86 protein-coding genes, 7 tRNA genes, 3 pseudogenes and 1 riboswitch are annotated in these 92,834 nt (G+C 35.7%); of the genes and pseudogenes, 67 read left to right on the forward strand and 29 right to left on the reverse strand.

All coding sequences use genetic code 11. From position 1 onward, the window contains the following. Window positions 1-22: 22 nt before the first annotated feature. The 10 genes from AZF08_RS09570 to AZF08_RS09615 all read left to right on the forward strand — a co-directional run bounded on the left by AZF08_RS09570 (window position 23) and on the right by AZF08_RS09615 (window position 4,003). A tRNA-Phe gene (locus AZF08_RS09570) sits at window positions 23-98 on the forward strand. 13 nt (window positions 99-111) lie between these two features. Next, window positions 112-187, forward strand: a tRNA-Lys gene (locus AZF08_RS09575). A gap of 7 nt (window positions 188-194) precedes the next feature. After that, window positions 195-265 (forward strand) — tRNA-Gly (locus tag AZF08_RS09580). Between the two features lie 11 nt (window positions 266-276). Then, window positions 277-353: transfer RNA gene (locus AZF08_RS09585), tRNA-Ile, on the forward strand. 4 nt (window positions 354-357) lie between these two features. Continuing rightward, a tRNA-Asn gene (locus AZF08_RS09590) sits at window positions 358-432 on the forward strand. 6 nt (window positions 433-438) lie between these two features. Further along, window positions 439-529 (forward strand) — tRNA-Ser (locus AZF08_RS09595). A gap of 6 nt (window positions 530-535) precedes the next feature. Then, window positions 536-607: transfer RNA gene (locus tag AZF08_RS09600), tRNA-Glu, on the forward strand. A gap of 450 nt (window positions 608-1,057) precedes the next feature. After that, entirely contained in the window at window positions 1,058-1,930 is an 873-nt protein-coding gene (locus tag AZF08_RS09605) for an RNA polymerase sigma-70 factor (RefSeq protein WP_033676229.1), read from the forward strand. A gap of 246 nt (window positions 1,931-2,176) precedes the next feature. Then, complete coding sequence (locus AZF08_RS09610; protein WP_033676232.1) at window positions 2,177-2,614, forward strand: carboxymuconolactone decarboxylase family protein; 438 nt, start codon at window positions 2,177-2,179, stop codon at window positions 2,612-2,614. A gap of 444 nt (window positions 2,615-3,058) precedes the next feature. Beyond that, window positions 3,059-4,003 (forward strand): L-lactate dehydrogenase, encoded by a 945-nt coding sequence (locus tag AZF08_RS09615; protein WP_033676233.1) that lies wholly within the window; start codon window positions 3,059-3,061, stop codon window positions 4,001-4,003. Between the two features lie 281 nt (window positions 4,004-4,284). Here the strand turns inward: AZF08_RS09615 and AZF08_RS32345 are convergent, their stop codons facing one another. The 3 genes and pseudogenes from AZF08_RS32345 to AZF08_RS09625 form a co-directional block, all read right to left on the reverse strand. Then, on the reverse strand, window positions 4,285-5,268 hold the full coding sequence (locus AZF08_RS32345) for a hypothetical protein (protein WP_438823430.1): 984 nt from the start codon (window positions 5,266-5,268) through the stop codon (window positions 4,285-4,287). After that, window positions 5,237-7,211, reverse strand: a pseudogene (locus tag AZF08_RS09620) (S8 family serine peptidase); the annotation flags it as partial. The gene AZF08_RS32345 and the pseudogene AZF08_RS09620, both read right to left, overlap by 32 nt. Window positions 7,212-7,313: 102 nt before the next feature. Further along, a complete protein-coding gene (locus AZF08_RS09625; RefSeq protein ID WP_033676236.1) occupies window positions 7,314-7,919 on the reverse strand; it encodes a TasA family protein in 606 nt (201 codons plus the stop codon). A 540-nt stretch (window positions 7,920-8,459) separates the two neighbouring features. Here AZF08_RS09625 and glgB point away from each other — a divergent pair. The 8 genes from glgB (at window position 8,460) to AZF08_RS31985 (ending at window position 17,573) form a co-directional block, all read left to right on the forward strand. Further along, the gene (gene glgB / locus AZF08_RS09630) at window positions 8,460-10,397 is read left to right on the forward strand and encodes a 1,4-alpha-glucan branching protein GlgB (RefSeq protein WP_051725845.1); all 1,938 of its coding nucleotides are present in this window, start codon (window positions 8,460-8,462) and stop codon (window positions 10,395-10,397) included. Further along, window positions 10,345-11,475, forward strand: a complete 1,131-nt coding sequence (locus tag AZF08_RS09635; protein WP_033676238.1) for a glucose-1-phosphate adenylyltransferase — start codon at window positions 10,345-10,347, stop codon at window positions 11,473-11,475. The genes glgB and AZF08_RS09635 overlap by 53 nt, the downstream gene beginning before the upstream one ends. 18 nt (window positions 11,476-11,493) lie before the next feature. Then, the gene (locus tag AZF08_RS09640; RefSeq protein WP_033676240.1) at window positions 11,494-12,528 is read left to right on the forward strand and encodes a GlgC family sugar phosphate nucleotidyltransferase; all 1,035 of its coding nucleotides are present in this window, start codon (window positions 11,494-11,496) and stop codon (window positions 12,526-12,528) included. Between the two features lie 133 nt (window positions 12,529-12,661). Further along, window positions 12,662-14,098 carry a glycogen synthase GlgA gene (gene glgA, locus AZF08_RS09645; RefSeq protein ID WP_033676242.1) on the forward strand — a complete coding sequence of 479 codons (1,437 nt, stop codon included), beginning with the start codon at window positions 12,662-12,664 and terminating at the stop codon, window positions 14,096-14,098. Between the two features lie 12 nt (window positions 14,099-14,110). Beyond that, entirely contained in the window at window positions 14,111-16,519 is a 2,409-nt protein-coding gene (locus AZF08_RS09650; protein WP_033676243.1) for a glycogen/starch/alpha-glucan phosphorylase, read from the forward strand. A gap of 323 nt (window positions 16,520-16,842) precedes the next feature. Next, on the forward strand, window positions 16,843-17,037 hold the full coding sequence (locus AZF08_RS31980; RefSeq protein ID WP_321141615.1) for a hypothetical protein: 195 nt from the start codon (window positions 16,843-16,845) through the stop codon (window positions 17,035-17,037). Between the two features lie 51 nt (window positions 17,038-17,088). After that, complete coding sequence (locus tag AZF08_RS32135; RefSeq protein ID WP_338059095.1) at window positions 17,089-17,193, forward strand: hypothetical protein; 105 nt, start codon at window positions 17,089-17,091, stop codon at window positions 17,191-17,193. A 185-nt stretch (window positions 17,194-17,378) separates the two neighbouring features. Continuing rightward, window positions 17,379-17,573 (forward strand): alpha/beta fold hydrolase, encoded by a 195-nt coding sequence (locus AZF08_RS31985; RefSeq protein WP_321141616.1) that lies wholly within the window; start codon window positions 17,379-17,381, stop codon window positions 17,571-17,573. A 68-nt stretch (window positions 17,574-17,641) separates the two neighbouring features. Here the strand turns inward: AZF08_RS31985 and AZF08_RS30740 are convergent, their stop codons facing one another. Further along, window positions 17,642-17,785: a hypothetical protein gene (locus AZF08_RS30740; protein ID WP_167332925.1), complete on the reverse strand. Its 144-nt coding sequence runs from the start codon at window positions 17,783-17,785 to the stop codon at window positions 17,642-17,644. A 77-nt stretch (window positions 17,786-17,862) separates the two neighbouring features. After that, window positions 17,863-18,585: a lipase family protein gene (locus AZF08_RS09660; protein WP_033676245.1), complete on the reverse strand. Its 723-nt coding sequence runs from the start codon at window positions 18,583-18,585 to the stop codon at window positions 17,863-17,865. A gap of 182 nt (window positions 18,586-18,767) precedes the next feature. Here AZF08_RS09660 and AZF08_RS09665 point away from each other — a divergent pair. Then, window positions 18,768-19,118 (forward strand): annotated as a pseudogene (locus AZF08_RS09665) (TipAS antibiotic-recognition domain-containing protein); the annotation flags it as partial. 77 nt (window positions 19,119-19,195) lie between these two features. On the opposite strand, the gene AZF08_RS09670 reads toward AZF08_RS09665, so the two are convergent. Beyond that, entirely contained in the window at window positions 19,196-19,978 is a 783-nt protein-coding gene (locus AZF08_RS09670; protein ID WP_033676247.1) for a TIGR00266 family protein, read from the reverse strand. A gap of 345 nt (window positions 19,979-20,323) precedes the next feature. Between AZF08_RS09670 and cspD the strand changes: the two genes are divergently transcribed. Beyond that, window positions 20,324-20,524 carry a cold-shock protein CspD gene (gene cspD, locus AZF08_RS09675; protein WP_033676249.1) on the forward strand — a complete coding sequence of 67 codons (201 nt, stop codon included), beginning with the start codon at window positions 20,324-20,326 and terminating at the stop codon, window positions 20,522-20,524. Between the two features lie 44 nt (window positions 20,525-20,568). Here the strand turns inward: cspD and AZF08_RS09680 are convergent, their stop codons facing one another. Next, entirely contained in the window at window positions 20,569-21,300 is a 732-nt protein-coding gene (locus tag AZF08_RS09680) for a TraR/DksA C4-type zinc finger protein (RefSeq protein ID WP_033676251.1), read from the reverse strand. Between the two features lie 251 nt (window positions 21,301-21,551). Continuing rightward, window positions 21,552-22,505, reverse strand: coding sequence for a 1,4-dihydroxy-2-naphthoate polyprenyltransferase (locus AZF08_RS09685; protein ID WP_033676252.1), 954 nt, complete (start codon window positions 22,503-22,505; stop codon window positions 21,552-21,554). A 191-nt stretch (window positions 22,506-22,696) separates the two neighbouring features. Between AZF08_RS09685 and AZF08_RS09690 the strand changes: the two genes are divergently transcribed. The 15 genes from AZF08_RS09690 to AZF08_RS09760 all read left to right on the forward strand — a co-directional run bounded on the left by AZF08_RS09690 (window position 22,697) and on the right by AZF08_RS09760 (window position 39,936). After that, window positions 22,697-24,091, forward strand: coding sequence for an isochorismate synthase (locus AZF08_RS09690; protein WP_033676253.1), 1,395 nt, complete (start codon window positions 22,697-22,699; stop codon window positions 24,089-24,091). Beyond that, window positions 24,088-25,842 (forward strand): 2-succinyl-5-enolpyruvyl-6-hydroxy-3-cyclohexene-1-carboxylic-acid synthase, encoded by a 1,755-nt coding sequence (menD, locus tag AZF08_RS09695; RefSeq protein ID WP_033676255.1) that lies wholly within the window; start codon window positions 24,088-24,090, stop codon window positions 25,840-25,842. The genes AZF08_RS09690 and menD overlap by 4 nt, the downstream gene beginning before the upstream one ends. Beyond that, on the forward strand, window positions 25,839-26,651 hold the full coding sequence (menH, locus tag AZF08_RS09700; RefSeq protein ID WP_033676256.1) for a 2-succinyl-6-hydroxy-2,4-cyclohexadiene-1-carboxylate synthase: 813 nt from the start codon (window positions 25,839-25,841) through the stop codon (window positions 26,649-26,651). Before menD ends, menH begins: the two co-directional genes overlap by 4 nt. 92 nt (window positions 26,652-26,743) lie before the next feature. Beyond that, window positions 26,744-27,562 (forward strand): 1,4-dihydroxy-2-naphthoyl-CoA synthase, encoded by an 819-nt coding sequence (gene menB / locus AZF08_RS09705; RefSeq protein ID WP_033676258.1) that lies wholly within the window; start codon window positions 26,744-26,746, stop codon window positions 27,560-27,562. Window positions 27,563-27,754: 192 nt separating this feature from the next. Beyond that, window positions 27,755-29,200, forward strand: coding sequence for an o-succinylbenzoate--CoA ligase (locus AZF08_RS09710; RefSeq protein WP_033676260.1), 1,446 nt, complete (start codon window positions 27,755-27,757; stop codon window positions 29,198-29,200). Further along, complete coding sequence (gene menC, locus AZF08_RS09715) at window positions 29,201-30,307, forward strand: o-succinylbenzoate synthase (protein ID WP_033676261.1); 1,107 nt, start codon at window positions 29,201-29,203, stop codon at window positions 30,305-30,307. Between the two features lie 312 nt (window positions 30,308-30,619). Continuing rightward, window positions 30,620-31,315, forward strand: a complete 696-nt coding sequence (locus AZF08_RS09720; RefSeq protein ID WP_033676264.1) for a response regulator transcription factor — start codon at window positions 30,620-30,622, stop codon at window positions 31,313-31,315. Window positions 31,316-31,988: 673 nt separating this feature from the next. After that, on the forward strand, window positions 31,989-33,281 hold the full coding sequence (locus AZF08_RS09725; RefSeq protein ID WP_033676360.1) for a hypothetical protein: 1,293 nt from the start codon (window positions 31,989-31,991) through the stop codon (window positions 33,279-33,281). A gap of 186 nt (window positions 33,282-33,467) precedes the next feature. Then, on the forward strand, window positions 33,468-34,568 hold the full coding sequence (locus AZF08_RS09730) for an amidohydrolase/deacetylase family metallohydrolase (protein WP_033676266.1): 1,101 nt from the start codon (window positions 33,468-33,470) through the stop codon (window positions 34,566-34,568). Continuing rightward, the gene (locus AZF08_RS09735) at window positions 34,546-35,655 is read left to right on the forward strand and encodes a DgaE family pyridoxal phosphate-dependent ammonia lyase (RefSeq protein ID WP_033676267.1); all 1,110 of its coding nucleotides are present in this window, start codon (window positions 34,546-34,548) and stop codon (window positions 35,653-35,655) included. Before AZF08_RS09730 ends, AZF08_RS09735 begins: the two co-directional genes overlap by 23 nt. Beyond that, the gene (gene dagF / locus AZF08_RS09740; protein ID WP_033676269.1) at window positions 35,652-36,407 is read left to right on the forward strand and encodes a 2-dehydro-3-deoxy-phosphogluconate aldolase; all 756 of its coding nucleotides are present in this window, start codon (window positions 35,652-35,654) and stop codon (window positions 36,405-36,407) included. Before AZF08_RS09735 ends, dagF begins: the two co-directional genes overlap by 4 nt. Beyond that, the gene (locus tag AZF08_RS09745; RefSeq protein ID WP_033676271.1) at window positions 36,400-37,416 is read left to right on the forward strand and encodes a sugar kinase; all 1,017 of its coding nucleotides are present in this window, start codon (window positions 36,400-36,402) and stop codon (window positions 37,414-37,416) included. The genes dagF and AZF08_RS09745 overlap by 8 nt, the downstream gene beginning before the upstream one ends. Further along, window positions 37,416-38,141 carry a GntR family transcriptional regulator gene (locus AZF08_RS09750; protein WP_033676272.1) on the forward strand — a complete coding sequence of 242 codons (726 nt, stop codon included), beginning with the start codon at window positions 37,416-37,418 and terminating at the stop codon, window positions 38,139-38,141. Before AZF08_RS09745 ends, AZF08_RS09750 begins: the two co-directional genes overlap by 1 nt. A gap of 69 nt (window positions 38,142-38,210) precedes the next feature. Next, window positions 38,211-39,536: a GntP family permease gene (locus tag AZF08_RS09755; RefSeq protein WP_033676273.1), complete on the forward strand. Its 1,326-nt coding sequence runs from the start codon at window positions 38,211-38,213 to the stop codon at window positions 39,534-39,536. A 208-nt stretch (window positions 39,537-39,744) separates the two neighbouring features. Beyond that, complete coding sequence (locus AZF08_RS09760; protein WP_033676274.1) at window positions 39,745-39,936, forward strand: YjcZ family sporulation protein; 192 nt, start codon at window positions 39,745-39,747, stop codon at window positions 39,934-39,936. Between the two features lie 52 nt (window positions 39,937-39,988). Here AZF08_RS09760 and AZF08_RS09765 read toward each other — a convergent pair whose 3' ends face one another. From AZF08_RS09765 to AZF08_RS09785, 5 genes are all read right to left on the reverse strand, one after another. Continuing rightward, the gene (locus tag AZF08_RS09765) at window positions 39,989-41,959 is read right to left on the reverse strand and encodes an FtsX-like permease family protein (protein WP_033676276.1); all 1,971 of its coding nucleotides are present in this window, start codon (window positions 41,957-41,959) and stop codon (window positions 39,989-39,991) included. Beyond that, window positions 41,956-42,708, reverse strand: coding sequence for an ABC transporter ATP-binding protein (locus tag AZF08_RS09770; RefSeq protein ID WP_033676278.1), 753 nt, complete (start codon window positions 42,706-42,708; stop codon window positions 41,956-41,958). The genes AZF08_RS09765 and AZF08_RS09770 overlap by 4 nt, the downstream gene beginning before the upstream one ends. 20 nt (window positions 42,709-42,728) lie before the next feature. Further along, window positions 42,729-44,705, reverse strand: coding sequence for an ABC transporter permease (locus AZF08_RS09775; protein WP_033676280.1), 1,977 nt, complete (start codon window positions 44,703-44,705; stop codon window positions 42,729-42,731). Window positions 44,706-44,799: 94 nt separating this feature from the next. Then, window positions 44,800-45,825: a sensor histidine kinase gene (locus tag AZF08_RS09780; RefSeq protein WP_033676282.1), complete on the reverse strand. Its 1,026-nt coding sequence runs from the start codon at window positions 45,823-45,825 to the stop codon at window positions 44,800-44,802. Window positions 45,826-45,827: 2 nt separating this feature from the next. Continuing rightward, window positions 45,828-46,523: a response regulator transcription factor gene (locus tag AZF08_RS09785; protein WP_033676284.1), complete on the reverse strand. Its 696-nt coding sequence runs from the start codon at window positions 46,521-46,523 to the stop codon at window positions 45,828-45,830. 205 nt (window positions 46,524-46,728) lie between these two features. On the opposite strand from AZF08_RS09785, the gene AZF08_RS09790 reads away from it, so the two are divergent. The 10 genes from AZF08_RS09790 (at window position 46,729) to AZF08_RS09835 (ending at window position 55,809) form a co-directional block, all read left to right on the forward strand. Next, window positions 46,729-47,001, forward strand: coding sequence for an autorepressor SdpR family transcription factor (locus AZF08_RS09790; RefSeq protein ID WP_033676286.1), 273 nt, complete (start codon window positions 46,729-46,731; stop codon window positions 46,999-47,001). Then, window positions 46,998-47,648 (forward strand): SdpI family protein, encoded by a 651-nt coding sequence (locus AZF08_RS09795; protein WP_033676288.1) that lies wholly within the window; start codon window positions 46,998-47,000, stop codon window positions 47,646-47,648. Before AZF08_RS09790 ends, AZF08_RS09795 begins: the two co-directional genes overlap by 4 nt. Before the next feature lie 27 nt (window positions 47,649-47,675). Further along, window positions 47,676-48,311, forward strand: coding sequence for an SdpI family protein (locus tag AZF08_RS09800; RefSeq protein WP_033676290.1), 636 nt, complete (start codon window positions 47,676-47,678; stop codon window positions 48,309-48,311). Between the two features lie 227 nt (window positions 48,312-48,538). Then, entirely contained in the window at window positions 48,539-49,255 is a 717-nt protein-coding gene (locus AZF08_RS09805; RefSeq protein ID WP_033676291.1) for an ABC transporter ATP-binding protein, read from the forward strand. After that, window positions 49,245-50,819, forward strand: a complete 1,575-nt coding sequence (locus AZF08_RS09810) for a putative ABC transporter permease subunit (RefSeq protein WP_033676293.1) — start codon at window positions 49,245-49,247, stop codon at window positions 50,817-50,819. Before AZF08_RS09805 ends, AZF08_RS09810 begins: the two co-directional genes overlap by 11 nt. Before the next feature lie 453 nt (window positions 50,820-51,272). Next, window positions 51,273-52,043 (forward strand): ABC transporter ATP-binding protein, encoded by a 771-nt coding sequence (locus AZF08_RS09815; RefSeq protein WP_033676295.1) that lies wholly within the window; start codon window positions 51,273-51,275, stop codon window positions 52,041-52,043. Then, complete coding sequence (locus AZF08_RS09820) at window positions 52,030-53,979, forward strand: ABC transporter permease (protein WP_033676297.1); 1,950 nt, start codon at window positions 52,030-52,032, stop codon at window positions 53,977-53,979. Before AZF08_RS09815 ends, AZF08_RS09820 begins: the two co-directional genes overlap by 14 nt. 177 nt (window positions 53,980-54,156) lie before the next feature. Beyond that, window positions 54,157-54,735, forward strand: a complete 579-nt coding sequence (locus AZF08_RS09825; RefSeq protein ID WP_033676299.1) for a class I SAM-dependent methyltransferase — start codon at window positions 54,157-54,159, stop codon at window positions 54,733-54,735. Further along, the gene (locus AZF08_RS09830) at window positions 54,735-55,346 is read left to right on the forward strand and encodes a DedA family protein (RefSeq protein ID WP_033676301.1); all 612 of its coding nucleotides are present in this window, start codon (window positions 54,735-54,737) and stop codon (window positions 55,344-55,346) included. The genes AZF08_RS09825 and AZF08_RS09830 overlap by 1 nt, the downstream gene beginning before the upstream one ends. Window positions 55,347-55,440: 94 nt before the next feature. Then, window positions 55,441-55,809, forward strand: coding sequence for a YxeA family protein (locus tag AZF08_RS09835; protein WP_033676303.1), 369 nt, complete (start codon window positions 55,441-55,443; stop codon window positions 55,807-55,809). 184 nt (window positions 55,810-55,993) lie between these two features. Here the strand turns inward: AZF08_RS09835 and AZF08_RS09840 are convergent, their stop codons facing one another. The 3 genes from AZF08_RS09840 to hpt all read right to left on the reverse strand — a co-directional run bounded on the left by AZF08_RS09840 (window position 55,994) and on the right by hpt (window position 57,834). Further along, window positions 55,994-56,173 (reverse strand): cold-shock protein, encoded by a 180-nt coding sequence (locus tag AZF08_RS09840; protein WP_033676305.1) that lies wholly within the window; start codon window positions 56,171-56,173, stop codon window positions 55,994-55,996. A 150-nt stretch (window positions 56,174-56,323) separates the two neighbouring features. After that, a complete protein-coding gene (locus tag AZF08_RS09845; protein WP_033676307.1) occupies window positions 56,324-57,226 on the reverse strand; it encodes a diacylglycerol/lipid kinase family protein in 903 nt (300 codons plus the stop codon). Between the two features lie 77 nt (window positions 57,227-57,303). Then, a complete protein-coding gene (gene hpt / locus AZF08_RS09850; RefSeq protein WP_033676309.1) occupies window positions 57,304-57,834 on the reverse strand; it encodes a hypoxanthine phosphoribosyltransferase in 531 nt (176 codons plus the stop codon). Between the two features lie 219 nt (window positions 57,835-58,053). Between hpt and AZF08_RS09855 the strand changes: the two genes are divergently transcribed. The 8 genes from AZF08_RS09855 (at window position 58,054) to AZF08_RS09890 (ending at window position 64,844) form a co-directional block, all read left to right on the forward strand. After that, window positions 58,054-58,959, forward strand: a complete 906-nt coding sequence (locus AZF08_RS09855; RefSeq protein ID WP_033676311.1) for an ABC transporter permease subunit — start codon at window positions 58,054-58,056, stop codon at window positions 58,957-58,959. Next, window positions 58,952-59,851, forward strand: coding sequence for an ABC transporter permease subunit (locus tag AZF08_RS09860; protein WP_082246143.1), 900 nt, complete (start codon window positions 58,952-58,954; stop codon window positions 59,849-59,851). The genes AZF08_RS09855 and AZF08_RS09860 overlap by 8 nt, the downstream gene beginning before the upstream one ends. Window positions 59,852-60,092: 241 nt before the next feature. After that, a complete protein-coding gene (locus AZF08_RS09865; RefSeq protein ID WP_063177273.1) occupies window positions 60,093-60,308 on the forward strand; it encodes a hypothetical protein in 216 nt (71 codons plus the stop codon). A 184-nt stretch (window positions 60,309-60,492) separates the two neighbouring features. After that, window positions 60,493-60,825, forward strand: coding sequence for a hypothetical protein (locus tag AZF08_RS09870; RefSeq protein ID WP_033676315.1), 333 nt, complete (start codon window positions 60,493-60,495; stop codon window positions 60,823-60,825). 249 nt (window positions 60,826-61,074) lie between these two features. Continuing rightward, entirely contained in the window at window positions 61,075-61,521 is a 447-nt protein-coding gene (locus tag AZF08_RS09875; RefSeq protein WP_033676316.1) for an LPXTG cell wall anchor domain-containing protein, read from the forward strand. A gap of 94 nt (window positions 61,522-61,615) precedes the next feature. Continuing rightward, window positions 61,616-62,236 (forward strand): class D sortase, encoded by a 621-nt coding sequence (locus tag AZF08_RS09880; RefSeq protein WP_033676318.1) that lies wholly within the window; start codon window positions 61,616-61,618, stop codon window positions 62,234-62,236. A gap of 47 nt (window positions 62,237-62,283) precedes the next feature. Further along, entirely contained in the window at window positions 62,284-62,973 is a 690-nt protein-coding gene (locus AZF08_RS09885; RefSeq protein WP_033676320.1) for a response regulator transcription factor, read from the forward strand. Further along, window positions 62,970-64,844 (forward strand): sensor histidine kinase, encoded by a 1,875-nt coding sequence (locus AZF08_RS09890; RefSeq protein ID WP_033676322.1) that lies wholly within the window; start codon window positions 62,970-62,972, stop codon window positions 64,842-64,844. The genes AZF08_RS09885 and AZF08_RS09890 overlap by 4 nt, the downstream gene beginning before the upstream one ends. Window positions 64,845-65,127: 283 nt before the next feature. On the opposite strand, the gene AZF08_RS09895 is transcribed toward AZF08_RS09890, so the two are convergent. The 4 genes from AZF08_RS09895 to thiT form a co-directional block, all read right to left on the reverse strand. Beyond that, entirely contained in the window at window positions 65,128-65,802 is a 675-nt protein-coding gene (locus AZF08_RS09895; protein ID WP_033676324.1) for a lipoprotein BA_5634 family protein, read from the reverse strand. A 17-nt stretch (window positions 65,803-65,819) separates the two neighbouring features. Then, window positions 65,820-67,781, reverse strand: a complete 1,962-nt coding sequence (locus tag AZF08_RS09900) for an FtsX-like permease family protein (protein WP_033676326.1) — start codon at window positions 67,779-67,781, stop codon at window positions 65,820-65,822. After that, window positions 67,756-68,526, reverse strand: coding sequence for an ABC transporter ATP-binding protein (locus tag AZF08_RS09905; protein WP_033676328.1), 771 nt, complete (start codon window positions 68,524-68,526; stop codon window positions 67,756-67,758). The genes AZF08_RS09900 and AZF08_RS09905 overlap by 26 nt, the downstream gene beginning before the upstream one ends. A gap of 186 nt (window positions 68,527-68,712) precedes the next feature. Continuing rightward, on the reverse strand, window positions 68,713-69,378 hold the full coding sequence (thiT, locus tag AZF08_RS09910) for an energy-coupled thiamine transporter ThiT (protein ID WP_033676330.1): 666 nt from the start codon (window positions 69,376-69,378) through the stop codon (window positions 68,713-68,715). A 91-nt stretch (window positions 69,379-69,469) separates the two neighbouring features. Then, a riboswitch (TPP riboswitch) is annotated at window positions 69,470-69,571 on the reverse strand. Window positions 69,572-69,983: 412 nt separating this feature from the next. On the opposite strand from thiT, the gene AZF08_RS09915 reads away from it, so the two are divergent. The 3 genes from AZF08_RS09915 to AZF08_RS09925 are packed head-to-tail and all read left to right on the forward strand — an operon-like array spanning window position 69,984 to window position 72,386. Continuing rightward, window positions 69,984-70,211 carry a FeoA family protein gene (locus tag AZF08_RS09915; RefSeq protein WP_033676332.1) on the forward strand — a complete coding sequence of 76 codons (228 nt, stop codon included), beginning with the start codon at window positions 69,984-69,986 and terminating at the stop codon, window positions 70,209-70,211. Continuing rightward, a complete protein-coding gene (gene feoB / locus AZF08_RS09920) occupies window positions 70,208-72,202 on the forward strand; it encodes a ferrous iron transport protein B (RefSeq protein WP_033676333.1) in 1,995 nt (664 codons plus the stop codon). Before AZF08_RS09915 ends, feoB begins: the two co-directional genes overlap by 4 nt. Before the next feature lie 16 nt (window positions 72,203-72,218). Then, window positions 72,219-72,386, forward strand: coding sequence for a FeoB-associated Cys-rich membrane protein (locus AZF08_RS09925; protein ID WP_033676334.1), 168 nt, complete (start codon window positions 72,219-72,221; stop codon window positions 72,384-72,386). A 36-nt stretch (window positions 72,387-72,422) separates the two neighbouring features. On the opposite strand, the gene AZF08_RS09930 is transcribed toward AZF08_RS09925, so the two are convergent. Then, window positions 72,423-73,001: a lipoprotein BA_5634 family protein gene (locus tag AZF08_RS09930; RefSeq protein ID WP_033676336.1), complete on the reverse strand. Its 579-nt coding sequence runs from the start codon at window positions 72,999-73,001 to the stop codon at window positions 72,423-72,425. A gap of 433 nt (window positions 73,002-73,434) precedes the next feature. Between AZF08_RS09930 and AZF08_RS09935 the strand changes: the two genes are divergently transcribed. The 5 genes from AZF08_RS09935 (at window position 73,435) to AZF08_RS09955 (ending at window position 76,590) form a co-directional block, all read left to right on the forward strand. Beyond that, a complete protein-coding gene (locus AZF08_RS09935) occupies window positions 73,435-74,100 on the forward strand; it encodes a PspA/IM30 family protein (RefSeq protein WP_033676338.1) in 666 nt (221 codons plus the stop codon). Between the two features lie 265 nt (window positions 74,101-74,365). Continuing rightward, a complete protein-coding gene (locus AZF08_RS09940) occupies window positions 74,366-74,770 on the forward strand; it encodes a DUF350 domain-containing protein (RefSeq protein WP_033676340.1) in 405 nt (134 codons plus the stop codon). Window positions 74,771-74,791: 21 nt separating this feature from the next. Continuing rightward, window positions 74,792-75,298: a DUF4178 domain-containing protein gene (locus tag AZF08_RS09945; protein ID WP_033676343.1), complete on the forward strand. Its 507-nt coding sequence runs from the start codon at window positions 74,792-74,794 to the stop codon at window positions 75,296-75,298. 13 nt (window positions 75,299-75,311) lie between these two features. Continuing rightward, a complete protein-coding gene (locus AZF08_RS09950) occupies window positions 75,312-76,121 on the forward strand; it encodes a DUF4247 domain-containing protein (protein WP_033676345.1) in 810 nt (269 codons plus the stop codon). Between the two features lie 211 nt (window positions 76,122-76,332). Continuing rightward, the gene (locus AZF08_RS09955; protein WP_033676347.1) at window positions 76,333-76,590 is read left to right on the forward strand and encodes a hypothetical protein; all 258 of its coding nucleotides are present in this window, start codon (window positions 76,333-76,335) and stop codon (window positions 76,588-76,590) included. Window positions 76,591-76,651: 61 nt separating this feature from the next. Here the strand turns inward: AZF08_RS09955 and AZF08_RS09960 are convergent, their stop codons facing one another. Continuing rightward, a complete protein-coding gene (locus tag AZF08_RS09960) occupies window positions 76,652-77,683 on the reverse strand; it encodes an ElyC/SanA/YdcF family protein (protein ID WP_033676349.1) in 1,032 nt (343 codons plus the stop codon). Window positions 77,684-78,472: 789 nt separating this feature from the next. Between AZF08_RS09960 and AZF08_RS09965 the strand changes: the two genes are divergently transcribed. After that, entirely contained in the window at window positions 78,473-78,706 is a 234-nt protein-coding gene (locus tag AZF08_RS09965) for a spore germination protein (protein WP_082246145.1), read from the forward strand. A gap of 11 nt (window positions 78,707-78,717) precedes the next feature. Beyond that, window positions 78,718-79,380 carry an NAD(P)H-dependent oxidoreductase gene (locus AZF08_RS09970; RefSeq protein WP_033676353.1) on the forward strand — a complete coding sequence of 221 codons (663 nt, stop codon included), beginning with the start codon at window positions 78,718-78,720 and terminating at the stop codon, window positions 79,378-79,380. 468 nt (window positions 79,381-79,848) lie between these two features. Here the strand turns inward: AZF08_RS09970 and AZF08_RS31195 are convergent, their stop codons facing one another. Further along, window positions 79,849-81,123 carry a hypothetical protein gene (locus AZF08_RS31195; protein WP_235190081.1) on the reverse strand — a complete coding sequence of 425 codons (1,275 nt, stop codon included), beginning with the start codon at window positions 81,121-81,123 and terminating at the stop codon, window positions 79,849-79,851. A 444-nt stretch (window positions 81,124-81,567) separates the two neighbouring features. Beyond that, window positions 81,568-82,179, reverse strand: coding sequence for a TetR/AcrR family transcriptional regulator (locus tag AZF08_RS28555; RefSeq protein WP_082246146.1), 612 nt, complete (start codon window positions 82,177-82,179; stop codon window positions 81,568-81,570). Between the two features lie 114 nt (window positions 82,180-82,293). Here AZF08_RS28555 and AZF08_RS09985 point away from each other — a divergent pair, with 114 nt between their 5' ends. Beyond that, on the forward strand, window positions 82,294-82,731 hold the full coding sequence (locus AZF08_RS09985) for a hypothetical protein (RefSeq protein ID WP_033676355.1): 438 nt from the start codon (window positions 82,294-82,296) through the stop codon (window positions 82,729-82,731). Window positions 82,732-83,340: 609 nt separating this feature from the next. Here the strand turns inward: AZF08_RS09985 and AZF08_RS28560 are convergent. From AZF08_RS28560 to AZF08_RS10005, 3 genes are all read right to left on the reverse strand, one after another. Beyond that, window positions 83,341-84,671 (reverse strand): IS3 family transposase gene (locus AZF08_RS28560; RefSeq protein ID WP_235604055.1). Its coding sequence is split into 2 segments (ribosomal slippage): window positions 83,341-84,299 and window positions 84,299-84,671, totalling 1,332 coding nucleotides; the frame shifts between segments, so codons are not numbered across the junction. Window positions 84,672-84,898: 227 nt separating this feature from the next. Further along, window positions 84,899-85,447: a MerR family transcriptional regulator gene (locus AZF08_RS10000; RefSeq protein WP_033679128.1), complete on the reverse strand. Its 549-nt coding sequence runs from the start codon at window positions 85,445-85,447 to the stop codon at window positions 84,899-84,901. A 490-nt stretch (window positions 85,448-85,937) separates the two neighbouring features. Next, entirely contained in the window at window positions 85,938-86,405 is a 468-nt protein-coding gene (locus AZF08_RS10005; RefSeq protein WP_235190158.1) for a hypothetical protein, read from the reverse strand. A 608-nt stretch (window positions 86,406-87,013) separates the two neighbouring features. Here AZF08_RS10005 and AZF08_RS10010 point away from each other — a divergent pair. The 3 genes from AZF08_RS10010 to AZF08_RS10020 all read left to right on the forward strand — a co-directional run bounded on the left by AZF08_RS10010 (window position 87,014) and on the right by AZF08_RS10020 (window position 90,357). Further along, a complete protein-coding gene (locus AZF08_RS10010; protein ID WP_033679127.1) occupies window positions 87,014-89,098 on the forward strand; it encodes a serine hydrolase domain-containing protein in 2,085 nt (694 codons plus the stop codon). Between the two features lie 297 nt (window positions 89,099-89,395). Continuing rightward, on the forward strand, window positions 89,396-89,962 hold the full coding sequence (locus AZF08_RS10015) for a cupin domain-containing protein (protein WP_033679125.1): 567 nt from the start codon (window positions 89,396-89,398) through the stop codon (window positions 89,960-89,962). 182 nt (window positions 89,963-90,144) lie between these two features. Then, window positions 90,145-90,357, forward strand: a complete 213-nt coding sequence (locus AZF08_RS10020; RefSeq protein ID WP_235190157.1) for a hypothetical protein — start codon at window positions 90,145-90,147, stop codon at window positions 90,355-90,357. 256 nt (window positions 90,358-90,613) lie between these two features. Here the strand turns inward: AZF08_RS10020 and AZF08_RS10025 are convergent, their stop codons facing one another. Both AZF08_RS10025 and AZF08_RS10030 read right to left on the reverse strand, forming a co-directional pair. After that, the gene (locus AZF08_RS10025) at window positions 90,614-91,252 is read right to left on the reverse strand and encodes a MarR family transcriptional regulator (protein WP_063177275.1); all 639 of its coding nucleotides are present in this window, start codon (window positions 91,250-91,252) and stop codon (window positions 90,614-90,616) included. 279 nt (window positions 91,253-91,531) lie between these two features. Next, a pseudogene (locus AZF08_RS10030) lies at window positions 91,532-92,834 on the reverse strand (plasmid recombination protein); the annotation flags it as partial.

The raw sequence follows: 92,834 nt of genomic DNA on the forward strand, positions 1-92,834 counted from the left end.
GGGACCGCCATTTTTACATAAAGGCTCGGTAGCTCAGTCGGTAGAGCAGAGGACTGAAAATCCTCGTGTCGGCGGTTCGATTCCGTCCCGAGCCACCATTTTTGTAAAAATGAGCCATTAGCTCAGTTGGTAGAGCATCTGACTTTTAATCAGAGGGTCGAAGGTTCGAATCCTTCATGGCTCACCATTTTTATGCGGGTGTAGTTTAGTGGTAAAACAAGAGCCTTCCAAGCTCTGGTCGAGAGTTCGATTCTCTTCACCCGCTTTTTATAATGAGGGCCTATAGCTCAGCTGGTTAGAGCGCACGCCTGATAAGCGTGAGGTCGATGGTTCGAGTCCATTTAGGCCCACCATTATTCCGCAGTAGCTCAGCGGTAGAGCTATCGGCTGTTAACCGATCGGTCGTAGGTTCGATTCCTACCTGCGGAGCCATATTATAGAGAAGTACCCAAGTGGCTCAAGGGGCTCCCCTGCTAAGGGAGTAGATCGCTAACGCGGTGCGAGGGTTCGAATCCCTTCTTCTCTGCCAGAAATTGGCCCGTTGGTCAAGTGGTTAAGACACCGCCCTTTCACGGCGGTAACACGGGTTCGAATCCCGTACGGGTCATACTTAAAGAGATAGCAGAATCTGCTATCTCTTTTTCGTATATTGAATATTTTCTTTAAGCTAAAGCAGACTTATCGAAGTTTGCTTTTTTAGAGTCATTACTTAGAAAAACGGACTGAAATTGTGGGAATCTACTCTGAAGACTGCTGTAATGCATATAGAAAAAGGGCTAGAATTATGTACAGAACAAGATAACAAAGAGTATGTGCACCATTTATCTATTTTAAAAGCAAAAACTAGTCACGTATGTACAATTTTTATGTAAGACTTTATACCAGTTGTAATCCTTGCTTCCTATGGATAAAAGCTATCAAATATTATTATGTCAGTGATATATAAGAGCTTGCGTAAGATTAAGAACCCTTCCTTTTGTAATGGAAAGATCATCTTTTAATCATAACAAATCATATATTTTTTGTATTGAAACACGATATAGAATGGAGTGATAGGATGGATTTTGAAACTTTGTACCGAACTTATCAGCCTTTAGTTTACTCTGTTGCATATCGTCTGCTTGGCTCTGTTAGTGATGCCGAGGATGTTGCTCAAGATATACTTATCAAAAGTCAGCAGATAGACAAAGAATCAGTTAGAAATATAGAAGCGTATTTAATTAAAATGACGACAAACCATTGTTTGAATATACTACAATCGGCTCGGAAAAAGAGAGAAGTGTATACAGGAGAATGGCTTCCCGAGCCCGAAATAGATACGGCAAAACTAAATCCTATAGAAACCATAATTCAAAATGAAAGGGTATCCTATGCATTTCTTGTACTGTTAGAAAATTTAACACCTGTTGAAAGAGCCGTATTTGTCTTAAGGGAAGCGCTCAGGTACGATTATCATGAAATAGCTGAAGTTTTAAACAAATCAGAGGCAAATTGCCGAAAGATTTACAGCCGTTGCAAAGTGAAGATACAGCATGAGGTACCAGTACATCCACAACAATCAGATTATACAGAAAAGATGATACATACTTTTATTCAAGCTTCAAATACAGGGAATTTTGAGGAATTTATTAATTTGCTGACAGCAGATGCAACACTTGTCACTGATGGAGGCGGTAAAGTGCGTGCAGCTATATTTCCGATTCTGGGCAAACAACGTATCCAGATATTTCTGGAGGCTATTGTTTCACGAGGGTTCTTTCAATTGGAGCTTCTCCCAACTATCATAAATGGTCAATTTGGTATTTTAGCAAGGAATAAAGGCTATGTAGAGAAAGCCATATGCTTTGAGTGGGATGAAAGTGGCAAAGCAATTAGAAGAATCTACATTGTAGTCAATCCTGATAAATTAAAGCACATTCCAGTTCTATAACATTGAATTGAAAAGGAGATCTTTATTTTAAGATCTCTTTTTTATTTTGTCACAAAATGAAGAGCTAATTTGTCTTATAAGTGACAGGGGATAAGAGGGATCACATGTATGTTTTTTAATTAAAGTTTCTGTCATGAACTAAAATATTCTACGACAGATAGTGATAGTAAAGAATTCATGAGAGACCTTGTTAAATATCCTGATGCCAAAGTATAAACTAATTTTATTTTATGGAGGGAATATACAATGGAAATAAGATTTTTAATGGGAACAGTAAATCCGGAAGGCTATAAAGCAATGGTGGGTTTAGAAAAATACTTGATGACTACAAGTATTGATGAAAGATTGAAAGAGCTAATTAAAATTCGGGCTTCTCAAATCAATGGATGTGCGTATTGCATTGATCTCCATACGAAAGATGCACGAAAACTAGGGGAAACAGAGCAGCGTATTTATGCTCTTAATGCTTGGCGTGAGACACCATTCTTTACGCAGGAAGAGCGTGCTGTGCTTGCTTTGACAGAGGCAATTACACTAGTAGCGGAAACGCACGTTCCTGATGAGGTATATGAAGAAGTAAGGAAATACTTTGAAGAAAAACAAATTGCTGAAATCATTATGCAGATTGTTACTATTAATGCATGGAATCGAATTGGGGTATCTACTCGTTTAATGCCGGAATAATATTTAATAGAGGTACTGTCGCATCGTCAGCGAGCTAAGAAAAAGGGTGATCCCAAACACGAAAAAAAGCTATTCTTTCTGGAAATGCTGCCGAAAGGATAGCTTTTTTTGTTTGAGATATAAAGAGATTTTAACTTGATGGATGCGAGGCTACAGCAAATTATGTATTACCTAATCTTTAATAGATCAACGATAAAATATGATGAAATAAGCTTTTCACAATCTAAAGAAAAGGCTTCCATTGAGATTGATTCCAGACCTGACAGCATAACTTTCTACTGTCTGTGAAAAAGTTCACAAATAGGTCATAATTTGTGAATACATTCACAAAGATTCATGCTACAATGTGTATGTAAGGAAGTTAAACAACATTAAATTAGTACTTTAATTAATTACTTAAACAACAATAATAATAAATGTGAACAATAGAGAGGGGAAATTACCATGAAAAAAGGTATCAATCGTGTAGTATTAGTAGGAACAGGAGCTGTAGGTTGTAGTTATGCTTACTCAATGATCAACCAAGGTGTAGCTGAAGAATTCGTACTTGTAGATGTAAACGAAGCAAAAGCAGAAGGGGAAGCAATGGACTTAAGCCATGCGGTACCATTCTCTCCATCACCAACAAAAGTTTGGAGCGGTAGTTATGCAGATTGTAAAGATGCAGATCTTGTTGTTATCACTGCTGGATTACCACAAAAGCCAGGTGAAACTCGTTTAGACTTAGTTGAGAAGAATACAAAAATCTTTAAGCAAATCGTTCGCGGTATTATGGATAACGGATTTGATGGTATTTTCTTAATCGCAACTAACCCAGTTGATATTCTAACTTATGTAACTTGGAAAGAATCTGGATTACCAAAAGAACGCGTAATCGGTTCAGGTACTACTTTAGACTCTGCTCGTTTCCGCTATATGTTAGGTGACTACTTAGATGTAGATCCACGTAACGTTCATGCATACATCGTTGGTGAACACGGCGATACTGAACTTCCAGTATGGAGCCACGCTACTATAGGTGTACAAAAGCTAGAAACAATTTTAGCGAACAATGAACAGTATAACCAAGATGATTTAGATAAAATCTTTGTAAATGTACGCGACGCTGCTTACCACATTATCGAACGTAAAGGTGCAACTTACTATGGAATTGGTATGTCACTACTTCGCGTAACTAAAGCAATCTTAAACAACGAAAACAGTGTACTAACTGTATCTGCATACCTTGAAGGTCAATACGGTGAAAAAGATGCTTATGTAGGTGTTCCAGCTGTTATTAACCGCGAAGGTGTACGTGAGATCGTTGAACTTGAGCTAAATGAAGAAGAAAAAGCGAAATTCGCTCATTCTGTAAAAGTATTAAAAGAAACTATGGCACCAGTACTTTAATATAATTGATAAATCATTCAGAAGTGGGAAACTGCTTCCTGCTTCTGAATTTTTATATAACCCTATATAAATTCCTTTTCCAGTTCCCTTGTATATCCCCCAAATATACCCCTTTTGCTGGAAGAGGGTTGTTTATAGAAACAAGCACTTTATTTTTAAAATAGAGTGCTTTTTATGTTTATCCCGCTATTTGTGGGAGTATTACGGCTCGTAAAAGCTCGATTGGTGAAGGTTAATAATCAGTGGGGGATGAAGAACCCCCCACTGATTAAAGTTTCACTTTATTTTTTAGGCGTTAAACCTAACTTCTTTAGAATATCTGCTAATGTTCCACTTTTTGATTTCTCAAGAGGCTTTTGCGTTTTCGCTGCATCTGGTCCTTTTTTCAGGAAGTTCTTTTCTACAAAGCGAATATCTTTTTCATCCAAAATACCGTCTTGATTAATATCTCCGTCTTTTACAGATACTCCTTTTTTACCATAGTTGTTTGCAATGATTTCTGCATCTTTAATGTCGATAACTTTATCGCTATTCACATCGCCTGCAAGGTTTTCATCCAAACGAGCATAGTAATACTGACCAAGTAGCTTACCATCTTTTTCAGTGCCTAGTTTTGTTGTTAAGCGGCTTGTTAAATGTTCTGGTGCTTCCACATATAAGTTATAGTCACGTTTATTGACAGGTAGACCATGTAAATTGACAGGTAGACCATGTAAGCGGAAGAAACCGTATTTATCTAAGGTACCATCATATTTATGGCGATAGGAATCAGCCGCATATACTTTAATGCCAAGCTTTGTATAATCGAACTTTTCATCTAAATATCCACGTTCATTTAGGAATGCTTCAGGTTTAATATTTCCTTCAGCTAATGAGTTTAAAGACATAACAGAGAATGATTGATCTTGAAGAATACGAATTTTACTTGGCTCTGTTTCACTTGATTTCCAGTAGAAGAAGCTAGGCGCTTCAAATTGGATGTCAGATTGATAATATTCATCATTGGATACTTTAAACGTTACATCGATAAATGGAATGTTACCATCAAAACCAGTAAAGTTTTTATCATCAATAGATGCACCAACTTTAACGGAACCATCTTCTAGTTTCGGTTCATGTAACGTTGGTTTTACTCCTTTTTCAGCAGCTAATTTTTCAAAAGCAGGATTTAATCTCGCATGTGAGAAGCTAAAGTTTTTTTGTAAGAAATCGAGATTAAACTCTCCTGATACGAGTTGTTTCACTATGAACAGCATTGTAAGCATCTACTCGTCCAGCCCCAACTTCATATACGGAATATTTATCTTTCAAATCATCAGCTGTATTCATGAGAGCAGCTTTCACATCAAATGGAGAGTAGTTTGGATGTTGTTGTAAAATGAGAGCAGCGACACCAGCAATATGAGGTGATGCCATAGATGTACCTTGCTTACGAGCATAAGCACCATCGTAATTTTCACCTTCTTGTGGATCGTTAATAAACTCTGGTAATGTTGAGAGCACCGCAACTCCAGGTGCAACGATATCAGGTTTAATATCATCGTTGGTTGTAACAGGACCACGGGAACTAAAATCAGCAAGGTGGTCACCTTCAGTCTGAACATAATCTAGTCCATCAAATGTAAAAGGTGTATTTCCTTGTTCTACTTGTGCTTTTAATTTTTTCCCGTTTTCTTTACTTAAGCGGAATGTTGGGATATAGCTTGTACTTTCACCAACATAGTATGGAATTTCCCCGTCCACATTGTTATAAACAATAACGGCTTTTGCTCCAGCTTGTTTTGCATTGACAATTTTTTCATCAAAGGAAATGTTACCTCTTTGCACAAGTGTAATTTTTCCTTTGAAATCTTTGTTACTAAATTCGCTAGGACTACCAAGACCGACGTGTTCAACTGGCAAGCTTTGTCCTTTAAAGTCTTCTATTTTGTCAGTAAAGTTTTTGCCAAATAGAATGATGCTTGGAATTTGTAATTCTTCCGCATGACCCGAAAACTTCGGAAGAGAGATAGAACTATCGCTCGCTCCCACTGTAATGGCGAACGGAGAAGCACCAGGTGATCCAAGGGTTGCTGGATTCGGGCCAGCGTTCCCTGCTGCAACTACTGTAACAAGTCCAGACAGCATCGCATTATTGACTGCGATAGAAGTTGGATCAAGTGGATTGTTACTATCATCGCCTAAAGATAAGTTGATGACATTCATACCGTCAGAAATCGATTTATCGATGGCTGCGATAATACCAGAAGTTGCACCGCTTCCGTAAGGACCTAATACACGGTAGTTATATAGCTCAATATCAGGGGTCACGCCTTTTACGGCAGCATCAACTTTATTTTTCTTTTGAGCGGAGACAATGCCAGAAACATGTGTCCCATGTGATATGTAAAATGCTGATCCACGATCGTTGAATTCAAGAGCACCGGAATCTTTCCATTCTGAATAAGTTGTTTCCATTGGATCGGCATCGTTATTAATAAAGTCCCAACCCTTTACTGAGTTTGGATCAATTGTAGTAGCATTCTCACCAGGTTTCGCACGATATCCTTTATATACGTCTTTTAAATCAGGGTGATTATAGTCAATCCCAGTATCTAGCACACCCATTTTAATTCCTTTTCCAGTAATCCCTTCGCTATGTAGCTTGTCGACACCAATTTGCGGAATGCTATCTGTTAATTTTTGAGGTGCTTTTTGTTCTCCTTGTTTTGGAAGATCTAATTTCACTTCGTAATCTTTCCAAACTCGCTTTACGACTCCAATTCGTAATAACTCTTCTACTGTATTTGCTGGTAAGGTCAGCGCAACACCGTTTATAGCGTGTTTATAAGAACGGTTAATCTTTGCAGTTTGTAAATTGCCTGACTTCACGGATGGACTATTTTGATGAAGTCGCTCAAGCCCTTTGCGAAACTCTTCATGCTCTTGGTCAATACGTGCTTTCAAATTTTCTGGTGCAGCTTGTAACCCTTTTGCTTTTTGTTTTAGTTCATTAATTTTCACGGGAGCGGTTTGAAATTCTACAATGACATTTATAGGTTCGGAACTACTTGTGTTAATGTCTGGTGAAATAACAAACTCAGGATTCGCATCTAGGCTATTTAATGCTTGGCGCTGTTCTTTTGAAAGGTTAGATAATATAGATGCAGCATGATCCGCCGGCAGTTACAATTCCAGTAACGAGTTTCTTTTTATTTTTCTTTTTCATTATGTTCCTCTGGATTTATTTTTTAAAAATTCAGAAATAAAAAGATAGAAAATAGTTATAATTGATTAATAGAAAATTTGGAAATACTCATGTGAAAAAAATCTATTTTTCTTCCCCTGCTGTTTGCTCTGCATGGAATGTCCAGTTTAACTGGAGGGAATCTCCTTGAAATTTGTTTTGGTCTTGTTCATTATCGACAAAGGAAAATAGAACGTGTAAGTTGTCTGTATTACCGGATTTAATACCATCTATTAAATTATAGCGTTCAAGTGATGTTGCTACATCTTCCGGTTTCATATTTTTTAATTCTGATAGTTTTGTTTCCCATAAAATCTCATGGTCATCATTTGGATTAGATTGGTTCCCATCATTGACTAGAAATTGTACAAGAACATGATCGCCCAAATCTTCCCCATTATTATCTTGTTTAACATCTTTCACTTGATAAGATGTTTCTAGTGCTACTTTTGCAATGTCTAATGATCCTTTGTTTTCAAGCTGGAAATTTCGCTCGATTGAATCACCTGGTTTTAAACCTTTCACATCGACAATGACAGTAGGATTAACGGATAAGTCTAATGTACCAGCTTGGAATGAGTTATTTGATGTTTCAGAGTCGCTAAAATAAGCAAAAACACCGCCCAAGCTAAGAGATAAACCTAGTGAAGCACTAATAACTCCCATTCCTATTTTTCTTTTTAATGACATAATAAGGCCCCCAGTTGAGATGTATTTGATATCTAGCTCTACTAACAGTAAATCCTTAAAAATAGATAAAACATAGTGTTTAAGTAAGGATTATAGTCATAAGAGTTCGATCCCCAAAAAAAGAAATATTAAATGGAAAAATATTCTTTATTGAGGGCAAGTATATTCCTGTGTATTACGTGTTTCAATAATTTTCTTGCATAAAATGTTGAGAAACATTTTATTATGAAAGATTTTGTAAGAGCTTTATAAGCTGAAAATTATTCGATTCAACATAGTGAAGAAAGGAAGAAGCTAGTAAAATAGCGATTTTCTTGCTATCGTGTATATTTATCAAAAAAAATCTTTGAAACCCGAAAATAAAATAAACCGCTTTCAAGGAATATTCGTCAAAATTCGATATTTTCCATTGAAATGTAAAAAAAACTTAAAAAAACATAGGGAAAAACGTATATTAATTTAAATTTAACAAGGATATTTCAGTTTTTTGGAGAATGTTAAAAGTATCAAAAATTCTGTCATCTTAGTGAGGTGAACATATTGGGTGTAACAAATTATTTAGAAGAAAGTTTGTATGAGTTTCATACAGAAGGATGTTATGAGAGTTATAACATATTTGGAGCACACCTTGTAATAGAGAATGATATACAAGGTGTACGTTTTACAGTATGGGCTCCTCATGCGAAAAATCTAAGCGTTGTTGGAGATTTCAATGATTGGGATAGCGAGCAACATAGGATGCTCCAAATGACAGAAGAGGGTATTTGGTCATTGTTTATACCACAGATAGAGACAAACGAAATATATAAGTATGCGATTGAGACTCTAGGTGATGAGACGATTTTAAAAGCAGACCCTTATGCAACATATGCAGAAGTAAGACCGAATACGGCATCTGTAGTTTTTGATATAAGGGGATATGAATGGAATGATAAAAATTGGTTTCGGAAGAAGAAACGAAAGCCAATTTATAAAGAAGCAATGGCTGTTTATGAATTGCATTTTGGTTCATGGAAAAAGAAAGAAAATGGCTCTCTGTATTCGTATCGGGAGATGGCAGAGGAGCTCATTCCTTATGTGGCGGAACATCAATTTACTCATATTGAAATTATGCCGCTTGTTGAACATCCGTATGATCGTTCCTGGGGATATCAAGGGACTGGATATTATGCGGTGACAAGTCGATTTGGTACGCCTCATGATTTTATGTATTTTGTCGATGAATGTCATAAATATGGAATCGGTGTCATTTTAGATTGGGTACCAGGACATTTTTGCAAGGATGCTCATGGTTTGTACTTATTTGATGGAACACCAACCTATGAATATAAAGATGCGGATGTTCAGCAAAATCATGTATGGGGTACAGTGAATTTTGATTTAGGAAAGCGAGAAGTTCGAAACTTTTTAATTTCAAACGCATTGTTTTGGATGAAATATTACCATATTGACGGTTTTCGTGTCGATGCGGTTGCTAATATGTTGTACTGGGAAAAGGAAGGGAAAGAGCAAAGTAATGAATATGCGGTTTCCTTTTTACGAGAGCTAAATGAAGCAGTATTTGCAGAGGACGAAGAATTTCTAATGACGGCAGAAGATTCGACAGCTTGGCCACTTGTAACGGCTCCAACGTATGAGGGCGGGCTTGGGTTTAATTATAAGTGGAATATGGGCTGGATGAATGATGTGCTGAAATATATGGAGTGTGCACCAGAATACCGGAAATATATTCATGAGAAAATGACATTCTCTTTGCTATATGCGTACTCTGAAAACTTTATATTGCCACTATCTCACGATGAAGTCGTTCATGGGAAAAAATCATTGCTTAATAAAATGCCGGGAAACTACTGGGAGAAATTTGCACAGCTCCGTTTATTATATGGATATTTCTTTACGCATCCTGGAAAGAAATTGCTCTTTATGGGCGGTGAATTTGGTCAGTTTGATGAGTGGAAAGACCTTGAGGATTTAGATTGGAATTTACATGACTTTGAAATGCATCGTCATATGCATGATTACTTTAAAGAGCTCATAGCATTGTATAAGCGATCGAAATCACTTTGGCAACTGGATCATTCACAGGAAGGATTTCAGTGGATTGATGCTGATAATAAAGAACAAAGTATTTTTTCATTTATTCGCAAAGGGGATAAAGAGGAAGACGTTCTTGTTGTTGTATGTAATTTTACGAATGTTGTGTACGAAAGTTATAAAGTGGGCGTGCCAGAATTCCAATATTATAACGAGATTTTGAATAGTGATGATGCAGCATACGGCGGCTCAGGACAGGTGAATAAAAAACGGATGAAAGTAATTGGGGAGCCATATCATAACCAGTCTGCTCATGTAGAAATAACAATTCCACCACTTGGTGTATCTATTTTAAGACCAGTGAAGACGAGAAAGGGGAGTAAAAAACAAAATGGTTCAAAAGCAGACGTGCGTAGCAATGTTACTAGCAGGGGGAAAAGGTAGTCGTTTAAGTGCATTAACAAAAAATTTAGCCAAGCCAGCTGTTCCGTTTGGCGGTAAGTACCGAATTATTGATTTCACATTGAGTAATTGCACGAACTCTGGTATTGAAACAGTTGGGATTTTAACACAGTATCAACCGTTAGAGTTGCATAATTACATTGGTATTGGGAATGCGTGGGATTTGGACCGTGTGAACGGAGGCGTGACAGTTTTACCCCCTTATGCGGAATCTTCTGGGGTGAAATGGTATACAGGAACGGCGAGTGCTATTTATCAAAATTTAAATTTTTTACATCAGTATGATCCGGAATATGTTCTGATTTTGTCAGGAGATCATATTTATAAAATGGATTACAGTAAAATGCTAGATTTCCATATTGAAAAAGAAGCAGATGTATCGATTTCTGTTATTGAAGTGCCATGGGAAGAGGCAAGTCGATTCGGCATTATGAATACAAATGAGGAGATGGAGATTGTTGAGTTTGATGAAAAACCACAGTTTCCGAGAAGCAATCTTGCCTCAATGGGAATTTATATTTTTAATTGGGCTATTTTGAAAGAATATTTAGAGATGGATGCGAGAAATCCTGAATCTAGTAATGATTTTGGTAAGGATGTCATCCCACTTTTATTAGACGAAAAGAAAAAACTTATGGCGTATCCATTTGAAGGATACTGGAAAGATGTTGGAACTGTAAAGAGTTTATGGGAAGCGAATATGGATTTGCTTCATGATGAATCATCCTTACAATTAAATGATCATAGCTGGCGTATTTATTCAGTCAATCCAAATGAACCACCGCAATATATTGCTGAAGGGGCGACTGTAGAAGAATCGTTAATTAATGAAGGATGCGTAGTTGAAGGGGATATAAAGCATTCTGTTTTATTCCAAGGGGTAACGGTAGGAGAAGGCAGCAAGGTGATGGATTCCGTTATTATGCCGGATGTAAGAATTGGTCAAAATGTTGTGATTGAAAGAGCGATTGTCGGATCAGGAATGGTCATTGAAGATGGAACGATTATTCGTCCAGAAAAAAATATTGATGAAGTTGTATTGATTGCTGAGGGGAAATAGAAAAGGAGGATGAGATGAATGGGAGAAACAATGTTAGGAATTATTAATGCAACAGGAAGTTTTCCTTCCTTAAAGAAAGTAACAGGGCACCGTTCACTGGCCGCGCTACCATTTGGAGGACGTTATCGTCTCATTGATTTCATGCTTTCTAATATGGTTAATTCTCATATTCATAGTGTAGCGATTTTTACAAGTCATAAGAATCGCTCCTTGATGGATCATCTTGGATCAGGGAAACAATGGGATCTAGATAGAAAACGCGACGGCTTATTTTTATTTCCTCCGAATTGCCAATGTGATCAAGATGAGTTCGGTTCCTTCGCTCATTTCAGAAGACATATTGACTACTTTCTGCGTAGTAGACAAGAGTATGTTGTTATTACAAACAGCCATCTTGTTACAGCATTAAATTTTCAAAAGGTATTAGAAAGACATATACATACAGGAGCAGATATTACGGAAGTATGCCATGAAGGCGTATCGCTGCAAACTTATGTGCTTAAGAAACAATTATTATTAGACTTATTTGAAACATATAAAGACATGGAACATTATAGTTTGTTTGATGTGGTCAAAGAAAAACGAGGAGAATCGTTGTACATTGGTACATATGAACATACGGGGTATGTAGCGGAAATCGATTCGATTGAAAATTATTATAAACATAGTTTGGAAATTTTACAGCCTTCCATTTGGAAACAATTATTTACGAAGAAAGCTCCTATCTTTACAAAAGTAAAAGATGAACCACCAACGCGCTATATGAAAGGCGCTGGGGTAAAAAATACAATGATTGCGAACGGTAGTATTATTGCAGGACAAGTAGATAACAGTGTTGTATTTCGTTCTGTAAAGGTTGGAAAAGGTTCAGTGATTCGAAACAGTATCATTATGCAAAAGAGCCAAATTGGAGATAACTGTATATTAGACGGCGTTATTATTGATAAGGATGTTAAAATTGAAGATGGCGTGGTTTTAACAGGGACACCTGACAATCCACATGTTGTGGAAAAAGGTAGTATCCAAACGCAGACCATTACTAGTTATTCTTAAACATTCTAGCAAGTGAATCCCTATTTGATAGGGGTTCACTTGCTCATACTTATATGAATTTAAAATCCGAAGGGAGGAAGCTGTAAGAAGAGCGGCCCAGGGTATATACGCTTTTCAGGCAGTGGAACAACACGTGAATATTTTATTTGCAGTATCAGAATGCGTACCGTTTATTAAATCCGGTGGCTTAGCAGATGTGGCAGGTGCACTTCCAAAAGAACTCAAAAAATTAGGAGTAAATGTCCGCATTATACTTCCAAACTATAGTCTTATTCCTGCGCACTTGCGAAAAGCATGTACGCTTCATAAAGTAATCAATGTTCAGCTCGGTTGGAGAAACCAATATTGCGGAATTTTGAAAGGTGAGCAGGATGGGATTACGTATTATCTCATCGACAATGAATATTATTTTAAAAGAGATTCCCTCTATGGTCACTATGATGATGGGGAACGCTTTTCTTTCTTTTCTAAAGCGGTGTTAGAGTGTATCCCGCATTTAGATTTTGAAGTTGATATTCTTCATAGTCATGATTGGCATACGGCGATGGCAAACTTTTTGCTGCGTGAAAAGTATGGAGATAACCCGTTATATCAAGACATTAAAACGGTTTATACCATTCATAATTTACAGTTTCAAGGGGTATTTCCTCGTGAGGTTATGCATGATTTACTGGAGCTTGGCGATGAATATTACCAGAGCGAACAGCTAGAGTTTTATGGGAACGTTAACTTTATGAAAGGTGGAATTATCGCCTCAGATTGTATTACAGCAGTTAGTCCAACTTATAAAGAGGAAATTCAATATGAATTTTTTGGAGAGAAACTAGATGGTTTGTTACGAAAGTATAACCATAAGCTTAGTGGCATTGTAAATGGAATTGATACGAGTGTATATAATCCGGTAACAGATCCTTATATTACTGCGCAGTATGATGCAGATTCATTAGATGAAAAACAAGAAAATAAACGCGCATTACAGCGTTATTTTGGTTTGCCGGAAAAAGAAGATACACCAATTATTTCTATGGTAACGCGGTTAACAAAGCAGAAGGGTCTTGATTTAGTACGTACTGTCTTTCGGGAAATCATGGAAGAAGATGTGCAATGCATTATTTTAGGATCAGGAGATTCTGAGTATGAGCAATTTTTCGAATGGATGGCATATGAGTATCCAGAAAAAGTGAAGGTGTACATTGGTTTTAATGAAGAATTGGCGCATCAAGTATATGCAGGTAGCGATTTATTTTTAATGCCATCGTTGTTTGAACCGTGCGGGCTCGGACAACTTATCGCACTGGCATATGGCGTAATTCCGATTGTGCGAGAAACAGGAGGATTAAACGATACGGTTCAGTCTTATGAAGAGAAGACGGAAACTGGAAATGGCTTCAGTTTTACCAACTTTAATGCCCATGACATGTTGCATACCGTTCGTCGTGCGCTGCAGTATTATCATAATAAACCAGTATGGAATCGGCTTGTAGAGCAGGCAATGACAGAGGATTACAGCTGGAAAAAATCTGCTCTTGCATATAAGAAATTATATAATAATCTGCTGAAACACTCTTAGGTGGTGAAAAAAATGTTTACTCATGTTGAAAGCTTTAAATCTGCTTTTTTAGAAAAACTAGAAACGATGTATGGAAAAAGTTTCAAAGATTCTACAAGTCGTGATCAGTATAATACACTGGGACACATGGTACGTGAGTATATGAATCAGCATTGGATTGCAACGAATGAAAAATACCGGACAGGGAATCAAAAGCAAATGTATTACTTGTCGATTGAGTTTTTACTTGGCCGTTTACTTGGTAGTAACATGCTAAATTTAGGGATTCGTGATGTATGTGAACAAGGTCTTTCAGAGCTTGGAATTTCATTACAAGAATTAGAAGAAAGAGAAGCAGATGCAGGCCTTGGTAACGGAGGACTCGGCCGGTTAGCAGCCTGTTTTCTAGACTCTTTAGCATCTTTAAATCTTCCTGGACATGGATGTGGTATTCGTTATAAACACGGCTTATTCGATCAAAAGATTGTCGATGGATATCAAGTAGAATTGCCAGAACAGTGGCTCCTTCATGAAAATGTATGGGAAGTAAGAAGACATGATCAAGCGGTGGAAGTGAACTATTTTGGAAAAGTAGAAGCTGCGCAGATTGATGGGCGCTTAGAGTTTCGACATACGGATGCAGAAGTCATTATGGCGGTTCCTTATGATGTTCCGGTTGTTGGATATGAAACGGATACGGTGAATACACTTCGGCTTTGGAACGCAGAACCGATTCCGTTCCCGCAAAATTGTAAAGATATTTTGAAATATAAGCGTGAAACAGAAGCAGTATCAGAATTTTTATACCCTGATGATACGCATGATGAAGGGAAAATACTGCGTTTAAAACAACAGTATTTTCTTGTATCAGCAAGCTTACAAAATATCATTCGCTTACATAGAGAGAGAAATGGAACACTTCGTAATTTACATGAGAAAATTGCGATTCATATTAATGACACTCATCCCGTGCTAGCAATTCCAGAACTCATGCGCATTTTACTGGATGAAGAAAAGCTGACTTGGGAAGAGGCATGGAATATTACAACTCAGACGATTTCTTATACGAATCATACGACATTATCAGAAGCACTTGAGAAGTGGCCAATCCATATTTTTCAGCCATTGTTACCACGAATTTATATGATTATTGAAGAAATTAATGAGCGGTTTTGCCATGAACTTTGGGAGCGATATCCGTATGAGTGGAAGCGGATTGAGGACATGGCAATTATTGCGCATGATCTTGTGAAAATGGCACATTTAGCAATTGTCGGAAGTTATAGTGTGAATGGTGTTGCAAAAATTCATACGGAAATTTTAAAACAGCGTGAAATGCGGTTATTTTATGAGTTTTATCCAGACAAATTTAATAATAAGACAAATGGAATTGCGCATCGGCGCTGGCTTATGAAAGCAAACCCACAGCTTACAAATCTTATTTCTGAAGCGATTGGAACGGAATGGATCAAACAGCCGGTGGGATTACAAGCACTGCAAGGTTTCGTATGCGATGCTGCCTTTCAAGGCAAGTTGTATGATGTAAAGCAGGAGCGGAAACATATTCTAGCAGAACGAATTCATAGCAAAATGGGGATTATAGTTGATCCTAATTCCATTTTTGATGTGCAAGTAAAACGATTGCATGCTTACAAAAGACAATTATTAAACGTGTTACATATTTTATATTTATACAATCGTTTAAAAGAGGATTCTAGCTTTTCATTTTATCCACGTACATTTATTTTTGGTGCAAAGGCATCGCCAGGCTATTACTACGCGAAAAAAATTATTAAATTAATAAATGAGCTTGCTAGAAAGGTAAATGACGATCCGTATGTAAGTCAATATATGAAAATTATCTTTCTAGAAAACTATCGGGTTTCCTTGGCAGAAGATACTTTCCCGGCGGCTGATGTAAGTGAACAAATTTCAACAGCAAGTAAGGAAGCATCGGGAACAGGAAATATGAAATTTATGATGAACGGTGCGATTACGCTTGGAACCTTGGACGGAGCTAATATTGAGATTAAGGATAGGGTAGGCGATGCTGCCTGTTTCATTTTTGGTTTAACGGCAGAAGAGGTACTTCATTATTATCAAAATGGCGGATATCGTGCAAATGATTACTATCATCACAATATGCACATTAAAAAAGTAGTTGATCAGTTAACGAATGGCTTTTTTGCAAATGTAGGAGCTGAATTTGAGGCTATTTATGATTCTCTAGTTATTCAAAATGACGAGTACTTTGTCCTTCGTGATTTTAGTCCATATGCAGAACGTCAAGAAGACGTAGGAAGAACATATGAAAACAGAAGCAAGTGGCTAGAGATGTCCATTTTAAACATCGCACAATCGGGACACTTTGCGAGTGATCGTACGATTTTGCAGTATAGTAATGAGATTTGGAGAATTGGTGATAGAGTTAAGCTTTCATGAATTAAATTAAAAAACCTTTCTTTTTAGGTGGGAGAGAGGATCCAGCCATGGATAGAAGTGGTCAGATCCTTTTTTAGCCCCATGCCAAGTGAAGACAAAAGGAGAAAAAAGAGTGGAGGTCACTTTTTTCTTCATAGCAGCGACTTATATGCCTAAAAATCAAAATGAATATATAGGAATAATATAGAGTCCCTTATGGAAATTTGAAGGGGCTTTTATTTATATGTCTAGAAAAAAATGTGTGATTAGTAGATTGGAGTATAGGGTTCTTGTACTATTTAATATAGGTAAATTGGTAAAAAGAGGAAATGGGAGGATTTATTGTGGAGAAAATTATGAAAACAAAAGTAGGAAAAAAGTTAGATATTGGTGGGATTGAGCTATACTATGAATATTTTGGTGAAGAGAATGAAAATTCAACTGTTGTTTTTGATTCAGGATATGGATGGGCATTAGAGAATTGGGATCCGATCAGAGAGGAAGTTTCCAAATCGGTAAAGGTATTTATGTGTAGGTAAAAGCGAAAAGGATGAAAGACCATGTCATAGCAAGCTGTAGAGAATCTTCGCATGTTATTGAAAAAAGCAAATGTAAAACCGCCTTACGTATTAGTCGGTCATTCATTCGGAGGGTTAAATGTTAGACTATATGCAAGTACATATCAGAAGAAGTAGCAGGAGTAATCCTGTTAGATTCATGTCATGAAGATCAAAATAAAGTAATGGCTCCTTTATTTTCAAAAGAGGTGCAAGAAGCTTACTTCAATCAATTTGGTGCAGAAGGATTTCTTCAAGAAGTGGAAGAGAGCCTAGAATAAGCTCGCGTTTCTAAATCACTTGGTAATATTCCGTTAATTGTAATGACGGGTACTTCACAACCTCATCATACACCAGAATCTATGTCAGCTTGGATTGGATTTCATGAAGAGCTTGCTAAGCTATCTACAAATAGTAAGTGTATTATTGTTGAAGAAGCTGGACATGCAATTCATGTTGATTGCCCACAAATAGTAATACAGGCAATTCAAGATATGTTGGTTGTGATAGAAAGTTAAATTGAAACACGAATATAATAGTGTTCAGTAAAATAAAAACAGCTTGGGAATGTCCAAGCTGTTTTTATTTAGTTTGCTATTGAGATATAAGGATTTACTGAATATAGCATGCCGGTGCCACCATATTCCTCTGTAGCAAAATATGAGAATGTAAAGAAACCTGTAACTGCAAAAAGTAAAACAAGAAACAGTGCAAAGAAATACTTAAGCATGTATGGTCCCCTCATCCGAAAAAGTAGTTACATATATTATTATAGTATACTAATAGTTATTTTCTAATTATATCCTGCTAAAAATGAGAAGTCAGACATGTCTTGTATGTTGCCATCGAATGATTGTTGGTGATAGATTTTGTGTTTTTTGTAAATGTCATGTTGTGATGGACATGGGCATATTCCCAGTCTTGTTCATTAAAATGTACTTTACGCGGGGGAAGAAGGGGAACGACATCAAATAAATTAACGAAGCGAAAGCTACTGGCTACTTGCAGTTTATAGTAGTTTCGAAAGGTGATGTCTCCAACTTTCGGGGAAGCGAAGCTATAGAGACCATATTGTGCGAATGCAGTATTAACACGTGCATCTAATATGTGAAGTGTAGCAAGTGCCCCGCCTAAACTATGTCCTGTAGCAAGCAATTTTTTATGCGCTGGCAAAGAGACGAGCATATCCATAATTGGATCACGGCAAGACTCGTAAGTAGAAAGAAAGCCGTTATGGACGTTTCCGCTATTTAGTGCATACGGATAAGGTTTTTGATTAACAAGGGAATCAATAACCCAATCTGGCTCTGTTTGTGTTCCCCGAAAGGCAACGATGATTGTATCTTCAGATTCTAAGATGAAACCAAACCATTCTGTTGTTTGAACCGCTTTCGCTTGAAAGCCTTGTACATATTGAAACCCATCAGGTATTTGGAAAACCCCATTTTGTTTATATTGATCATATGTTAACTCACAGCAAGAAGCTAACAATATGGCAGTGTCTTTATCAAAGGATAAAGGAGCACGCATCAAGGAAGCCCTCCTTACGAAAAGGTATAGTTCAATATATGAGTTAAAGGGGAGAATCATTCTTTGAGTAACTTTAAAACAAAGTGAGGTAAAAAAAAGTAAATATTTTTGCGAATTAACACTTGAACCTTCAGTTACGTGAGGTAGTATGATTTGGGTAACCACATCGGTAAAAAGAATGTATGTCTAAGGAAGTCGTTGATCAATTATACAATAGACCTGAAGAAGAAATGGTGGCACTTGATAAAGAATTTATCCACTTGTCTAAAGAAGTAAAGAGATTATTTGGAAAGCAAGTTGATGATCCAGAGGTACAAAAGCTTGTCGATAAACATATGAAGGCAACCCTTACATATGTAGGGGAAGAAGCAGTATACTCTTTGAGTGAATTAGAAAATATGGAAGATCAGTATGAGAATATGATTCCGTCTCCGTATACCAAGGAAGAAGAGGAATGGTTAAATGGGGCAATGGAGTATTATATGATTCAGAACGGTATGTACAGTCCAAGTGAAGAAGAACAAGGAAAATAATTCTTTAACATGAAAAAGCAAATCGCTACCGCTCTCCTTATGAGAGGTAGCGATTTGCTTTTTTGTATAAAATGATTTTACTCTTTTCCATCTAAAAGACGACCAAGTCCGCCTAAAACACTGCCTTCACCGTTGTTTTGAGCTGCCGGGCTTGTAATACGTGCTGCTAAACGGCTAAGTGTTAAGGATTGGATCCAAACTGTTCCTGGGCCTTCTAACGTTGCGAAGAATAGACCTTCACCGCCAAATAAAGCAGTTTTTACGTTGCCTACGAATTGAATATCGTAGTTAACATCTCGTGTCATTGCGACAAGACATCCTGTATCGATGCGTAGTCTTTCACCAGCTTTAAGTTCACGTTTATATACTGTGCCACCTGCGTGCATGAAAGCAAGTCCATCACCTTCAAGCTTCTGCATAATAAAGCCTTCACCGCCAAAGAAACCACTGCCTATTTTTTTCGTAAATTCAATTCCGATAGAAACACCTTTTGCAGCGCAAAGAAATGCGTCTTTTTGACAAACGACTTTACCTTGATATTCTGTTAAATTAACCGGAACGATTTTTCCAGGATAAGGTGCAGCAAATGAGACGTGGCGTTTGCCATGACCTGTGTTTGTAAATACAGTCATAAACATACTCTCACCTGTAACGAGACGTTTTCCAGCCCCCATTAATTTTCCGAAGATACCATTAGACTTTCCAGCACCATCGCCGAAAATTGTTTCCATCTCAATGTGGTCTTCCATCATCATCATTGCCCCAGCTTCTGCAATAACGCTCTCTTCTGGATCTAGCTCAATTTCAACAAACTGCATATCATCGCCATATAATTTATACTCAATTTCATGTGCTTTCATTCTTTTCACCTCATATGTAGTGGATACTAATGTTGTAGAGAAATTAGTGGAATTAGAAAACTATTGTTTTGTTAATTTTTAAACAAAATAGCATTATATTATGCATGTTTTTTACAAATTTTATTAGTTTATAAAAAAATATAAGAAAAATGCTAGGATGAAAGTGTTCTCATTTGACGTTTTTGATATAGCGTGATATAGTGAAATCACTATTGAGCTACATAATGTGGTACGGAAATAAAGCGTGTTTAATTCAAGGCATTAGACTTGTAATACATTCATGTCCTTTATATCCACCTTTTCATGTGGATTCATAGTTTCATTTTTATTTAGGAGGTACATGACATGCAAACAGGTAAAGTTAAATGGTTTAACGGCGAAAAAGGTTTTGGTTTCATCGAAGTTGAAGGTGGAGACGATGTATTCGTTCACTTCTCAGCTATCCAAGGTGAAGGTTTCAAAACTTTAGAAGAAGGTCAAGAAGTTTCTTTCGAAATCGTTGATGGAAACCGCGGACCTCAAGCTGCTAACGTTACAAAAAACTAATTAGCTAGCTAGAAAAAAGCATTCCGAACTTCGGAATGCTTTTTTTATTCCTTCGAACTAGATTCACTTGAAGATAATTCACCTTTAAAGGTGCGTTCTTCAAAATCATCTAACATTTGTTCATATTCCTCATGCTCTTCTGTAGCATAAACTTGTGGATTCTTTCCATACATGTCAGTTCCGATGAAGTTTTCGAAATCCTCTACATAACCGCGTGGTTCTTCAGCATCTACATACATCTCATCAAAATTTTTGGAGTCGCGGCGCTCTAAGTCAGACGGTGTTTCAGATGTTCCGTACAAAGCGACGTCTTGCCAAGCATCTTCGGCATCGTATCCTACAGCACTATCCATATCGTATTTGCCAAACGGTGGCTCGACTAACTCTTCTTCGACGGGACGTGCATCTAAGTTTAATTTATTCGTTGTATGTTCAATACAAGTTGTAGCAGTCGGCATTGCTTCTAATCTTTCCGCCGAAATTTCTTCACCAGATACTTCGCAAATACCGTATGTGCCAGCTTCAATCTTTTGCAGAGCATGTTTTGTATCTTGCAGCTGTTTATGCCAAAATTCAATGAGCCCTAAATCTTTTTCGCGTTCATATAATTCGGTCGCCATATCACCAGGGTGATTATCATAAGCAGATAACTCTCCAACAGATTCCCGTTCAGAAGCACGATTTTCACTCTCATGATTTTGCAGCGTTTGCTCTAGCTCTTGTTGTTGTTTTTCTAAAATGGATTTAAAATGATTGATTTGTTGTGGAGTTAACATAGCAGTATCCACCTTCCTACAATTCGATTTCTTTATGTAGTATGAGCTGGATTACGGGAATTATCCCGCTATTTAAGGGGGAGTGATCATGTCGTAAATTGTCGAACGGTCGATATGTTATGTCGAAGCGTCGATATATTGAAAAGAACGCCGATATATGAGGAGAAGCGGTCGATATATTTGCAAAAGCGCCGATATATTTCGAAAATGGAGGCAATAGAAAAAAGAGCTGCGCCAGCAGCTCTTTTTTTCTATAAGAAATATCCAAGTATCAATCCGATTCCCATTAAGAAACCAAATATTGTATTTGTTTTTGCAGTAGCGATCATCGCGGGTACCATTTCCATTGGAATGCTTTTTCCGATGAATCCTTTTGTCGCTTTAAATGCTTTTGGTGCACTTAGGAAAACGATCAGCATCCATGGAGATACAATCCCAACAATGATTAGCGCAATTGTCCAAATGTAGGAAATAATGAACATAGAAGCAAGAACACCAATAGCATTTTCACGTCCCACAATAATTGCTAATGTGTTGCGACCGTTTTCTTTGTCTCCATCTAAATCGCGAATATTATTGGAAAGTAAAATCGCTCCAATTAAAATCGCATTTGGAATGGATAGTAAAATGATTTCTGATGTTACTGTGCCGGTCTGAATGAAGAATGAAATACCAATAATAATAACACCCATAAATAATCCTGCTGTTAATTCTCCAAAAGGTGTATAGGCAATTGGAAGTGGTCCGCCTGTATAAAGATAGGCAACAGCCATACAAACAAGACCGATTGCAGCAAGCCACCAGCTAGAGTTCATACAAATATAAACGCCTAATAGCATCGCGATACCGAAAAAACCAAATGCTAAATTCAGTACTGTTTTTGGCTCAATGCCGTCGCGGACAATTGCACCGCCAATTCCAACTGAACCTTCATGATCTAATCCTCTTTTATAATCAAAGTATTCATTAAACATGTTTGTTGCTGCTTGAATGAGAAGACAAGCAAGAAGCATGATAAAGAACAGAGGAAGATGTATTTGATTTATGCCCCCTACTTGCATTGCAAAAGCGGTTCCGATAAAAACGGGAACAAAAGCAGCTGTTAACGTATGAGGACGTAATAAACTCCACCAAATGCGCCAGCCTGTTTGTTTACTTGGTTTTGGCGGCATAGGAGAGGAATTCGTGTCGATTTTCATTTCCATGGTGAATCCTCCTTGTCACGTAATGTACACAATTAAGTGTAGGAAAAGCATCATTTAGTGTCAACGTTTATTTTCTAGGAAGAGAAGGTGAATTTCTCAGAAATGCTAAACGTTGACAGGTCTTTCGTTTGAGGTGTATCTTAAAATCAAGCGTATTTATGACTATTTTTCGCCCATAGGGGGGAGCCTTTGTGATTCAGACGAAACAAAAAGATTTACAAGAAATACTTACTGCAGCTATTAAACGTGCGACTGATGAAAAAACATTGGTTAGTTTTGTAAAACAAATAGATTGGATGGATCCACTTCTTTTTTATGCAGTAGGAAAACGGATTGCATTCGAAAATAGATGTTATTTTGCAGACCCAGCGCAGCATGTAATATTTGCTGGAATTGGTTCTGTTTTCACTATAGCAAACTCTTCTGATAAACGCTTTCAAACTGCTCGGGAAGAATGGCGTAAGGTGCAGGAAAAGGCGATTGTTCAAAGGGAAACATATGAATTTGGAACGGGGCCACTCTTATTTGGGGGCTTTTCATTTGACCCAGAAAAAGAGCAAACGGATCTCTGGAAAGAATTTAAAGATACAACATTGTCGTTACCAGCGTTTCTGTTAACCGTAAAAGATGAAAAAGCATGGTTAACGATAAATACATTTGTTTCAGCGGAAGATTGTGTAGAGAAGGTGTATGAAGAGATTGTCTCTTTAGAAGAAAGAATTTTACAAGAGAGTAAATTCTCGCTGGCAGAAGAAAAATTAACGGTTACTTCGAAAGTGGAAGTAGATCCGAAAGCATGGATGAAGGCAATTGAAAAAGTGCAGGATGAAATGCGAAAAGGAAGCGTTCAGAAAGTTGTATTAGCAAGAGAACTAAAGCTAGTGATGAATCATGATGTTGATTCTGTTCGCGTTTTAGAAGCGCTCCGCATGGGACAACCAGATTGTTATGTATTTTCTTTTGATTATAAAGGGGCGTGTTTCTTAGGAGCCACACCTGAGAGACTGATTCGAAAAGAAGGCGACAAATTTACATCGATGTGTCTTGCTGGTTCAATTGGTCACGGTGCTTCTATAGAAGAAAGTAAGAAAAATGGTAATGCACTTCTTCATGATGAAAAGAATTTAGCAGAGCATGGTTATGTAGTGAACATGATACGAGGCGTATTAAATGAGCACTGTGAATCTGTTACTATTCCGCAGCATCCAGAGTTATTAACAACAAAAAATTTACTACATTTATTTACACCGGTTGAAGCGAAAGGTGAAGCGTCACTTCTGACAATGGTGGAAGAGCTGCATCCAACGCCAGCACTTGGCGGAACACCACGCCATGCGGCGATGAAGCTCATTCGTGATGTAGAATTATTAGACAGAGGATTGTACGGAGCACCGATCGGCTGGATAGATGACAAAGGAAATGGTGAATTTGCGGTAGCACTGCGTTGTGGATTATTGAATGGTGAGAAGGCATCCTTATTTGCCGGCTGCGGTATTGTAATTGATTCAGTACCACAACTTGAATATGAAGAAACAAGTTTGAAGTTTAGACCGATGCTTGGTGCTTTGGAGGAATTAATGAAATGAACAATCATATAGAAGCATTATCATATTATTTAGGCGCGTTTGTGGACGAATTGGCGCGTCTAAATGTATATGATGTTGTCATTAGTCCAGGTTCACGGTCGACGCCGCTAGCCTTGCTAATGGAGCAGCATGAACAGATACAAACATATTTGCATGTAGATGAACGATCAGCTGCCTTTTTCGCGCTTGGTATCGCGAAAGCAAAGAAGCGTCCTGTAGCGATTTTATGTACATCAGGAACAGCGGCAGCAAACTATTATCCAGCCGTTTGTGAAGCATTTCATTCACGAGTGCCCCTACTTGTATTAACAGCAGATAGACCGCATGAGCTAAGGGATGTAGGAGCACCACAGGCGATGAACCAAATGAATCTATACGGTTCTTTTGTGAAACAGTTTATGGAGATGGCACTTCCAGAAGCTAGAGAACCGATGTATCATTATGCTCGTATGACAGCTGGGCGTGCTGTGGCAAGCGCGTGTTTTGCTCCAAAGGGACCTGTTCATATTAATTTTCCGCTTCGGGAGCCGCTAATTCCTGATTTCTCTTTAGAGTATTTATGGGAAAAGGGCCGCGGAGAATATACTGGGGCGGTTCATCAGGGAAACACGACGATGACGAGTGAATATGTAAGTTCTCTTATAGGGCGCCTTTCAAGTATGGAAAAGGGGCTTATTGTTTGTGGAGACGATAGTCATTCGGATTTGCCAGAAGCTATTATGCAGTTTGCTGAGAAAACTGGTTATCCAGTTTTAGCAGATCCACTTTCAAATCTTCGTGCTGGAAACCATGATAAAGAAATGGTGATAGACTGCTACGATACATTTTTACGAAATGAATTGCTAAAAGATACATGGAAGCCAGATGTCATTATTCGTTTTGGCGGTATGCCAGTATCAAAAGCATTAACACAATTTATAAAAAAACAAAAGACTGCTGTTCATATCGTTGTAGATGAGTCTGGAAAATGGAGAGATCCAGCTCTTATGGTAACCGAAGTAGTATGTGCAAGTGATATCTCGTTTTGTAAAGAGATTACAGATAAGATGTCAAAGAGAGAAAAGAATGATTGGTTCCAGATGTGGAAACATATAAATGATAAAACGAAGGAAGAGCTTCGGAAAATCGAAACATATGAAACTGCGTTTGAGGGCAAGGTCATTACGGATATTGTACGTGTATTACCAGAGGAAGCTACGTTATTCGCCAGTAATAGCATGCCAATTCGTGATACGGATACATTCTTTTTCACGACAGATAAAAACATTCATATCATGGCAAACCGTGGTGTGAATGGCATTGATGGAATTATTTCAACAGCATTAGGAGCGAGTACAGTTTGTGAGCCGCTTGTATTAGTAATTGGTGACTTATCATTTTATCATGATCTAAATGGATTATTAGCAGCAAAATTACATGATTTAAACATAACAATTGTTGTTGTTAATAATGACGGCGGTGGCATTTTCTCATTCTTACCGCAATATGAGTCAAAAGAACATTTTGAATCATTGTTTGGCACACCACTTGGACTTGATTATGAACATGTTGTCAAAATGTACGGTGGTTCATTTGCGCGTGTAAATGGCTGGGAAGCATTTCGTGAAGAAGTACAAAAAGGAACAGCTGAAAACGGCTTACACGTTGTGGAAATTTGTACGAACCGAGAAGAAAACTTACAACTTCACCGGGATTTATGGGCGAATACATCGAAGGTGATTACGGAAATTTTGCAAGGTGAATCGAAATGAAAGTAACATTGCAAGGTGTAACGTATGAATATGAAGTGGTCGGAAGTGGAGAACCACTTCTACTTCTTCATGGTTTTACGGGTAGCATGGAAACGTGGCGTCCATTTATTCCTTCATGGAGCAAACAGTTTCAAGTTATCGTAGTGGATCTTGTTGGGCATGGAAGAACGGAAAGCCCCAAGGAAATTACGCATTATGATATTGAAAATGTAGCTTCGCAAATGAAAGCATTACTTGACCATTTGCATCTCGAAAAAGCTCATATACTTGGCTATTCGATGGGCGGTAGACTGGCAATTACAATGGCATGTTTGTATCCAAAACGCGTAATTTCTCTGTTATTAGAAAATTGCACGGCGGGACTTGAGATGGAGGAAGACCGTAAAGAACGCCGCGTGAAAGATGAACAGCTTGCAAATCGAATTGAATCAGAAGGAATAGAAGCTTTCGTGAACGCTTGGGAAGATATTCCGCTATTTGCAACGCAAAGAAAATTATCACAGGGTGTGCAAGAAGCAGTACGAAAAGAGCGACTTGCCAATAATCCAAGAGGACTTGCAAATAGTCTCAGGGGCATGGGAACAGGAGCACAGCCTTCATGGTGGAAGCAGCTTGAAGAGCTTAAATTGCCTGTCTTGTTAATGAATGGGGAGAGCGATCAAAAGTTCTTTCACATCTTAACAAACATAAAAAAACGCATCCCTCATGCGAAATTTGTCAAAATTGATGGGGCTGGCCATGCAATTCATGTGGAACAACCGCAAAAGTTTGATACAATAGTAAAGGGATTTCTTAAAACTATGCAGTGACACTTTTTTCTTTTGAAGAGGGTAGAGCTTATAGATTGGCTAGTGGACAAGTTAAATTGACTATTAGCAAGATAAAAAAGGAGGTAATAGTAATGGCTATTGAATGGGTAAAAGAAGGAAATTACGAAGATATTATTTATTCCACATACAATGGTATCGCAAAGATTTCGATTAACCGTCCTGAAGTACATAATGCATTCCGTCCGAAGACGGTAATGGAGTTAATCAATGCTTTTGCACACGCACGTGATGATGCAAATGTTGGCGTTATCATTTTAACGGGTGAAGGTGGACGTGCATTCTGTTCTGGTGGCGACCAAAAGGTTCGCGGTCATGGCGGATATGTAGGTGAGGACCAAATCCCACGCTTAAACGTATTAGACTTACAACGTTTAATTCGCGCAATCCCTAAACCAGTTATTGCAATGGTAGCAGGTTATGCAATTGGCGGTGGACACGTACTTCATATCGTATGTGACTTAACAATCGCAGCAGACAACGCTGTATTCGGACAAACTGGTCCTAAAGTAGGTAGCTTTGATGGCGGATACGGAGCTGGTTATTTAGCTCGTATGGTAGGTCATAAGAAAGCTCGTGAAATTTGGTACCTATGTCGTCAATACAGTGCACAAGAAGCACTTGATATGGGCTTAGTAAACACAGTTGTACCATTAGATCAATTAGAAGCAGAAACAGTACAGTGGGCAGAAGAAATCTTAGGAAACAGCCCAATGGCACTTCGTTTCTTAAAAGCTGCGTTTAACGCAGATACAGATGGTTTAGCTGGTATCCAGCAACTAGCGGGAGACGCAACGTTATTGTACTACACAACTGACGAAGCAAAAGAAGGCCGCGACGCGTTCAAAGAAAAACGCAGCCCGGACTTTGGACAATTCCCTCGTTTTCCGTGATTAAAAGCGGAGCCGACTGTTTAGACCTGTTGGCTAAGGTTCTTTCGTACAGAAAGTGATTTTTACTTTCTTGTGCGGAAGGTTCTTAGACGCAAGGGTCGAGGAGGCGTAGCTGGATGGGATTAAAGCGGAAGCAAAAAAGAGACTTGATTGTACATCAAGTCTCTTTCTTTAATGAAAGGAGAATGTGTAATGGAGACGATGCCCAATTGGTTAATGCAACGTGCATTTCTAACACCAGAGCGCACTGCGATTGAAACGAAAGAGGAGAAGATTACCTTTTTAGAACTGCATGAAAAAGTATTATCTGTTTGTGAACACCTTTCTTACTTACAGATAGAAAAAGGTCAAAAAGTGGCTGTTCTGATGAAAAATGGTACGGAGATGATTACAGTCATTCACGCTTTATCATATATAGGGGCAGTGGCTGTACTTCTCAATACACGTCTTTCAAGAGAAGAGCTACTTTGGCAAATGGAAGATGCTGAAGTTGTTTGCTTAATAACGGACCAAGAATTTGAAACCGAGCAGGTACCAGTGCATGCATTTGCAGAAGTAGTGGAAGGACAGAAGAAAACTGCAGTCGTTCAAGAGGAATTCTCCTTAGAAGAGGCAATGACGATTATTTATACATCAGGGACAACTGGTAAACCGAAAGGCGTTATTTTAACGTATGGCAATCATTGGGCGAGTGCTGTTGGATCATCACTTAATTTAGGGCTTCGTGATGATGATTGTTGGCTAGCGTGTATGCCGATGTTTCATGTAGGTGGTTTATCTCTTTTAATGAAAAATATTATGTACGGTATGAGGATTTTACTTGTTCCGAAATATGATCCAGATTTCATTCATGAGGCACTAGAAACAAGAGGAGTTACAATCATATCAGTCGTTTCTAAAATGCTGACAGACCTATTAGATCGACTTGGAGAAGGTACCTATCCTAAATCCTTACGATGTGTGTTATTAGGCGGAGGACCAGCACCGAAGCCGTTATTAGAAACATGTGTGGCAAAAGGAATTCCTGTATATCAAACGTATGGTATGACAGAAACTTCTTCTCAAATCTGTACGCTTTCAGCGGATTACATGTTAACGAAAATTGGATCAGCTGGAAAACCTCTTTTTTCATGTCAGCTTCGGATTGAGAATGATGGCGAAGTAGTACTGCCGAATGTTGAAGGAGAGATTGTTGTAAAAGGACCGAATGTAACGCGTGGTTATTTTAAACGGGAAGATGCGACGCGTGAAACAATAATAAATGGTTGGTTGCATACAGGAGATCTTGGGTATTTGGATGAAGAAGGGTTCCTATATGTATTAGATCGCCGCAGTGATTTAATTATTTCAGGCGGAGAAAATATTTATCCAGCGCAAATTGAGGAAGTACTACTTGCTCATGCGGCAGTCGCAGAGGCTGGTGTTGTTGGAAAAGTAGATGAAAAGTGGGGACAAGTACCAGCTGCATTTATTGTGAAAGCTGACGATATAACAGAAGAAGAGCTTATTCGTTTTTGTGAAGAAAGGTTAGCGCGATATAAAGTACCGAAAGAAGTACATTTCTTATCTGAGTTACCACGTAATGCTTCAAAAAAATTGTTAAGACGTGAATTAAGGCAGCTACTGGAGGAAATGTAGATGAGAATCAAAAAGGCGACGCTTTATATAACAGAAATGCCTCTCGTTATCCCTTTTGCAGCAAGTTACGGAACGTATAAAACACGTGAGAGTATCGTCATTGAACTAGAGGATACGGACGGATATATCGGTTTTGGGGAAGTCGTTGCTTTTTCAGAGCCGTGGTATACAGAAGAAACAGTAACAACAGCGCTACATATGCTGAAGGACTTTTTATTACCAGATTTATTGAAAGTTGAAATTACGCATCCAAATGAGATTCCGAATCTCTTTCAACATATAAAGCGTAATCGTATGGCGAAAGCAGGGATAGAAGGTGCAGTATGGGATTTGTATGCGAAACGCCAAAATCAATCACTAGCGACTTTACTTGGCGGAACACAGCTAGAAATTGAAGTCGGTGTTGTGATTGGATTAGATACGATTCCGAATATGTTAAAGCGAATTGAAAAGTATGCAGAAGAAGGATACCAGCGATTTAAAGTGAAAATAAAGCCGGAACTTGATTATGAGTTACTAAAGGAAATACGAAAGGTCTTTTCAAAAATTCCATTAATGGTCGATGCGAATTCAGCATATACGTTAGCGGATACGGAGCAATTAAAGAGGTTAGATGAATTTCAGTTAATGATGATTGAGCAGCCTTTAGCAGATAACGATTTTCTGGATCATGCTGAGCTGCAAAAGAGAATAGAAACACCGATTTGTTTAGATGAAAGTATTCATTGTTTAGAAGACGCGAGAGTAGCCATTACACTTGGAAGCTGCCGTATTGTTAATATTAAACCAGGACGTGTTGGCGGATTAACCGAATCGATTCAAATTCATGATTATTGTCAGCGGCACGATATTCCTGTTTGGTGCGGTGGTATGGTTGAAATGGGGATTTCGCGCGCACAAAATATTGCGTTAGCATCACTTCCAAACTTTACGATTCCAGGAGATATTTCAGCTTCAAGTAGACATTGGGAGCGAGATATTATTTCACCAGAAGTCATGCTACAAGGCGGGAAAGTAATTGTTCCGAAAGAAGCTGGATTTGGATATAACGTAAACCGAAACAGGTTAGAAGCGATAACGAAGCAGCGGATTATATGTGAAAGCTGAACGGATGAGGGAGCGAGAAGAGATTAATTTGTCTTTTGTTTAGCTCTCCGATATTATTAGGTAATTATCTACTGATTAAAGTTTCACTTTATTTCAGGTGATTGGGTGTAAGGAAAGGCTGCTATTGTGGGCAGCCTTTTCTTATTGTACAAACGGAATAGACTGGTTTAAAATCAAGCATGTTAAAATATATATCCAAAAAAACAGTTGGATGTTTTGAAAGTGTATAACTCCGCAAGGCTGGAGCGATAGAATAGAAACGAAATAGATATGAAATATTGAATGCTAACTTTATACGGGGGGGGGAATAAAATGAAACGTATTTCGATTTTGATAGCTGATGATGAGATGGAAATTGCAGATTTAATTGCTATCCATTTAGAAAAAGAAGGCTACCGTGTAGTCAAAGCATCTAATGGGAAAGAAGCTATTCAAGTTATTCAATCGCAAGTAATTGATTTGGTAATTTTAGATATTATGATGCCTGAAATGGATGGTTATGAAGTAACGCGTCAAATTCGAGGACAATACCATATGCCTATCATTTTCTTAAGTGCAAAAACATCTGACTTTGATAAAGTAACAGGACTGGTAATTGGGGCAGATGATTACATGACGAAACCTTTCACTCCTATTGAACTAGTTGCTCGTGTAAATGCTCAGTTACGGAGATTTTTGAAGTTGAATCAACCTAAACCAGATAATAAATTCGTTTTGGAAGTTGGTGGATTAGTTATTTATCCTGATCAACGGACAGTTAGTCTCTATGGTGAACATATTGAGCTAACGCCAAAAGAGTTTGATATTTTATATTTACTAGCGAGTCATCCAAAGAAAGTTTATAATGTGGAAAATATTTTTCAACAAGTGTGGGCAGAGGACTACTATGAAGGTGGGAATACAGTTATGGTACATATTCGTACCTTACGAAAAAAACTTGGAGAGGATAAAAGGAAAAACAAATTGATAAAAACGGTTTGGGGGGTTGGGTATACATTCAATGGCTAAAATGATAAGAAGCTTTCGTTCAAAAATGATTGCATTATTTGCGTTAAGTATGGTACTAGCTGGTACGATTTTTTTATGTGAATTGAAAAGTATTCAAAGTAATTTTCATATATGATTCAACAGTAAAATGTCATTTTACTATAGCTATAGTGGAAAGTATCTATACTAAACATTAACAATATTCTATATAAATATTCTCAATTTACTGTATATTCGATTGGTGTTAAGCTAATTATGAAGCGGATATCTGTTTCATGGCTATGTCTCTGTGTTTTATTGAAATATTCTCCATTAATCCTAGCGCGAGATCTATATTAGGATAAAGGCACTGATAAAGTGCCTTTTTTTTATTTTCTTTCAGAAATCTTGACCTTAAAAAATATTGATTTTAACTTCTTTCTATTTGAATTTGCCTGTAGGATAGAAAGATATTTTTCAGTTTATCCTGTAAAATCCCGATTGGTGGGGAGTTAAATAACTCAAGTATTCTTTGATAATTGTAAATTGCTTTTGTAATATACAATATCACGATTTAGGATAGAATATGAATTAGAAGCAGTTGAATTTTCAATTTTAGTGGAGGTATTGTATGATACATATCGATAGAGAAAGATGGGGTAGGATTCAGAGTATATTTATATATAGTCTACTACTAAGTACAATCTTTACACCAATGCTTTTTTACGTTGTGTATGGACTACAATTAGCCAACGGATTTGAAGGATATTGGCCATCTATCTTGTTTTATACTACCTATATGACTGGGGTGTTCATTTGGATACCTATAGTTAGTAAGATTGGTATTCATCGATCTTTATACTGGTCTGTGTTCATTACGATAGTATCTATCATTAGTGTTGCCTTTTTTAAAGATTCTTCCCTATGGCTTGAAGGAAGTGCATTAGTTTCTGGTTTTTCAGTTAGTACTATTTCTTCAATGACAAGCACTTTATTATTTCGTCACGTAGAAAGAGGGGGGAAAGTTTTTAACGAAAATCAACAAGCAATGATTATTTTTATCGTTTTCTTCTTGTTAATTGTAATACTTTTGGCCATTAGCTTAGTAAACCTGCCACTAGTAACCTTAGTGTATGGAAGTTGCTTAATTAGCATACTTTTGGCCATAAGAAAAATGCCAACAATTGAAAAAGTCAAAGAAATGCCCTCTTTTTCAATTATAGGGGCAGTCGTAAGGTTTCTGTTGTTTTCTCTACTCGTTATTCTGTTACGTGCGAGTCGTAGTATAGACAATGAACAAATCATACTCTTTTTCCTTATTGTGACTATACTGCTTGTTGGTTTCATGCTTTTTAAATTATTAAGAGGTCAATTTTTTCATAAACTTTCTTCATCATTACCAGCTAAATTAAAGGCCCAATCATTTTTGCTTGGATTTGGAAATGGTTATTTATTTTTGATAGGGATATTTTATAGTTTTGCATTTTATAATATTTTAACTAGTATTTTTATTGTAATCGGTCCGTATTTATTAGGGATGTTAATGTCTACACTGTTAAACAATAAAACGGTTAAGAAAATGAATCCAGTATATATTTTTCTATTGAGTACATTTTTAATGTTATTCGGATTTTATTCACCGATATTTATTATCCTTAGTGTAACAATTGGGAGCTATACATTTAACATGATTTCTTCTAAAAATAATATGAATGTATATACCCATAATCCTTCACACAGAGAGCTTTCATTACTCATTCACACAACTTGGAGATCGATTGGAAATATGTGTTTACAATTCTTTGTATTTGTTGTGATTGTGACGGTTGGGATTTACTACGATACCCAGTGGTCGCAACTTTTTCAAACAATTGTTGGAAGGAATAAGTTGGAGATTCCGGGGTTACCAGTACCGCTATTAATGTTTATTTTAGCATTCTGTTGTTGGCTTGGAATGGTAGGTTTAGGTGTTTGGATCAGTAAAAGATCTACTCCAAAAGAAGCTTAGAATGATGTAAGCAGGTACTTATTTAGAAATTTTATAGGTATCTGCTCTATTTTTCGCCCTAAACATTATAACGTTATATTTACTTTTATTTTTTTTCATGTTACTCTAAATGTGTGAAAGAGATAAAGTGAAACTAAAATGTAAGCGTATTCTTTAGGGCTTTTTATAGAAAAGGGTGGAAGTACAATGACAGAACGATTCGTACTACGTAATGTAAAACGTGTGAACGGGGAAGAAATTGACATTGTAATTGAAAATAATAAAATCGCTGAGATAACAAAGGCTGGTGCTGGAGAAGGTGGAAAGATTTTCGATTACTCAGATGTGTATGTATCGAGTGGTTGGATTGATTTACATGTTCATGCCTTTCCAGAATTTGATCCATATGGAGATGAAGTAGATGAAATTGGCGTTAAACAAGGGGTAATAACAATTGTTGATGCGGGGAGCTGTGGTGCAGATCGTATTGCAGATTTAGTTGCAAGTAGAGAGCAGGCGAAAACAAACTTATTTGCCTTTTTGAACATTTCACGCATTGGATTAAAACGAATTAACGAATTATCCAATATGGAATGGATAGATAGAGAGAAAGTCGTGCAAGCAGTTGATCAATATAAAGACATAATTGTTGGTTTAAAGGCACGAATTAGTAAAAGCGTCGTTTGTGGTAGTGGGATTGAACCATTACATGTAGCACGGTCATTATCTCGTGAAACATTGTTACCGCTTATGGTACACATCGGTTCAGCACCTCCTCGTATTGAAGAGGTAGTACCGCTTTTAGAAAAAGGTGATGTCATTACGCATTACTTAAACGGAAAAGAAAATAACCTTTTTGATAAGGAAGGAAAGCCGCTTAAGGTGTTACTTGATGCGATTGAACGTGGTATCCATTTAGATGTTGGGCATGGTAATGCTAGTTTTTCATTTAAAGTGGCTGAAGCAGCGAAGCACCATGGTATCGGACTTCATACAATTAGTACAGATATATATCGTAAAAATCGTGTACATGGTCCGGTTTATAGTATGGCAAATGTTCTTTCTAAATTCCTTCATTTAGGTTATGCCTTAGAGGAAGTTATTGCAGCTGTTACGACGAATGCAGCAAATTGGCTTAAGAAACCAGAACTTGGCCGAATTCAGGCTGGAGATATTGCGAATTTAACCTTATTTACGGTTAAAAATGAACCAATTACGTTAATTGATTCAGAAGGGGATCAGCGCATAGCTGAAAGAAGAATTGATACAAAAGGGGTTGTAATAAATGGGTCATTCATTGAATGCTAAATACGGATTGAAACGTGTAATTAATGCGAGCGGGAGAATGAGTATTTTAGGCGTATCTGCTCCAACTAATACAGTAATGGATGCGATGAAACATGGTGGACAAAATTATGTGGAAATTGCAGATTTAGTAGATAAAGCAGGCGATTATATTGCGAGTATCTTAGATTCAGAGGCAGCTGTTGTTGTCAATTCAGCTTCAAGCGGCATTGCACTTTCTGTCGCCGCACTTGTTACAGAAGGCAATCGTCGTAAGAGTGAAAGACTTCATCAAGAAGTAATTGCAAAAAATGAAGTCATTATGCTGAAAGGGCACAACGTTCAGTATGGTGCACCTGTTGAAACGATGATTTACTTAGGTGGCGGTAAGCTTGTGGAAGTAGGTTATGCGAACGAAGGGAAAGCTGAACATATTGAAGATGCAATTGGTGAAAATACAGCCGCTATTCTGTATGTGAAATCACACCATGCAGTTCAAAAAAATATGATTTCTGTTGAAGAAGCATGGGAAGTCGCTAAGAGAAATGGTGTACCGCTTATTGTAGATGCAGCTGCAGAAGAAGATCTTCAAAAATATGTGAAGTATTCTGATCTAGCAATCTATAGTGGTTCTAAAGCAATTGAAGGGCCGACTTCAGGAATTGTCGGTGGTAAGAGGAAGTATATTGAATGGATTAAAGTACAGCTGCATTGCAGTGGAAGAAGCATGAAAGTTGGGAAAGAAACAACATTTGGCTTACTGCAAGCACTTGATGAGTATGGCGTTAAAGAAGATAAGAGTGAACAAGAAAAAGAAATGTTACAAGCACTGATGCCGCTGAAAGAATTAGCAGGCGTGAATGTAACACTTGTGCAGGATGAAGCAGGACGAGCAATATTCCGTGCACGTATTCATATTGACGAAGCAAAAATAAATAAAACAGCAAAAGATATTGTAACAGGCTTACGTGAAGGGGAAATCGCGATTTATACACGTGATTATGGTGTGAGACAAGGACATTTTGATATTGATCCACGTCCACTTCAAGGTGATGATATACACGTGATTGAATCAAAATTAAGAGAACTAGTGGGGGGGAAAATAAGATGACAAACATTCAAAAACGTTTTTATAAAGGCCGCGTGGCATTAAATGTATTAGCAAGTAGTATTGAAAATGCGAAAGAATTATTTGACGCAGCGGAAGGTTATGTATTGGTAGGTGTTTTATCAAAAGATTACCCAACAGTAAAAGAAGCAGTAGTTGCAATGAGAGAATACGGAAAAGAAATTGACGAAGCTGTATCTATTGGACTTGGTGCAGGAGATAATCGCCAAGCGGCAGTAGTGGCAGAGATTGTAAAACAGTATCCTGGTAGTCATATTAACCAAGTGTTTCCTGCTGTTGGAGCTACACGTGCAAATCTTGGGGAAAAGGATAGCTGGATTAATAGTTTAGTATCGCCTACAGGAAGAGTAGGGTATGTAAATATTTCAACAGGACCAATCAGTGCAGCACAAGATGAGCATGCGATTGTACCTATTAAAACGGCAATCGCACTTATACGTGATATGGGTGGAAACGCAATTAAGTACTTCCCGATGAAAGGATTAGCTCATGAAGAAGAGTTCCATGCAGTTGCGACAGCATGTGCTGAAGAAGGATTTGCATTAGAACCAACAGGCGGAATTGATAAAGAAAACTTTGAAACGATTTTACGCATTGCGTTAGAGGCAAATGTGCAACAAGTGATTCCACATGTGTATTCATCTATTATTGATAAAGAAACAGGGAAAACGAATGTGGAAGATGTTCGAGAACTATTAGCAACAGTAAAGAAATTAGTTAATCAACATGCCTAAGAATATTGCAGTATTTGGAGAAGTGATGATGCGCCTTCAGGTACCTGGTTATGAATATTTATCGCAAGCAAATACACTGAATTATTCATTTTCCGGTACAGGCGTAAATGTCGCATCCGCACTTGCTCGTTTAGGACATGGCGGTTCACTTGTATCCACATTGCCAGATAATGCAGTAGGAGATGCAGCGATATCATATGTTCAAAAATTAGGCATTCATCACTCGTTTATTAAGCGGGGCGGAAAATATGTTGGTATGTACTTTTTAGAGAATGGATTTGGAGCGCGGCCAAGCCGCGTTACCTATTCCAATCGATTAGAGAGCAGTTTTAATACAGCGCCTGAAGGAACGTACCATTTTGAAGAAATTGCGAAAAAAATCGATGTCGTTCATTTTTGCGGTATTACACTTGCGATGAATGATTCTGTTCGTCAGCATATGCAATCTTTTGCCAAAGCTGTGAAAGAGAACGGTGGTACAGTTGTTTTTGATTGTAATTATCGGCCATCTCTTTGGGGAGAAGGTGGATATGAACAGGCAAAACCACATTATGAAGAAATGCTATATCTAGCTGATATTGTGATGATGAACGAAAAAGATGCGATGTTCATTCTTGGGATGAAAACAGACGAGATAGAGCGTAAAGAGCAATTAACTGATTTAATCCCTAAGGTTGCAAAGCGGTACCATATTTCTACAATTGCAGGGACACATCGAGCGATAAATAGTGATAATACGCATTCACTTTGTGGGTATATGTTTAAAAATCAAAGATTCACATTTTCAAAAACACTCACGTTTTCTGTATATGATAGAATAGGTGCTGGAGATGCTTATACGAGCGGAATTATCCATGGCGAGGTAGAAGGATTTGCATCAGAGAAAACAGTAGCATTTGCTGCGGTAGCGGGAATGCTTGCACATACAATCGTCGGTGATACGCCGATGTCATCGGAGAAAGATATATTCAGAGCGATGACGGAATCAGTAGGTGATGTAGAAAGGTAGTGAGTGTAGCGGTGAACGTAACTCGAAAAAAAGGACCATTATATTTACAAATTAAGAATATACTTCGGGATCGGATATTACATGGTGTATATGCGATTCATACAAATATCCCTTCAGAACCACAGTTAGAAGAAGAGTTTAAAGTAAGTAAAATCACAGTGCGAAATGCGATTAAAGAACTTGTTCAAGAAGGGTATTTGGAAAAGAAGAGTGGAAAAGGAACAAAAGTCATTCGAAATACTTCGACTGCAAAACTTTCTAAAGGAAAGCGATTTACAGAAGTTTTAGTGGAAGAAGGGCATAAAGTTCAGAAGAAATTGCTGCAAGCAGGAGTTGTAGATAATGAGGAAGGAACAGTACCTTTTCGATTATTTGGAAAGCAGTGTTTCCGTATCGAGCGCTTGTATGTTTTGAATGATGCACCATATATTCATTATACGCACTATTTGCCGGTGCAAATGGAGGTAGCGGAACTATCGGATTTAACGTTCCAATCACTTTATGGCTTAGTCGAAGAACAAGGCGTACACTTAGAAAACTTTCGAGATGAGTTTGCTGTTGCTACTCCGCCAGCTCATATTGGGACGATATTAGGGGAAAAGGAAAATACATCATTATTAAAGCGGATGCGTTATTCATATGATGAAATCGGAACAGTAATTGAATATAGTGAAGGATATTATAATACTGAAATGCAACATTATGTTGTGAATTATGATGTATAAAACCTGAAGAGGAATGAATTCCTCTTGGGTTTTAATGGGAACGTTTTCATATCGAAGGGGGAAGTGGATATGGATATATACTTATTAATCATTACTTTGCTTGCAATCGTCATTGTAATAGTAGGAGTATCATGGTGGAAATGGCATGCGTTCATTAGTTTAACAGTTGCTTGTATTTTTTTGGCAATTATGTCCGGGGTATCTTTAACTAAAATTGTTACTGCCTATGAAATTGGTGTTGGAAGTGTACTAGGGCATTTAGTTGGTATTTTAGCGCTCGGTACAATTCTAGGGAAAATGATGTCAGATTCAGGTGCTGGTATGCAAGTGGCAGATTCCTTTATTCGATTCTTTGGTGTGAAGAAATTGCCTTGGGCAATGCTCTTTGCCGGTTTTATAATCGGGATTCCAGTATTTTTTGAAGTTGGGATTGTTATCTTATTACCACTTGTTATTTCAATTCGGAAAACAACGAAACAAAACATATTATTAATTGCTTTACCTGTAATTGCAGGTTTATCTATCGTACATGGGCTTGTGCCACCGCACCCAGGTGCAATGACAGCAATTGGCATTTATAATGCGAATTTAGGAAAAGTGCTCCTTTATTCATTAATCATTGCTTTACCAACAGCGATTATCGCTGGACCACTGTTTGCAAAGTGGGTGCATAAACGAGTGATTCCGGAAGGGGAACCTGAATTGATTCGTGTGACAACAGCATCTACAGATTTACCAAGTCGTAAAGTTTCATGCTTTATTATCTTATTACCTGTATTACTAATGGTTTTATCAGTTATTGCACCGTATACTTCATTACCAAATATAATGTCTGAATTTTTAGTTTTTGTAGGAAGTCCAGTTATTGCTTTACTTATTTCTTGCTTTGCGGCATTTTATTTACTAAGTATGCGCCAAGGAATCGATAAAAAGATGATTAAAAAATTAACCGATGAAAGCTTGTTACCTGTTGGCTCCATTATTTTAATTATTGGTGCAGGCGGAGGGTTTAAACAAATTTTAATTGAGAGTGGTGTAGGAACTTCCATTGCTCAAATGTCAGAGCACTTATCGTTATCACCAATCGTGTTAGCCTTTATGGTTGCAGGCTTAATTCGAATTGCTACAGGTTCAGCTACAGTCGCATTGACAACGGCAGCTAGTATTGTTTCACCAGTAATTGAACATATGTCAGGTGTGAATTTAGAATTGCTCGTCATTGCGACAGGGGCAGGGTCATTAATGTTTTCACACGTCAATGATGCTGGGTTCTGGCTTGTAAAAGAGTATTTGGGGTTAACAGTCAAAGAGACGTTTAAAACGTGGACGGTACTTGAGACATTATTGTCATTTATCGCATTTGGATTTGCACTATTGCTTAATATGTTCATATAAGGTAAGGGGTGGCTCTTTAAGGGCATCCTTTTTTTTGCTATTTCCTCATTCCGTTGCTATATAGTGAACGGTCTTTTAAGCGAAACAAGCCTGTTTTTTGAAAAAACAAGCTCCCGATTTGCCCTGAAAACATAATATAAATGGAATCCCCTCATTTAGAACAAGGTTAGGATCTTGTTACGAATGATACTAAAGGAGGAATAGAGCAATGAGTGAAAATTGCGATAACAGAGGGCATGGCGGACACGGCAGGCACGGATGTGGCGGCGGCTTTGCGCTTCTAATTGTATTGTTTATTTTATTGATTATCATCGGTGCTAGCTGCTTCGGCGGTGGAGGCTATGGTGGCGGTTGTTGTTACGGCGGCGGATATGGCGGATATGGTGGATACTGCTGCTAACACTTAAAAACTATTGAAAATAGCCTTGTGCATGCGCACAAGGCTATTTTATTTACAGTTTAATGTGTTGTGATAATTTTTTTATATAGAGAGAACGGATTAGGAAAAAGAAAATGATCTCTATCATCCCAAATAAAGTGAGTACAAATAATAACTCTTTGAGTAAAGAAATTGCGAGCATGTTTTGTAAAAATTGAATGGCGAATATGGTGTGGACAGCGGCAATTACATAAGGTACGAAAAATAAAATGGCCAATTGGATTGTTGCGGAACGGAACATCTCAGATTCTGTTAATCCAATCTTTGTAATGGCAATATACTTTTGTGTTTCCCTTGTTAAATCATTATACATACGGAAGTACAAAACACTCGCTGCCCCAATAAAGAAAATGATGCCGAGAAAAGTTCCAATAAAGAAACTAGAAACATTACTCTTTTTACTGTATGCTAGCGCATCACTAGATGTAGTAAGTCCAAATGGAATCGTAACATGGTGCGATTCTGAATTTCTATTTTTAAATAAATTGTTTCGGTCTTGATCTATAAGATTTACTATATTTTTGGTAGGAATCAGAGTGTCTTCCCAATTTTCAACAAGATAGTTATATATAGTCATGGTTTCGATATGTGGAATCATGTTATCAAATACGGTATCTTGTATCACAGTTGTATGAGGAAGAGCATATTGTGGCTCGACACCGTGCTTTAGAAAACCTTTAATATAAAATTCTTTTTTATTAGATTCCAAAGTAAAGGTTTGCTTTTTTGCAAACGGATTGGTTATTAAATTTAATAGCGTTGGTGAATATCTAGAGATGCTAAATGCTTCGTTCCCATCTAACTGAATTTCTGGCTTTTTTAATAGTTTAGCTAGTGTATTATAATTACTCATTTTCATAATAACAATATCTTCTTCTTGAACTTTATCTTTTAAAACTTTAAATTTATATTTTTGATATTGGAATTGATGATTTGTAAGTTCTTGTTCTATTGTAGCAATATGTTGTTGTTCGAATGGATTCTCCTGATTAGATGTATATGTGAACGGAACAGGATATTGTTCGAGAATAGATGCTTTTGTGTAATTATTCGTAGCAAAGAGCGGTGTAATAATTGTAAAAGCAAGTGCAGATAGCATGGTAACAATAAAGAGCATATTAATATTGCCACGCGTACGTGCGACTAAATCTGAAATCCATAACATATTTATTTGTTTCATATAAAGTTTTCTTCTCTTTTTTAAAACAGATATAAAGAGAAGCAATGTTTGAGAAAAGAATAAATAGGTTCCAATTGTTACAAGTGGCAAAATGGATAATATAATGAGGTACACAGAACCATCTTCTACATTTTTTTCAGTAACATACCCTTGCGGATATCCAGCAATATAATAGCATAGTGCTAAACAAGCTAAAGCAAACAAAGAAATAAGAATCGAAGGTCGTTTTTCTTTGCTTTGTTTTTGATCTCCTTTAATAAGACGAACGGTTTTACGTGTATGAATAAATGTCGGTGTGAACATCGAAACGATTAAAAATAGAATGATAAATATTACCGTTGTGGTGAAAAATGCTTTTGTTGGCCAATATAAATAGAGCCCTGCTGCACCTGTTAATTTGGACGTAACCAATAGAAAAAAGTTAGAAAAAACAAGGCCAATTTGAATGCCGGAAAAAATAGCCAATAGTCCAATTATCATATTTTCTATAAAAATAAGTCGTTTTAATTGTTTTTTGGAAATACCGAGAATGGTCAAAATACCAAATTGTTGTTTACGTACGTTTAAAAATGTTCCAATCGAATACAGTAGAAAAAAGAACGAGAACATGACGATAACAAACTGCGCCATACCAATTAGGCTCATCAGTGGTCCTTGTTCTTTTAATCCTTGTAAGCGTGGATGATATGCATATATAGTAAATGAAAAGAAAACCATTATTGAAAATGCACTACTTACAAAATAAGCAAAGTATGCTTTGGAATTACGAACGACATTTTTAAATGCAAATTGCCAAAATGTCATCCACGTCTTCCCCCTAGTAATGCCAGTACATCTAATATTTCTTGATAGAATTTTTCACGATACAATCCGCGGTGTAATTCATTATAGAGCTCACCATCTTTAATAAAAATAACACGGTTGCAATAACTAGCAGCAAAGGGGTCATGTGTCACCATTAAAATAGTAGCCTGTTCTTCCTTATTTAATTTTGTAAATAACTCCATGACATCGATCGCAGATTTAGAGTCTAGATTTCCTGTAGGTTCATCGGCAAGCAAGAGCGATGGATTATGAATAACGGCACGTGCTACCGCGGTACGCTGCGCTTGGCCACCAGAAACTTCAAAAATCCGCTTATCTAAAATGTGATCAATCCCAAGTTTCTTTGAAATGTTTTCGAGTTTTTCGTCCATTTCTTTAAGAGGAACGTTGTCTAATGTTAATGGGAGTACAATGTTTTCACCAATTGTTAATGTATCTAGTAGATTAAAGTTTTGAAAGACAAACCCTAATTCTTGGCGACGGAAAACGGCAAGTTTTTCTCGGCGGAATGTGTGTGGCTGTTTACTATTAATAAACACTTCTCCAGAAGTAGGAGAATCAATTGTTGAAATTACATTTAAGAAAGTGGATTTTCCGCTCCCTGAAGGACCCATAATTGCAACAAATTCCCCTTTATCTACATGTAAATTAATATTTTTTAAAGCGGTATGAGGGACTTTGCCCTCATACACTTTCGAGACATTTTTAATGTGTAATACTTCTTCCATAAAAATCACCTTTCTATTTCTTAAAGCTTAATATGTTGCGATAATTTTTGCATATATAGTGAACGGATTAAAAAGAAAAAGATAATTTCAACCGCTCCGAAAATCGTAAGAACAACTATAATTTCAGCCAATAATGATAGACCTAGGATGTCTTGTAACATTTTTGTGGCAAACATCGTATGAATGGAGGCCATAATATATGGGACAAAAAATAAGATCGCAAGTTGAATCGTGGCTGAACGCTTCATTTCAGATTCTGTTAAACCAATTTTTGTAATGGTAATATATTTTTCTTGTTCATTTGTTAGGTCCGTATACATTCGGAAGTAAAGTACACTGCCAGCTCCAATGAAGAAAATGACACCAAGGAACGTACCGATAAAGAAGAATGAAGCGGCGCTTAATTTAATTTCGTATAGTGAATGACCAGCTTCCTCCATCATAAATAAAGGTTCTTTAGATGCGATACTACTTCGATCTTTTATTAATTTATCAGTATATTCTGCGGCGATTACATGTGTCTTTTCCCAGTTTTGTACTTGAAAATTATACAGTGTCATATGTTTCATGCTATTTGATAAGGAATGTACTGTATCATCAGATAAAATTAGTAACTGTGAAGTCAGGCCAGTTGGTATCAAGCTAAAAGTTTTATAACCCTTTACATGAAATGGAATGGGATTTTGAGAAAATGTAACGGTTTTTATTTTGTCCATTCCTTCCATAACACCTAATATGTTTTGATACCCATGTCCAGGTAGTAAGTATGTTTCATTATCTTTTACAAAGAGGTGTTCGAAATTTAAAGCAGTCGCAAGTTTGTTATAATCACTTTGCTTTAATACGTATACTTCTCTTTCATAAGGCGTAGCTTCATCCTCTTTCAATGATACGGATACGGCATATAGATCTGTTTTGAACGTTTTGTATGCAAATTGTTCTTCAGTAAGTCGCTTCTCTAACCAGTCCATATGTTGGGAAGCAAGTGGATTGGCATCGTATGAAATATAGGTGAATGGGAATGGCTTAGTAGTTGCAACATCGAGTTTCATAAATTTCCCGAATCCATATAAAAATGTAATCATTGTAAATGCAAGAGTAGATAACATTGCGACAATAAACAGCATATTAATATTTGTCCGAATGCGGCTTGCTAAGTCTGAAATCCAAAGCATGTTAATACGTTTCATATAAAATTTTCTTCGTTTTTTCAGTATACGAATGAGCAGAAAACTAATTTGAGAAAAGAAAAGATAGGTTCCCATTGCAACAAGAGACGGAATAACAAAAATACTAGAAACAATGTATATAGACCCTATTTCCATACCGAGTGATAAAAAGTATTTTGGATTACCAGCTAGTACATAACCTGATAATAAACATATGGAACCGAACAAAGAAATCAAAATAGATGGCTTTCGTTCCTTTTGTTTCACATTTCCTTCTTTTAGAAGACGTACCGCTTTTCTTGTTCGAATGAGCATAGGAGTGAAAGCTGATACAACGATAAAGAGTCCAAGAAAGATTGTCGTTGTTAAAATGATGGCCCATGTTGGCCAGTATAAATACAATCCTGGTACATGCGAAATTTTCGCTGTTACCAATAAGAAAAATTGCGAAAAAACAAGTCCAAATTGCATGCCAAAAAAGATAGATAATATACCGATTAACATATTCTCCATGAAAATAAGGCGTTTCAATTGCTTTCTTGATATTCCTAAAACGGTTAAAACCCCAAATTGTTTTTTTCGAACTTTTAAGAAGGTGCCGATGGAATAAAGCAAGAAGAAAAAGGAGAAGAACACAATGACTACTTCTGAAAATATCATTAATCCTGAAATTGCATCAACCGTACTAGAATTCTGTAATCGCGGATGAAATAAATACACGGCAAACGAAAAGAAAATGGCAATGGAAAACGCACTACTCACAAAATAGGCAAAATAAGCCCGAGAGTTTCGTGTTACATTTTTAAATGCAAACTGCCAAAATGTCATGATGTATACCTCCAAATTGAAGATATAGGTCTTGGCTTGTTGCAAAAAATGTATGAGAGTGTGTTCTCATACATTTTGCTGAAATATGTTATATTCATACTTCTGTCACCTTCCTGGAATTATCATCTGCTTGATTGTTTGCAGCATTATGGAAGATGATCTTAATGCTAGTCCCTTTGCCTACTTCAGAGTCTAACTTCACGGAATGACCTAAATAAGAGCAAATTTTACTTACAATATAAAGCCCCATACCAGTCGATTCTCCAAAGGTACGGCCATTTTTTCCTGTGTAAAATGGTTCGAATACTCTTCGAACATCTTCCTGCGGGATACCAACACCTTCATCGCGAACTTCTAAGATAATATCTTTGCCGTTTCGATAGGCAGATAAGAAGACTTTCTTTCCACGTTCGCCAGAATAGCGAACAGCATTGGTCATTAATTGATAAATGATGAATTTAAGCCACTTTGCATCAGAAGCAACCATAAGGTCGGAATGAACTTCTAGAACAGGGAAAACGCCATTACGAATAAAGAGTTCTTTTAAACCATTAATATTTTTCGTTACAGCATCTTTTAGTGAAATTGTTTCGACATGGAAGTCTTCATGGAAGTTATTGAGCCTCGCCATATATAATGCCATATCAAGTCCTTGGTTTAATCTTTCTAATTCTTTCTTAAACTTAGGGATTAAATGCTCATCTTCCATTTCTAGTACCATAAGCTGCATAACAGAAACGGGTGTTTTCATTTGATGCACCCAGTGGTTAATAAATAACTGATGTTCTTGTTGTTTTACTTCATATGTCTGCAGTTCTTTTTGGAACAGGCGATATTGCGTACGAACAAGCTCGTTTACACCGTGCGGCATAGGAGCAGTGGCTCTTTCAATAAACGCATCTTCCATTTTCTCTGGTGGCTCGCTTAATCTGTGATACATTCTTCGATTACGAACATAACGATAAGCAAGGAAACAAATAAATAAATATAAACTTAATACAATAAAATAGAACTTATTGTTTTGGAATCCATCGACTGCATCATATAGAATAAAAATGATACCGAAGTTCAGTGCATATAATACAAAAAATGCAAAATGATCACGCAAAAATAACTTCATGTTTATTCACTCCAAGTTGCGTTAAAACGATACCCTAATCCACGTACTGTTTCAATGGCGTTTTCAATACCAAGCTCATTAAATTTCTTACGAAGACGTGTAATGTTTACGTTCAATGTATTTTCTTCAACGAAGCTTTCATCATCCCACAGTGCAGCTAATAAATCTTCACGGCTCGCTGTGCGTGGGAATTTAGATAATAGCATTTCTGCTAAAATTGCTTCCTTTTTTGTTAGAAGAACTTGCTCAGTTCCAAAATGGATTTCTGGTCGCTCTGGATATAGTTTTAATCCTTCTACTTCTACAATACGCTCTGAAATATTTGGTGCATAATCCCCATAAATACGTCGTAATTGCCCTTTGATTTTCGCCATGACAACATCGTAATGGAATGGTTTTGTAATATAATCATCCGCACCGCTCTCAATTGCCATGATTTGTTCCATTTCCCCAGCGCGAGCTGAAATGAAAATAATTGGACAAGTAGATTCATGACGGATTTGACGGCACCAGTAGAAACCATCGAATTTTGGTAAGTTTACATCTAATAGAACAAGGTGTGGTTTCACCGAGTTAAATGATTCCATAATATCATCAAAGTTCTCGGTAACAACTGCATCGTAACCGTATTTTTGAATATGAGATTGTAGTAAAGATGAGATATTTGGATCGTCTTCAACGATTAAAATTTTATACATATATATTCCTCCTAAAAAACAATTGTAGCTATAGTGTACCATGTGTTTCCTGTCTTTTCATTATGTTGAAATGGGCGCTAGTAAACAGTATAGGTCAAAAGTGGAAAAAGTAAAAAGGGTTATGAATATAATTGACAATATGTGGTTTTTGTTTTAACATTTAGATAAATATCTAAATGTCTAATTGGTGAAAGGAAGAAAGACATTGAATCAAGCATTTAAAGCATTAGCAGACCCAACAAGGCGAAAAATATTAGATTTATTAAAGGAAGGCGATTTAACAGCCGGAGAAATTGCCGAACAGTTTAATATGACAAAACCAAGTATTTCACACCATTTAAATGCACTCAAAAACGCTGAGCTCATTCAAGATGAAAAAAGAGGGCAATTCGTTGTGTATTCCTTAAACACAACTGTTTTTCAAGATTTATTAACATGGGTGTTTACGTTTACGAATAAAGGGGGAGAAGAGAAGTGAAGAAGCATGTATTACCGTGGATTTTCATTATTGTTGTCGCAGTTGGATGGTATATCGCTTGGTCTTATTTACCAGAGAAAATTCCGCGTCATTACAACGTTGAAGGGACGGTCGACGGATACTTTTCTAAAGTAGAGGCAGTCTCTGTTTCAATGGGAAGCATGATACTGTTTTATGTTATATGGATATTTATGGGGAAAATTGATTTAAAGAAGGGGAATCATAAACAGCATGCTAAAGCACTTTCTGTGACAAACCATGCTATTCTTTTTGTTGTTTTTGGATGTAACATATTCGCATTGTTAGCTTTATCTGGATACATTGTTTCAGGCTCAATAGCATTTAATTTTGGATTAGGGACGATATTTCTTGTACTGGGTAATTATATGCAGCAGACAAAGCCAAATGGTTTTGTGGGAATTCGAATGTATTGGACATTAGAAAATCCAGAAGTATGGCGTAAAACACATCGATTTTCTTCAAAGGTATTTGTAATCGGGGGAATATTCATGTATGTTGCTGCAGTATTTCCTGATCCTATTAATATGTTTAGTGCGGTTGGAACTATATTATTATGCGTTATTATCTCAACGATAAAATCATATTCCATTTATAAAAAAGAAATAGAGTTAGACGGAAAATATTAAAAGATTGAATAAGGGGAGTGCGCAAGAATGAAGAAACATATTTTTGCAATCATATTAATTCTTACAACATGTCTAGCATGGGCAATTTCTTGGCCTCATTTACCAAATACAATTGCGACCCATTGGAGCGGCGGGACTCCTGATGGATTTTCTTCTAAATTATATGCCATGATGTTCATGGTAGGTATCATGATTGGTTGTTACGTATTTCTAAATGTTTTACAAAAGATTGATCCAAAGAAAGAAAACTATGAAAAGTTTTCTAAAGCTTTGATGATGATAAATAATGGACTAATGGTTGTTTTATTTATAGGGAATATCGATATTATTACAAACGGTTTAGGATATAACGTATTTATTAATCGGGTGCCAGAATTATTTGTCGGTATTTTATTTTTAATCATTGGCAACTATTTACCACAATGTAAACCGAATTTCTTCGTTGGCATGCGTAATCCATGGACACTCAGTAATGAGGAAGTATGGCGCAAAACACACCGTTTTAGCGGAAAAGTATTTGTAGCTTTAGGAATTATCATGATCGTAAGTATTTTTGTGCAAGCTGATTGGAGATCTTATATGATGCTTGCAATGATAGTAGTTGCCGTGTTACTGACGAATTTATATTCTTACATTTTATATAAGAAGGAAATGCAATTGTAAATAGAAGGAATCGCTTTTTAGGGCGGTTTAGAATTGATTATACGTAGTAAGGATAAAGTCTTATTACGTATAATTTCGGGTTTTTAGTCTGAATATTCAAAAAATATTTTGAAGAAATTCAATCTTGATATTTGATATTTGATTATGAGTAGGGATGTTAGAGGAATGGAGCACAGGAAAAGGTTAAGCTGATTCTATACTAGTGAAAATCGTTTGGGGGAGAGCATATGTTAGAAATAATCAATTTTAGCAAAACATACAAAGGTGGTAGAAAAGCAGTAGATCATTTGAATCTAGTTGTTCAAGCAGGAGATATTTTTGGATTTATCGGACATAACGGTGCGGGAAAAAGTACGACGATTAAATCGCTAGTAGGTGTTATAGATTTCGAGGAGGGCGAGATTTTTGTTGATGGACATTCAGTGAAAAAGGATCCTATTGCGTGTAAGAGAGTGATGGCATATATTCCTGATAATCCAGATTTATACGAGCAATTAACCGGAATTCAATATTTGAACTTTGTTGCCGATGTTTTTGAGGTGTCTGCAAAAGATAGGGAAGAACGGATAAAGAAATACGGGGATGATTTTGAGATTACAGCGTATTTGGGAGATTTAATCTCTTCCTACTCACACGGTATGAAACAAAAAGTAGCAATTATATCGGCAGTTTTGCATCATCCCAAATTATTAGTTTTGGATGAGCCTTTTGTTGGGCTTGATCCGAAAGCGGCCATCGTACTTAAGAATATTATGAGGGAACTTTGCGGATCAGGCAGTGCGATTTTCTTTTCTACCCATGTATTAGATGTGGCAGAAAAATTATGTAATAAGATAGCGATGATCAATAAAGGAAAACTAGCAATATCAGGGGAAGTAAAGTCTCTCATAAAGGAAAATTCATTAGAAGAGCTCTTTATGAAGGTACTTGCTGATGACAAATAATACGCTAGCTCTTTTAAAAATTCGTCTTATAACGCAGCTAGGCCTAAATACTTTTAAATATGAAAAAGATAAGAAAAAGAAGCAGAATAAAATTTTAATTTCAGTATCTATTGCCTTTGTTGGTGTCATGTTGATGGGATATTGTGGGGGCACAGCATATGGATTGATAAAACTTGGAATAGGAGAGGTCATTCCGGTCTATGCATTCGTTATTAGCAGTGTATTAGTTTTATTTTTCACTATGTTTAAGGCAAATGGCGAGATTTTTGCTTTTAAGGATTATGAGTTTGTGATGTCTTTACCGATTCGTGTAAGTACTGTTATTGCTAGTAGATTTTTGTATTTATACGTACTAAATACACTCTTTTCAATCATAATTATGCTTCCAATGGGCGCTGTTTATTGTATATATGAAAAGCCATCAGCTTTTTTCTACTTGATGTGGTTTATCACTCTGTTTACAGTATCTTTAATTCCAACAACAATTGCAGCAGTTTTTGGTGCATGTATTACGGCTATCGCCTCTAAATTTAGACATGCGAATAAAGTCACTACCATTTTAAGTTTCATGGCAATTATTATATTTGGATTTATTATGTTCAAACAGGGAAATACAAAATATAGTTTTACTAATCTTGAAGGGATTGGGGCAATTGTTTCAGAGGAATTAGCTAAAGTGTATCCATTAGCTACCATTTTTCAAAAAGCAATTGTTGATGCTAATATGGGAGCTTTTGTTCTTTTTGTTGGGATATCAGTTATTTGGTATTATCTTTTTGTAAAAATACTCTCTTTGAAATATAAGCAAATCAATACAGCTATTTCTACGTATCACATGCATTCAAATTACAAAGTTGATCGTATGAAAAAAGAAAAAGTATTGATTGCATTATATAAAAAAGAACGGAAGCGTTTCTTTTCTTCCACAGTATATGTGATAAATAATGGTATGGGAGTTGTGATGGCAGTTGCCGCCTCACTTGCAGTGGTTGTAGTAGGGCCAAGTCAATTAATAGGGTACCCTGGAATCGAAACGATTTTGCAAAGGGTTGCACCATTTGTGCTTTCAGCAATGATTTCGATGACATGTACATCATGTGTGTCATTGTCGTTAGAGGGGAAAAACGTATGGATTATCAAATCATTGCCTCTTACACCTAAGATCATTTATGACAGTAAGGTTCTCATGAACCTTTCGCTGAGCCTACCTGCATCGGTTATTAGCGCTATACTTATGATTATAGGTTTAGAGCCGGATATTTGGACTTCTATTTTAATCGTAATTACTCCCATCACATATTCATTTTTTTCAGCGATATGGGGTATTTTTATTAATAATCGATTTGGTTATTATGACTGGGTGTCAGAAACACAAGTGGTGAAACAGAGTGTGGGATCTGTTCTTGGCATGTTTGGAGGCATGATTATGGCTGTCATTCCAGGCTTTTTAGCAGGTGCGGTTATGATAGGGGACTATAGGGTATTTACTTTTGTAGTTGTTGTGGTGATTTCTGTTATTACCATGTTACTGTACAACAATGAGTCTAGAAAAAGTATAAAGTGAAATGCTTATAAATACAAATTGAAAAACCGACATAAACCTTTCCGTTTAGGTGGGAGAGAGCATCCGGCCATGCATAGAAACGGTCAGATCCTCTTCCTGCCCCATGCCGAGTTAAAACACAGAGAGAAAACAAGTATAGGTCACCTTTTGATCTTCATAGCAGCGACTTATATGTTGGAAAATCAAAAATGGATATAGATAAAGCACTCATCTATAAGATGGGTGCTTTTTTTTACCTTACAGAATTGTAATGTTCATGTAAGGAGAATGAATAGATGGTATGTTATCCCAATGTTATAGTAACAAAGTGGTTATTTCGTGAAGTGAAATTTATGTTTCTTCTGCTAAGTGGCCTTACATAACTGTCATGTTTGTGTAAGAAACATCGATAGTGGCAAAAGTAGAAGTTAGATATAGTGAAAATAGAGAATAGAAGAAGAGAGGGATATAGATATGAAAACAGTATTAGAAGCGAAACATATAAAAAAAGTATATGATACGGGTGGAAATAAATTTGAAGCGTTAAAAGGTATTAACTTACAAGTTCAAGAAGGCGAATTCGTTGGAATTATGGGACCTTCTGGATCGGGTAAAACGACTCTTTTAAATGTGCTTTCGACGATTGATAATGCAACGAGCGGTGAAATTTTAATTGATGGAAAAGACATTGTGAAAATGAATGATGATAAATTAGCATTATTCCGCCGTGATCATTTAGGGTTCATTTTCCAAGATTATAACTTATTAGATACGCTAACGGTGAAAGAGAATATTGCGTTGCCACTTGCGTTATCTAAAGTGAAAACAAGTGAAATTGATCGCCGTGTTCTTGAAATTTCGAAGAAGTTTGGTATTGATCATATTTTAAGTCAATATCCATATCAAGCATCTGGTGGGCAGAAGCAGCGCTGCGCAGCATCTCGTGCAATCGTTACAAATCCAAGTATGATCTTTGGAGATGAGCCAACGGGAGCACTTGATTCAAAATCAGCGACAGATTTATTGGAAAGCATGAAATCATTAAATGAATACGATAATTCAACAATTTTAATGGTAACGCATGATGCATTTGCAGCAAGTTATTGTAAACGCGTTATCTTCATTAAAGATGGCGAGTTATATAAAGAATCGCACCGCGGGGAATTAACTCGTAAACAATTCTTCCAACAAGTAGTAGACATGATGTCCACAATTTCTGGAGGTACAATGGATGACGTTATCTAGTATTGCCCTCCGCAATATACAGCGGAATTTTAAAGATTACTTTCTATATTTTGCTTCAATGATTTTCAGCATCGTCATTTATTTTACATTTAAGGCGCTCGAATATAACTCTCAAATGGAAAAAGCAGCGGAAGGCTCTAAGAAAATTAGTGGAGCATTCCAAGTATCCAGTGTGATGCTGATTATTTTCGTAGCGGTATTTATTATATACTCTAATGGATTCTTTACACGTAAACGTAAAAAAGAAGTTGGATTATATTCACTGCTTGGAATTCGAAAAAAACAAATTGGTAAAATGTTATTTTATGAAAATATGCTAATGGGATTCGTATCATTAGTCATCGGGATTGCAATTGGTAGTGTACTTTCGAAGTTATTCCTTGAACTATTAGTAAGCATGATGGGACTGAACTTAAATGTTCACTTTGAAGTGCCAATGTCCGCAATTATTGATACAGCAATTATCTTCTTTGTGATTATTCTTTATACATCACTTCAAGGATACCGTTTAATCTATCGCTTTAAATTAATCGAACTTTTCCGTGCGGAGCGTGAAGGAGAATCAATGCCAAAAGGATCAATGATTATGGCTTTGATTTCAATCTTCTTAATTGGTTCTGGTTATTTCTTATCACTTACATTTATGAAGGCTGCTAAATACGCTGACTTTATGATGGTTGCTTTTTACATCCTGCTTGCAACGGTACTTGGTACATATTTACTGTTTACATTTTTTACAGTATTTGTACTAAAACGAGCGAAATATAAGAAATCATCTTTCTATAACGGTATGAACATGGTAATAACGTCACAACTATTGTACCGTATTAAAGGCAATGCAAAATCTCTTGCGACAATTGCAATATTAAGTGCGGTAACATTAACGGCAGTTGGTACGTCCGTTACGATGTATTACAACACATTTACCCAAGCCAAGGAATTTGCACCGCATAGTTATTCGTATGAGAAAAAAGGCACAGCATTAGATAATAAAGTAAATACAATTCTTGCTGAAGAAAAGAAAAATCATCCCGTCACAGATCAATTTGAAGTTGAGATGATTCCTGTTAAAGGGAAATTTGAAGGGAAACAAGCAGATATGCTTGGAAATACTCATTATCGAATTACTGAGCAATACCAGCTTATCTCCCAATCAAACTTTACTAACATTGCAAAAAAAATGAATATAGATGTAGTAGATGTGGAAGCTAATGAAGCTTTTGTATATGATAATTCATATATTGAAGGGCATGAGTTTAGCATTGACTATAAAGGGAATAAAGCAGTATTCCCGATTGGAAATGAAACGAAGACGCTAACAATTAAAGGTACAGGAAGCAGTAATATTACGAACTTAGGTGAGTTATTTGTAATTGTTCCAGATCAAGTATATGAAGAGGCGAAAAAAGTAGCTGGAACACGCGTTGTAAAAAATATTGATGTTAAAGATGAAAGAAATAGTAAAGTTTTAACAGAAAAATTAGCAAAAGTAATGCCGGCTGGAAAATCTGAATTTGAAACACCATTCAGAGACTTTTACACTGGTTTCCATATGGGACTTGAAGCAACAGGCTTAATGATGTTTATCGGTCTATTCCTAGGCTTAGTCTTCTTACTCGCAACAGGTTCTATCATTTATTTCAAGCAGTTAACAGAAGCAAGTGCGGATCGCGATCGCTACGTAGTACTTCGTAAAGTCGGAGTAACAAAAAAAGAAATGAAGAAGGCGGTTGCAAAACAAGTAAGTTTTATCTTCGCAATTCCATTAGTAGTAGGGATTTGCCACAGCTTATTTGCTTTAAAAGGTTTATCAACATTAATGCCATATGAAATACTGATCCCATTATTAATGAGTATCGGTGTGTATAGCGTTATTTATATTGGATATTACTTCTTAACAGTTCGTTCTTACTATAAGATTGTGAGCGCGAAGTAATGAAAGAAGCAGCTATTGTTATAGGCAATAGCTGCTTTTTTATTTATATGTAGTACTGTTACAATATATCTTTCTCTTCTTAAGAAAATGTTAAGAAACCTCCTCGGTATTTGTTAAGAAATGATAGTTATACTTAGAGCCAGGTTACAAAATACCGAATGAACGGAGAGAGGATAGATGCAACGCATTACATTCTTAACTCAATTTATTAAACATCCGAAGAATACTGGGGCAATCGCACCTAGTTCAAACATATTAGTGAAGAAAATAGTCGATGCAATCAATTTTGAACAAGCACAGTACATTGTAGAATTAGGACCTGGAACAGGCTCCTTTACAAGAGAGATTATGAAGAGAAAAAAGAAACAAACTACATTTATTCTTATAGAAATTAATGAAGTTTGTTTCAAAGAGTTACAGAAACGGTTTAAGAATGATCCAAGCGTTGTGGTCATACATGGATCAGCTGAAAATATAAACAAGTATATGAAAGAGTTATGTATAGATAAAGTGGATTATATATTATCTGGCTTACCATTTACCTCATTACCGCTGGAAGTATCATCACGTATTTTAGAAAATGTGATGGAATCATTACAAGAGAATGGCAAGTTTATTACATTCCAATATTCGCTTGTAAGAAAAGGATTTATACAAAATTTCTTCCCGGAAATTTCACTGAAAAAAGTTTGGTTTAATTTTCCGCCAGCCTATGTCTTTAGTTGTAGAAAAGAGACTAGGAGGATATACGCGTAATGGAATTACATGAATTGTTATCCTATATTGAACAGTATGGGTATTGGGCTTTATTCTTTTGTCTATGGCTCGGGATTATAGGCATGCCAATTCCAGATGAAATGATTGTGATGAGTGGTGGATTTGTATCATCACTGGGTATATTGCGTGTAATTCCTGCTTTCTTGTTAACATATTTAGGCGTTGTTTCAGGTCTTTCTTTAGGATATATACTTGGAAAAGTATTTGGTTCTAAAATACTTGATAAATTGATGAAAAAGAAAAAAGTAAAGTATCTTTTAAAGTCAAAAGAGATGATTGGGAAATACGGACATTATGCATTAGTAACAAGTTATTTTATACCTGTGGTTAGACATATCGTTCCGTATTTAGTTGGGATGAATCAGATGTCATTTCAAACATATGCTTTGTATTCTTATACGACAGGATTTGTCTGGACGCTTCTCTATTTTATGCTTGGTTCCATGTTTGGTAAACATATCGAGACGATTGTAGCACTTGCTACGAAGTATGGCATGTATTTTGGTGGTGTAGTTGTCGTCATAGCGAGTATTTCTTATTTGTATATGCAGAAGAAAACTCCGGTGGTAGAGAAACGAATGAATAATTGAGAGAGGGGATAGATAATCGGGAATATGTGAGTAAAGGATAAGTAAGTTGAAAAAATGAAAGTCTAAATAAAATCAAAAAAGGCGGAATTTATATATGAAACAATTTATTATTGGAACTGCACTACTTGTAGCTGGAATAGGTATATTCTTAATGAAAGGCGGCGTTATGATTGATCGTTTAAATCCACTTGTAAAAACTGATACGTATTATACAGTTGTAAAAACCGATGGTACACATTTAGGAAAAGATAGTATGAAAAAAGATAGTGAAAGCTATGAGTACCACTTCAAAGGTTATAACGATAAAGGTAAAGAACAAGATATTATTATTAATGTAACAAAAAATCTTCGTCAAGGAGCATACTTAGAAGTAGCTGCTAAAGGACAAAACGGTAAATCTTGGGGAGAAGTGCAACCAAATGAAATTCCTGATGTAGCGAAAGCAAAATTAGGATTGAAGTAATAGAGAATAGAAAATAACTCTTGAAGTAATGAAAAAGCAGCTATTTTAAAAAATAGCTGCTTTTTGATAATCTATTTTTGATTCACATTTAGGAAATGTAATTATACCGTAGATAAGGAGAAAGAGGATCTTCTCTTTATTTGACTTCATAATTGAGGGATGTAGAGGAAGTGGAGCATCATCTCTATAGCTTTTGTAGTAATCGTGTTCCGCTTTTCATATCACCTTTACATAAAGGACATTTTGGCTCTTCTTCTAAAGAGAAGTTTTTACGCATCCATCCTAAGCAGTCGTCTGCTTGGCATTCCCATACAGCGATTTCTTCAGGGTCTTCTACAGGTTGATTATTCTTTCTCCAATACATGCAATCGCTCCTCTAAAGTAAAATATTGTGGTGAAAAAAATAAAAAGGTTGTTAACGTTTTTTGTTAACAACCTTTTATACTTTTAATTATAATCTTTATTTTATAAAAATGCGACCTTTATAAATTACCAAAGTGTAACAGGAAATCTATTAGACTAGTTCTGGATTATAAATCATCGTAAAGTGCCCTGGTAATAATTCGATGTGGCACGGTGTATGAAGGGAACTTTCTCCGTCTGTATCTACTTCTTTTTTTTCCTGCGTTTCAATATGAATTGATTTTGCTTTGACATGAACAATATCGTTGTTATTTGTATCTTCAAATAGTTTCTTTCCAATATAATCTTTAAATGCTTGAATACCTGTTGATCTAACGACAAAGATATCAAGTGCACCATCATCACATTTTACATTTGGAATGAAGGAAGGAATCCCCCCCAGATACTCTCCGTTTCCAACCATGACTAGGACAGCTTCGTCTTCATATATTTGTCCATCATAAGTAATCTTCACAGGGAAAGTCTCCGCATTTTTGACAGTTCGAATTGTACTCAAATAATAGCCAATCTTACCTAGTTTTGCTTTCTCATCTGCATCAATATTGTTGGATACTTCTGAAACAAGACCGATCCCCCAAAAGTTTAAGAAGTGTTGATTGTTTGCTTTAGCGATGTCAATTGGCTTTGTGTGACCTTTTACAATTAATTTTGCTGCTTCGCCAATATTTTGCGGAACACCGAGTGTACGAGAGAAGTCATTGCATGTCCCGCCTGGAATAATGGCAAGTGTTGGTCTAATTTCAAGTGGTGCTAATCCATTTGTACACTCAAAGACAGTGCCATCACCACCAAAGACAACAATTAAATCAACGTCTTTAGCAAATTGCTGACAATACTTTGTTGCATCCCCTTGCTTTTTCGTATGAAGGATACGTAAATCTGGAAAGGCAGAAGCAAGTGGGGGAACGATTTTTGATAAGTTTGTATGTAAATCACCTTGTCCTGCTTTTGGATTTACGATAAGAAGAACTTTATTAAAGGTTGTCTTTGGCATTTCTAATCTCTCCCTTTGTTTTACGAGTAGTGGCTGATATAAATAAACTTCCATCAATATTTGATGGAAGTTTCACTTTATTTTTCTGTTACAACCGAAGCGATATATGGTAAGTTACGATATTTTTCAGCGCAGTCGATACCGTAGCCAACGATAAATTCATCTGGAATTTGGAAGCCAACATATTCAGCTTTCAAATCGACTTTGCGACGTTCTGGTTTATCAAGTAATGTACAGAACTTTAATGCTTTTGGTTTATGCATGAAGAAGTGATCTTTTAAGAAGTGAAGTGTTAAGCCTGAATCGATAATGTCTTCCACGACAATTACATTTTTGCCTGTAATGTTTACGTCGATATCTTTTAATAATTTAACTTTTCCTGTTGTTTCTGTTTGGTTGCCGTAGCTAGATGCAGAGATGAAGTCGATTGTTACTTCGTTTTTAATGTGACGGATTAAATCGGCAGCAAATACGAAAGAGCCTTTTAATACCGCAATTACAACGATTTCTTCTCCTTCAAAATCACGTTCAATCTGTAGTGCTAGTTCTTTTACCTTTGTTTGTAATGCTTCTTCGGAAATTAAAGTATCTTTTATTTCAATTTTCATTGGAATCCTCCTGCGTTGTAAAACTTGTGAACATTTCGACTGTAAAGGATTGAGAGAGAAAAGTCAAAAAAGAGAAATACAAGTTGATAAAGGGTTATGTTAGGAATTTCAGAATAAAATAAAGTAAAAGCCCGATTGGTGGGGGATGAAGAACCCCACCATTGATTAAAGTTTCACTTTACGGTTCATTCATGCTAGAAAAATTGAAGGGAGAATGGGATGTTGAAAAAAACAATCTCAATCATTGTTCAATTATGTATCATGATTATGACTTTTGTAGTGATTGTGAGTCTTCCAATGTTATTCATAGAGGAGAAGCAGCTCGGAATACATATAGATTATTTTTTTACACAATGTATACATGTTATTTCTTCACTTATGCATCCAGAAGAATTGAAGATGAAAATGGCTACACAAGTAGCGACAGCTTCTAACAATGTACAAATATTTAAGATGCAAGAAAGAGAATTTCCTTTATTTCCATTTATATTTCATCCATATATCTACTCACTCACGCTTACATTTGGAGCATTTATAGTTTCTGTTTGTTCGTCTTTTTTATGTAGTATCATTATCGCGATTGCAACAAAGCGTATACAGAGAGTGGTAGAAGAAGTTATGTTTTTTCTTAAAACAATTCCTGATATCTTCCTGATTTTTTTTCTACAACTTTTAATGGTAAGTATATATAGGTATACCGGAGTTTTACCATTTCATCCATTTTCTACGATGCAAAATTCATCTATTGTATTGCCAATCCTCATTTTAGCTATTATACCTACAATCTCTTTATTTCAATTCCAACTGCTACTTATAAAAGAGGAGCAGCAGAAAGATTATGTTATATTCGCGAGGGCAAAAGGTTTTGGAAATATGTATATTTTATGCAAGCATATTTTTCGTAATATAGTTACTTCAATTGTGAACCATATTGAATCGATAGTACTGGCCTTAATAACGAGCTTATTCGTTTTTGAGTATATGTTTAATATAAGAGGATTATTTTCAATTTTAATTAGCGGTCAAGATCCCGCAGTTATTGTTTATTTGCTTCTGTTATTTATAATACCTATTTATGGTGTAATAGTAGGATTGAATTGGTTAAGGAGGAAGTTGTATGCGTAACCAGCGTTATATGTACTTCTTGTTTCCCATTATTTTATTATTAATCATTAGCTTTGCACTTCCATATTTTCAGGAGGAGCCGAACGTAGTGCAATATCGATACAATGAAAAAGGTGAAATTGTTGAAGCTGCACCTTTTTCAATTTCCCGTACATATTGGTTTGGAACGGATCGAGAGGGAGAAGATTTATTTTATAAAGTAATAGATGGAGCTAAGTATACAATTTTGATTGCTTTTTTTGTTGCAGTTGCTAGAGTAATAATTTCTTTATTGATAAGTTTGTTCATTCATATTGATAAGTGGAGATACTCCTTTTTACAACGTTGTACTGTTAGTTTTCAATTTTTTCCACAAACGTTATTTTGTATTTTGTTTCTTACACCATTTATTATGTATGAACTGCGAACGAAACCTATTGTTACAAACATAGAAGTATTATGGATACAATGTATTGTGTTAGTTGCTGTGGCAGTCCCAGGAATGACGCGTTTTTTTCACAAAGAAATTCGGGAAATTTGGGATAAAGAATATGTAACAAGTTCTTTTGTATTGGGAGGTAGCAAGTGGCATGTATTCCGAATCCATATTATGAAAGTATTACAGCCACAAATTATATTTCAAATTGGGGAACAAATGGTGCAAGTATTATTGATTATGTTACATCTTGCGTTTTTTAAATTGTTTTTAGGGGGAACGAAAATAGTTTCCTGGCAAGCTCATGATCAGTTTAGCAAATATTTTCCGTACTTAAATGATTGGGCAAATTTAATTAGCTATTATTATGGAGAATTAATGCTAGAGCCAAGAATTATTATGATTCCAGTTATTTTTTATATGATCCTTTTATTTTGTATGACGAAAGCAGTGAACGGATATAAACATAATATGTAAATACAAATTAAAAAAATGAAATAAAATCTTTCTTTTTAGGTGGGAGAAAGCATCCAGCCATGCATCGAAGTGGTCAGACCCTCTTCCTGCTCCATGCCAAGTGAAAACAAAAGGAGAGAACGAGTGCAGGTCACTGTTTGTTTTCAAAAACGGAAGTCTTTTTACAAAAATACCCACAGAACATACTGATGATATGATATACTGATGATATGAAGAAAACGCTTCCAAAAAAGGTGTGATAATGATGAAAAAGAAACAGTATTCAAGCATTACATTTATAAAGGCGCTACTATTAACAATTGTTCTTGGTATGTTAGCTTACATAATTGATATTCCGATTATCCGAGTTTCTCTTATTGGGATGACGTTAGTTCTTGGTGCTATTTCTCATGGAATGATGCTCCAATTGTATGAAGCGGGATTAGATGATATGAAAGAGTATATAGATAAAAAGTGACTAGAAACCTTCATTTATAAAAGTGGAGGTTTTTTTCTTTCTTACAAAAATGTAAGGTGATTTGTAAGAGAAATCGATAGTTGAATAGTGGTGTTTTGGATAAACTTATAGGTGTAAGGTAAAAGGCAAGCACATTTTAGGTAAAAAGGCTTTAGGCACTATATGTGAAAAGGAGTAGGAGGGAATGGAGAAACGTTGGACGACCCTTGCTTTGTTATCAACTAGCAACAACATGATGCTAGCTGGAGAGATGAGCCTTTCGCATTTGTTTGATCGAGAAGACGATCATTCTTCTTCACAATTTACAATGAAATGGTGTAAATGGAGCGAAAGTTGTAAGTTTGAAGAAGAGACCCCTAATGAAGAGCAAAGAATCATTTTAACAGACCCCATTCAAACATGGGTTGTTCAACATCGTAAGTGTAACGTCAAAAATCACTTAAAGAAAATTGAGCCGAGACAATTAGGTATCGCTTCAGACTCTCTTACTCTGAAATCACAAGAAAGTAACAATTAGACACCGAGACACTAAGACACCTAAAAAAGCATTGTAGAGAGAATCTATAATGCTTTTTTATTAGCTTTTTTAGAGAGAATGTAAATGGGAAGGCGCTCTAGTTGTGATAGTAAGTATTTGTATTTTTTATGGATTTAATCTTTAAAAGAAATACATTTTATCTGCATCTCATATTTACATAACCGATATATCCTATGAATACATCCGATGCGATGTGATGTGAAAAAAGGATAAGAGGAGAGAAGTAAAATGAAAAAGAAACTTTTACCAATTTGTACGATGGCACTTTTAACAGTAGGATATTCATCGGTAGCTAGTGCAGCTGCTGGACCAATGACAAAAGAAGAAGTAGCACAAGTACAACAAGATACAACGAAAAAAGAAGCAGCAATTCAAGAACAGAAAAAGGTTGAAGCAGCGAAAAAAGAAGCAGCAATTCAGACGCAACAAAATCAAGATAAGATGAAAAAAGAAGCAGCAATTCAGGAACAACAAAAACAAGATCAAATGAAAAAAGAAGGAATTCAAAAACAACAAAATCAAGATAAGATGAAAAAAGAAACAGCAAAGGAAGTTACAAAAGGTGAGAAACTACCAAATACAGCATCAAATAGCGTAACAATGATGGCATTAGGCGCATGTCTTGTAGCGTTAGGGTCATTATTTGGATTTACTCGCCGTAAGATTAAAGCATAAAATAAAAGGTGTATTAGTTTATAAAGAATGGGATAATTTCATATATTAAAAATGGTAGGATATCCCTACCATTTTTTGCATGGAGGGATTAAAAATGACAATTCTAAATCGTATTGGATTTGTTCTCATGATAATTGGTGTTTTAATTGGGGGATATTATTCTTTTGAGTGGTACAAAGGGAAAAGTGCAGCACAAGATTTAACAACGGAAGAGGTAAAGCGTTTGGAACAGATAGAGCCAAAACAACAATCCAATGAAAAACCTGTTAATTCTCAAGTATCTTCTTCTCAAATGCAATATAAAGAAGGCGAGAAAGTAGCCGTATTAAATATCCCGAAAATAAAGAAAAAGTTTTCTGTATATTGGGGAGCGAATGACACCACATTGAAAAAAGGAGTTGGGATGTTTGTTAGTGATAGTACAACAGCTCCATCTGGAGGAGGACACACTGTACTGAGTGGACATCGTGATACGGTTTTTACAGACTTAGGGGAACTTAAAGAAAAAGATAAACTCATTGTGGAATATGATAATAAAATTTATAGTTATGAGATTCAAAAAACGTGGATTACCCATGCAGATGATCGCACCGTCATTGTAAAGAAAGAAGAACCAACATTAACGCTCACGACCTGCTATCCATTTGATTATATTGGTGATGCACCAGATCGATATATTATTGAAGCGAAGTTGATTGCTACTGATTCAAAATAAGGTTACAGTATTTTTGTCTTTAGTAATGAGAGAAGGAGATGTAGAACATGGCAAAAACAATTTTGATTGTTGAGGATGAGGATATTTTACGTGAAATTTTGAAAGATTATTTTTTAAATGAACAATATAAAGTGCTTGAGGCAAGAGATGGGAAGGAAGCGTTAGTTTTATTTGAAGAAGAAGAGGTTCATTTAGTCATTCTTGATATTATGTTGCCAGAATTAGATGGTTGGTCTGTTTGCAGAAGAATTCGTAAGACGTCTCAAGTACCGATTATTATGCTCACAGCACGTGTAGATGAAGATGATACATTACTTGGATTTGAGCTAGGGGCAGATGATTATGTAGCAAAACCATATAGTCCGCCTATTTTGTTAGCAAGGGCAAAGCGTTTGTTGGAATATAAAGAAGTTATCAATAAATCTTCAGCTAATGAAGATGATACGTTATCTATTTATGGAATTTGCGTTCATTTCCCATCACGTACCGTTACGATAGATGGGGTTGATATTAATTTAACGCATACAGAGTTTGAAATATTAACGTATTTCATGAAGAACCAAGGGATTGTTTTGACAAGAGAACAATTAATTACAAGAATTTGGGGATATGAATTTGCTGGTGATGACCGAACAGTAAATAGCCATATTCGTAATTTACGTAATAAATTAGGAGATAAAGCGAAGTATATTACTACTGTTGTTCGAATGGGGTATAAATTTGAGGGGAATGTATGAGAAAAGGAATTGTACTCAAATTATTTACCCTTACAACAGCGCTCTGCATGTTGATTTTAGCAACAATTTTTATTGGGCAAACGATATTCTTTAAACAATATTATGCAAATCGGAAAGTGGAAGATATTAAAGTAAATATAGATTCCTTTGAGAAGAATTATTTGAATCATGTAGGAAATGCCGAAGAAATTCAAAAACTAGAGCAAGATTTTTTACGGGAAAATAATACGTGGATTACAACTGTAGATCGGAATGGGAATTTAAAACATGCAAATGATTTTTATTTTGAAGTCACGCTAGATCGTTGGCAAGAGAAGAAGTTTGGACAAAAAACAATTATCGTTCCCTTGTACTATCTCATGAATATAGAAGAGATTGAAAGTACAAAACTACCTGGTTTTGTAGGACAACAAGTTTATTTTAGTGGAGTGAAACGAGCCGATAGTTTTGTCACATATTATTTAGAGTTAACAAAAGGGAATTTAAGTTGGTCTAATAAACTGTTAGATAAAAAGTTAGGAGAGAGAGAGCTTAAAGCAGATGAGGAAATGAAAAAAGCTACTCAAGGATTGACTGATGAAGAAAAGAAAAAAGTCGCTCAAGATTTGAGTGTTGAGGAAAAGAAGAGAGCTGCTCAGAATTCGAGTGTCCATATGGGAGGAACTGTTACGAAAGTACAGTTACCCGATGTAAAAGGACCTGTAAATCCAATTTATAAAAATAATTTATTTTTGGATAGTATAAAGGAATTTCAAACTGACTTATTATTAAAAGAGAGCAATAATATACAGTATTCAACACAAACAATGGACTATGAAAAAAATGATATAAAATATAAATTATTAATCAAACCAATTAAAGAAAAAGATGGATCGTTAACATATATATACGCAATGGCTTCCTTGCAGCCTGTTGATGAAGCGGTACAAATGGTAAAGGATTATTATGTATATATCATTGCGTTTGTACTAGTACTTATTTTTCTTGCATCTTTCTATTATTCAAAACAAATTGCAAAACCGTTATTACGAATCAATGATACAACGAAAAAAATTGCACATTTAGATTTCACGGAAAGAATCCCGATTACATCAAAAGATGAGATTGGTGATTTATCGCAAAACATTAACATGCTATCTAATACACTACATTCACATATTGGACAACTGGAACAAGACATCGAAAAAGAAAGAAAGTTAGAAAACACACGGAAAGAGTTTATTGCAGGTGTGTCACATGAACTGAAAACACCTTTAAGTATTATGAAAAGCTGTATTTCTATATTGAAAGATGGGGTAGCAGAACATAAGAAAGAACATTATTTTCAGGCGATGGAAAAAGAAGTGGATAAGATGGATATGTTAATTTTAGACATGCTGGAGTTGGCTAAATTTGAATCTGGTACATATAAAATGAAAATGGATACTTTTTATATTGATGGAGTTATTGAGTATATATGTGAACAGTTATCATTAGAGATAGAGAAAAAAGAATTACATGTTTACAAGCATATATCTCCAGCCCAAGTTGTTGCAAATCAACACCGCATTGAACAAGTAATTGTCAACTTCATTACGAATGCAATTCGTTATACGCCGGAGAAAGAAGAGATTATTATCTCGACAATAGATGAACCGAATCGAGTAAAGATTTGTATAGAAAATAAAGGTACTCATATTGAAGAGGAACAATTAGATAAAATTTGGGACCGGTTCTATCGTGTAGATACGGCTCGTCAGCGTTCAAAGGGTGGAACCGGACTTGGACTCGCTATTTCTAAAAATATTTTAGAACTTCATGGCGTAGAGTATGGTGTAACTAATACAGAAGATGGTGTGCTATTTTTCTTCTATTTAAATAAAAAAGTGTAGAAAGGAATTTCTACACTTTTTTATTATTTTTTAATGTATCTTGATAGTATCTTTACCTTATCTTTATTTTCTACACGTATAATTTGGGTAGAAAATGAGTTTTTTAAGGAGTAGATTAGCCATGAATAGCAATTTACTAAGTGTAATGGTATTTATATTCTTATGTGTATTTATTGTTTTTATTATTGATATAACCCACTAAATTATGTAATAGAAAATATAGTTTGACTGCATAAAAAATCAGTTCTTTTCTGTAGGGAAGAACTGATTTTTTATTATATATTTATTTTGTAGTGATAGTTACAAGCTCATAACCAATAATAGAAGTACCTTTCATTAGTTTTTTGATTGTAACATATTCCTTGTTTATTTTGTCGTCTGGATTATGAGAACGCATGTCACCTAGAGATTTATTGAAACTTAGTAGTTCCATATTTATTTGTGGAACTGGTATTTTATCGTATTGAGCATCCTTGAGCACTATAATACACCCTTCGAATTCATAGGAGCGGATCCCGCCCAGCCACGTATCACTGTCATATTGAACAGAGATTTTTTCATTGTTAATCATCACATCTTTCATATTTTTGTCTTCCTTATTAGCGAATAATATAGCTTTATCCTTTGTAAATTTAGGTAAAGATGTAATGGGTTCAGAGCTGATCATACCTTCATCATTATCACGTTTTTGTAAAATACCCTTTTGAATGAATTTCTTAGCAACAGTCTCATTAATAATGAGTATCTTTTTTTCATCTTTTGTATCTAATTTCACTTTGTATAACTCTTTAGATGTTGTCTCTTTTTTATATCTTTCTACTAAAGGAGAGACAGATTGCTCATCTCCAAGGAGTAGCATTCCATTTGCAGGTTCTTCTTTTTTTCCGAACAAGGAACAAGCACTCATGCTAAAGAGAGTAAGTGTGGCGACTATATAAATTATCATTTTTCTTTTCATCTGTTTCTCCATTTCTCTCATTCATATATTTTTTGGTATAAACGTTTCATATAAATCTTTCTAATAATAAAGAAGTAAAGTATTTGCATGCACATAAAACTTACTAATACAATTATTGAACTTTGAATAACAGAAATCGTCTGACTTGTTGTCTGTCCTAATTGATGTAGTGTGAGAAATCCAAAACCACTGTGAATCATAGCGACTACAATCGGTAAGAAAAATAGTATCATCATTTGTCTTGTAACAATTTGTTTCAATTCTTTTTGGCTTAAACCTAATTTTGAAATCATTTGATATTGCTTTTGGTCACGTTCTAAATCCGTAAATAGACGAAAATATAAAAAGCTTGTTGCAAATACAAAGAACACAATTCCAACTAATACACTCGTAATAGACAGTAGTCCGTTTTGTTGTTTCATTTCCAGCCATTTCAAGCTTAAAGAAGACAAGCTGAAATCTGTATTACGATAATCGGCATTTATTGATGTCATCAGCTTTTTCGCAACATCTGTTGTTTCAGTCCAATTTTTGATGATAAAGCCGTATAAAGTATACTCCGAAAGAGCGCCAACTCGGTCTACTTCTGTTTGTACCTGTAAGACTTTGTTATAAACAGCATCAGAGACGACGACAATTTCTCCGTATTTATCTTGAAGCTCCGGAATTAATAAGTTTTTTTGAACGGGAAGTGATATCTTTAAATCACCGTGCTCTAATCTAATTATTTTTGATGTGTTATTTTTGCTCTTTACTTTCTTCCGTGGTATGACAAGACTTTCGTTTTCATTTAATAATTTTTCTGGTGGATATCCTAGTGTTTTTGCGTATGCATTATAATCTGTTAGTTTTATTAAAGTTAGTCCATTTTCGGTTACTTTAAATGTTGGTGAAACAAGTTTATAAGAAAAGCCTGATTGTTTCAGTTGTTTTTTTATCTCTTCAACGTGAGATTCTTCAAGCGTATTTCCTTTATACGATTCATATCTAAATGCATAGGGGCTTTCACTTTCAGCTAATCCAGAAGTTCCAATGGCTGCACAAGTTCCGATAGCAGTAAAAGCAACAGCAGATATAATTGCAACCATAAAGAATGTTTTTGCATTATCTTTCATTCGATAAATGAGTTCTGAGATAACAAGAAGATTTGTTCTTTTAAAGAATGTATTTTCTCTGTTTTTTAAAGTGTGCATCACATATACACTCAATTGAGTAAATAAGAAATATGTTCCAATTACGACAAATACGACCCCAGCGCCAACGAGTAGTAATAATTGATTCCCACTCATGTAGTCTTTCGCGACGATAATGTGGTAGACGAAAGCGTAACCGGCTCCAATTGAGATAATTGCTAGCAGAGATAACCAAACAGATGCCTTTGGCTCGGGTTTTGGCTTTTCCTCGGATTTAATTAGTTCTCCAAGTTCATTCACTTTTACCATTCTTGATGTAAACAATGAAATAAGAAGAAATAAAACGAAAAAGGCAATGCTCGTTGTTCCAATAGCTTTCAGTGGAAAGTAGAAGGAAAGAGTGTGCTGCGTTGCCAATAAAGATCCACTAACCAGCAAAACTAATTTAGAAAAAATCATCCCAAGTCCAATACCTATTAGTATAGAGAGGATTCCAATTAACATATTCTCTAGAAAAACTAATCGATGGAGTTGTTGATGAGACATACCATGTAACATAAATAATCCGAACTCTTTTTTTCTATTTTTCAAGAATGCACTAACAGAATATAAAATAAAAAAGAAAGAGAAGAAAAAGGTCAAGTACTGGGATATTTGAAATCCTATTTTCCCAAATGTATTCATTACGATACTTACGCCAGTCAATTCTCCCTGTAAATTCGGATGAAAGGCAAGTAGCCCGTAAGTGAAAAAAATCATAACAGCAAATGTGCTACTAAAAAAATGACCAAGATATATTCGCTTGTTCCGTATGACGTTATTAAAGGCGAGCTGCCGAAAAGTCATTTGTATTTCCTCCTAACATCGAAAGAACATCCATAATGTTTTGATAAAATACTTGGCGATTTCCATCGCAGTGAATTTCATTATATAGCTCTCCATCTTTTATAAAAATAACACGGTCACAGTAGCTGGCGGCCATTGGATCATGTGTAACTAACATCATTGTTGCCTGTTCTTCTTGATTTAATTTTGTTAATAGTTCCATTACATCTTGTGAAGCTTTAGAATCTAAGTTTCCTGTTGGCTCATCAGCAAGAATCAATTTAGGGGAATGAATGAGTGCACGAGCAATTGCTGTTCGCTGTGCTTGTCCTCCCGATATTTCATATGTTCTTTTATTTAAAAGTTCACTAATTCCTAATTTCTCCGAAATAGATTCTACGCGTTTATTCATTCTTTTCACGTTCATACCATCTAGTGTAAGTGGAAGAACCATATTTTCTTTTACTGTTAAGGTATGAAGCAGGTTAAAAGATTGAAAGACGAATCCTAATTCACGGCGACGAAATAATGCTAGTGGATTAGGAGCAAGTTGGTGAGGATTTTCTCCATTAATAAACACTTTTCCCGATGTCGGTGAATCAATAGTTGAAATTATATTTAATAATGTTGTTTTTCCACTTCCAGAGGGACCCATAATTCCAACAAACTCCCCCTTATTTATTGTTAAGTTAATATTTGAAAGTGCTTTATGTGAAACCTTTCCTGTATATTCTTTACTAAGATCTTTTACTTTTACTATCTCCATATGAAAAAATCTCCTTTCATGATTGTTGCTATTATTCATTGTAGTAGGAGGGATACTCTTCTCATATTGAATTGTCTTTCGTTTTACTTACATGTTTGTAATGTTTCTGAAAAGAAAGTTTCCTTCATGGCTCAAAAGGTAATGGGAGAGAGTAGTGCGAGGTAATACAAAAAAGAAGAGCACCATTTAGGCGCTCTTCTTTTTATTCATATGATGTGCACCAATACTTTTGAATAAGCGTGGTGATGTCATAAATAGAAATAGAAGTAAAACCGTACATAAAGCAAATGAAGCAAGCATTGTACTGCCGTTCACAATCAATGAATAAAGAACGGCTGACTGTCCCGGCGGTGCGTATTTTCCAAAAAAGATAACACCGGCAATAAAGTGAAAGAAATAACGTGCAAAGCTACCAATGAATGTAGCAAGGATGATATAAACAAGCACTTTTTTTCCTTGATTGCCTTTTGATGAAGGTTTATCTTTGCGGCTACCAAGACTAGCTTGTTCTTCATTAATAGGGCTAGATGTTACAAGTGCCTTTTGAATTGGACGATGGAATAAACCTGCAAATCCAATAAAAGAAAATGCAACGAAGTACTCAATAAACGCTTGAACTGGCGTTAAAATATAAGCATCGCCGACTACAATTTGTAGCAGTCCCCAAACAAGTCCTCCTAAGAAAGCTGTTTTAAATCCCCAGCGGTAAGCGATAATAAAAATAGGAATCATAGCAAATGAAATAGAACCGCCTGTTGGAAGTTTAATCGATAGTGGTAAAATGTCGATGATTAAGGCGAAGGCTGCAAGAATTGCAGATTCAATCATCGCTTGTAAATTGGTGTTACGCATATTGTCAGTCCCCCTACATCTAAGTTGCACAAAAAAGAATACTTACCATAGGGAGATATGAAATACGTAATTGGAAAATGATGAGGTATGTATTTCGGCGTTTGCACAATTCCTACGTTAGCATTAACTAACAGGTTCAAAGGGTCGGAACGAAGTGTTCCCTCTCAGCAACGAGGCTCCCCCTGTGATAACGAGATTCTTTATTTGTTAGGTTCATTGTAATGGAAATGGATGAGAATGGCAAATGAATCTATTAGGAATAGTCATTTGTATTTTTATATATATAAATATAAATTGAAACGAGATAAAACCGTTCTTTTTAGGTGGAAGAGAGCATCCGGCCATGCATAGAGGCGGTCAGCCCCTCTTCCTACCCCATGCTAAGTGAAAACAAAAGGAGAAAACGAGTGGAAATCTCCTTTTGTTTTCATAGCCACGACTTATATGCTGGCAAACCAACATGGGTTTATATAACAAAAAATTATTTCAATATAATCATCTAAAAATGTTAATAAATATGAAGGAAAAAGATATAGTACTCGATAAATAGAATATGATATAATTTTTCTGAAAATAATTATCATTCTCTTTTGAGGGGGAAGATTATGAGTTTAGTTGATATTAAAATAGGCGAAACGGTATTAGTAAAAAATTTGCAAGCGCTAGATAAGTTGTTAAAGCGCAGATTAGCTGCTTTTGGTTTATCTGAAGGAAGTGAACTTCGCTTGAAACAAAAGGCGATGTTTAAAGGGCCATGTACATTAGAGTGCCGAGGACAACTAATTAGCATTCGTCATTGTGACGCGAAAATGATAAAGGTGGAATTAGCGTGAATAAGGTTGCTTTGCTAGGGAATCCGAATACAGGAAAAACATCATTATTTAATGCGCTGACTGGTTCTTATGAGTATGTAGGGAACTGGAGCGGGGTAACGGTAGAAAAGAAGGTTGGTAGGTTAAAGGATAAGCAAGGAACATTAATTGATTTACCAGGTGTATATGATTTAAATCCTGTTTCCCGGGATGAAGGTGTTGTTACAAACTTTCTATTAACTGAAGAATTTCAGCATATGTTAAATATTGTTGACTCTTCTCAATTTGAGCGTAATATGCATTTAACATTGCAATTATTAGAATTTGGTAAACCTGTTTCTATCGGTTTAAATATGATAGATGTTGCGAAGCAGCGTGGAATCGTTATTAACGTGAAAAGACTATCAGAAATATTAGGAGTAACGGTCGTCCCTGTTGTTGCAAGAAGCGGAAAGGGTTGTGAAGAATTACTTGCTACCCTACATGAGAGTGAGAAGAAAGAGAAAAAGAAAAAGCCGTTCATTCTTTCCTATGGTGAACAAGTAGATGCAGGAATTGTAAGCATTATGGATCTTCTCACTAAGGAAAATTATGAGCATCCAAGATGGCTAGCGCTTCAATTTTTAAGCAATAACGAAGTTGTAGAACAAGAAGTAAAAAGGTTACTGATTTATAAGGAACTTGTGGCAATTCGCTCTAATCTAGAAGCAAAACTTGATAGTACATTAGAACAACATATTTACAAGACGCGTGAAGTGTATATTGAAAAGTTAAAAACAAACGTTATTCAGCATGAAAAGGAAGGGAAGATTCCTTTTTCAGAAAAAATCGATCAGTTAATTACACATAAAATTTTAGGACTTCCTATCTTTTTAGCGGTTATGTTTTTTATTTTTCAGGTTACGTTTACGTGGATTGGGACACCGTTATCGGATATGCTTGATGAATTTCTTGGTGGACAGTTTACGGATTGGGTTACAACAGGGCTCGTAAATATTGGGGCATCGGAGTTTATTCAAGCTCTTATTACCGAAGGGATTATTGCTGGTGTTGGTGCGGTATTAGTATTCGTTCCACAAATTTTTGCTTTATTCTTCTTCATTTCACTACTAGAAGATTCAGGGTATATGGCCCGGATTGCAGTTGTGATGGACCGTATCATGGAGTTCTTTGGTTTAAACGGGAAGGCGTTTATTCCAATGATTATCGGATTTGGTTGTAACGTACCAGGAATTATGGCAGCAAGAACGATTGAGCAAGAAAAAGAAAGATTACTGACGGTCTTAGTAACGCCATTTATGTCTTGTTCAGCTCGTTTACCTGTCTATGCATTATTTGCAGGAGTTTTCTTCCCGCATAGTCAAGCGGTGGTCGTATTCTCTTTATACATTGCGGGGATTGTACTTGCACTGTTAGTTACCAAGTTAATGTCTCTTACCGTTTTAAAAGAAGAAAAATCTATTTTTGTGATTGAACTCCCGCCTTATCGTATGCCACAAGCAAAAACATTATGGCTGAGTACGTGGGAAAAAGGAAAAGGCTTCGTTCGTAAAGCAGGTACATTTATCTTTGGTGGTTCTGTTGTCATTTGGTTATTAAACTATGCTGGTCCATCAGGATTTGGTGTTGATATGGGAAAAAGTTTCTTAGCGATCATTGGTGGTTTTATTGCACCGATTTTAGCCCCGCTCGGTTTTGGAACGTGGCAAGCGGCAGCATCACTTTTAACAGGATTTTTAGCAAAAGAAGTTGTTGTTTCCACAATGGCAATTATTTATGCGGTGAAAGAAGATGTGTTAGGAAATGTAATGGGAGCGCACTATACTGTATTATCAGCATATGCGTTCATGTTCTTCATTTTATTATACGTCCCATGCTTAGCAACAGTAGCTGTGATTCGTCGTGAAACAGGCTCTGTAAAATGGACTATTTTCTCTGTTGTTTATCCACTTATCATCGCTTACGTGTTAACGCTCGTTATATACCAAGTCGGATCCTTACTCGGATTCTAAAAGGAGATGGATCATAATGATGGTCAATATTGTAATTGGAGCTGTCATTTTTGGATATGCAGGATATACGTTAGTCAATTTTGTAAAGAGAAGTAAAAAAGGAAAATGTGCAGCATGTTCTTTGAATAAATCATGTCAGTCCAAGACATGTAGTCCTGACATGGAGCATGTGGTTCATAAATAGAAAAAAGCTTTGCGAATTTCGCAAAGCTTTTTTGACTTACTTTTTAATTTTAACCAGTTGTACTGCTTCTGTTTCTTTAGTCGTATCTTGGATTTTATCTTTAGGATCCTTATCAAATTTCAGTACACCTACAGATTTCTCTTCACCATTTACTTTTCCATATGCAGCATCATCCACGATTGCAAACATATCTGCATAAGAACGAGCATCACCGATAATTGTGTTGCCTTCATATTTTAATTTCGCTCCATCAATTGTCGCATTTGCAACTTCTTCTTTCGCAAATAATACACCTTGATCGGCTGTTACAGCTGGTAATTTATCAATTGCTTTTGTATTATCTTTTTCAACTTTCTTAATTAGTTCTTTTTTCACTAGTTCTTCACCAGTTTTCTTATCCATGACAAGAACTTTCTTGTCATTTAATGTTGCAAGCTTCATTTTGTATGTGTTTTTTTCTTTAATATCAGATTTGTTTTTATTGATAACTTTGTTTACTTGTTGTTCACTTCCGTAAGTAACCATACCATTTGCTTTTTCTTCTAATAAAGAGCAACCTGATAATACTCCGAATGAAATTGCTGCTGCTAACCCGATTCCTACTAATTTTTTCATTTTCTTATCTCCTTTTTTATATACGTTATAGTAAATACAATGTATACATTGTATTGTTTTTTATTTAAAGAAGCGAAAGTGTTTTTGTTGTAACCTCGGCTTCTGATTTCATTTTAGAGGAATAATAATTTTCTAACTATCGAGTTAGCTTACAGTAACATTACAATTATGTAATTTAGTGAAAATACTTACAAATGTGTTAAATAGAAGTCAATTTGTAGGAAACCGCAAGTAAGTATATAGTAGGGGTACATATTGTGAAGAGAATGTCATATTGTAACGTGTATATTTAGAAAATAACATGTAAGGACATCTTAGTTTTGATATAATGAACACGTAGGATTTGAAGATGAATATTCTTACTGTAAAGGGAATTTTTTAGTGTTCCAGGTATTGAATTTGAAATATGAAGCAACTTATAGGAGGAATTGGAATGTCTGTATTTAAACGATTAAGAGATTTAACAATGTCAAATGTGTATTCATTAATTGAAAAGGCAGAAGATCCAGTTAAGATGACGGATCAATACTTACGTGACATGCAAACGGATGTACAAGAAGCTGAGAAAAGTGTAGCAGCTCAAATTGCACTTGAGAAAAAGTTCAAATTATTATTTGAAGAGCAAGAAGCACTTGTAAAGAAACGTGAAGAACAAGCACATATGGCAGTTCAAGCGAGTAATCTTGACCTTGCGCGTCGTGCTTTAGAAGAAAAACAAAATGCAGAACAAAAGATGAATGAATATAAAGCGAGCTATGAGCAAAATAAAGCAGCTGCTGATAATCTTCGTGCAAAATTAGAAGAGATGCGTAAGCAGTTAACGGAATTAAGAAATAAACGTGAAACACTTGTGGCACGTGTAAATGCAGCAAAAGCACAAAAAAACATTAATCAAGCAATGTCTGGATTTGATGCAAATACAGCAAAAGCAGGCTTAAGCCGCATGGAAGAAAAAGCTCTTCAATTAGAGGCTGAAGCAGAAGCGAGCGGAGAAATCTACAAGAAAGAAAAATCACTAGATGACGAATTCGCAAGTCTAAATAAAAATTCAGTTGTGGATGATGAGTTAGCCCGTATTATGAAGCAGTATGAGAAATAATATATAAATTAACAACGGATATAAAACCCCTTTCTTTTTGGTGGGAGAGAGCGTCCGACCATGCATAGGAGCGGTCAAAGCCCTTTTTAGCCCCATGCCGTGTGAAAACAAAAGGAGGAAATGAGTGGAGACCTGATTTTGTTTTTATAGCCGCGTTTTATATGTTGGAAAATCAAAATAGATATATAGAAGATAAAGGAACCGACATGTCATGAAAAGCAATCATGTCGGTTTTCTTATTATTTTCCTAAGAGGAGGTTTTATAATGACGTGGATGAACGTTTTAGCCATGCTTGTATGGACAGGAGCGAGTGCTGTTCTTTTATTTGCACTTATGTGGGTTGATTCTATTTTTACAAAGTACAATGATTTAACAGAAATTAAAAAAGGGAATATGGCGGTTACGACTCGCTTTATTATGAAGTTATTTGCGCAAGGATATATTTTGTCACAATCCATTACGAAGGCAAATGATTTATGGCAGGCACTGCTTGCATCGGCGGTTTCATTCGTTATTCTATTAGTTGTCGAAATGTTTATTGAACTGATTTTGAAAAAAGCAGTTGGTTTAGATTTAGAAGAGGGAACGAAGCAAGGGCAGGTAGCACATGCTTTGTTAGCTGGTTCGTTACATATTGTCGGAGCCCTCATTTTAGCAGCTTGTCTATAACGAGAAAAGGAGGGATAAGTCATGAGTTTATTCAAACGTATTAAAAATATAATGAAAAGCCCAGAGCCTGTTAAACAGGAAAAATCGTTACTAACGTTAGCGCCTGGCGATATGATTGAAGTTTCATTAGTGATGTATGAATTGATCGGAAAAACAAGCATGCATTCTCGTAATGAAATTGTGTTAACATTGCAAGACGGAAAGACAATTCGCTATTTGAAAATTGAAAATCGTGAAAGTACGTATTATAAGCTATATACACCAATTGATGGTCGGTTAGATTCTATAGAAGAAATCCCAACGACGATTGAAATGGATGATATAGAGTATCATATGGAAGAGCAATATAATGGACGTGTTGTTGTAATGGGGAAAACGCCATTTGCTGTATCTGATGAACAACATGTGTGGGAGTTCCAATCCGACAACCGGAAACTACTTCGTATAGAGTGGCAAGATGGTCGTACAATGATGTATGAGGGAGAAGCGATTCTTTCTGCTGATGTACAAATTATAAGGGCAACGTAAGGGGGAGGTAATCATGTCAAACCGATTGTTTACCATGATTAAATCGTTCTTAATCCCCATTCTTGCCATTGTTACATTACTCGTAATTGCTGGCTATGCCTTATCGGGGTGTCAAAATGAAAAGTCAATTCAAGACCGCTATCCATTAGAATCTGTCGCAAAAGATGGTAAGCAAGAATCGTATGTGTATAGAGCTACCAATCGGTCAGTTCCAGAGGTTGCGAAGGAATTAATAGAGGAAAAAAAACCAAAACAAGCTTCTAAAGAAGACGAAAATCAAATGTTCCTTGTCTATTCTGATAAAATCTATAACCTTCAGAAAGACAAAGAGAAACCATCTGATACATTGGTTGAGATAAGTAATAAAGAGTTTGTTCGCCAAAATTATCAACCATCCTTTTTACAAGGATATATTATGGCGAGTATATTAAATGATATATTTGATTCTCGTAAATCGTATCATGGTGATTATCGCGGTTATACAGATAGACAAAATCATAAACCAGTTATTCCAGAACGACCGCCTACAAAAGAAGAAAAGAAAACACCACCGCCTATTACGAAACAAGGTAAAGGCTCTATTATTAAGAGAAGTGATAAAGTAGATCCGAAAACCTCTGTAGGTGATAAGGGAAGTATTACGGAAAAAGGGACTAAGACAGTTCCGCCGTCTACAGAGAAAAAAGGGAAAATCACAAAATCACCGGGTAATTCTAGTGGCTCGGATGTAAAACCGAAATCATCGATTAAAAGCCCACCAAGAAATACGTCTCCCCCTAAAACAAGGGTTGGCGGTTCAGGGAAAATTACGAAGAGAAGATAGAGGAAAAGACCAAGAAGAGTATAATTATCTTCTTGGTCTTTTTTTACATGGGAATAAATCCCTTTGTGGTAGTGAAATAAATGTATGAAGGGTTATGTGAATGTTATTGGTCACCCCATATTATTGGTGATTTGTATAGAACGGTGACCGTGACAAAGTTAATAAATTAGGGTTTGACCATGCTAAAAAACTCTCAGAAAGTAGTAAAAAAATGATGGATATTATGGAACCCTGTTTTTATTGTGTAAGTTCATATTCCGATATTGATTTAGATTTAAGGCCTTTTATAAAGGATAAAGACGATTTTCATCTTTATCAGGCTGCTATTTTTAAGAATGTTAATTATATCGTAACGAATAATGACGATGGTTTAAAAGGAGTTAAGTCCCAGCTAGAAGCAAAAGATATAAGAATTGTAAGCTTTAAGGAGTTTGAAGATATCATGAATATGAGAGCGCAAGAAATCTAAAAAACATCTAATTAACAATTAGATGTTTTTTAGGCTGTGAAGAAGGCTTTACTTATTCATGTTAACTAAATAAAAAGCTAAGAGTCGTTAAGATTACAGAACATCCTAAAATAACTCCTACGACCTTAATATGACGCTTACGGCTCATAACAACAATGGCAATATACTCTCGAATCATTGCATTTGGCCAGTAATAGAAAGCGGTTTTTGAACCAATTCCTTGGCTATTGAGACCAGCTTGTTTTGCGTATAAGCCAGCACGGAAAAGGTGGAAATTATTCGTTGTAAAGATGCTTTTGTGTGTATCACCTTTTAATGAATCCATAATTTGTTTCGAGAAAAGCATGTTTTGATACGTATTTACGGAACGATTTTCTTGCATGGTATGCTCGATAGGAATTCCTTTTTCAACAGCATACTTTTGCATTGCTTCTGCTTCTGGAAGATTTTCATCTGGTCCTTGTCCACCTGAAAAAATAATTGTAGGTGGAGAAGCAACAGCTGCCTGTTTCTGGTAGAAATCGATCGCTTTATTAATTCTGCTTGCTAAAAGTGGTGGTACTTTATCATTAATTAATCCACTGCCAAGGACGATAATGAAATCTTGATTACGTCTTGGTCTATTGAATTGATAAAGGAAATAGGCGGTTAAGAAATTTGATAAGTGTATAAAGAAATATAAAATAATAAGAGATATTGCGCCAAATATAGGCTGAAAATGAGAAGAAAACAAGCTTGCTGGATTAAAAATAGGCACTAGTAACCATAGTAAAATGAATATACCTAAAATTAAAGTTAAACAATTAGAAAAGCGTCGCCCTTCTTTTCTAATTAGTGTTTTGGCATTGAGAAACAAACCAACAATTAAAGCGATTATACCAAAAGGTAACATAACGAGAAGTGCCAAAAAAGGTATAGCAACAATGAAATGTAAATCTTCATTACCTAATTGGTAAGATACGATAAGACAAAAAATAAGAAATGAACAGAAAAATGCGTTAAACAAAAAGCCATTTATTATTCTTCTTGGATCTTTTAAGTAAAAATAAAGAAAAATAATGAATAACATAAGAGGAATAATTCCAAAAACCATAAATATTATACACCTCAGTTTTTATATGATTGTTATAAAGTTCCGCTTCATTATATATTATCTAAAAGAGTACAGTTAGAAAAATAAATATTTAAAACTTTCTCAATAAACAATATAGATAAATATGGTAAAATATATTCAAAGCGATATATTAAAAGTAAAATGGTTTAAGTTAGGGAAAGGCACTCTTTAGAGTGTCTTTTTTCTATATAAAATGCATTCAATATGCAATTGTGCATATTGAATGCATTTCAAGTGAAAAACGGAAAGGAACCAATTAAACTATGATTTGTGGATACGCTCTATAAAGCAGAATTTCTTAATAAATAATGATGCATCTTGGATTCTTTTTGTATCTAACAATCTTGTACTAGTCACTAATTCTGTTTTATAGGGTGTATTTACGTGTAAATGGGATGGGGTTTCGACATATAAAGGTTATAGACAAGTAGGGGCGTCTTTTCACGAGGCGTCTCCTTCTTTTTGCTGTAGTGAAGTACTTTCTACTATCTTTATAGGGATAAGTATCTATACTAAACATTAGCAATCTTCCGTATAAAGATTATCAATTCACTGTATATTCGATTCATGTTACATTAATTTTGAAAAGGTTTTCTTTTTCAAAAAATTACCCCTAATAAATTTTTGAAGAAGTCAATTGTCTCCAAATCAGTCTTGTAAAACAAAAAAACACTCATTATGAGTGTTTTTTTGTTTTACAGGAAAGTTTTTTCTTTTTTTGAAACATGCTATTTTTTTAGGCACTCTTCATAAAATGAAAATAACATAATGAAAGTGAGTGATACGATGCCTGCTGTTATCGATGGTGTGGTTATTGAAAACTGTAACGGAGCACTGAATTTAGGTGATAAATACAATGTAAGACCAATGGAGCAAACGAAAGCATATAATGGTTCTGGGTCATCTAATACAGGGTTTACGGTGAAAGCTTTTAATGGAATTAGTGCTGCAGATGTATATGACAAGGATACAAATGATCAAGGAATACAATTTTCGTTATAGGGGTCACCATCATGCCCATCAACTTAAGAATAGAAGCATTCAAATACAGACACGCATGTAAAGAGTTTGATATAGATAGAAAAATCACTAAGGAAGAATTTGATTTTATTCTCGAGACAGCAAGGTTATCGCCTAGTTCTTTTGGGTTTGAACCTTGGAAATTTATTGTTTTACAAGATTCGACATTGCGTAAAAAATTAATTCCAGTCACTTGGGGTGGTCAAAAACAACTTAAAACTGCAAGTCACTTTATTGTCATACTAGCACGGACAAAAAAAGATATGTCTGCTGACTCTGATTATATATTGAATATAATGAGAAACACTCACAAATTACCTGAAAATATCATTTTACAAAGATGTTCAGCCTATGAGAAATTTCTCTATACTGATTTTAAATTGTTCGAAAATGAAAGAGCCATGTTTGAATGGTCATGTAGACAAACATACCTTGCACTGGGCAACATGCTGACATCTGCTGCCCATATAGGTATCGATTCTTGTCCAATAGAAGGGTTCAATAAAGATAAAGTAGAGGATATCCTAGTAAATGAAGGCCTTATGGATAAGAACCGCTTTGGAATATCATCCATGGTCGCTTTTGGATATCGTGTAAATCAGCCAAGAGAAAAAACAAGGCAAACTATAAAAGAAATTGTACAGTGGGTCCAATAATTAATTCTTTACAGTAGAACTAGATATATTTTAGACTGTTTTTGTTTCTATTTTACACAATCATGATAGTGGTAAATCAATCACATTTCTAATTTAGTGATATCAGTGTATGCACATGATAGAGCCAACTCGAATAATAAGATGAATAGCAGTCTTTCACAATAAGGCACACTTCTTTCACAAGAGGTGTCTTTTTTGTATTGAGCCATATGGGGGTTCAGCCCATTGCTATCAACTTAAGAACTTCGTTGTTCCCCGAAACGAAAAAACGAGCTTAATTCTCATAAATAACCAAATGTAGAGAAGTGAAATTTTTGTTTAGGGGATAGTTCAAATAGGTAAGGGGTAATAAATTACTAATACTATAAGAATCCCAAATTATGAATTACACGAAAAAGGACATAGAATATGGATTCTATGTCCTTTTTACAGCGTGATTTAGAAAATAAGGAGTTTTTTCGTTCAAACTTATTTTTCTAACACATCTGAACGAACTAGTTTTAAATCATCTGTTTTAATTGCACCTGTTGAAGTGGATGATACGTTTACTTTAGTAGATGTATCCCAATAATGGCCGCCTTGCCAGAACTGTGCAAAAGGTGATTTTACTGTTTTATTTACAAGTCCAGCAGCTACTGAACCTGGTTTTAATGTATATTCAGCAGTAACTTGATATAATGCTGCTGTAATCGTTCTATCTGTATCGTTAGTAAGACTAAATTTACGAGATACTGTTTGTTCTTCACTTAATGAGATACTTGTACCAAATGTACTTTGGAACTCATAACTTGCTCCAATTTCAAAAATATCTTCAATACCAAAACCAGCATTTACACCTACTGTATGAGCAAATGATTGTGACTGTTCATTTGTCATCCCCGTTTTGATATCAAATGTTACCTCATATCCTGTGTTTTTAGCTGGGATTGATGCTGAACCACCAGGAACTTTTTTAAGATATTTCTTTTCTGTTAATACAGCATCTTTTAGTGGATTAAATGGTGTCTTCGCTGAATAACCAATTGTTACTGCTTTTTCAGCTCCCCAATTATTGTCGCCCCAAATAACCTGGATTCCAAGCTCATCTAAACTTTTCTTTCCAAACTCGTCTATAATTGCTCTTCTTAAGCTAGCTTCTCCTATGAAATACTCTGGGTTTCTAAAATCATTTTCTGCTTCACTTTTTTCGTAATATTTATTGTTTAATACTCTTTGTACATCAGGGTCATTTGGATCTTGAGCATAACGAGTGTGGAAATAGTTTTCTAATGTTTCTATAACAAGTCCTTTTACAAAGGACTCACCATAAGTGCTTCCAAAATATTCTTCGATTTGGGATTGGCTATACCCCATAAATTGTAGGTCATAATAAAATCTAGGTGGCGGATCCATATGTTTTAACTCTTTGTTTCTCCAATCCCCAATAATTTTATTGCCATTTGTATAATTATAATCTAAATATAAATATTGAAGAGGTTTTGCTTCCTTGATATGTGGTGGTGTAACAGATGGAAAGTTCGCTCGAATGATATTATTATTGATATAATCTGCATCAAACTCTTTGTTTACATTGGAATTTTCTTCAGTCATCTGTCCATCTTTAAGATTTAATGTTGGATTTTCTTTTTCAACAGAAGTAACTGTGCTAGATACTGTACTTGCTTCTGCTCTTAAATCTAAAACTGGACTTGCTAGAACAGCAAATGCTAATGCTGCTGGAATTACTTTTTTCATATGATACATACTATCTCTCCCTTTTCTTCATTATTTCTTATTCTCTAGTGATATTGAGTCAATCATATATATTAATTCTTATAAAAGCTTTTCACAAATGTTACAAAAGTCTTTCACAAATCTATTATTTTTATTTTTTGTGTATATAACGTTCCTTTTATATAGAATGATTTTAAAGTTCAAACAAAAAATGAAAGTAAACTTTTAAAAATTAGTTTACATTCGAATCCCCTTAAACATTGACTTCATCCCAATTCCCCTGATATCCTCAAAATACACAACAAAAGTATACATTCAAAACACTGTAAATATAAAGATAAAATCTTGTATATCCATTTTACATAAAAAAGAAAAAACAAGGATTCCACCTTGTCCTTGCTACTAATAAAATAGGTTATGTTAACCTTACATGTATAGAGTATTCATAAACTATCATTCAAATATTATATACTCCTATTCATCTTTTTTATTAGGTTCTTGGATTTGAAGTAATTCAACAAAAACACTTAGCATGTCCTGTATTTGAATTCGATTATCAACAAAATGTTGCAAATTAAATCCATTAAAAAGAGCCATTCCTGCTGTTGCTAAGATTCTGGCATCCAATGAACTTCCGATAATACCTTCATTTTTCATTTCTTGAATAAAATGTGTAGTAAACGTCCTCCATTCTTCCATCTGGAGAATAAGTATCTCTTTTATCTGTGGTAATTCATTCGAAATCATACATCCTTGAAGAAGCATAGGAGAAGACCCCTTTTCATAAGCCTCATTGACCAAACGCATGCTATGCTTTTTAAATTTATTTAGTAAATCTCGATTTTTTTCATTAAGAGCTTCTTTTAAATCTTCAAAATAGAAATCAATACCTTCTTTTATCAGCCTTAGTAAAAATTCCTCTTTGTTAGAAAAATGAGCATAGAAAGCACCTTTAGAATAACCAGCATGTTTTACAATCTGATCAACGCTTGTACTAGAATATCCCTGCTTAGAAAACAATTCAATTCCCGATTGCATTAATTTGTTAATTGTATCTTTTGATTGTTTCTGATGATAATTCACCATAGCACCCCTTTTTTTGAAAAAACTGAATATTTAATTAATCATAACACATTCCTCAGCATATAATGCATTAATTGATACCAACTAGTTGGTATTTAAAAATAAGGGGGGAAATCAATGAAAAATAAATTAAAATCTCTAGGTTTGGCAATCGGGATATTAGTGGCTTTATTTAGTTTTCAAACGTCTAGTGCTAGTGCAGAAGAATATCCATTTACTAAATTTCAAACTGAAGATGGACGATACGAAAAAACAATTATCACTACTAGTACACTTAATGATGTTGAGGTTATTGCAGATACTACGTACCGTATCAACAAGAACTCAGGTATTAAGACTGAATATTGGGATATTAGTCCTTTAAGAGTAAGATTATGTAGTGTATCTACTGGAAGCTGTACTAGTTCAAAAGCTTTCTTTGATGGGGAAGGTTCTTACAACAATGCTGATTTTATAAATATGAAACCTGGAAAATATTATGTTGATATCACAGATACTTTGTCAAATTACCGTTTTGAAGGAATAGTTGCTGTTAATCTTTATAATTATTATTAATTAAAACTAGATAGAAGTTCACCACAAAATAAATCTCCAAAACCAATTTATTGTGGAGAGCAACTGTTATATCCACGTTTTCTTAGCAAATCCTTTTATCTTCGCAACGGCGCGGCAATACCGCGCTTCCTAGCCCAGTACCAGCGCGTTCTTGTAACCAAAAACAAAGTAGCAATTAAGTGTAGAATTCTAAAAGAGAAAAGAGGAGGCAAGCTACGGGTTTGTCATGACAAACCCCAAAAACTACGTTTTTGACTTGGTAGGAGATTCCTACAACCTTTATCGTTTTTTCGGCCTCAAAATTTCATTTTCTCGTCCTAAAACGGTTGTCGCTTCGCTCGATTTTCAGCAAATAAAAAAACTGATCTTTGTCAGTTTTTTCTTGCTAAAGTAACAAAATAAATTATTTTTTCCCTAATCACAACTACACTGGTATTAAACCAATTTAACGAAAGAAAAGTTCCTTCAAATTTTAAAATGTACCCTTTGTAAAGGACATTAAAAAAAGCCTAGACAGCTTGAAGAAGATGATCTCTGTATTGTACAGGGGTCATCTTTTTTAAATTCCATTGATAAAATGTACCCTTTGTAAAGGACATTAAAAAAAGCCTAGACAGCTTGAAGAAGATGATCTCTGTATTGTACAGGGGTCATCTTTTTTAAATTCCATTGATATCTGTAATAATTGTAGTAGATCATATATTGTTTAATTTCTTTTTTTAATTCATCTAGAGTTGTACATGCTTGAATAGAGGMTTCATCTTTAAGATGACCAAAGAAAGATTCTTGGGGAGCGTTATCCCAACAGTTTCCTCTTCTTGACATGGATTGTTGTAAGCCTAGTTTCTTAACTGCTTTTTGAAAATTAGGGTGCGTATACTGAATACCTTGATCTGAGTGAATCAAGGCATCTTTGGCTTTCTGAAAGTTTTTGTTCCTTTTTAACTTTAGAAGGGTGTCTGTAGCTAATTCTACAGTCATTCGTTCTGATATATGATGGGCTAAAATTTCACCAGTTGAACCATCTTTAATGACTGATAAGTAGGCTTTCTGACCTTTTCCATAAAATAAATATGTGATATCTGTTAGGAGGACTTTACCAGGGATTCCTTGCTTAAATTGGCGATTCAATAGGTTTGGCACAACTCGATGTTCTTTTGTAGCTTTCCTAATTCGTCTATAAGGATTTGCCTTTCTAATTGGGCATATAATGTTGTATTTCTTCATGATTCGTCGTATACGTTTCAAATTGTAGACAACCTGAAATTGACCCGCCAAAGTCATTTTGATTTGGCGAGCCCCTTTCTTACGACCTTTGAAATGGAAGGCTTTTAGGATGAGCCCTTTTACTACCTCATCCTTTTCATCTTTTTGATGTCTTCGTTCCTGTGATTTCACAGAGAAATAGTTATAATAACCGCTTCTTGAGACACCGGCTATTCCACATAGGTATTTCACCATATGTTTGAGTTGATATATTTCTATCACTGAACGAATTAGGATATATTTCTGGCTAGAGAGAAGGGCTACTTTTTTAGCCCCCTTTCTATCAAACGAATCTTTTTTAACAGTTCATTTTCTGCCTTTAGTAAGTTAATTTGAGCTTCTAAGCGAGCGTTTTTCTCCTCTAGAGTCAGTTCTCTTTCTCTAGAACGCTTTGAATTTCCAAATCTAGTGTCACGTAGGCCGCTAATCCCATTTTCATTGTAAGCTTTTTGCCATCTTTTACTCGCTGCCTTAATTCTATCCATTCCTAAGATTTCTACATCAAACCCACATTCTTCAAAGATTTGTCTTGGAAACTTTCCTTTCTCTTTTTCCTCAATACATATACGCTTAAATTTATCCGTATATGTGATACTTTTTGAACTGACAGATTTAACATATTGATTAGATGATAATAGCTTAATTTCTTTCTCTGTAAAAACCTTTTTACTCATAAATTTCCCCAGTCTTTATGTTTTTCTTAATTATATACAAAAACCCTATAGGGAGACTTTTTTAGTGTCTACTCTATAGGGTACATTTTATTTTCTGAAGNAATTTCCCCAGTCTTTATGTTTTTCTTAATTATATACAAAAACCCTATAGGGAGACTTTTTTAGTGTCTACTCTATAGGGTACATTTTATTTTCTGAAGAAACTTTTCTTTCACATAATCAATTAATTAGTCTTTAAACAAACCGAAAAAACCTTTCCGTTTTTGTTTCTGTATATCTCTAATGTTTTCAAGCAATAACTGATCTCGTTTCTCTAACTTTTTCTCTATAAAAACTTCTAATTCACCATTCTTCTCCTCTACTTTAGTTAATTTTCTCTCAGTATTAACTAAATGTTCTTTTGTAGTAACTAATTCATTCGTAATCTCTTGTAATTTTTGAACTAATGCTTGATTAAACTGATTTTGTAATTGCTGATTTTCTAATACTTCATCCAATTTCTTTTCTAATTCTGATTTTTCTTCTTTGGAAACAAATAAATCAAGTTCTCCATTCCGCCATGCTCGAACTTGATCGTAAGACCATTTTTGTACATGTATTTTTTCTTTTATTCCTTTTAATTCTTCAATATTTTCCTTAGAGTACCTACGATGTCCTCCCTGACTTCGCTCAGTTTGTATATTAAATTCGTTTGACCATACTTTTAATAAATCGGGAGTAACCCCTAAATTATCAGCAACAATTTTCGGTGTGTACATTTCTGATTTTAATTCCAATTTTAATTCCTCCTAAAAAACGGAATAAGCTTTTTCACTCAGAAACACTATTATATCAACATTTCAATCAAAAACGGAATTCACTTACAATTGATTTCACAACCGATTTTAAAAACGAATTGATTTCGAAATCAATTCGTTTTTAAAATCGGTTCCTCATTACTTCTCGATAACAACATCAAAATCTTTTTTCTCTATACAAGATTTTATGCAAAAAAAGAGTAGCGAGGATCCCTAAGATTCCCGCTACATCAACGATGTATAAAATCCTGTATAAGAAGATAGATAGACATAAAATCAAGAAACCTCATGAAAACAAGAATTCTATCAAAATATTTGCTACCGATAATGAGACGTTATGTTAACCTTACATGGATTTTTATTCATCGCCATTTTCACAGTTTAAAATGACAACTTGTACCCATTTTTTAGGTGTAGAAAGAGCTTCTAATAAATAGAAGTTCCTCCTATGTACATGTACACACACGTATTATTCTATATGAGCAAATTTAACTTTATTTGGATCTACCTTTGCGTTTATAACTTTGACCTTTACAGAATAGACAGCATTTTCTAAAGAATTTATAGGAGCTGAAAATGGTTGGAAAGCTGAATGATTATGATTAGGGATAGTGGCACTTGTTTCATACGATAAATCACCTAGTAAATTATAAAACTCAAATACTACACGGCTTGATTCTTGTTCAGTAGATGAACTTAAATCAGCAATTCCAATAAAAGTATTGAAATAAGGGTAGTATCTTATTGGATCCCCATCATAAAGCCAAAACTCACTTTCATTTATGGATGATTTTTCATTGTTAATTTGAGCGGAAACTGTATTCTGAACAGGACTATAAAATGCACTAAAAATTAGAAATCCTATACTCATTACCGGAATAAGAATTCTTTTTTTCATTTTAATCGCTCCTCTAATTACATTTTTTAACAATTCCATAATACTAATTCCCCTCTAATGTGTAAATATGGTAAAAGATTATTTTTTATTGAAAAATACTTTGAACTTTCGGGCATAGATACTCCTTCTATCCTAATTATAGAAGCTATTTTGAACGTAAGAAATTTGTAAAGAATAGGTAAGAAAAAAGAAAGTTTCATTGTATATGATAAAAATATAACGAGACGTGAAAGACAGAAAAGATATGACTTATATACAAAAAACAAACCAGTAACAAAGGATATGACTATTCCTTCCTTTTGGAGCCACTCGCCAATTTTTAGAGGTTTCAAGGCATTTTACTATACCAAATATAAATTCGATATAGTTATTGAATGAAAAATTATTAGTTTTCTTTACCGAATATAAAAAATTAGAAAAATAGGCTTATAAGGTGCGTTTTTCTTGAGTGACAAAAGAAATGAATCGTTGCCGTACCCCTAAACATTGGCCGTCAATTTGAACAGTGTAGGTAGAGCTAACAGTTCTGATCCTTTTAAAAATATTTCACTTGGGGTCACCTTATCAAAAAAGGAAAATTGTACGTTACGACACGATTTAGACACATTTAAGTCAATATCTTGTACGTTAAAGGAGGCAATTCTCTCATGAAAAATAAACTATCTGGGGTATTAGCCGCTACATTAGCACTAACGATGACCCTACCAACAGGGGCGATAGCGTCTTCTAACAGTAAAACTCCAGTTGTAGCTAACCAAGAAGTTGCTAGCCAAGAACTGGAGAAGATTGCGGCAGAGAAGGCTGCGCTACTCACGAAGTCCCATGGTACGACTAGTGTGCAGTATGCGCTAATTGATAATGGAAAACTTATTTTGTCGGGTCAGACAGGTAAGAACGATATGGAAGGGGAACAGCGGCTGACTAAAGATACTATATACGGGGTTGGTTCAGTCAGTAAAATGTATGCAGCAGCGGCTGTAATGAAATTGGTTGACGAAGGAAAAGTCGATTTGGATGCTCCTGTCGTCCACTATGTTCCTGATTTCAAGATGAAAGACGAGCGATACAAACGCATTACGCCTCGTATGTTGTTGAACCATTCCTCCGGCTTGCAAGGTTCCACATTTAGTAATGTATATCTATTTAACGATAATGATACCTATGCCCATGATGTCTTGTTACGACAATTGTCCAACCAGAGCTTGAAGGCGGATCCTGGCGCGTTCTCGGTATACTGCAACGACGGCTTTACGCTAGCCGAGATTTTGGTGGAAAGAGTCAGCGGTATGAGCTTTACCGAATTTCTACACCAAAAGTTTACAAAACCATTAAAGCTGAATCATACGAAAACGCCACAGGACAAATGGGAAGACGAAAAGCGTGCTGGACTTTATTTTCCGGCGTACCAAGAGCAGCTTCCCATTGAATCAATGAATGTGATTGGTTCGGGAGGGATTTCTTCTACGGCAGAAGATATGGTACGATTCTCACAATTATTTATGGGGCAGGGAAAAGGTATCCTCTCTGATAAAGCGGTCAAGGCGATGGAGCAAGAGGAATATAAAAAAGGAATGTGGCCGGGGGATGGAGATAATATTTTAAACTATGGACTTGGCTGGGATAGTGTGAAACTATACCCATTCAGTGAATATGGGATAAAAGGCTTGGCTAAGGGCGGTGACACGGCACTGCAACATGCTATACTGGTCGTGCTTCCGGAACAGAAGATGGCAGCGGCTGTGTTGTCATCCGGTGGCCAAAGCTCTACAAATCAACTGATGGCAACTCAATTACTGCTCGCCGCGCTCAAAGAGAAAGGCACAATTAAAGATATCAAGCCGAACAAATCTTTTGGCAAGCCGATCAAAGCTAAGATGCCTCAAGATGTGGCAAAGAAAGCAGGCTTTTACGGCAATAGCGGAAGTCATTTCAAAATAGAAATTACAAAGAATGGAGAACTGTTCTTACCATCTAATCGAAAAGAAAAATATGTATATACTGCGAATGGAAGCTTTATTAATAAGAAGGGTACTTCCAAGCTCAACTTCGTCACCGAGAAGAATGGAAGAACTTATTTGAGGGAGAGCACATATCAATCGACGCCAGGCTTAGGGCAAGATGTGTTAACTCATTATTTAGCTGAAAAACTAGAAGACAACGTGCTATCGAAGAAAACCGCTGCCGCATGGGCGAAGCGGGAAGGCGTCAAGTTCTATCTCGTAAACGAAAAATTTAGTTCTGCTGAATATCTCGTTGAACCGAAAATTCTTACCACACAAATTACTCGCAAGGAAGGCCTGGCGGGCTATTGGGACGGCAGAAAAATTACAGGCCCGAACACCGCGGCGCATCAGCTCCAAATTCCTGTAATGAACGGCCGTGATACGACGGAAACTCATTTCTATACAGAAGACGGCAATGAATATATGGAGATGAATGGATTGTTATACGTAAGTGGATCCAACGTAAAACCGCTTGATTCAGGCCAATTATCCAAAGTTACGCTGCAAGCAAATGGGCATGCGAAATGGTTTACGATCCCGCAAGCGGCAGCAGGGAAAACGATGACCGTGACGTTGTCATCGAAAAGTTCGTTCGCGGTGTATGATGAGAAGGGAGTATGCGTCAATTTTACCGTTGTGAGCGGCAATAACAAAGTAAAACTGCCGAATAACGGAACAGTTGTATTTGCTGGCGCGCCGAATTCGGAATTTGCAATCACGTTGAACTAGCTACAATTCAAAATGAACTTCAACAAAACCAGTACGACACAGAAAAGATGTTTTGCTGGTTTTGTTTGTATTTACGCATTATCACAAGTCCTAATTTAAACTACTGTAACATTACAGCCTTACAAGATAATACTACTAAATAACTTCTTACAACTACCACTAACGATAATTATGTAAACATAAAAGTCCCCCAGTTAAACAATCTGGAGGACTTTTAATAAGTCACCTTGAATCTAAGTACATTCCCTTAATAAATGCATAGAATAATTTTGTAAAAACGTGAAAGGATTGGGGAAAATGCACTATAATCCTTATATATATCCATATCAATATATTTATTATGTTAATGTACCAATACCAATGTATAACTATGGAAGACAGTCTGTTTACTCGACTTTTCCTAATGAGATAGAGCATGCAAACAGATTTGATTTTTTTCGCTCTTCCAACGGTGACAGAAGAATTTCGTTAACAGATTATGGACCAAAACCATTTGTCGTTAATATCAATGAAGCAACGAAGCAAAACAACACCTATCGTACTGCTTTATGGACAGGAACACATTTACAAGTTACTTTAATGAGTCTCAATGTTGGCCAAGATATCGGTTTGGAAATGCATTCTAACGTTGATCAATTCTTACGTATTGAACAAGGCCAAGGGATTGTTCAAATGGGCAAGAGTAAAGATAATTTAAACTTTAAAAGAAATGTCTATGATGATTATGCCATAATGATACCGGCTGGAACATGGCATAATCTAACCAATACAGGTAATATTCCTCTAAAACTTTACTCAATATATGCTCCTCCTAACCATCCATTTGGTACTGTACATGTAACAAAAGCTGATGCTATAAGCTGAATTAAACTATTAGAAGTAGTAAAAAGGATCTTAAATTGAAGATCCTTTTTTTATGCCGATAACGATAATTATGTAAATGAGCTGTCCATATGGGCAGCTCATTATATTTTTTTGCTTAGCATGATTTTGTTCGTGTCTTTTAGTTTGAAATTTGCTTTTTGGCTAGAGTGCTGGCTCGTCGTGTGGGGGCGAAACCCCACGTATTACGTATCTATTTTGTGAATAAGGACTATTTTAGAACGAATGATCAAAGCGGTTCGGCTCGTATACTTGCTCATCCAAGTCGAGAACCATTGCTTTGCTTTTTGTCTGTCGGCTTGGCGAGAAAAGTACACGAGCCGAAAAAAGTTTTGCAGGGACAATATCAAAAAGAAAAGGCGGTAGCCTTTAGGTGAGGATTAACGAACCGACTTTTTGATATTGAGGGTGGAGATTTTTGAGTGGGTTTCTCAAAAATACGACCCGTTCCTTGCGGAACTTTTAGCCCTATATATAAGAGTGAGAAGAGCAAAGTGAAGAAAGTCAGTAATATCAAAGGTTTATAGAAGATAGGGTGTCAAAAAAAAGTGACACAGGTGTCAAAAAAAAGTGACACCTAAAAAAAGGTAAATAACAACAAAAAAAAGAACGCAAGAAAATTTTTGCGTTCTTTTAAAATAAATAAATAGGTAATTTATGTTTTTTCTTTCCTTGATCTTCGACTTTAAAATTTCTTAATGAATCCCTAAAAATATGTTGAGTTGCTTTATCTATTCCATCTTTAGGAGAGCAACACATAACATTTGGATTTACAAACCATGTACGGCTAGTACAAACCCGTCCATCTTCAGTTGTAACACCTGATTGTGCAACTGCTAATATTCCCTTTTTTAATAAACCATTCATAACACTAGAAATACTTTGACGAGTCATTTTAAACTTTTCAGCTAAATATGTAGGCGATGCTGGATTATTTGTCTCACGTTCTACGAGAACATTGGTTTTAAACTCTACAGATGAAGTTAATTTGAATAAAAAAGCTTCTTCTTTACTACTTAAATAACCTATTTCAATCAGATAATCTATATTATCCATTATAATTTGCACAAATCTCACCCGATCTGTAGGTTTTTTCTTTTTACCTATGAAATATTCTTCCCCACCAGACATTTTACTTAACATCTGTAAAAGCATAGCTCTTTCTTCTTCTGAATATCCACCAGTTTGCAACTGATCATAAATACTATCAATCTTACTATCTCTTATTTTCGCTTTTTTTTCAGCTTGTCCAAAATCTACAACTTTTGTCATAAAATAATTCTCTCCCTTAGTGGAAGGAATCAACTTTTATATGTTAGAATGTATATAGAATATATATTGGTTGATTCCAACCTTATTATGAAAAACCGCCTTGCCGTCCAAAGCTTGGGCGGTTTTTCTCGTTTGTATGTCTTTCTCTATAATAACATGAAACACCTTGTTAAAGCTTTCCATCCCTTGCAAAAACACAAAATTCAATTCCCTTTTTCATCTACATTTCTTACATTTAATTGAATTTCTTTTTAATTTTTTCATCAGAACACCTCCTATCTATCTCTCCATTTCATATCCTTTCTGTCTACTCATTTCTTTTTTATGTTCACGTTCAAAATGATTATCTGCCCCTTTATCGTCTAATTCATTTTTGATAAGCCCTCTAAACGCCTTAAATTTCTCTTTAAAGACTTTTTTCGTCTGTTGATATAAAACCCTTATGTTCACCTGTAAATCTTTTATATGAACCTTTAGCGAGCCTATTTCTCTATTTAATACACCAACTTCTTTTTGCAACTGACTTTTTTCTTGTTTCAATGTTCGATTTTCTTCCATCCACCCCTCTGCATGCGCTTTTAAACTTTCATTCTCTTTCACAAAATCTGTTTTTCTCAAACGCTCATAATCTTTTTTGATAGTAACAGCTGCATTCACTTGTTGTGTAAATTCTTGATATTGTTCTGGTGATAATACATAATTCTTTGTCTTTTTCTTCGTGATTTCAGCTTTCCCAAACATTTTATCTTGTACCGTTGTAATTACTTCTCTACGTAAAAATGGAATTTTAACAGGTACATTCGGTATCTGATCCTTAGCACTATCCAATTCCTTTTGCTCTTGTTTCACCTTTTTTTCTAACTCTATATATCGCTGACCAATCAGCTGTAACTTTTCACTTTCACTTTTTACTTGTTGTTCCACTGCTTCTAACTCTTTGTTGTTTCACCTTTTTTTCTAACTCTATATATCGCTGACCAATCAGCTGTAACTTTTCACTTTCACTTTTTACTTGTTGTTCCACTGCTTCTAACTCTTTGTATTTATCAGCTACATGTRTTTTCACCATCTGTAATTCATTTACTTTTTCTTCAGCATGTTTCATATGATGGTCAAAAACTTCTAACTGCATTTCTTTTTCATATATTTGATTCTCAACGGTTGATTTCATTTCAGCATATTCCTTGTATTGACGGACTTTCATGTACTTATGTGAACCTACATTCGCTCGTTCAAATTCTGGAATTTGTTCTTTAGCCAAAGATTCAATATAAGCCGTTTCTAATTGTCTCCAATTCGCAATTAACTCCGTCCCTTTTCCTTGTATACCTTGTTGTTGCAAGGCTCTATCCATTCCGACACGCCTCGTTAATCCTCGACTACTTTCGAAATTCGGTACATAGTTAATATGTAAATGCGGATTGGCTTCATCATCATGTAAAACCATGTTATAAACTACTAGATTTGGATTCCGCTCTTGAAACGCCTCAGCATACTGTTTTAACGCCTCTTTCTTCGCTCCCCTATACTTCGGGTCATCTTTCCCCTCTCCAAGCGCTACAACCAATTCTCGTTGCTCATG

This window comes from Bacillus gaemokensis, assembly GCF_001590835.1.
GTDB lineage: Bacteria > Bacillota > Bacilli > Bacillales > Bacillaceae_G > Bacillus_A > Bacillus_A gaemokensis.

What these genes read in the sequence shown, in the direction of transcription:
- AZF08_RS09845 (WP_033676307.1), bottom strand. Translation starts at nt 57,226, where the DNA reads ATGCCAAAGACAACCTTTAATAAAGTTCTTCTTATCGTAAATCCAAAA.
- AZF08_RS09905 (WP_033676328.1), bottom strand. Translation starts at nt 68,526, where the DNA reads ATGGAGATAGTAAAAGTAAAAGATCTTAGTAAAGAATATACAGGAAAG.
- AZF08_RS09650 (WP_033676243.1), top strand. Translation starts at nt 14,111, where the DNA reads ATGTTTACTCATGTTGAAAGCTTTAAATCTGCTTTTTTAGAAAAACTA.
- AZF08_RS09765 (WP_033676276.1), bottom strand. Translation starts at nt 41,959, where the DNA reads ATGACATTTTGGCAATTTGCATTTAAAAATGTCGTTCGTAATTCCAAA.
- AZF08_RS09970 (WP_033676353.1), top strand. Translation starts at nt 78,718, where the DNA reads ATGCCCATCAACTTAAGAATAGAAGCATTCAAATACAGACACGCATGT.
- AZF08_RS09965 (WP_082246145.1), top strand. Translation starts at nt 78,473, where the DNA reads ATGAAAGTGAGTGATACGATGCCTGCTGTTATCGATGGTGTGGTTATT.
- hpt (WP_033676309.1), bottom strand. Translation starts at nt 57,834, where the DNA reads ATGAAAATTGAAATAAAAGATACTTTAATTTCCGAAGAAGCATTACAA.
- AZF08_RS09915 (WP_033676332.1), top strand. Translation starts at nt 69,984, where the DNA reads ATGAGTTTAGTTGATATTAAAATAGGCGAAACGGTATTAGTAAAAAAT.
- AZF08_RS09735 (WP_033676267.1), top strand. Translation starts at nt 34,546, where the DNA reads ATGGGTCATTCATTGAATGCTAAATACGGATTGAAACGTGTAATTAAT.
- AZF08_RS09870 (WP_033676315.1), top strand. Translation starts at nt 60,493, where the DNA reads ATGGAGAAACGTTGGACGACCCTTGCTTTGTTATCAACTAGCAACAAC.
- AZF08_RS09895 (WP_033676324.1), bottom strand. Translation starts at nt 65,802, where the DNA reads ATGAAAAGAAAAATGATAATTTATATAGTCGCCACACTTACTCTCTTT.
- AZF08_RS09760 (WP_033676274.1), top strand. Translation starts at nt 39,745, where the DNA reads ATGAGTGAAAATTGCGATAACAGAGGGCATGGCGGACACGGCAGGCAC.
- menC (WP_033676261.1), top strand. Translation starts at nt 29,201, where the DNA reads ATGAGAATCAAAAAGGCGACGCTTTATATAACAGAAATGCCTCTCGTT.
- AZF08_RS09945 (WP_033676343.1), top strand. Translation starts at nt 74,792, where the DNA reads ATGAGTTTATTCAAACGTATTAAAAATATAATGAAAAGCCCAGAGCCT.
- menH (WP_033676256.1), top strand. Translation starts at nt 25,839, where the DNA reads ATGAAAGTAACATTGCAAGGTGTAACGTATGAATATGAAGTGGTCGGA.
- AZF08_RS09825 (WP_033676299.1), top strand. Translation starts at nt 54,157, where the DNA reads ATGCAACGCATTACATTCTTAACTCAATTTATTAAACATCCGAAGAAT.
- AZF08_RS10025 (WP_063177275.1), bottom strand. Translation starts at nt 91,252, where the DNA reads ATGACAAAAGTTGTAGATTTTGGACAAGCTGAAAAAAAAGCGAAAATA.
- AZF08_RS09820 (WP_033676297.1), top strand. Translation starts at nt 52,030, where the DNA reads ATGACGTTATCTAGTATTGCCCTCCGCAATATACAGCGGAATTTTAAA.
- AZF08_RS09785 (WP_033676284.1), bottom strand. Translation starts at nt 46,523, where the DNA reads ATGTATAAAATTTTAATCGTTGAAGACGATCCAAATATCTCATCTTTA.
- AZF08_RS09610 (WP_033676232.1), top strand. Translation starts at nt 2,177, where the DNA reads ATGGAAATAAGATTTTTAATGGGAACAGTAAATCCGGAAGGCTATAAA.
- AZF08_RS32345 (WP_438823430.1), bottom strand. Translation starts at nt 5,268, where the DNA reads ATGCTTACAATGCTGTTCATAGTGAAACAACTCGTATCAGGAGAGTTT.
- AZF08_RS09720 (WP_033676264.1), top strand. Translation starts at nt 30,620, where the DNA reads ATGAAACGTATTTCGATTTTGATAGCTGATGATGAGATGGAAATTGCA.
- thiT (WP_033676330.1), bottom strand. Translation starts at nt 69,378, where the DNA reads ATGCGTAACACCAATTTACAAGCGATGATTGAATCTGCAATTCTTGCA.
- AZF08_RS09925 (WP_033676334.1), top strand. Translation starts at nt 72,219, where the DNA reads ATGATGGTCAATATTGTAATTGGAGCTGTCATTTTTGGATATGCAGGA.
- AZF08_RS09780 (WP_033676282.1), bottom strand. Translation starts at nt 45,825, where the DNA reads ATGAAGTTATTTTTGCGTGATCATTTTGCATTTTTTGTATTATATGCA.
- AZF08_RS09670 (WP_033676247.1), bottom strand. Translation starts at nt 19,978, where the DNA reads ATGAAAGCACATGAAATTGAGTATAAATTATATGGCGATGATATGCAG.
- menD (WP_033676255.1), top strand. Translation starts at nt 24,088, where the DNA reads ATGAACAATCATATAGAAGCATTATCATATTATTTAGGCGCGTTTGTG.
- AZF08_RS30740 (WP_167332925.1), bottom strand. Translation starts at nt 17,785, where the DNA reads ATGCTTAAGTATTTCTTTGCACTGTTTCTTGTTTTACTTTTTGCAGTT.
- AZF08_RS09660 (WP_033676245.1), bottom strand. Translation starts at nt 18,585, where the DNA reads ATGCGTGCTCCTTTATCCTTTGATAAAGACACTGCCATATTGTTAGCT.
- AZF08_RS09800 (WP_033676290.1), top strand. Translation starts at nt 47,676, where the DNA reads ATGAAGAAACATATTTTTGCAATCATATTAATTCTTACAACATGTCTA.
- dagF (WP_033676269.1), top strand. Translation starts at nt 35,652, where the DNA reads ATGACAAACATTCAAAAACGTTTTTATAAAGGCCGCGTGGCATTAAAT.
- AZF08_RS09955 (WP_033676347.1), top strand. Translation starts at nt 76,333, where the DNA reads ATGATGGATATTATGGAACCCTGTTTTTATTGTGTAAGTTCATATTCC.
- AZF08_RS09855 (WP_033676311.1), top strand. Translation starts at nt 58,054, where the DNA reads ATGTTGAAAAAAACAATCTCAATCATTGTTCAATTATGTATCATGATT.
- AZF08_RS09810 (WP_033676293.1), top strand. Translation starts at nt 49,245, where the DNA reads ATGACAAATAATACGCTAGCTCTTTTAAAAATTCGTCTTATAACGCAG.
- AZF08_RS09710 (WP_033676260.1), top strand. Translation starts at nt 27,755, where the DNA reads ATGGAGACGATGCCCAATTGGTTAATGCAACGTGCATTTCTAACACCA.
- AZF08_RS09960 (WP_033676349.1), bottom strand. Translation starts at nt 77,683, where the DNA reads ATGGTTTTTGGAATTATTCCTCTTATGTTATTCATTATTTTTCTTTAT.
- AZF08_RS10005 (WP_235190158.1), bottom strand. Translation starts at nt 86,405, where the DNA reads ATGGAATTGTTAAAAAATGTAATTAGAGGAGCGATTAAAATGAAAAAA.
- AZF08_RS09900 (WP_033676326.1), bottom strand. Translation starts at nt 67,781, where the DNA reads ATGACTTTTCGGCAGCTCGCCTTTAATAACGTCATACGGAACAAGCGA.
- AZF08_RS09805 (WP_033676291.1), top strand. Translation starts at nt 48,539, where the DNA reads ATGTTAGAAATAATCAATTTTAGCAAAACATACAAAGGTGGTAGAAAA.
- AZF08_RS31985 (WP_321141616.1), top strand. Translation starts at nt 17,379, where the DNA reads ATGACGGGTACTTCACAACCTCATCATACACCAGAATCTATGTCAGCT.
- AZF08_RS09935 (WP_033676338.1), top strand. Translation starts at nt 73,435, where the DNA reads ATGTCTGTATTTAAACGATTAAGAGATTTAACAATGTCAAATGTGTAT.
- AZF08_RS09745 (WP_033676271.1), top strand. Translation starts at nt 36,400, where the DNA reads ATGCCTAAGAATATTGCAGTATTTGGAGAAGTGATGATGCGCCTTCAG.
- AZF08_RS31195 (WP_235190081.1), bottom strand. Translation starts at nt 81,123, where the DNA reads ATGTATCATATGAAAAAAGTAATTCCAGCAGCATTAGCATTTGCTGTT.
- AZF08_RS09775 (WP_033676280.1), bottom strand. Translation starts at nt 44,705, where the DNA reads ATGACATTTTGGCAGTTTGCATTTAAAAATGTAACACGAAACTCTCGG.
- AZF08_RS09615 (WP_033676233.1), top strand. Translation starts at nt 3,059, where the DNA reads ATGAAAAAAGGTATCAATCGTGTAGTATTAGTAGGAACAGGAGCTGTA.
- AZF08_RS09635 (WP_033676238.1), top strand. Translation starts at nt 10,345, where the DNA reads ATGGTTCAAAAGCAGACGTGCGTAGCAATGTTACTAGCAGGGGGAAAA.
- AZF08_RS09930 (WP_033676336.1), bottom strand. Translation starts at nt 73,001, where the DNA reads ATGAAAAAATTAGTAGGAATCGGGTTAGCAGCAGCAATTTCATTCGGA.
- cspD (WP_033676249.1), top strand. Translation starts at nt 20,324, where the DNA reads ATGCAAACAGGTAAAGTTAAATGGTTTAACGGCGAAAAAGGTTTTGGT.
- AZF08_RS09890 (WP_033676322.1), top strand. Translation starts at nt 62,970, where the DNA reads ATGAGAAAAGGAATTGTACTCAAATTATTTACCCTTACAACAGCGCTC.
- menB (WP_033676258.1), top strand. Translation starts at nt 26,744, where the DNA reads ATGGCTATTGAATGGGTAAAAGAAGGAAATTACGAAGATATTATTTAT.
- AZF08_RS09725 (WP_033676360.1), top strand. Translation starts at nt 31,989, where the DNA reads ATGCTTTTTTACGTTGTGTATGGACTACAATTAGCCAACGGATTTGAA.
- AZF08_RS09835 (WP_033676303.1), top strand. Translation starts at nt 55,441, where the DNA reads ATGAAACAATTTATTATTGGAACTGCACTACTTGTAGCTGGAATAGGT.
- AZF08_RS09840 (WP_033676305.1), bottom strand. Translation starts at nt 56,173, where the DNA reads ATGTATTGGAGAAAGAATAATCAACCTGTAGAAGACCCTGAAGAAATC.
- AZF08_RS09730 (WP_033676266.1), top strand. Translation starts at nt 33,468, where the DNA reads ATGACAGAACGATTCGTACTACGTAATGTAAAACGTGTGAACGGGGAA.
- AZF08_RS09885 (WP_033676320.1), top strand. Translation starts at nt 62,284, where the DNA reads ATGGCAAAAACAATTTTGATTGTTGAGGATGAGGATATTTTACGTGAA.
- AZF08_RS32135 (WP_338059095.1), top strand. Translation starts at nt 17,089, where the DNA reads ATGTTATTGAAAAAAGCAAATGTAAAACCGCCTTACGTATTAGTCGGT.
- AZF08_RS09770 (WP_033676278.1), bottom strand. Translation starts at nt 42,708, where the DNA reads ATGGAAGAAGTATTACACATTAAAAATGTCTCGAAAGTGTATGAGGGC.
- AZF08_RS09880 (WP_033676318.1), top strand. Translation starts at nt 61,616, where the DNA reads ATGACAATTCTAAATCGTATTGGATTTGTTCTCATGATAATTGGTGTT.
- AZF08_RS09865 (WP_063177273.1), top strand. Translation starts at nt 60,093, where the DNA reads ATGATGAAAAAGAAACAGTATTCAAGCATTACATTTATAAAGGCGCTA.
- AZF08_RS09755 (WP_033676273.1), top strand. Translation starts at nt 38,211, where the DNA reads ATGGATATATACTTATTAATCATTACTTTGCTTGCAATCGTCATTGTA.
- AZF08_RS09640 (WP_033676240.1), top strand. Translation starts at nt 11,494, where the DNA reads ATGGGAGAAACAATGTTAGGAATTATTAATGCAACAGGAAGTTTTCCT.
- AZF08_RS09860 (WP_082246143.1), top strand. Translation starts at nt 58,952, where the DNA reads ATGCGTAACCAGCGTTATATGTACTTCTTGTTTCCCATTATTTTATTA.
- AZF08_RS09605 (WP_033676229.1), top strand. Translation starts at nt 1,058, where the DNA reads ATGGATTTTGAAACTTTGTACCGAACTTATCAGCCTTTAGTTTACTCT.
- AZF08_RS10010 (WP_033679127.1), top strand. Translation starts at nt 87,014, where the DNA reads ATGAAAAATAAACTATCTGGGGTATTAGCCGCTACATTAGCACTAACG.
- AZF08_RS09830 (WP_033676301.1), top strand. Translation starts at nt 54,735, where the DNA reads ATGGAATTACATGAATTGTTATCCTATATTGAACAGTATGGGTATTGG.
- AZF08_RS09875 (WP_033676316.1), top strand. Translation starts at nt 61,075, where the DNA reads ATGAAAAAGAAACTTTTACCAATTTGTACGATGGCACTTTTAACAGTA.
- AZF08_RS09985 (WP_033676355.1), top strand. Translation starts at nt 82,294, where the DNA reads ATGAAAAATAAATTAAAATCTCTAGGTTTGGCAATCGGGATATTAGTG.
- AZF08_RS10015 (WP_033679125.1), top strand. Translation starts at nt 89,396, where the DNA reads ATGCACTATAATCCTTATATATATCCATATCAATATATTTATTATGTT.
- AZF08_RS09680 (WP_033676251.1), bottom strand. Translation starts at nt 21,300, where the DNA reads ATGTTAACTCCACAACAAATCAATCATTTTAAATCCATTTTAGAAAAA.
- AZF08_RS09950 (WP_033676345.1), top strand. Translation starts at nt 75,312, where the DNA reads ATGTCAAACCGATTGTTTACCATGATTAAATCGTTCTTAATCCCCATT.
- AZF08_RS09815 (WP_033676295.1), top strand. Translation starts at nt 51,273, where the DNA reads ATGAAAACAGTATTAGAAGCGAAACATATAAAAAAAGTATATGATACG.
- AZF08_RS09685 (WP_033676252.1), bottom strand. Translation starts at nt 22,505, where the DNA reads ATGGAAATGAAAATCGACACGAATTCCTCTCCTATGCCGCCAAAACCA.
- AZF08_RS09940 (WP_033676340.1), top strand. Translation starts at nt 74,366, where the DNA reads ATGACGTGGATGAACGTTTTAGCCATGCTTGTATGGACAGGAGCGAGT.
- AZF08_RS09625 (WP_033676236.1), bottom strand. Translation starts at nt 7,919, where the DNA reads ATGTCATTAAAAAGAAAAATAGGAATGGGAGTTATTAGTGCTTCACTA.
- AZF08_RS28555 (WP_082246146.1), bottom strand. Translation starts at nt 82,179, where the DNA reads ATGGTGAATTATCATCAGAAACAATCAAAAGATACAATTAACAAATTA.